Source organism: Rhodoferax sp. LS1P39 (assembly GCF_056521425.1).
Genome location: NZ_JBWMAV010000006.1, coordinates 1 through 115,343 on the forward strand (window position 1 = coordinate 1; position 115,343 = coordinate 115,343).

The 115,343-nt window shown below is 65.5% G+C and carries 90 protein-coding genes and 1 pseudogene (2 of these 91 only partly in view); 48 read left to right on the forward strand and 43 right to left on the reverse strand.

Annotated features, from left to right (window positions below):
* Positions 1-820: 820 nt before the first annotated feature.
* Both AC097O_RS11570 and AC097O_RS11575 read right to left on the reverse strand, forming a co-directional pair.
* A pseudogene (locus AC097O_RS11570) lies at positions 821-958 on the reverse strand (magnesium chelatase subunit ChlI family protein); the annotation flags it as partial.
* Between the two features lie 272 nt (positions 959-1,230).
* Positions 1,231-2,781, reverse strand: a complete 1,551-nt coding sequence (locus tag AC097O_RS11575; protein ID WP_479592923.1) for a YifB family Mg chelatase-like AAA ATPase — start codon at positions 2,779-2,781, stop codon at positions 1,231-1,233.
* A 277-nt stretch (positions 2,782-3,058) separates the two neighbouring features.
* On the opposite strand from AC097O_RS11575, the gene glnK reads away from it, so the two are divergent.
* The 3 genes from glnK to AC097O_RS11590 all read left to right on the forward strand — a co-directional run bounded on the left by glnK (position 3,059) and on the right by AC097O_RS11590 (position 6,043).
* Positions 3,059-3,397, forward strand: a complete 339-nt coding sequence (gene glnK, locus AC097O_RS11580) for a P-II family nitrogen regulator (RefSeq protein ID WP_295957531.1) — start codon at positions 3,059-3,061, stop codon at positions 3,395-3,397.
* A gap of 33 nt (positions 3,398-3,430) precedes the next feature.
* Positions 3,431-4,999 carry an ammonium transporter gene (locus tag AC097O_RS11585; RefSeq protein WP_479592924.1) on the forward strand — a complete coding sequence of 523 codons (1,569 nt, stop codon included), beginning with the start codon at positions 3,431-3,433 and terminating at the stop codon, positions 4,997-4,999.
* A 144-nt stretch (positions 5,000-5,143) separates the two neighbouring features.
* The gene (locus AC097O_RS11590) at positions 5,144-6,043 is read left to right on the forward strand and encodes an SMP-30/gluconolactonase/LRE family protein (protein ID WP_479592925.1); all 900 of its coding nucleotides are present in this window, start codon (positions 5,144-5,146) and stop codon (positions 6,041-6,043) included.
* A 79-nt stretch (positions 6,044-6,122) separates the two neighbouring features.
* Here AC097O_RS11590 and AC097O_RS11595 read toward each other — a convergent pair whose 3' ends face one another.
* From AC097O_RS11595 to AC097O_RS11620, 6 genes are all read right to left on the reverse strand, one after another.
* Positions 6,123-7,670, reverse strand: a complete 1,548-nt coding sequence (locus AC097O_RS11595; RefSeq protein ID WP_479592926.1) for a GGDEF domain-containing protein — start codon at positions 7,668-7,670, stop codon at positions 6,123-6,125.
* 17 nt (positions 7,671-7,687) lie between these two features.
* On the reverse strand, positions 7,688-22,543 hold the full coding sequence (locus AC097O_RS11600) for a cadherin domain-containing protein (protein ID WP_479592927.1): 14,856 nt from the start codon (positions 22,541-22,543) through the stop codon (positions 7,688-7,690).
* A gap of 18 nt (positions 22,544-22,561) precedes the next feature.
* On the reverse strand, positions 22,562-23,347 hold the full coding sequence (locus tag AC097O_RS11605; RefSeq protein ID WP_479592928.1) for an efflux RND transporter periplasmic adaptor subunit: 786 nt from the start codon (positions 23,345-23,347) through the stop codon (positions 22,562-22,564).
* Between the two features lie 137 nt (positions 23,348-23,484).
* A complete protein-coding gene (locus AC097O_RS11610; RefSeq protein ID WP_479592929.1) occupies positions 23,485-25,467 on the reverse strand; it encodes a preprotein translocase subunit SecA in 1,983 nt (660 codons plus the stop codon).
* Complete coding sequence (locus AC097O_RS11615; RefSeq protein ID WP_479592930.1) at positions 25,464-27,626, reverse strand: PqqD family peptide modification chaperone; 2,163 nt, start codon at positions 27,624-27,626, stop codon at positions 25,464-25,466. Before AC097O_RS11615 ends, AC097O_RS11610 begins: the two co-directional genes overlap by 4 nt.
* Positions 27,627-27,644: 18 nt before the next feature.
* Positions 27,645-28,991 carry an efflux RND transporter periplasmic adaptor subunit gene (locus AC097O_RS11620; protein ID WP_479592931.1) on the reverse strand — a complete coding sequence of 449 codons (1,347 nt, stop codon included), beginning with the start codon at positions 28,989-28,991 and terminating at the stop codon, positions 27,645-27,647.
* A 352-nt stretch (positions 28,992-29,343) separates the two neighbouring features.
* Here AC097O_RS11620 and AC097O_RS11625 point away from each other — a divergent pair, with 352 nt between their 5' ends.
* The gene (locus tag AC097O_RS11625) at positions 29,344-29,730 is read left to right on the forward strand and encodes a hypothetical protein (RefSeq protein ID WP_479589231.1); all 387 of its coding nucleotides are present in this window, start codon (positions 29,344-29,346) and stop codon (positions 29,728-29,730) included.
* Between the two features lie 116 nt (positions 29,731-29,846).
* On the opposite strand, the gene AC097O_RS11630 is transcribed toward AC097O_RS11625, so the two are convergent.
* Positions 29,847-31,439 carry an alpha/beta hydrolase domain-containing protein gene (locus AC097O_RS11630; protein ID WP_479592932.1) on the reverse strand — a complete coding sequence of 531 codons (1,593 nt, stop codon included), beginning with the start codon at positions 31,437-31,439 and terminating at the stop codon, positions 29,847-29,849.
* A 320-nt stretch (positions 31,440-31,759) separates the two neighbouring features.
* Between AC097O_RS11630 and xylF the strand changes: the two genes are divergently transcribed.
* From xylF to eutC, 7 genes are all read left to right on the forward strand, one after another.
* Positions 31,760-32,797 carry a D-xylose ABC transporter substrate-binding protein gene (gene xylF / locus AC097O_RS11635; RefSeq protein WP_479592933.1) on the forward strand — a complete coding sequence of 346 codons (1,038 nt, stop codon included), beginning with the start codon at positions 31,760-31,762 and terminating at the stop codon, positions 32,795-32,797.
* A gap of 139 nt (positions 32,798-32,936) precedes the next feature.
* Positions 32,937-34,124: a sugar ABC transporter permease gene (locus AC097O_RS11640; protein WP_479592934.1), complete on the forward strand. Its 1,188-nt coding sequence runs from the start codon at positions 32,937-32,939 to the stop codon at positions 34,122-34,124.
* Positions 34,125-34,904, forward strand: coding sequence for an ATP-binding cassette domain-containing protein (locus tag AC097O_RS11645; protein ID WP_479592935.1), 780 nt, complete (start codon positions 34,125-34,127; stop codon positions 34,902-34,904). It abuts the gene before it with no gap.
* Between the two features lie 162 nt (positions 34,905-35,066).
* Positions 35,067-36,227: an ROK family transcriptional regulator gene (locus tag AC097O_RS11650; RefSeq protein ID WP_479592936.1), complete on the forward strand. Its 1,161-nt coding sequence runs from the start codon at positions 35,067-35,069 to the stop codon at positions 36,225-36,227.
* 289 nt (positions 36,228-36,516) lie between these two features.
* Positions 36,517-37,125, forward strand: a complete 609-nt coding sequence (locus AC097O_RS11655; protein WP_479592937.1) for a 3'-5' exonuclease — start codon at positions 36,517-36,519, stop codon at positions 37,123-37,125.
* Positions 37,126-37,276: 151 nt separating this feature from the next.
* Positions 37,277-38,668, forward strand: coding sequence for an ethanolamine ammonia-lyase subunit EutB (locus AC097O_RS11660; RefSeq protein ID WP_479592938.1), 1,392 nt, complete (start codon positions 37,277-37,279; stop codon positions 38,666-38,668).
* Between the two features lie 10 nt (positions 38,669-38,678).
* The gene (gene eutC / locus AC097O_RS11665; RefSeq protein ID WP_479592939.1) at positions 38,679-39,476 is read left to right on the forward strand and encodes an ethanolamine ammonia-lyase subunit EutC; all 798 of its coding nucleotides are present in this window, start codon (positions 38,679-38,681) and stop codon (positions 39,474-39,476) included.
* An 82-nt stretch (positions 39,477-39,558) separates the two neighbouring features.
* On the opposite strand, the gene AC097O_RS11670 is transcribed toward eutC, so the two are convergent.
* Entirely contained in the window at positions 39,559-39,873 is a 315-nt protein-coding gene (locus AC097O_RS11670) for a type II toxin-antitoxin system RelE/ParE family toxin (RefSeq protein WP_479592940.1), read from the reverse strand.
* Entirely contained in the window at positions 39,870-40,325 is a 456-nt protein-coding gene (locus AC097O_RS11675) for an antitoxin PaaA2 family protein (RefSeq protein ID WP_479592941.1), read from the reverse strand. The genes AC097O_RS11670 and AC097O_RS11675 overlap by 4 nt, the downstream gene beginning before the upstream one ends.
* Positions 40,326-40,443: 118 nt before the next feature.
* Between AC097O_RS11675 and AC097O_RS11680 the strand changes: the two genes are divergently transcribed.
* The gene (locus AC097O_RS11680) at positions 40,444-40,986 is read left to right on the forward strand and encodes an MOSC domain-containing protein (RefSeq protein WP_479589654.1); all 543 of its coding nucleotides are present in this window, start codon (positions 40,444-40,446) and stop codon (positions 40,984-40,986) included.
* A 96-nt stretch (positions 40,987-41,082) separates the two neighbouring features.
* On the forward strand, positions 41,083-41,436 hold the full coding sequence (locus AC097O_RS11685) for a RidA family protein (RefSeq protein ID WP_479592942.1): 354 nt from the start codon (positions 41,083-41,085) through the stop codon (positions 41,434-41,436).
* A 63-nt stretch (positions 41,437-41,499) separates the two neighbouring features.
* Here AC097O_RS11685 and AC097O_RS11690 read toward each other — a convergent pair whose 3' ends face one another.
* Positions 41,500-44,436: a DNA topoisomerase III gene (locus tag AC097O_RS11690; protein WP_479592943.1), complete on the reverse strand. Its 2,937-nt coding sequence runs from the start codon at positions 44,434-44,436 to the stop codon at positions 41,500-41,502.
* 145 nt (positions 44,437-44,581) lie between these two features.
* Between AC097O_RS11690 and AC097O_RS11695 the strand changes: the two genes are divergently transcribed.
* From AC097O_RS11695 to crcB, 4 genes are read left to right on the forward strand one after another with little or no spacing between them, the layout of a single operon-like run.
* Complete coding sequence (locus AC097O_RS11695) at positions 44,582-45,085, forward strand: SET domain-containing protein (RefSeq protein ID WP_479592944.1); 504 nt, start codon at positions 44,582-44,584, stop codon at positions 45,083-45,085.
* Positions 45,082-45,840 carry a biotin--[acetyl-CoA-carboxylase] ligase gene (locus AC097O_RS11700; protein WP_479592945.1) on the forward strand — a complete coding sequence of 253 codons (759 nt, stop codon included), beginning with the start codon at positions 45,082-45,084 and terminating at the stop codon, positions 45,838-45,840. The genes AC097O_RS11695 and AC097O_RS11700 overlap by 4 nt, the downstream gene beginning before the upstream one ends.
* A 4-nt stretch (positions 45,841-45,844) precedes the next feature.
* On the forward strand, positions 45,845-46,528 hold the full coding sequence (locus tag AC097O_RS11705; protein ID WP_479592946.1) for an SPOR domain-containing protein: 684 nt from the start codon (positions 45,845-45,847) through the stop codon (positions 46,526-46,528).
* 1 nt (position 46,529) lies between these two features.
* Positions 46,530-46,928 (forward strand): fluoride efflux transporter CrcB, encoded by a 399-nt coding sequence (gene crcB / locus AC097O_RS11710; RefSeq protein ID WP_479592947.1) that lies wholly within the window; start codon positions 46,530-46,532, stop codon positions 46,926-46,928.
* Here crcB and AC097O_RS11715 read toward each other — a convergent pair.
* Positions 46,925-48,118 (reverse strand): methyltransferase, encoded by a 1,194-nt coding sequence (locus AC097O_RS11715; RefSeq protein WP_479592948.1) that lies wholly within the window; start codon positions 48,116-48,118, stop codon positions 46,925-46,927. The two genes, crcB and AC097O_RS11715, sit on opposite strands and share 4 nt — an antisense overlap.
* Positions 48,119-48,285: 167 nt before the next feature.
* Here AC097O_RS11715 and AC097O_RS11720 point away from each other — a divergent pair, with 167 nt between their 5' ends.
* Genes AC097O_RS11720 through AC097O_RS11730 form a run of 3 tightly spaced genes read left to right on the forward strand, consistent with a single transcriptional unit; the run spans position 48,286 to position 49,748 of the window.
* Positions 48,286-48,723 carry a hypothetical protein gene (locus tag AC097O_RS11720; RefSeq protein ID WP_479592949.1) on the forward strand — a complete coding sequence of 146 codons (438 nt, stop codon included), beginning with the start codon at positions 48,286-48,288 and terminating at the stop codon, positions 48,721-48,723.
* A gap of 51 nt (positions 48,724-48,774) precedes the next feature.
* A complete protein-coding gene (locus tag AC097O_RS11725) occupies positions 48,775-49,164 on the forward strand; it encodes a surface-adhesin E family protein (protein WP_479592950.1) in 390 nt (129 codons plus the stop codon).
* A 59-nt stretch (positions 49,165-49,223) separates the two neighbouring features.
* Positions 49,224-49,748: a GNAT family N-acetyltransferase gene (locus AC097O_RS11730; RefSeq protein ID WP_479592951.1), complete on the forward strand. Its 525-nt coding sequence runs from the start codon at positions 49,224-49,226 to the stop codon at positions 49,746-49,748.
* A gap of 155 nt (positions 49,749-49,903) precedes the next feature.
* Here AC097O_RS11730 and AC097O_RS11735 read toward each other — a convergent pair whose 3' ends face one another.
* From AC097O_RS11735 to AC097O_RS11775, 9 genes are all read right to left on the reverse strand, one after another.
* Positions 49,904-51,391 (reverse strand): sensor histidine kinase N-terminal domain-containing protein, encoded by a 1,488-nt coding sequence (locus tag AC097O_RS11735; RefSeq protein ID WP_479592952.1) that lies wholly within the window; start codon positions 51,389-51,391, stop codon positions 49,904-49,906.
* 41 nt (positions 51,392-51,432) lie between these two features.
* A complete protein-coding gene (locus AC097O_RS11740; protein ID WP_479592953.1) occupies positions 51,433-51,861 on the reverse strand; it encodes a nuclear transport factor 2 family protein in 429 nt (142 codons plus the stop codon).
* A complete protein-coding gene (locus tag AC097O_RS11745) occupies positions 51,858-52,619 on the reverse strand; it encodes an SDR family NAD(P)-dependent oxidoreductase (RefSeq protein ID WP_479592954.1) in 762 nt (253 codons plus the stop codon). Before AC097O_RS11745 ends, AC097O_RS11740 begins: the two co-directional genes overlap by 4 nt.
* Before the next feature lie 211 nt (positions 52,620-52,830).
* The gene (locus AC097O_RS11750) at positions 52,831-53,355 is read right to left on the reverse strand and encodes a DUF3833 domain-containing protein (RefSeq protein ID WP_479592955.1); all 525 of its coding nucleotides are present in this window, start codon (positions 53,353-53,355) and stop codon (positions 52,831-52,833) included.
* Positions 53,352-54,596 carry an MFS transporter gene (locus tag AC097O_RS11755; protein WP_479592956.1) on the reverse strand — a complete coding sequence of 415 codons (1,245 nt, stop codon included), beginning with the start codon at positions 54,594-54,596 and terminating at the stop codon, positions 53,352-53,354. Before AC097O_RS11755 ends, AC097O_RS11750 begins: the two co-directional genes overlap by 4 nt.
* Complete coding sequence (locus tag AC097O_RS11760; protein WP_479592957.1) at positions 54,593-55,054, reverse strand: chalcone isomerase family protein; 462 nt, start codon at positions 55,052-55,054, stop codon at positions 54,593-54,595. Before AC097O_RS11760 ends, AC097O_RS11755 begins: the two co-directional genes overlap by 4 nt.
* A 74-nt stretch (positions 55,055-55,128) precedes the next feature.
* A complete protein-coding gene (locus AC097O_RS11765) occupies positions 55,129-56,361 on the reverse strand; it encodes a class I SAM-dependent methyltransferase (protein WP_479592958.1) in 1,233 nt (410 codons plus the stop codon).
* Between the two features lie 5 nt (positions 56,362-56,366).
* Positions 56,367-57,113: a DUF1365 domain-containing protein gene (locus AC097O_RS11770; protein WP_479592959.1), complete on the reverse strand. Its 747-nt coding sequence runs from the start codon at positions 57,111-57,113 to the stop codon at positions 56,367-56,369.
* The gene (locus AC097O_RS11775) at positions 57,110-58,405 is read right to left on the reverse strand and encodes an NAD(P)/FAD-dependent oxidoreductase (RefSeq protein ID WP_479593187.1); all 1,296 of its coding nucleotides are present in this window, start codon (positions 58,403-58,405) and stop codon (positions 57,110-57,112) included. Before AC097O_RS11775 ends, AC097O_RS11770 begins: the two co-directional genes overlap by 4 nt.
* Before the next feature lie 389 nt (positions 58,406-58,794).
* Here AC097O_RS11775 and AC097O_RS11780 point away from each other — a divergent pair, with 389 nt between their 5' ends.
* Positions 58,795-59,664 (forward strand): ferritin family protein, encoded by an 870-nt coding sequence (locus AC097O_RS11780; protein WP_479592960.1) that lies wholly within the window; start codon positions 58,795-58,797, stop codon positions 59,662-59,664.
* A 113-nt stretch (positions 59,665-59,777) separates the two neighbouring features.
* Here AC097O_RS11780 and AC097O_RS11785 read toward each other — a convergent pair whose 3' ends face one another.
* Positions 59,778-60,980, reverse strand: a complete 1,203-nt coding sequence (locus AC097O_RS11785) for an HD-GYP domain-containing protein (protein WP_479592961.1) — start codon at positions 60,978-60,980, stop codon at positions 59,778-59,780.
* 68 nt (positions 60,981-61,048) lie between these two features.
* On the opposite strand from AC097O_RS11785, the gene rfaE2 reads away from it, so the two are divergent.
* On the forward strand, positions 61,049-61,552 hold the full coding sequence (gene rfaE2, locus AC097O_RS11790; protein WP_479592962.1) for a D-glycero-beta-D-manno-heptose 1-phosphate adenylyltransferase: 504 nt from the start codon (positions 61,049-61,051) through the stop codon (positions 61,550-61,552).
* Positions 61,545-62,642, forward strand: a complete 1,098-nt coding sequence (locus tag AC097O_RS11795) for an SLC13 family permease (RefSeq protein ID WP_479592963.1) — start codon at positions 61,545-61,547, stop codon at positions 62,640-62,642. The genes rfaE2 and AC097O_RS11795 overlap by 8 nt, the downstream gene beginning before the upstream one ends.
* 60 nt (positions 62,643-62,702) lie before the next feature.
* On the opposite strand, the gene AC097O_RS11800 is transcribed toward AC097O_RS11795, so the two are convergent.
* Positions 62,703-63,065 carry a tautomerase family protein gene (locus AC097O_RS11800; protein WP_479592964.1) on the reverse strand — a complete coding sequence of 121 codons (363 nt, stop codon included), beginning with the start codon at positions 63,063-63,065 and terminating at the stop codon, positions 62,703-62,705.
* Between the two features lie 233 nt (positions 63,066-63,298).
* On the opposite strand from AC097O_RS11800, the gene tkt reads away from it, so the two are divergent.
* Together tkt and gap are read left to right on the forward strand one after the other, a co-directional pair.
* Positions 63,299-65,311, forward strand: coding sequence for a transketolase (gene tkt, locus AC097O_RS11805; protein ID WP_479593188.1), 2,013 nt, complete (start codon positions 63,299-63,301; stop codon positions 65,309-65,311).
* 84 nt (positions 65,312-65,395) lie between these two features.
* A complete protein-coding gene (gene gap / locus AC097O_RS11810; RefSeq protein ID WP_479592966.1) occupies positions 65,396-66,394 on the forward strand; it encodes a type I glyceraldehyde-3-phosphate dehydrogenase in 999 nt (332 codons plus the stop codon).
* 50 nt (positions 66,395-66,444) lie between these two features.
* Here the strand turns inward: gap and AC097O_RS11815 are convergent, their stop codons facing one another.
* A complete protein-coding gene (locus AC097O_RS11815) occupies positions 66,445-67,212 on the reverse strand; it encodes an SDR family NAD(P)-dependent oxidoreductase (RefSeq protein WP_479592968.1) in 768 nt (255 codons plus the stop codon).
* A 155-nt stretch (positions 67,213-67,367) separates the two neighbouring features.
* Between AC097O_RS11815 and rarD the strand changes: the two genes are divergently transcribed.
* The 3 genes from rarD (at position 67,368) to AC097O_RS11830 (ending at position 69,559) form a co-directional block, all read left to right on the forward strand.
* The gene (gene rarD, locus AC097O_RS11820) at positions 67,368-68,237 is read left to right on the forward strand and encodes an EamA family transporter RarD (protein ID WP_479592969.1); all 870 of its coding nucleotides are present in this window, start codon (positions 67,368-67,370) and stop codon (positions 68,235-68,237) included.
* 160 nt (positions 68,238-68,397) lie between these two features.
* Complete coding sequence (locus tag AC097O_RS11825) at positions 68,398-68,901, forward strand: hypothetical protein (RefSeq protein WP_479592970.1); 504 nt, start codon at positions 68,398-68,400, stop codon at positions 68,899-68,901.
* 10 nt (positions 68,902-68,911) lie between these two features.
* A complete protein-coding gene (locus AC097O_RS11830) occupies positions 68,912-69,559 on the forward strand; it encodes a response regulator (RefSeq protein ID WP_479592972.1) in 648 nt (215 codons plus the stop codon).
* A gap of 14 nt (positions 69,560-69,573) precedes the next feature.
* On the opposite strand, the gene AC097O_RS11835 is transcribed toward AC097O_RS11830, so the two are convergent.
* The 6 genes from AC097O_RS11835 to AC097O_RS11860 all read right to left on the reverse strand — a co-directional run bounded on the left by AC097O_RS11835 (position 69,574) and on the right by AC097O_RS11860 (position 77,595).
* Positions 69,574-72,027, reverse strand: a complete 2,454-nt coding sequence (locus tag AC097O_RS11835) for a glycoside hydrolase family 3 C-terminal domain-containing protein (RefSeq protein WP_479592974.1) — start codon at positions 72,025-72,027, stop codon at positions 69,574-69,576.
* Positions 72,028-72,069: 42 nt separating this feature from the next.
* A complete protein-coding gene (locus AC097O_RS11840; RefSeq protein ID WP_479592976.1) occupies positions 72,070-73,131 on the reverse strand; it encodes a sugar phosphate isomerase/epimerase family protein in 1,062 nt (353 codons plus the stop codon).
* A gap of 1 nt (position 73,132) precedes the next feature.
* Entirely contained in the window at positions 73,133-73,882 is a 750-nt protein-coding gene (locus AC097O_RS11845) for a sugar phosphate isomerase/epimerase family protein (protein WP_479592978.1), read from the reverse strand.
* A gap of 168 nt (positions 73,883-74,050) precedes the next feature.
* The gene (locus AC097O_RS11850; protein WP_479592980.1) at positions 74,051-75,124 is read right to left on the reverse strand and encodes a Gfo/Idh/MocA family protein; all 1,074 of its coding nucleotides are present in this window, start codon (positions 75,122-75,124) and stop codon (positions 74,051-74,053) included.
* A gap of 16 nt (positions 75,125-75,140) precedes the next feature.
* Entirely contained in the window at positions 75,141-76,163 is a 1,023-nt protein-coding gene (locus AC097O_RS11855; protein ID WP_479592982.1) for a LacI family DNA-binding transcriptional regulator, read from the reverse strand.
* A gap of 541 nt (positions 76,164-76,704) precedes the next feature.
* Positions 76,705-77,595 carry an AraC family transcriptional regulator gene (locus AC097O_RS11860; protein ID WP_479592984.1) on the reverse strand — a complete coding sequence of 297 codons (891 nt, stop codon included), beginning with the start codon at positions 77,593-77,595 and terminating at the stop codon, positions 76,705-76,707.
* Between the two features lie 132 nt (positions 77,596-77,727).
* Here AC097O_RS11860 and AC097O_RS11865 point away from each other — a divergent pair, with 132 nt between their 5' ends.
* The 5 genes from AC097O_RS11865 to AC097O_RS11885 all read left to right on the forward strand — a co-directional run bounded on the left by AC097O_RS11865 (position 77,728) and on the right by AC097O_RS11885 (position 82,619).
* A complete protein-coding gene (locus AC097O_RS11865; protein ID WP_479592986.1) occupies positions 77,728-78,483 on the forward strand; it encodes an SDR family oxidoreductase in 756 nt (251 codons plus the stop codon).
* A 247-nt stretch (positions 78,484-78,730) separates the two neighbouring features.
* A complete protein-coding gene (locus AC097O_RS11870; protein ID WP_479592988.1) occupies positions 78,731-79,108 on the forward strand; it encodes an HPF/RaiA family ribosome-associated protein in 378 nt (125 codons plus the stop codon).
* A 182-nt stretch (positions 79,109-79,290) separates the two neighbouring features.
* Entirely contained in the window at positions 79,291-80,253 is a 963-nt protein-coding gene (locus AC097O_RS11875) for a TerC/Alx family metal homeostasis membrane protein (RefSeq protein WP_315207896.1), read from the forward strand.
* On the forward strand, positions 80,253-80,813 hold the full coding sequence (locus tag AC097O_RS11880) for a DUF2062 domain-containing protein (protein WP_479592990.1): 561 nt from the start codon (positions 80,253-80,255) through the stop codon (positions 80,811-80,813). The genes AC097O_RS11875 and AC097O_RS11880 overlap by 1 nt, the downstream gene beginning before the upstream one ends.
* Positions 80,814-81,230: 417 nt before the next feature.
* On the forward strand, positions 81,231-82,619 hold the full coding sequence (locus AC097O_RS11885; protein WP_479592992.1) for a reverse transcriptase family protein: 1,389 nt from the start codon (positions 81,231-81,233) through the stop codon (positions 82,617-82,619).
* 57 nt (positions 82,620-82,676) lie between these two features.
* On the opposite strand, the gene AC097O_RS11890 is transcribed toward AC097O_RS11885, so the two are convergent.
* Positions 82,677-84,194, reverse strand: a complete 1,518-nt coding sequence (locus tag AC097O_RS11890) for a sigma-54 interaction domain-containing protein (RefSeq protein WP_315207890.1) — start codon at positions 84,192-84,194, stop codon at positions 82,677-82,679.
* A 328-nt stretch (positions 84,195-84,522) separates the two neighbouring features.
* Between AC097O_RS11890 and AC097O_RS11895 the strand changes: the two genes are divergently transcribed.
* Positions 84,523-85,908, forward strand: coding sequence for a GntP family permease (locus tag AC097O_RS11895; RefSeq protein ID WP_479592994.1), 1,386 nt, complete (start codon positions 84,523-84,525; stop codon positions 85,906-85,908).
* Positions 85,909-85,925: 17 nt separating this feature from the next.
* Positions 85,926-87,914: an acyl CoA:acetate/3-ketoacid CoA transferase gene (locus AC097O_RS11900; protein ID WP_479592996.1), complete on the forward strand. Its 1,989-nt coding sequence runs from the start codon at positions 85,926-85,928 to the stop codon at positions 87,912-87,914.
* Between the two features lie 88 nt (positions 87,915-88,002).
* Here AC097O_RS11900 and AC097O_RS11905 read toward each other — a convergent pair whose 3' ends face one another.
* Positions 88,003-89,046: a LacI family DNA-binding transcriptional regulator gene (locus tag AC097O_RS11905; RefSeq protein ID WP_479592998.1), complete on the reverse strand. Its 1,044-nt coding sequence runs from the start codon at positions 89,044-89,046 to the stop codon at positions 88,003-88,005.
* A 112-nt stretch (positions 89,047-89,158) separates the two neighbouring features.
* Between AC097O_RS11905 and AC097O_RS11910 the strand changes: the two genes are divergently transcribed.
* Together AC097O_RS11910 and AC097O_RS11915 are read left to right on the forward strand one after the other, a co-directional pair.
* Positions 89,159-91,585, forward strand: a complete 2,427-nt coding sequence (locus AC097O_RS11910) for a glycoside hydrolase family 3 N-terminal domain-containing protein (RefSeq protein WP_479593000.1) — start codon at positions 89,159-89,161, stop codon at positions 91,583-91,585.
* Between the two features lie 14 nt (positions 91,586-91,599).
* Positions 91,600-92,328 (forward strand): SDR family NAD(P)-dependent oxidoreductase, encoded by a 729-nt coding sequence (locus AC097O_RS11915; protein WP_479593002.1) that lies wholly within the window; start codon positions 91,600-91,602, stop codon positions 92,326-92,328.
* Positions 92,329-92,383: 55 nt separating this feature from the next.
* Here the strand turns inward: AC097O_RS11915 and acuI are convergent, their stop codons facing one another.
* Positions 92,384-93,361 (reverse strand): acrylyl-CoA reductase (NADPH), encoded by a 978-nt coding sequence (gene acuI / locus AC097O_RS11920; protein WP_479593004.1) that lies wholly within the window; start codon positions 93,359-93,361, stop codon positions 92,384-92,386.
* A 120-nt stretch (positions 93,362-93,481) separates the two neighbouring features.
* Between acuI and AC097O_RS11925 the strand changes: the two genes are divergently transcribed.
* Positions 93,482-94,849 (forward strand): tetratricopeptide repeat protein, encoded by a 1,368-nt coding sequence (locus AC097O_RS11925; protein WP_479593006.1) that lies wholly within the window; start codon positions 93,482-93,484, stop codon positions 94,847-94,849.
* Here the strand turns inward: AC097O_RS11925 and AC097O_RS11930 are convergent.
* Positions 94,814-95,536, reverse strand: coding sequence for a phosphonate utilization associated transcriptional regulator (locus AC097O_RS11930; protein WP_479593008.1), 723 nt, complete (start codon positions 95,534-95,536; stop codon positions 94,814-94,816). The genes AC097O_RS11925 and AC097O_RS11930 overlap by 36 nt on opposite strands.
* A 170-nt stretch (positions 95,537-95,706) precedes the next feature.
* The gene (locus AC097O_RS11935; protein ID WP_479593010.1) at positions 95,707-97,176 is read right to left on the reverse strand and encodes an amino acid permease; all 1,470 of its coding nucleotides are present in this window, start codon (positions 97,174-97,176) and stop codon (positions 95,707-95,709) included.
* A gap of 296 nt (positions 97,177-97,472) precedes the next feature.
* On the opposite strand from AC097O_RS11935, the gene AC097O_RS11940 reads away from it, so the two are divergent.
* From AC097O_RS11940 to AC097O_RS11970, 7 genes are all read left to right on the forward strand, one after another.
* Positions 97,473-98,861, forward strand: a complete 1,389-nt coding sequence (locus AC097O_RS11940; RefSeq protein ID WP_479593012.1) for a glutamine synthetase family protein — start codon at positions 97,473-97,475, stop codon at positions 98,859-98,861.
* An 8-nt stretch (positions 98,862-98,869) separates the two neighbouring features.
* Positions 98,870-100,003 (forward strand): iron-containing alcohol dehydrogenase, encoded by a 1,134-nt coding sequence (locus AC097O_RS11945; protein ID WP_479593014.1) that lies wholly within the window; start codon positions 98,870-98,872, stop codon positions 100,001-100,003.
* The gene (locus tag AC097O_RS11950) at positions 100,000-100,791 is read left to right on the forward strand and encodes a gamma-glutamyl-gamma-aminobutyrate hydrolase family protein (protein WP_479593016.1); all 792 of its coding nucleotides are present in this window, start codon (positions 100,000-100,002) and stop codon (positions 100,789-100,791) included. The genes AC097O_RS11945 and AC097O_RS11950 overlap by 4 nt, the downstream gene beginning before the upstream one ends.
* Complete coding sequence (locus AC097O_RS11955) at positions 100,788-102,155, forward strand: aldehyde dehydrogenase family protein (protein ID WP_479593018.1); 1,368 nt, start codon at positions 100,788-100,790, stop codon at positions 102,153-102,155. Before AC097O_RS11950 ends, AC097O_RS11955 begins: the two co-directional genes overlap by 4 nt.
* A 158-nt stretch (positions 102,156-102,313) precedes the next feature.
* Positions 102,314-102,934: a PadR family transcriptional regulator gene (locus tag AC097O_RS11960; protein ID WP_479593020.1), complete on the forward strand. Its 621-nt coding sequence runs from the start codon at positions 102,314-102,316 to the stop codon at positions 102,932-102,934.
* Complete coding sequence (locus AC097O_RS11965; RefSeq protein WP_479593022.1) at positions 102,935-103,735, forward strand: siderophore-interacting protein; 801 nt, start codon at positions 102,935-102,937, stop codon at positions 103,733-103,735.
* Between the two features lie 291 nt (positions 103,736-104,026).
* The gene (locus tag AC097O_RS11970; protein WP_479589548.1) at positions 104,027-104,392 is read left to right on the forward strand and encodes a glutaredoxin; all 366 of its coding nucleotides are present in this window, start codon (positions 104,027-104,029) and stop codon (positions 104,390-104,392) included.
* Between the two features lie 135 nt (positions 104,393-104,527).
* On the opposite strand, the gene AC097O_RS11975 is transcribed toward AC097O_RS11970, so the two are convergent.
* On the reverse strand, positions 104,528-105,010 hold the full coding sequence (locus AC097O_RS11975) for a Spy/CpxP family protein refolding chaperone (protein ID WP_479593024.1): 483 nt from the start codon (positions 105,008-105,010) through the stop codon (positions 104,528-104,530).
* A 179-nt stretch (positions 105,011-105,189) separates the two neighbouring features.
* Between AC097O_RS11975 and AC097O_RS11980 the strand changes: the two genes are divergently transcribed.
* From AC097O_RS11980 to AC097O_RS11990, 3 genes are all read left to right on the forward strand, one after another.
* Positions 105,190-106,149, forward strand: a complete 960-nt coding sequence (locus tag AC097O_RS11980) for a recombination-associated protein RdgC (protein ID WP_479593026.1) — start codon at positions 105,190-105,192, stop codon at positions 106,147-106,149.
* A gap of 132 nt (positions 106,150-106,281) precedes the next feature.
* Complete coding sequence (locus tag AC097O_RS11985) at positions 106,282-107,469, forward strand: toxic anion resistance protein (RefSeq protein WP_479593028.1); 1,188 nt, start codon at positions 106,282-106,284, stop codon at positions 107,467-107,469.
* A 32-nt stretch (positions 107,470-107,501) separates the two neighbouring features.
* A complete protein-coding gene (locus tag AC097O_RS11990) occupies positions 107,502-107,951 on the forward strand; it encodes a YiaA/YiaB family inner membrane protein (RefSeq protein WP_479593030.1) in 450 nt (149 codons plus the stop codon).
* 44 nt (positions 107,952-107,995) lie between these two features.
* Here the strand turns inward: AC097O_RS11990 and AC097O_RS11995 are convergent, their stop codons facing one another.
* On the reverse strand, positions 107,996-108,784 hold the full coding sequence (locus tag AC097O_RS11995; RefSeq protein ID WP_479593032.1) for a hypothetical protein: 789 nt from the start codon (positions 108,782-108,784) through the stop codon (positions 107,996-107,998).
* Between the two features lie 10 nt (positions 108,785-108,794).
* Positions 108,795-112,910, reverse strand: coding sequence for a response regulator (locus AC097O_RS12000; protein WP_479593033.1), 4,116 nt, complete (start codon positions 112,908-112,910; stop codon positions 108,795-108,797).
* Positions 112,911-113,082: 172 nt separating this feature from the next.
* Positions 113,083-113,838, reverse strand: a complete 756-nt coding sequence (locus AC097O_RS12005) for a YoaK family protein (RefSeq protein ID WP_479593035.1) — start codon at positions 113,836-113,838, stop codon at positions 113,083-113,085.
* Between the two features lie 60 nt (positions 113,839-113,898).
* Positions 113,899-114,630: an aspartate/glutamate racemase family protein gene (locus tag AC097O_RS12010; RefSeq protein ID WP_479593036.1), complete on the reverse strand. Its 732-nt coding sequence runs from the start codon at positions 114,628-114,630 to the stop codon at positions 113,899-113,901.
* Between the two features lie 4 nt (positions 114,631-114,634).
* Positions 114,635-115,343, reverse strand: the 3' portion of a protein-coding gene (locus AC097O_RS12015; protein ID WP_479593189.1) for a GntR family transcriptional regulator. It continues 2 nt past the right edge of the window; the window shows 709 of its 711 coding nt (coding positions 3-711); the start codon is cut by the window's right edge — 1 of its three bases falls inside, at position 115,343; the stop codon is at positions 114,635-114,637.
* On the reverse strand, positions 115,342-115,343 hold a 2-nt sliver of the coding sequence (locus AC097O_RS12020; protein WP_479593038.1) for an ABC transporter permease. It continues 871 nt past the right edge of the window; just 2 of its 873 coding nucleotides fall inside the window; its start codon lies off the right edge, out of view; the stop codon is cut by the window's right edge — 2 of its three bases fall inside, at positions 115,342-115,343. The genes AC097O_RS12015 and AC097O_RS12020 overlap by 4 nt, the downstream gene beginning before the upstream one ends.

Here is a 115,343-nt window from a genome sequence, read left to right on the forward strand (position 1 = left end):
CTTCTACAACAGCGTGCGGCTGCACTCCAAACTGGGCAACTTGCCACCCAATGCTTTCGAGCAGCAATCGGCAATCAAACAACCTATCGCGGTGTCCGAAAAAACTTGACCAGCACAGCTCGCCTATGCGGCTGGAGGTTGGGGGTATTGCTGTACTGGGGCGGGTTAGCCAATAGTTCCAAAAAAAGGGCTCTGAAGCAGGTTCTGCTGCAGTTGGAGGTTGCACGTCTGGCGATGTGGTGGGATCCATTGCCGTGGGCATGGAGGGTGTTGCGGGTACTGGTGCACTCTCTAGGCTGGGGGCTGGGAAAAATTCTGCGCTGTTCGCCCGCTGTGTGTATGTGTACTGCCTGGATTGCTGGGCCATGGATATCAGCGCGACCCCAGGAGGCGGTGCCATAGCGGGTGGAACAGTGGGAACCATTGCCGCTTCCTTTGACGTGTCTACGTCTTGCCGCTGGTCCGCTATTGGCGGCGGGGCATCTCCCTTGGGGCCTCCATTCATAAGCACCGAATACAAGGAAAACAGGAGGGCAACAATCACTACCAATCCGATGGCCCAGACCGGTACGGTGAGATCCGGTAGAGATTTATCTGCCGATTGGGGCTCTGCGGCACTACCTATTGCGTCCATGATCAGGCTCCCAAATCGCGGTCAAACGGTTGAAATGCAAAGAGTAGTTTTGAGTGTTCTCGGCTTGACTTGTCTTGGCAAGCAGGACGCTGGAGAGCTAGGTCAAAACATCATTAGAAATGATGACTTAGGCATCATGGATGCTGTAGTTCAAACCCGCTGCTCGTCTACCTGCAGCGCCCGCCGTTACTGCATCGCCTCCGCCACATGAAGTAGTACCTTGGTTGTGGTGGCTCCTTCCAAATCCGCAATGGTTCGCGCCACCTTCAGCGGGCGGTGGATGCCCTGGGCGGACCAGCCGAGTTTGGCAGCGGCGGACTTCAGGGCTACGGATTAGCCTACGTTACCTAGATCGCTCCTATTTTTATAGCTACTTATGCTTTTTCGATAAGCACGGGTAGCCTATTTGCTTAAAAATGATCGAACTTGACGGCGCTATCGGCGAAGGCGGCGGACAGATCCTGCGCAGCGCCTTCGCTCCATCCCTATGTGCACCCGGTTGACCGAGCATGCGCGCACCCACATCGGGGTGATCGAGGCGTTCTTAAATGTGCGGCTAAGTACCCACAAGCAAGGCACAGGATGGCGTGCGGAGGTCAGCCCGTAGCACCCCCACCCCGCAACGCCCGCCGGTACTGCATCGCCTCCGCCACATGGTGCACCTGTGTGGTGGCTACGCCTTCCAAATCCGCAATCGTGCGGGCCACCTTGAGTGCCCGGTGGATGCCGCGTGCCGACCAGCCGAGTTTGGCTGCCGCCGTTTGCAGGAAGCGGGCGGCGGCGGGTTCCAGGGCGACGGCCTGGTCGATGGCTTTGCCTTGCAGTGCCTGGTTGGTGCTGCCTTGGCGGTCGATGGCGCGCTGGCGGGCGGTGGTGCAGCGCGCGCGGATTTCGGCGGTGGATTCGCCGGGCAGGGCGTGCAGCAGGTCGTCGGCGGGCAGGGCGGGTACTTCGATGTGCAGGTCGATGCGGTCGATCAGCGGGCCGCTGAGCTTGCCCTGGTAGCGCGCGATCTGGTCGGGGCTGCAACGGCAGGCCCTCTGGTGCGAGCCCAGGTAGCCGCAGGGGCAGGGGTTCATGGCGGCAATCAGCTGGAACCGCGCCGGAAACTGGGCGCGGCGGGCTGCGCGGGCGATGCTGATATGGCCGGTTTCCAGGGGTTCGCGCAAGGCCTCCAATGCGGCGCGGGGGAACTCGGGCATTTCGTCCAGAAACAGCACGCCGTGGTGGGCCAGCGAGATTTCGCCCGGGCGCGGTGGCGATCCTCCCCCCACCAGGGCCACGGCGCTGGCGGTGTGGTGCGGGCTGCAGGTGGGCCGGGTGGCCCAGCGCTCCAACGCAAAGCCGCCGCCCAGACTGGCGATGGCCGCGCTTTGCAGGGCTTCATTGACCGTCATGGGCGGCAGCAAACCGGCAAACCGCTGGGCCAGCATGGACTTGCCCGAACCTGGCGGGCCGACTAAAAGTAGGCTGTGGTTTCCAGCTGCGGCGATTTCCAGCGCCCGCTTGGCCCCCGCCTGGCCTTTCACATCGGCCAGGTCGGCATAGCCCTGGAGGTGGGCGGTGTCGGGCAAGGCGGTGTTGGCCAGGCGGGCCCAGCCGTCGCTGGGAATGGCTTCGCCGTCCCCTGATGGCAGGAACTGCTGCACCACATCGAGCAGGTGGTGGGCGCAAAACACCTGGGCGTCGGGCACCAAGGCGGCTTCTTCGGCACTGCCGGGGGGCAGCACCAGCCGGGTTTGCACCTGTTGGGTGTGCAGGGCCAGGCTCATGGCCAGCGCGCCGCGCACCGGGCGCAAGGCCCCGGACAGCGATAGCTCTCCGGCAAAGGCGTATCCGGCCAGGCGTTCGCTGTCGATCTGGCCGCTGGCGGCCAGAATGCCCAGGGCGATGGGCAGGTCAAATCGGCCCGAGTCCTTGGGCAGGTCGGCCGGGGCCAGGTTGACGGTGATGCGCTTGTTGTGCGGAAACTCCAGCCCGGCGTTCTGGATGGCCGAGCGCACCCGTTCGCGGGCTTCTTTGACCTCGACATCGGCCAAGCCCACCAGGGTGAAGCTGGGAAGTCCGTTGGTTAAATGCACCTCGACGGTGACTGCGGGGGCATCCAAGCCCAGCAAAGCCCGGCTTTGCACCAAACATAAGCCCATAACGGCAAGACTCCCCATATCGGTGCAAAAAATGGACTCCACCATGGAATCCACCCGCACGCACCATTTGTGTGCGATAAATATGTGCCCAAACCTGTCCGTGGTGAAAACGGGGCGTGCCCTGAGGTGTTACCAAAGTAACAATAATTTGGCACGCAATCTGCTTAAACCTGTTTGCCGTTCCCCTTTTCATTTTGGAGAAGCACATGACACAGCCCGTGCCCAAGGCCGCCCGCCTTGCCGCCCTATCTTGCGACAGCCTACTGAAAGAGCAGCCATGAAACTAGTCACCGCCATCATCAAACCCTTCAAGCTGGACGAAGTGCGCGAAGCCCTGTCCAGCATTGGTGTGCAGGGTATCACCGTGACGGAAGTCAAAGGTTTCGGTCGCCAAAAGGGCCACACCGAGCTGTACCGTGGTGCCGAGTATGTGGTGGATTTCTTGCCCAAGGTCAAGATTGAAGCCGCTATTTCCGACGAACTGGTGGACCGCGTGATCGAGGCCGTGGAAGGCGCAGCGCGCACCGGCAAGATCGGTGACGGCAAGATTTTTGTCTACAACTTGGAGCAAGTTGTCCGCATCCGCACGGGTGAAACCGGCAAAGAAGCGCTGTAAGCAGCACCCTCTTTCCTCTGAAAGCAAGCAAACATGAAAAAACTACTAGCATCCCTGGCACTCGGCTTGGGGTTAATGTGGGGCGGATCTTTCGCCCAGGCACAGGCTCCTGCCGCCGATGCGGCCAGTGCTCCGGTGATGGAGGCCACCGCCGAGGCCAAACCTGCCGATGCGGCACCCGCACCCGTTGCCGCGCCTGCGCCAGCCGCCGCTGAAGCCGCACCCGCAGAGGCCGCTGCCCCCGCAGAAGCCGCCGCAGCGCCCCCTGTACCCAACAAGGGCGACACCGCCTGGATGATGGTCTCCACCCTGCTGGTCATCTTGATGACCGTGCCCGGCCTGGCCCTGTTCTACGGCGGCCTGGTGCGCAGCAAGAACATGCTGTCGGTGTTGATGCAGGTCATGGTCACGTTCTCGATGATCGTGGTGCTGTGGTTCATCTACGGCTACAGCCTGGCGTTCACCGAGGGCAACGCGTTCATCGGCGGCTTTGACCGGCTGTTCATGAAGGGCGTGTGGGACAACGCTGCGGGCACGTTTGCCAATGCGGCCACGTTCAGCAAGGGTGTCTACATTCCTGAAATCGTGTTCGCTGCCTTCCAGGCCACGTTCGCCGGTATCACCTGCTGCCTGATCGTCGGTGCCTTCGCAGAACGTATCAAGTTCTCGGCCGTGCTGCTGTTCTCGGCCATCTGGTTCACCTTCTGCTACGCCCCGGTGGCCCACATGGTGTGGTTCTGGATGGGCCCTGATGCCTACGCCACCAAGGAAGTGGCCGATGCCATGACCGCCAAGGCCGGCCTGATCTGGCAGTGGGGCGCACTCGACTTCGCTGGCGGCACCGTGGTGCACATCAACGCCGCTGTGGCTGGTTTGGTCGGTGCCTACATGCTGGGCAAGCGCGTCGGTTACGGCAAGGAATCCATGGCCCCTCACAGCCTGACGCTGACCATGGTGGGCGCGTCCCTGCTGTGGGTGGGCTGGTTCGGCTTCAACGCCGGTTCCGCCCTGGAAGCCAACGGCTTTGCCGCCCTGGCCTTCATCAACACCCTGGGCGCTACGGCGGCTGCGGTGCTGGCATGGTGTGTGGGCGAAGCGCTGATGCGCGGCAAGGCCTCCATGCTGGGTGCTGCATCCGGTGCCGTGGCGGGCCTGGTGGCGATCACCCCCGCCGCCGGTAACGTCGGTATCGGCGGTGGTCTGGTGATTGGTTTCATCGCCGGTTTCGCCTGCCTGTGGGGCGTGCATGGCCTGAAGAAGATGCTGGGTGCCGACGACTCGCTGGACGTGTTTGGCGTGCACGGTGTGGGCGGTATCGTCGGTGCGCTGCTGACCGGCGTGTTCAACAGCCCCAGCCTGGGTGGCCCGTCCACCGTGGCCGACTGGGTGTCCGTGGGCATGACCCCCGCCGATGCGTACTCGGTGGCTGGTCAAGTCTGGATCCAGGCCAAGGCCGTGCTGCTGACCATCGTCTGGTCGGGCGTGGTGTCGTTCGTGGCCTACAAGATTGTGGACCTGACCATCGGTCTGCGCGTCACGGAAGAAGAAGAGCGCGAAGGCCTGGACATCAGCTCCCACGGCGAAACCGCTTACAACCGCTAATGTGACCTGGAGCCCTGCGGCCTGTGCGCCGCAGACGCTCCGCAACAGAATCTTCCAAAGAGATTCGGCCCACCCACAGAAATGTGCGTGGGCCTTTTTTTGGCCGTTCACAATACGTCCATCGCAACCTCTCAGATTTTTGCCATGACCTGGACCACCGTTACCACCGAGCCCAACGCCCTGGGCGAATCGCCGTTTTGGCACCCGCAGGAAAAGCGCTTGTACTGGGTCGATGTGCCGGGCAAGCTGCTGCAGCGCCTGGACGTGGCCAGCGGCGTGGTGGAGCACTGGGCCATGCCCAGCGAGCCCGGCTGCATTGCCCCGGCCAGCGGTGGCGGCCTGGTGGTGGCGCTACGCGATGGCATCTACCGCGCGCCGGTGTGGGGCGGTGAGATGGGGTTGATGGTTGCTGCGCCGTATGACCCGGCCACCACCCGCTTCAACGACGGCAAGTGCGACCCGCTGGGCCGCTTTTGGGCCAGCACCATCTACGAGCCGCGCGATGCCCGTAAGGCAGAGCTGTACTGCCTGGAAGGCAGCACGCTGCGCAGCATGGCGGGCAATGCCATCACCGGCAATGGCCTGGCCTGGTCGCCGGACGGCAAGACGTTGTACTGGTCGGACACGCCGCACCACATCGTCCACGCCTGGGACTGGGATGCGGTGCCCAACGTGCTGTCGCACTACCGTGAATACCTGCACATGGCCCCCAAGCCCGCAGGCTGGCAGCCGGGCATGCCTGGTTACGGTGGCCGCCCCGACGGCGCGGCGGTGGACGTGCAGGGCAATTACTATTCCGCCCAGTTCGAAGGCCAGCGCCTGTGCAAGTTCTCGCCCGAGGGCGACCTGCTCAACGCCTATGCGTTGCCGGTGCGCTGCCCCACCATGCCCTGCTTTGGTGGTGACGATCTGCAAACCCTGTACCTCACCACCGGCCGCCATGGCCGCCCCGCCGCGGAGCTGGAGGCGATGCCTGCGTCCGGCTGCGTGCTGTCGATGCGGGTGGATGTGCCAGGCCTACCGGTCAACTTCTTCCAAGGTTGACGGCCCGCCCTTTACTACACTTTTAGTAGCTGCTTGTGCTTATGGATTAAGCGCCAGAGGCCAATTTGACCCATAAAAATTAAGAACCAGCGGTGGACTCGGCAGGTGCAATGCCGGTCGCCGACCAGGTCGTGACGCGGTTGCGGCCGTTCTTTTTGGCGTGGTAGAGGGCCTGGTCGGCCAGATCGATCAGCGTGGCCGGGTCGGGCACTTGCGCGCCGATCTCGGCCACGCCGAAGCTCATGGTGACCTTCACGCCGACGTGGTCGCGCAGCGAGTCGCCCAGGTTGGCGTCGATGTCTTCGCGCAGCCGCTCGGCGATCTCCGCCGCCTGGGCCGCCGTGCCACCGGGCAGCATGATGCAGAACTCTTCGCCGCCATAGCGGCCGACAAAATCGCCCAGCCGCAGCCCGCGTGACAGGGCTTTTGCCGCACCCTGGATCACCTGGTCGCCGCCCGCGTGGCCGTATTTGTCGTTTACCTGCTTGAAGTGGTCGATGTCGCACATGATGCAGCTGATGGGGGTGCCGCCTGCCCGGGCCTCGGCGAAGCGCTGCTCGGCCTGCTGCATCAGCGAGCGGCGGTTGAAGATGCCGGTGAGCGCATCGCGCGTGGCCAGCAGCGTGAGCTCTTCGTTCTGGCGCTCGATCTCGCGCTGCGAGGCGCTCAGCTCGCCCATGGCCACCTGCAGCCGCTCGGTGCGCTCGTGCAGTTCGGTCACGTCGGAGAAGGTGGCCAGGCAACCGCGCACCTGGTTGGCACCTTCGATGATGGGGGCGCAGTTCATGACCAGTTCGCGGCGCGGTAGCCCTTCGAACTCCAGCTTCAGCGGCACGCCGAGCACGGCCTTTTTCTGCTGCACCGCCTGGCGCCAGGGCAGGGCCTTGGTATCGGGCGGCATGGCAGCCCGCATCCAGGTGAGTTTGTCGGCATCGACACCGGTGAGCGCCTGCGCATTTTCGTTACACAGATCGCAGAAGGCCCGGTTGGCCAGCATGATGCGACCGGAGAGGTCGAGCACCAGCACACCCTCGGTGAGGGTGTCGAAGGCGTTGCGCACGCGCTCGGGCACGGCAGCGTTCGGGTCCAGGTGGCGCAGTACGCGCCGCAGGTACAACGCGAAAGCCACGAAACCCACGCAGACGATGAACGCCAGCCATTGCGCCAGCGGATCGTGCAGCCAGCCGCGCAGCGTGGTGGGCAGCGCTGGCTCGAAGACGAGTTGCACCTCCCCCCAGGCATTGCCGTTGGAGATCAGCGGCACGCGGATGTTGTCGGCGTTCGACAAATCCCCGGGTGCCAGCTGCCAGCCGCGCACATGTTCTCCCACCTGGGCCAGCGGCTGGCCGCCTACGCCGATCACCCGCACCGACAGCAGTTTCGGTTCGCGCCGTTGTGCGTCCTTCAGCACGTGTTGCACGGCGGAATGCGACCCGGGCAGATCGTCCACGCCCGCGCGCAACGCCACCACCACCTCGCCGCCCACGATGCGCGCCATCTGGCCACGGTAGCGGCGCGCGCTTTCCTCGCGGTCGGGTGGGTAGCCGGTAAACACTTCGCCGATCAGCACCAGCGTGACCATCAGCGACACCAGGCCCAGCGCGATGCGCACGGCGGGGGTCAACATCTTTTGCTGCCAAGCTCTCATGGCGATGCCCCCCGACCGGTGCCCGATGCCACGTTGTCCCCGTTGTCTCCCCCATCCGCCATCTCCGCTCCTTGTGCTGCTGCAGTGTCGTCCGCTGCGGCGATGCTGTCACCCGCCGTTTGTCCGCTCTGTGCGCCATCGCCCGTACGGCCGGCGATGCCTCGGTTGGGCTTAGGGCGGTTCAACACCGGCACCGGATCGAAGTTTTGCCAGGCCGGCGTGGTGGCCAGCATGCTGGTCAGCAGTGCGCCACCACGTGTAGCCCAGATAGCCACACCGAGCGACAGCGCCGTGCTGCCGATCCAGACCGCGTCAATCACGGGTTCGCCGGTGGGCAGTTCGGCAGCGTTACTGCTGCTGCCAAGCTCGATCGACGGTTCCTGCGTGTAGCGTTCGCTCGCCGAGGACGATGCGCGCAGACGCTCTTGTTCCTCCAGCAGCAGCTCCACCTGCGACAGCGCCATGGCGCGGCGTTCAGACAAGCCGGAGATCGGCATGGGCAGCAGCAGGTTCTGGCGGCTGACTTCAAAAGACAGCAGGCGACCTGGCGAAACAGTGGCCAGTGCGTTCACACCGGGCTCGGGCAGGTCGCCCGGGGCGACATCAGGCGGCGAGGCCGTTGGCTCCTGGGCTACCGAAGCACTGCTGCCGGTGGCGATTACTGCAGTGCTCGGCGCGTCTACAACGGCGGTAAAGGCCGGTGAACCCGGCAATGCGGGTATCAGGGGGGGCGGTTCGGGTAGGGCGACAAGGTCGTCACCCCATCGCACCGAGAAAATGGCCGAACGCACCGAGCCGTCGCTGCTTTGGATCTGTACGACGATGTCGTACGAGGCACCCGGCGTACCGGTGGCGATTAGTGCGCTGTTGGCAACGGTCACCACCCCGGTCGACGGGTGGATGGCAAACCGGCCACCGGCATCATCGGCCAGGCGGTAAGACACGGCGGTGCCGGCATCTGCGTCGAATGCCTGCACGGTGATGCCCACCAGTCCACCATCGGCTACGCGGGAGGCCACCACATTCGGTCCGGGATTGGTGTCGGTGGGTTCGGACACGCCGAAGTCGTTCAGGTTTGTGACCTCTACGGTGAGGCGCTCGGTGCGGGTGCTGCCGTCGGAACTGGTGGCGCGCACGGTGATGTCGTGGCGGGTGGTGGTCTCGAAGTCGAGCAGTGCGCCGTTGGCTACTGTTATTACGCCGCTGCGCGCATCGATGGCGAAACGCCCACCCGCATCGTCGACCAGGCTGTAAGTTATGGTGTCGGAGCTGTCCGGATCGGTGGCTACTGTGGTGATACCAACCAGGGTGCCGGTGGCCGGGTTTTCGGCCAGCCGGTCGGGTGCTGCGTCCACATCGGTGACCAGGCCGACGCCGCCTTCGTTGGCATCGATGACCGTGACTGTGAGAGCCTGCGTGTCGGCCAGCAGCCCGTCGGACACCTGTACGACGACCTCGTAGACATTGTTGCCGTCGGCATCGCGTGCAGATTCGTGGTCGGGGGCTGCGGCGAAACGCAGCGCGCCTGAGCTGGCATCGATGGTGAACAGCCCCGCATCGGCCCCACCCACAATCCCGTAGACCAGCGCATCGCCGTCTGCATCGGTGGCCGCTACCGTGGCCACGGCGGTGGTGTTCTCGGAGACCGACAGTGCGGCCGTGGCGGTACCGCCGCTGCTGGTGACCACCGGGGCCTCGTTCCCCGTGGCTATGTTGAGGGCAAAGGTGTCGGTGACCACACCGCCGTTGCCGTCGCTGGCCGTGACCTGGATGGCCAGGTTGCCAACATCGGTACCGGCCGGTGTACCCGAGAACGTGCGCGTGGCGGCATCAAAGGCCAACCAGACGGGGAGGCTGCCTCCCCCTGCCAGTTGCACGGTATAGGTCAGCGTGTCGCCAGCATCCACGTCCTGGAAGGTGTTGGCGGCAAACTGGAAGTTGAAGGCCAGGTCCTGGGTAGCGGCCTGGTCGGGCAGGGGGCTGGCCAGGGTAGGCGCGTCATTGGTGTTGGCGACCGTGATGCCGAAGGTGTCGGTCGCGGTGCTGCCGTGGCCATCGTCGGCGATCACATTGATACTGACGGTGCCTACGTCGGCGTTGGCGGGCGTGCCGAAGAAGGTGCGCGTGCTGGCGTTGAACCCCAGCCAGGAAGGTAGGGCACCGCCGCCGGTCAATTGCGCGGTGTAGGTCAGCGTGTCAGTCGGGTCCGCGTCGACGAAAGTACCCGCCGTAAACTGGAAATTGAAGGCCGCATCTTCCGTGGCGTTCTGGTCAGCGATGGGCAGGGCGGTGGTCGGTGCCTCGTTGGCATTGGTGACGGTCACCGCCATCGCCTGGCTGGCGGTCAGCGCACCATCGCTGGCGCGGACCACGAGGTTGTAGATGTTGTTGGCATCGGCATCCTGCGGGCTCTCGTAGTCTGGCGCACCGACAAAACGCAGCGCGCCGGTGCTGCCGTCGATGCTGAACAGCGCCGCATCGGCGCCGCCGGTGATCGCATAGGTCAATGCGGGGCCGTCCATGTCGATCGCCGTGACGGTCAGCACGGCGGTACTGTTCTCGGCCACGTTCGCCGTAGCGGCGCTGGTGATTACGGGGGCTTCGTTCACGTCGGTCACAGTGACGGAGATGGCCTGGGTGTCGGCCAGGCCACCGTCGCTGGCCCGCACCACCACGTCGTAGACATTGTTGCCGCCAGCGTCCTGCGGAACCTCGACATCGGGCGCGACCAGGAAGCTCAGCACGCCGGTGCTGGCATTGATGCTGAAGCGCCCAGCGTCCGCGCCACCCGTGATCGCATAGCTCAGGGCCGGGCCGTCCAGGTCCGTGGCCGCCACCGTTGTCACGGCGCTGGTGTTCTCGGCCACGCTGACCGTGGCCGTCGCGGCCCCGCCATTGCTGGTGATCACTGGCGCGTTGTCGTTCACGTCGGTCACCGTGACGGCCATCGCCTGCGTGTCGGTCAAGCTGCCGTCGCTTACCTGCACCGTCACGTCGTAGACATTGTTCGCGCCTGCGTTCTGCGGGTTCTCGAAGTCCGGCGCGCTGGTGAAGGTCAAGGCCCCGGTGCCGCTGTCGATCTGGAACAGCGCCGCATCGGCGCCGCCGACGATGCTGTAGGAAAGCGTCGGGCCATCCGCGTCGGTAGCCGCGACCGTGGTGACGGCGCTGGTGTTCTCCGGCACGCTGACCGAGGCCGTGGCGGCCCCGCCGTTGCTGGTGATGTTGGGCGCGTTGTCGTTCAAGTCTGTCACCGCCACGGCCAGGGCCTGCGTGTCGCTGAAGCTGCCGTCGCCCACCTGCACCTGCACGTCGTAGACGTTGTTGCCACCCGCGTCCTGCGGGCTCTCATAGTCCGGCGCATTCACGAAACGCAGCACGCCGCTGTTGGTGTCGATTTGGAACAGCGCTGCGTCCACTCCACCGACGATGCTGTAGGTCAGGGCAGAGCCGTCCGCGTCGGTGGCTGCCACGGTGGCCACAGCCGTGCCGTTCTCGCCTCGGCTTACCGCTGCCGAGGCACCGCCACCGTTGCTGGTGATCACTGGCGCGTTGTCGTTGAGGTTGGCGACCGTGACCGCGACGGCCTGGGTATCGGCCAGCAGGCCGTCGCTGGCCTGCACCGTCACGTCGTAGACGTTGTCGGCACCAGCGTCCTGCGCGTTCTCGAAGTCGGGCGCGCTCACGAAACTCAAGGCACCGGTGCTGCTGTTGATCTGGAACAGCGCCGCGTCGGCACCGCCCACGATGCTGAAGTTCAGCACCGGGCCGTCCACGTCGGTGGCGGCCACCGTGGTCACGGCCGCGCTGCTCTCGGCGACGGAGACGCTCGCCGTCGCGCCGCCACTGTCGCTGGTGATCACCGGCGCGTTGTCGTTCACGTCCGTCACGGTCACGGCCAGGGCCTGCGTGTCCGCGAGGCTACCGTCGCTGGCCTGCACCTGCACGTCGTAGACGTTGTCGCTGCCTGCATCCTGCGGGTTTTCGTAGTCTCGCGTGGCCAGGAAGCGCAGGGCACCCGTGCTGGCGTTGATGGTGAACTGCGCCGCGTCCGCGCCACCGACGATGCTATAGCTCAGCGCAGAGCCGTCTGCATCGGTGGCCGAGACAGAGGCCACGATCGAGGCGTTCTCGGCCACGTTCACCGCCACCGCCGCACCGCCGCCGTTGCTGGTGATCACAGGTGTGTTGTCGTTCAGGTTGGTCACCGTGACCGCGATGTCCTGGGTGTCGGCGCCGATGCCGTCGCTGACCTGTACCGTCACGTCGTAAACGTTGTTGGCACCCGCGTCCGTCGGGCTCTCGAAGTTCGGCGCGGTCACGAACGTCAGGGCACCCGTGCTGCTGTTGATCTGGAACAGCGCGGCATCGGCACCACCGCTGATCGAATACGTCAGGGCCGAACCATCGGCATCGGTGGCCACTACTGTGGTCACGGCCGTGCCGTTCTCGGCGATGGAGATGCTGGCCGAGGCGCCGCCGCTATTGCTGGTGATCACCGGCGCGGTGTCGTTCAGGTTGGTCACGGTCACGGCGATGGCTTGTGTGTCCGTCTGGCTGCCATCGCTGACCCGCACCTGCACGTCGTACACGTTGTCCAAGCCCGTGTCCTCCGGACTCTCGAAGTCCGGTGCCACCTGGAAGCTCAGGGCACCGGTGGCGGCATTGATCTGGAACAGTGCCGCGTCCGCACCGCCGACGATGCTGTAGGTCAGGACGGAGCCGTCGGCGTCGCTGGCCGCCACCGTGGTTACAGCCGTGGTCAGTTCCGCCACACTGACGGCCGCCGAGACACCGCCACCGTTGCTGGTGATGACCGGCGCGTTGTCGTTGAGGTTGGTCACCGTGACCGCCACGGCCTGGGTGTCGGCCAGCAGGCCGTCGCTGGCCTGCACCGTCACGTCGTAGACGTTGTTGGCACCCGCGTCCTGCGCGTTTTCGAAGTCGGGCGCGCTCACGAAGCTCAGGGCACCGGTGCCGACGTTGATCTGGAACAGCGCCGCGTCGGCACCGCCCACGATGCTGTAGGTGATGGACGGCCCGTCCGCATCGCTGGCCGCCACCGTGGTGACGGCCACGTCGTTTTCGGCGATGGACACGCTGGCTGTGGCACCGCCGCCGTTGCTGGTGATCACCGGGGCGTTGTCGTTCACGTCCGTCACCGTCACGGCCAGGCTCTGCGTGTCGGCGAGCACGCCGTCGCTGGCTCGCACCGTCACGTTGTAGACGTTATTGGCACCCGCATCCGTCGGGCTCTCGAAGTCCGGCGCGGCCACGAACGTCAGGGCACCGGTGCTGCCGTTGATCTGGAACAGCGCGGCATCGGCACCACCCACGATGCTGTAGGCCAGCGACGGCCCGTCCGCGTCGGTGGCGGTCACGGTGGTCACGGCCGTGCCGTTCTCGGCCACGTTCAGCGAGGCCGAGGCGCCGCCGCCGTTGCTGGTGATGACGGGCACAGCATCGTTGATGTTCGTCACCGTGACCGCGATGGCCTGCGTGTCCGTGGCGCTGCCGTCGCTGGCCTGTACCGTCACGTCGTAGACGTTGTCGGTGCCCGCATCTGTCGGGTTCTCAAAATCCGGCGCACCGATGAAGGCCAATGACCCCGTGCTGCTGTTGATGGTGAACAGCGCCGCATCGGCCCCACCGCTGATCGAGTAGGTCAACGCGGAGCCGTCTGCATCGCTGGCCGCCACCGTGGTCACCACCGTGCCGTTCTCGGCGATGGAGACACCTGCCGTGGCGCCCCCGCCGTTGCTGGTGATCACCGGGGCGTTGTCGTTGGCATTGCCCACCGTCACCGCAATGTCTTGCGTGTCCGAAAGAGTGCCGTCGCTGACCTGCACTTGCACGTCGTAGACGTTGTTGGCGCCAGCGTCCTGCGGATTTTCGTAGTCCGGTGCTGCCAGGAAGCTGAGCGCGCCGGTGTTGGCATCGATGGCAAAGCGCGCCGCGTCCGCGCCGCCGCTTATGCTGTAGGCGAGAGTCGGGGTGTCCGCATCGCTGGCCGCCACCGTGGTCACGGCCGTGGTGTTCTCGGCCACGCTGACCGAGGCCGTTGCACCGCCGCCGTCGCTGGTGATGTTCGGTCCGTTGTCGTTCAGGTCCGTCACCGTCACGGCCAGGGCCTGCGTGTCGGCGGCGTTGCCGTCGCTCACCTGCACGGTCACGTCGTACACGTTGTCGGCCCCTGCATCCTGCGGGTTCTCGAAATCCGGTGCGCCGACGAAGGTCAGGGCACCCGTGCCGGCATTGATCTGGAACAGCGCCGCGTCCGCACCGCCGACGATGCTGTAGGTCAGGACGGAGCCGTCGGCGTCGCTGGCCGCCACCGTGGTTACAGCCGTGGTCAGTTCCGCCACACTGACGGCCGCCGAGACACCGCCACCGTTGCTGGTGATGACCGGCGCGTTGTCGTTGAGGTTGGTCACCGTGACCGCCACGGCCTGGGTGTCGGCCAGCAGGCCGTCGCTGGCCTGCACCGTCACGTCGTAGACGTTGTTGGCACCCGCGTCCTGCGCGTTTTCGAAGTCGGGCGCGCTCACGAAGCTCAGGGCACCGGTGCCGACGTTGATCTGGAACAGCGCCGCGTCGGCACCGCCCACGATGCTGTAGGTGATGGACGGCCCGTCCGCATCGCTGGCCGCCACCGTGGTGACGGCCACGTCGTTTTCGGCGATGGACACGCTGGCTGTGGCACCGCCGCCGTTGCTGGTGATCACCGGGGCGTTGTCGTTCACGTCCGTCACCGTCACGGCCAGGCTCTGCGTGTCGGCGAGCACGCCGTCGCTGGCTCGCACCGTCACGTTGTAGACGTTATTGGCACCCGCATCCGTCGGGCTCTCGAAGTCCGGCGCGGCCACGAACGTCAGGGCACCGGTGCTGCCGTTGATCTGGAACAGCGCGGCATCGGCACCACCCACGATGCTGTAGGCCAGCGACGGCCCGTCCGCGTCGGTGGCGGTCACGGTGGTCACGGCCGTGCCGTTCTCGGCCACGTTCAGCGAGGCCGAGGCGCCGCCGCCGTTGCTGGTGATGACGGGCACAGCATCGTTGATGTTCGTCACCGTGACCGCGATGGCCTGCGTGTCCGTGGCGCTGCCGTCGCTGGCCTGTACCGTCACGTCGTAGACGTTGTCGGTGCCCGCATCTGTCGGGTTCTCAAAATCCGGCGCACCGATGAAGGCCAATGACCCCGTGCTGCTGTTGATGGTGAACAGCGCCGCATCGGCCCCACCGCTGATCGAGTAGGTCAACGCGGAGCCGTCTGCATCGCTGGCCGCCACCGCGGTCACCACCGCGCCGTTCTCGGTGATGGAGGCGCTGGCCGAGGCCCCGCCACCGTTGCTGGTGATCACCGGGGCGTTGTCGTTCACGTCGGTCACCGTCACGCCCACGGTCTGGGTGTCGGTGAAGGTTCCGTCGCTGACCCGCACCGTCACGTTGTAGACGTTGTTGGCACCCGCATCCGTCGGGCTCTCGAAGTCCGGCGCGGTCACGAACGTCAGGGCACCGGTGCTACCGTTGATCTGGAACAGTGCGGCATCGGCACCGCCGCTGATCGTATAGGTCAGGGCCGAACCATCGGCATCGGTGGCGGTCAACGTGGTCACGGCCGTGCCGTTCTCGGCCACGTTCAGCGAGGCCGAGGCACCGCCGCCGTTGCTGGTGATGGCGGGCGCGTTGTCGTTGGTGTTGGTCACTGTCACCGCGATGGCCTGGGTGTCGGCCAGGCTGCCGTCGCTGGCCTGCACCGTCACGTCGTAGACGTTGTTGCCGCCCGCGTCCGTCGGGGTCTCGAAGTCGGGCGCGCTCACCAAGCTCAGGGCACCGGTGCTGCTGTTGATCTGGAACAATGCCGCGTCGGCACCGCCGACGATGCTGTAGGCCAGCGTGGGGCCGTCCGCGTCGGTGGCCGCCACCGTGGTCACGGCCGCGCCGTTCTCGGCGATGGAGGCGCTGGCCGAGGCCCCGCCACCGTTGCTGGTGATCACCGGGGCGTTGTCGTTCACGTCGGTCACCGTCACGCCCACGGTCTGGGTGTCGGTGAAGGTTCCGTCGCTGACCCGCACCGTCACGTTGTAGACGTTGTTGGCACCCGCATCCGTCGGGCTCTCGAAGTCCGGCGCGGTCACGAACGTCAGGGCACCGGTACTACCGTTGATCTGGAACAGTGCGGCATCGGCACCGCCGCTGATCGAATAGGTCAGCGCCGAACCATCGGCATCGGTGGCGGCCACCGTGGTCACGGCCGTGCCGTTCTCGGCTACGTTCAGCGAGGCCGAGGCACCGCCGCCGTTGCTGGTGATGGCGGGCGCGTTGTCGTTGGTGTTGGTCACCGTCACCGCGATGGCCTGGGTGTCGGCCAGGCTGCCGTCGCTGGCTTGCACCGTCACGTCGTAGACGTTGTTACCGCCCGCGTCCGTCGGGGTCTCGAAGTCCCGCGCGGACACGAAGCTCAGGACACCTGTTCCCGCGTTGATCTGGAACAGCGCCGCGTCCGCGCCGCCGACGATGCTGAAGGCCAACAGCGGACCATCGGCATCGGTGGCGGTCACTGTGCTGACCGCCGTGCTGTTCTCGGCGATGGAGATGCTGGCCGTGGCAGCGCCGCCGTTGCTGGTGATCACCGGCGGGGCGTCGTTCACGTCCGTGATGGTCACGGCAATGGCCTGCGTGTCGGCCAGGCTACCGTCGCTGACCCGCACCGTCACGTCGTAGACGTTGTTACCGCCCGTATCCGTCGGGCTCTCGAAGTTTGGCGCGGACACGAAGCTTAAAGCGCCAGTGCTGCCGTTGATCTGAAACAGCACCGCGTCGGCACCGCCGCTGATGGAGTAGGTCAGCGTCGGCCCGTCCACGTCGCTGGCCGTGACCGTGGTCACGGCCGTGGTGTTTTCTGCCAGTGAGATGTTGGCTGTTGCACCGCCGCCGTTGCTGGTGATCGCAGGCGCGTCGTCGACGGCGGTGACGGTAATCGCCACGTTGTCGGCATCGCTACCACCGGTACCGTCGCTGGTGGCCACCGACAAGGTGTCGCTACCGTTGTAATTGGCCGTGCCGGTGTACTGCAGCGTGGCCAGCGCTGCGTTGACCTGGGCCACCGTGCCCGTCAGCGTCAGCGTGGCGCTGCCATTTGTGCCGGCGCTGACGCTGGCACCACCGGTGAGGCTGACCTGCAGCGTGCCATTGGACACGGCCAGCACGGTGCTGAGGGCCGGAGCGAACGGCGCGGACACCGAGATGCCGCCGATGGCGGTGCCCACGTCCTCCACGATGCTCTGTGCACCCGGCACCGTGTGCACCACCGACCCCGTGGCCACGCGCACGGCGGAGAACTCCGACGTGTCGGTGAAGGTATTGAAGGCCGCATTGCTGCGGGTCGCCGTAGCCGCGATGCTGTATCCCACCGGCACGCTGACCCCCAGCGTGGTCGAGAAGCTGGCGTTGCCCGACCCGTCGCTCGCGACATTGACGAAGCCCAGATAGATCTGTCCCTCGCCATTGCCGCTGCCGTCGGCCGTGGCCGAGGCGAAGAACTCCAGCCGGTAGTAGCTGCTGGCCGTGCTGTTGAGCGTGCCGGCCAGTTGCAACTGGCTGCTGCCGTCGGTGCGGGCCAGCGTCAGGACGGGGAAGTTCTGCAGGTTGTTGGGACCGGTGTCGGCATCGCCGGTGTCATTCACCGTCACGCCGGTGGTACCCATGTCGATGCCCAGCCCCACGCTGGAGTACACCAGGTTGCGCAGCAGTGTGTTTCCGCTGCCGGCCGTAGCCAGAATCGAAATGCCGCTGGTGAACGCGTTGCCCTGGCCGCTAAACGCCACGATGTTGTCGGCCACCAGGTTGGACGAAGGGGCGGCACCGCCAAACGAGTTCTCTATCAGGATGCCGTTTTGCTGCACGCCCCAGTTGGCGGTGCCCGCCAGGTCGGTCCCGATACGGTTGCCCTGGACCACGGTGCCGGTGGTCGGCCCGTCGATTTCAATGCCGACCAAAGACGCCGCGGCGATCCAGTTGCCATCGTTGGCACCCGTGCCACCAACCACCGTGTTGTCGGCACCACTATTGATGTAGATCCCGACACCGCCGGTTCCGAGAAAAGTCGTTCCGTCGGCACCCACACCGATCCAGTTGCCTTTAACGGTGTTGTCATCACTGGTTTCACCAGCGATCTGAACGCCCTCCTGGCCGTTGCCCGAAATAATGTTGCGCTGGTTGGCGTTGCTGCCGCCCACCGTGTTTGCCGTGGCACCCGATTCGATGCGGATGCCGTCGAAGGTATTGGCGATGACGGTGGTACCGGCCAGGTTGGTGCCGATGTAGTTGCCAATCGCCTGGTTGCCGCTGGCGGAGACACCGCTGACGAGGATACCGTTGGCATTACCCGAAATGATGTTGCGATCGGCAGCCGTGGTGCCGCCGATGGTGTTGTTGGCGCTCAGCACATAGACACCCGCGCCACCGTTGCCCACACCGCCGCTGCTTCCGGTGGCCGCCAGGCTGCCGATGAAGTTGCCGGCAATGGTGTTGCCGTCCGAGCCCGCGTCGATCTGGATGCCCTCCAGATCGAAGTTGCGGATCACCAAACCACGGATGGTGGAGCCACCGGAACCGCTGGCCAGAACCAGGCCGTCGCTGTTGAGGCTGTTGCCGTCCAGGATGATGGCCGGTCGGCCGCTGTTGACCGCGAAGCTGTCGTCGGTGCTGGCGTCGATCACCACGGCACCGGTGATACTGGGCAGCGCCGAGCCCAGCGTGATGGTGTGCACGCCGGTGCCGGAAATCGCAAAGCTGATGCGGTCCGGCTGCGTGCCGTTGGTGGTGTTATTGGCCGCGATGAGAGCCTCGCGCAGCGACACGAAACCATCGGCGCCCTTGTTGGCCAGCAGTGTGGACAGGCTGGTGGTGTCGCCGTCGTTGGTGTCGGCTGCCGTGTCGACGGTGATCGTAGCCTGCGAGGAGGAAACAGCGACCACATAGCGCGCAAACTCGGAAGTGTCGGTGAATGCGCTGAAGGTTACGTTGCTCTTTGTGGCTGTGGCCGACACGGCATACCCCACTGGCACGGTGGCCGCAAGCGTGGCCGAGAAACTGGCAAAGCCGCCTGCGGTCGTCACGTTGGTGAATCCCAGGTAGGTCTGCCCCTCGCCGTAGCCGCTGGGGTCACCGGTGGGTGAGGCGAAGAATTCGACGCGGTAGTAGTTGGTTCCGGTGTTGCTTGTGATCGTGCCGCCAACGATGACCTGGCCCGTGGCGTCTGTCCGGGCCAGCGTGAGTACCGGGAAGTTCTGCAGGTTGTTGGACCCGCTGTCGGTGTCGTTGGCATCGTTGGCAGTTACGTTACCGCCTGCGGCATCAAGGTCGATACCCAGGCCGCTGGTCCCCGTCGCGGTGCTGTAGATGCTGTTGCCGAGTATGGCATTGCCCGTCCCGCTGTTGACGGTGATGGCGTTGCCGGTTCCGCCGGTCTTGTTGCTAAAGGCGATAGTGTTGCCTTGGCCGACCCCGGTGCCGCCGATAAGGTTGTTGTTGTTGTTGGTCTGCAGGGTGATGCCGTGTTGCGTGGTACCCCAGTCCTGCGTACCAGTGAGGTCCGTGCCGATGCGGTTGCCCTGGACCGTGGTGGTGCTGACATTGGTGCCAAGCCAGATGCCAATCTGCCCGTTGGCGACCCAGTTGTCCGTGACCGTGTTGCCGTTGCCGATCTCGAGGTAGATGCCCGCTATCGGCGCACTCAGCACGGCAGTACCGTCGGCTGTGACGCCGACCAGGTTGTCCTGGATCACATTGCCGGTGCCGCTGGATTCGATTTGCAGCCCGACGGTGGAGGCACCGGCGACGACGTTGTTCTCGACGACCGTGTTGGAGGCGCTGCCGCCGACATACACGCCCTGGCGGAAGCCCGACATTGCCGTGGCTCCCGTCGCGTCTGTTCCCAGATAGTTGCCGCTGATCTGATTGGACGCCGCCGCCCCGCTGATGTAGACAGCGCTGCCTTGGCCGTTGTAGGACGGGCCTGCTGCGGCGGTCGTTCCGGTGATCACGTTGCGGTCGGCGGCGGTGGTGCCGCCAATGACGTTGTTTGCCGCGCCGTTGATGGAGATGCCGTATCCCGTGGTGGACGTGGATGCTGATGCCCCCGTGGCATCGATGGTGCCGATGTAGTTGCCTGCGATTGTGTGGCTGTCGGACCCTGCATCGATCTGGATGCCGGCGGTCCGGTAGTTCTGGATGACCAAGCCGCGCACCGTGGAACCGTCGGCCGTGCCGGTCAGTTGCAGGCCGATGCTGGCCGCAATGCCGCCCACCTCCAGCACGATGGCCGGTCGGTTGGCATTGGCCGCGAAGCTGTCGTCCGTGGTCGCATCCAGGAACACCGCGCCGGTGATCGTGGGCAGCACCGAGCCCAGGGTGATCGTGTGTACGCCGGTGCCAGAGATGGCAAAGCTGATGCGGTCCGGCCCGCTTCCATTGGCCGTGTTGTTGGCCGCAATCATGGCCTCGCGCAGCGAAACCAGTCCGTCAGCCCCCTTGTTCGCAGCCAGCCAGCCCAGTGTGTGTGTGCCATTGCCAGCCGTGATGCCGGCATCATTGTTGTCGGCAGCGGTGGTGACGACGATCTCGTTGATATTGGCAACCACCGGTGCAGAAAATTCTGATGTGTCGGTGAATGCACTGAATCCGGCGTTTGAACGGGTGGCTGTGGCGGTGATCACATGGCCCGCCGTCACACTGGCGCTCAGCGTGGCAGCGATGGTGGCATTGCCCGAGCCGTCTGTCGTGACATTGGCCGAGCCCAGATACACCCGCCCCTGGCCGCTGCCGCTCGGCGTGGAAAAGAACTCAACCCGGAATTGTGTGCTGGCGATGCTGTTCAGGCTGCCGGTAATGGTGATTTGCGCGCTTACGATCTCCGCAGAAGTGAGCACGGGATAATTCTGCAGGTTGTTCGCGCCACTGTCGCCATCGCCCCCATCGTTGGCTGTTACGCCGCTGGTGCCCAGGTCTATGCCTAGCCCGCTGGTGCCTGCCAGCGTGCCGTAGATGCTGTTGCCCAGGATCGCGTTGCCGGTGCCGCTAGCCACGGCGATGCCATCGTAGGTCGAAGCCGCCTGGTTGCTGTTGGCGATGGTGTTGCCCTGGCCCGCTCCGGTGCCGCCGATCACGTGGTTGCTGCTCGCGATCTGGATTCCGTTACGTTGCGGCCCCCAGTTGGCCGTGCCCGCCGCGTCAGTGCCGACGCGGTTTCCCTGTACGGTAACCCCGCTGGTGGATGCCTCCAGCGTGATGCCGGACAGGCTGGCGCCGCCGATGACGTTGTTCGTGATCACGGTGCCAGAACCCACCTGGAACACCCGGATGCCGTTGGTTGGCGTACTGACCAGCGCCGTGCCGGCGGCGTTGGTGCCGATCAAGTTGTTGTGGATTACCGTGCCGGTGCCGGTGGTACTGGTGTAGACACCGTCGTCGGTGTCGGATGCGATCACGTTACCTTCGATGCGTGTCGCAGCGGCACCGCTGCTCACCGAGATGCCCTCCTGCTCGCCGGTGAACGCCGTATTGCCGTCTGCGCCAATGCCGATGTAGTTGCCCAGGATCTGATTGCCAGAGGCGGTGGCACCGAAAATCAGCACGCTATAGGTGCCACCCGCGCCGTTGTTGCCGATGACGTTGCGGTCTGCGGCCGTGCTGCCACCCAGGATGTTGTTGGCACCCTCGATGAAGATCACGTAGGAGTTGCTGGCCGTCGCCGCCTGGTTGCCCGTCGCGTTGATCGCGCCCAGGTAGTTGCCAGCGATGGTGTTGCCGTCGGAGCCGGTATCGATGGTGATCTGGGAACTGGCGAAGTTCTGGATCACCAGGCCGCGGATGGTGGAGCCATCGGCCGAGGAGGTGAGCGTCAGTCCATCGACATTCAGACCGTTGCCATTGAGCACGATGGCTGGTTTGCTGCCGTTGGCCGCAAAGCTATCGTCGGTGGTGCCATTGATCACCACGGTGCCGGTGATGCTGGGCAGTGCCGAGGCCAGCGTGATGGTGTGCACGCCGGTGCCGACAATATTGAAATTGATGGTGTCGGTGCCTGCGTTGGCGTTGGCATCGGTGATGGCCTGTCGCAGTGAACCCGCGCCGGTGTTGTTGGTGTTGGTCACGGTGTAGGTCGCCAGCACCGCGTCGAAAGCGGCTTGCCCGGCCACGTCGATGGCGCTGGCCGTCTGGATGGCACCGGTGCGCATCTCCAGCACCCAGTCGCCACCGAGCCCGGTGGCACCCGTCAGGTTGTCGGAAGCCGCTACGTCGGCACCGGTCAGCTGCGCCAGGTTTTGCACCAGCGCCTGGCCATCCGCCGTGCTGGCTACCTCACATCCGTAGAGCAGCAGGTCGGCATCGCTGCTCAGGTGCTCGCCCCAGGCGGCGATTTCATCCGCGCGCAGCAGCAGTGCGTTTTGGTCCAGTGTGCTATTGCCCAACGTCACGCTGCCAGCGCTGCCGTGTGCGACCACATGTACAGCGGAGACATCGCTGCGTTCGGCCAGCGTAGATGAGACCAAAGCAATGCCGTCGTCGTCCGCCCCGATACGCACCACTTCAATGTTCCGACCGGCTGCCACCTGAGCGGTGATGTCGGCGACCAGCAGGTCGGCATCGGGCACCCGCTCGTCGATGAACACCAATTCGGTGGCATCGCGTGGTGCCTCGGTCTCGGGCTGGGTCTCGACCGCCGCTACCGTGGCGGCCTCCTGCGCCAGCAGCGGCGCAGCCACGGCTGTGGCTGGATGGTCTGCGGCGTACAGGATGCGTGGCTCGATGTCTTCGAGCACAGCGCGGCGGCGGGTGGGGTCAGCCATGGTGCGACGGCTTAGTGGTCAGCGCGTGGAGGTAACCGATGCCGGGGATGTGGGTGGCCTGGCGGTCTGCAGGCCAAGGTCCACCTTGCAGCGCAACCCGGCGGGCAGGCTGGCATCGGCGTTGGGCAGGTCCAGCCGCAGCCGGAAGGTGTTGCTGGCCGGGTCGAGCACGCGGTCGATTTGGGCGATGCGGGCGCTGCGCGGAGCAGCGCCCGGCAACTCGGGCGACACCATCACCTCCTGCCCTGGCTTGAGGCTACCGAACAGCGCAGTCGGTGCCACCACCTCCACGCGCAGCCGGTGGATGGCCGCCACCTTGAGCAGCGGCTTGTCTTCGAAGCGCTCGCCGGGGTTGGCGTAGCGTTCGGTGACCACGCCGTCGAACGGACTGCGTAGCACGCGCTGCGAAGCCTGCGCGTCGGACATCTGCACCTCCTGCGCCAGCGTGCGCAGGTTTTCGCGGGCCTGGGCCGCCTTTTCATGGGCTACGCGCAGTTCGGCATGGGCCTGTTCGACGGCCTGCGTCGAGATGAAGTTCTCGGCCTTCAGCGAGCGTGAGCGGTCCAGCTTGAGCTGGGCCAGGTCGCGTGCCGCCAAAGCGCCGCGCAGTTCGGCCTCGCTGAGGGCGCGAGAACGTGCCACTTCGTTGTTGGCGCGTTCGACTTCGGCGCGCAGCCGGACCAGCACCTGGCCCTTGCGCACCGTGTCGCCGCGTTCCACCTCGATGGCATCCACGATGCCGATGACCGCACTGCCGATGTCGGCTACCCGTTCGGGCAGGATGAGGCAGGCCAGGGGTGCCATGGATGCGGGCGGCGGGGCCGTTGGCACCGGCTGGGCCGCAACCGGTGAGCCCAAACAGAAGCCCAGGACCCACCCCGCCACAACGGCACCGGGCGGGCTTCGGAAGGCGGACAACAGGCGGGGGTGTTGGTGATTTTTCATTCGGTCGATCCACAGAAAGACAGGCCGTTGTCCATGGCCAGGTCGTTTCGGAACAATTGGCGGCGGCGGCGCGCCCGGCGCTTGTCTTCCCGGTTCTGGGTGGCACGCCGCCACAGAGCCTGCAGCCAGGCGGGGATGGGTATCTGGCCATCCGTTGATGCCAGGTCGGCAAAGCAAATACGCAGGCGACGAGGGCTATGGTCGGGATCCAGCACCAGCCAGATTTCGCCGCTGCCGGACTCGCCCTGGCGCGCTGCGCGGCCCAGGAGCTGGCGGTCATGGCGTTGGGACGCATTGCGCTGGCAGCTCAGCACATGCAGGCCACCGGCGGCCTGGGCCTCGGCATCGACGTGGATGTCTGTGCCGCGCCCGGCCATGTTGGTGGCCACGGTGACCTGGCCGCGCTGCCCGGCGCGCGCCACGATGCTCGCCTCTTCGGCATCAAAGCGCGCGTTGAGTACCGCGTGGGCGATGCCCGCCTGGCGCAACGCCAGGGCCATGGCCTGAGAGGCTTCGACCGAGTCACAACCGATCAGCACCGGCCGACCGGTGGCAGTCAGCGACTGCGTGCGCTCCACCGCAGCGCGGCACCGCGCGGGCGCATCGGCATACAGGCGCGTCGGCCAGGCCAGGCGTTGGCTTGGCAGCCGCAGCGGCACCTGCACCATGCTGCAACCATACAAGGCGCGCAATTCGGCCCGTGCCTCGCGCAGGGTGCCGCTCATGCCGCCCAGGCGGTGGTAGCGGCGGAAGAAGCGCTGGAACGTGATCTGCGCCAGGGTTTCCGTCTCGGCGGGCACCTTGCAGCCTTCCTTGATGGAGACCAGCGCATGCAAACCGCGCGACCACTTGCGGCCCTCGGCGATGCGTCCGCTCACGGTATCCACAATCACGATTTCTTGGCCGTGCTGCACCTCTGCCGACGGCATGACTAGGTAATCCCGGTCGCGTGCCAGCGCATGCCGCGCGGTGAGGGCGGTGGCCAGGGTTTCGTCGCGGTGGCGCGCATTCAGCCACAGCGGGCCAAGACTGGCCGTGAGTGTGGCGATGCGCGCGCGGCCGGCTTCGGTGAGCTGTACGCGTTGCACGTCGTCCTGCAGCCGGTAATCCACCCCGGGCACCAGGCGGGCGGATAACGTGTACGCCTGCCACAGAAACGCCCGGTCGGAAGCGTTCGCCACTTCGCGCGTCAGGACCAGCGGCATCTGCGCCTCGTCGATCAGGATGTTGTCGGCTTCGTCGATCACGGCCATGCACAGGCCACGCAGCAGCGGTTGCGGCCCATCGGGAGCAGCCAGGGCCTGCACCCGGCGCTGTAGCGCCTGGCAGAGCGCGCCGTGGCGCAGCCGGTCGCGCAGGTAGTCGAAAGCCACTTCCCGAGCCGTGACGTAAACCACCGGTTGCGCATAGGCAACGCGGCGCGCTTCGGCCAATTGGCGCGCCGTGACGAAAGCCACGCGCAGGCCCAGCAAAGCGTAGAACGGCGCGAAGGTCGAGGCATCGCGTTCGACCAGGTAATCGTTGGCCGTGAGCACGTGCACCGGAATACCAGCCAGTGCGCCGACACCTGCAGCCAGCGCCGCAGCCAGCGACTTGCCTTCGCCGGTGGCCATTTCCGCCATCTGGTTGTCCAGCATGGCCAGCGCGGCCATCAGCTGCTCCACATAGGCCACCCAGCCCAGTGTGCGCCGCGCCGCCTCGGCCGCATGGGCGCAGGCCTGTACCAGCACCTCGCGCTGCCAGCCTTGTTGCAACATGCGCTGCTGCAGGGCCTCACCTTGTGTCGCGAAGGCCTGGGGCGACAAGCCTCGCAGGGCCGTCGCCTGGCGCGCCGCCTGTTCTGCCCGGCTACGCAGTCCGCCTGGCCCGCCCCATGCCAGCGGGGGGGCGCGCCGCCACTGGCGCAGGTCCGCGGGCTCACTGCGCTCCGGGTAGTGGCCCCAGCGCAAACCGGGGATGGGCAGGGTGGTGGCGTTCATGCGGAAGGGTTGAAATGGCCGAGGAACAATTGCTGCAGCTGGCGTACGGCCTGCACGGCGATGGGCCGGGTGCCGTGGTCGAAGCGCACCAGGGCACGCGCGCCAATCCGCTCGCTGGTATGGGCGGCGGCGTTCGCGTTTGCCAGCTCTACGTCCATCACCACCACCGGCTGCCGGGGTGTCAGGCCGTCCTTGTCGCCGCTGTCGGTGGCGATGCGTCCGCCTGCAGCATCGCCCAGCGCGGCGCTGGGCAGGCGCAGGGCGGCGCCGGGCACGCTGGTGGCGATGCGGCCCGTGTGCACGTGGGCGGGGCCATCGGCCAGGCGGACCTGCACCGCGGATGGGTTGCCACGCACCAGGTCCGCCTCCTGCTGCGGCAAGGCTACGCGCACTACGGTGGGGGCGGCGGTGAACAAGTAACCGATACGGTCGCCGCGCTGGTGAAACTGGCCGACCACTTCGTTCTCGTGCGGTAGCACCAGCAGGCCGTCACTGAGAGCGCGGACCTCGCGCTGGGCGAGTTTGTCGTCCACCCGCGCCAGTTCGGCCTGCGCATAGGCCAGGCGCTCGCGCAGATCCGGGGCATCCTGGGGGGCGGTGTCGATGGCGCGGAACAGCAGCACGTCGAGTTCGCTCGCATCGGCGTTCAGCGTGGCGCGCTGTGCGGCAAGTGGTGGGTCGTCCAGGGTGGCGATCAGTTCGCCCGTCTTGACCCGCTGGCCGTTGCGCGCATGCAGGGCTTTGATAAAACCGTCGGTGTTGGTACGGATCTGCGCCTGCTCGGGCAGCCAGACCACGCCTTCGGCCACGGTGCGGTCAGGCACGGGCAACCAACCCAGCAGGCCCACCAACACCATGGCCAACGCAGCGGCACGCCAGGCGGCGCGGTGCCGCATGCCATCTTCGCTGGTGGCGCTGCGTAGCATCTGCAGAATGCGCCACAGCGGCAAGCCAATGTTGGCGATCAACATCATCAGCCCGACGAAAAAGCCCACCAGCGCAGAAAAGCTGCCGACCCAGAGCCCTACCACCACCGAAAGCACCAGCCGGTAAACCCACGACAGCGGCGCATAGGCCAGCAGCCAGAAGCGTTCGCCGGGCAACACGTCCAGCGGGACCGGCAAGCGGATGCCGAACAGGCGGCGCGCCAGCCCTTCGGTCCAGTAACGACCGCTGCGCGTGGCCAGGTTGCGCAGGTCCAGCAGGTCGCAAAAGACGTAGTAGCCGTCGTAGCGCAGCAGCGGATTGCCGTTGGTGAGCAGGGTGGACAGGCCGCCGATGAGCATGGTGATGAAGGCCACGTCGCGCACCACCCCCGGCTGCACCGCCAGCCACACGGCCATGGCCAGCGCGGCGATGAACAGCTCGGCCATGATGCCTGCGGCGCTCACCAGGGCGCGCTGGTGGCGGCTGCGCAAGCCGTCGGCGGCCGAAGCATCGACGAAAGGCACCGGGTTGAGCAGGATCAGCGTGATACCGGCCAGCCGCACATGCTCGCCATAGTGGCGCAAGGCCAGCGCGTGGGCCGCTTCGTGCACCGTCTTGATCAGCGGGTACATCAGCCAGGCTATCAGCAGGTAACCTGGCGAATGCAGCACCTTGTCGGCATACGGCAGCAGTTCGTTCCAGTGCATGGCGGCGGCAAAGGTGGCGGCAAGTACGGCCACGCACCACAGCCCCAGGGCCATGCCCGAGAACAGCAAGGGCACCAGCCGGGCCAGCCGGTCGAGTGCGCGCGAAGGGTCACCCAGCGTAAGCCGAAAGGCCATCGGATTGACACCACCGCGGCGGCGACGGCGCAGCCGCCGGTCCTGCATGTGGAACAGGTTCTCCACGTCGGGCATCACGTCGAACTGGACCAGCCCGCGGCCATGCAAGGCCACCAGCAGCTCGATCACTTCGTCCTGCGACATCGCTTCTTCGGGGCGGTCGGCCAGCTGCGCGTCCCACACCTGCTGCACCGTCACCGAGCCGTCGCAGCGGCCCAGGAAGGCATGGCCCGCCGCGTTCAGGCGGTGCATGTTGTCGCTGCTGCGGTCTTGCAGCACGTACCACGGCGTGCCGCGCTGCACCTGCCGGTGCAGATCCACCTGGGCACGCAGTTGGGGCCGCAATCCTGCGACGCGGTACCAACGGGGGCTGAAGAGGGAGGATTCCATGGTGCGACAGGGCGGGTTTCAGGGCAGCCAGCCCCAGACAGAGAGCCGGATCCAATCCACCAGACGGTGCGACCACACCCAGGCCAGCGGTGCCTGGCCCACGGTGATCTTGGCCACGCCCTCCAGCCCTGGGCGGATGCGGGCGGCATCGGCGGCGATGTCGGTTTCCACGTCGAATACATTGCGCCCTTCCACCGCATGCGCCACCGGCGTGATGCGCGTGACGCGGATCGGCAGCGCGTCCCATGGCAGGGCAGACAGCGCAAGCGTGCCCTGTTGGCCGGTAGTCACGTTAGCGATGTCGCGCTCGTCCACCTGCACCACGACGCGGTAGCGCTCCAGCGGGGCCATCACCATCAGCGGCTTGCCACGCTCTACCGGCGCGCCCAGGGATTGGCTCAGGTCGCCATCGACCACGATGCCGTCGAACGGTGCCAGGATGCGCGAACGGGCCAGCTCGGCTTCGACCAGCTCCAGGTGCACGCGGGCTTCGTCGGCACGGGCCAGGGCGATCACCATCGCTGCGCGGTCGGCGCGGGCCACGGCGCTGGCGTAGGCGTTTTCCTGCTGGCCCAGGTCGCTGGCCCATTTGCGCCGCTGCAGCGCCAGGTCCTGGTCGGCCATTTCGACCAGCAACTGCCCGGCCTTGACGTGGTCGCCGGGGCGGGCGTGGACCGCCTTGAGAAAACCATCCACAGGTGCCACGAGCGAGCGTTGCTGTTCGCCTTCAATGTGCGCGCGGCCTCCCACGCGGTGCGCCACCGGCAAGGCCAGCAAGGCCACCACCGCCAGCAGCGCCAGCGCCAAGCCGATGCGGGTGCGTGCACCCTCTGGCGAGCGCAGTTTGCGGCCGCTGCGGCGCAGTGCATCGGCCACGCGCCGACCCATCGGCGCCTCGCGTTGGTGCATCAGGTACAGCACGGGCCCGGCCAGGCTGACGAAGTTCTCCAATTCCCGCACCAGCAACGGAAAACCTGGTGGACATGCCGACCATTCGCAGGTCACTGCGCCGACCGCCTCACCGACATACACGATAGGCACCGTGGCCACGGCACCGACCGAACCCGTCGCCAGGCGGCTGTGCGCCAGCCGGATGGCCGGGGCCCCCTCGGCCGGCCACCGCACGCTGGCACCCTGTGCCACAGCCTCGTCCATGGCGGCGGCCAGGCTGGCAAAGGCCTTGCCGCCCAAGCCTTCATCGCCACCATGCGACACCGCCACCAGGGTGATGAAACCGTTGATGACAAACCCCACGCTGACCCGCGAGCAGGCCCGGGCGCTGGCAACTTCACTGGCGAATGCCGTGGCCGCCTCGCGCAGGCGCGCATGCGAGAGCACTGTGGCCTGCAGCGACAGAGCAAGCATCGGGGGGTCTTGGGGGCGAACGCTCATTCCGTTATCGCGTTGCGCGCGGCGACCTCAGTCGAGAAAGATGGTTTTGCACATTTCTTTACGGGTTGTTTTGCCAGAAGATTGTGTACGGTGCCACACCACGCCAGACATGGTTTGCAGCTTATTTATACGTTATTTAACAATTGGAAACAACGGGCGTTGTGCGTTGGTAAATATCCCTAAAGTGTTTGACATATCACGGTTGCGGTGGTTTTTTTGCCTGGCCCGTGCGGTGGTATGCGCCGTGGTCTTGGGGGGAAAGCGGTATTTTTTGCCCGCTTTTCGGGGCTTCGCAAGGCGGGTTGGCGGCTATGGTCGAACCACCATGCACATCCAAGCCAGTCGTCTGCAGTCCACCCTGGCCACCCTGGCCAGCGCTGCTCCGGTTCGGCAGGCAGCGGCGGCTACGGTGACCAACACCCCCGCGGCCCCTGCCGCCACCGACATGGTCACCATCTCCCAGGCCGCCAAGGACTTGCTGGCCCAGTCCCGGGCCAGTGTGTCCCTGTCCAGCCGGGCGATGGACCTGATCCAGCGACGCAATCCTTACGACAACAGCCCCGGCAGCACCCCGACCAGCGACAGCCAACAGGCCCAGGTCCGCCAGGTGATGGACAACCTGACCACCCAGCACATCAACCGCCAAATCTCCGATACCCAGTACCGGCACGACATGGCCTTCTACACCCGGGTGGCCAACGCCATCGGTTGATGCTTCTGTTTTAATAGCTTCTCGTGCTTATGGAATAAGCGCTAGAGGCCAATTTCATATAAATTTCTCGCCCCCGACCATGGGGCCCAGGAGGCCTGCTCCCAAGCCCCATTTTCTTAGTTCGGCACCGTCGAGGTAGACGCAGCCCCCATAGCCTCCAGCGCATCCAGGGGCCGCATGAAGCCGTTGGCCACCAGCGACTGGGCGGCGGCGTTGACCAGCGCCACATAGCTGTCGTGCGTGGGGTACAGGCTGCTGAGTACCGGCTCGGTGCCCGGCAAGGGGTCGAACCCGGCCATGCCATCAAAGCTGTCGCTGCTGTGGTTCCACGGATCGCTGGCCCCAAACAGGGCGCAGAACGGGTTCGCCGCCAGCGCCGCCAGGGGCCGTTCGCCGGTATAGGTCGCGGTAGGCACGGCGATTTGCGGCAGGCGGATGCCGCCCAGGGCCAGCCCGGTGGCGGGGTCGCGCTGGATGGTGGCGGTGGCACCGGCAATGCTTACCGCGATGCGGGGCGCGGGTACGGGCAGCGTCTTGTTGACCACCCATTGGCGCAGTGCATGCAGGGCCGCGCGTGCGCCGTAGGTGTGCAGCAGGCTGTTGATGGGCGGCGCGCCGCAGTTCAGTGCAAAGCTGGCATTGCTTTTGGCAGCATCGGGGCCCTGCGAGTCCAGCAGGTACTGGTCGGCATGGGCGGCACCGGTCAGCTCCCACAGCCTGTAGCCACTGCTGTCCGCTTGCTGGTGCAGGTTGAACGCGGCACCCAGCAGGGTCAGGTCGGTCTCGGTGTTGAGCACCAGCACGGGCGTGCCGGTATCGGTGCGTAGCGATGCCACGGCGGGCACGGCAATCGCGGGGGTGGCGGGCACACCCGCTGCCGCTGTGCTGCCCGCACCGGCAGGCGTGCTCTGCGACAGCGCGGCCCCCGAACCGGCGCTGTGGACCAGGAAACCGTCGTACACCTTGGCCAGCGGGTGGATGGCGTTGAAGTAAGTGATCATGCGAAAGCCGGACTGCGATTCGCCATGGGCCAGCAGTGCCTTGACCGAGGCGGTCAGCGGGCCCAAGGGCTGCGGGTCACCAGCGGCGGGGGTGCGGATGGCACGGCCTGCCTGCGAATACATGTCGTAAGAAAAAGCATCGCCCGGGTGCACCAGGCTTGCATAACGCGCGTTGGCTCCCGTCTCCCAGGCCTTGAGTGCGTTGACACCCACGTTTTGCACGCCCACACCCACATAGGCATAGCCCTCGCGCACGATCTCCGGCATGGTGAATGTCCAGTCCGGCGTGCCCTCGGCCCCAGCGCTCACGTTCAGCCACTCCACCACTACGGTGCCGTTGAACTTGGCAGCATCCTTGGGGCGGCGCACCAGCATGCGGACCTGGTAGGGCGCTTTGGCATCGGGGTTGGGGGCGGCTTTCCAGAGCCCGTCGCTGCCCAGGGTGCCCACGTTGACGAACGCGCTGGCGGTGCCCGCGATGAAGAATTCTTCTTCCACGTAGCCAAAGTCGGCCAGGTTCTGTGCCGACGAAATAAACGGGAAGCCGTGCGTTCCGGTGGCGGCCACTGCGACCTTGGGCACGCCTGCCGCGCTGGCCGGGGGCGTATCACTGCCGCCGCAGGCCGCCAATGTGACCGTCAATGCGGCGGCCAGTACGGTCGCGGTGCACAGGGCTGCAAAGCCCCGGCGGCTTGTCTTGAAATCCATGGTGTCTCCTGCTTGTTTTTGGAATACTTGCTGAACGGTTGGCGCGGGGCTGGCAAGCCCAACACCAAAACGCATGCAAGTACACATTCAAATGCATTTATGCATGCGTAAGTGACTGTAAGCACTCCGAGACGTTCCATACCCAGGGCATACCCGTGTGCGCGCCGTCTCGCACCCCCTGCCATGGGCCTAGGGCAAGCCCTAGTAAGCCATTCGACAAAATGCCGGATAGTTCGGACGGAAGTCGAACTATCTACGTCTACACGCTGCATTCGCCTTCCCACACCCGCCTCACGGAGGCACACAAAAAGGAGACAAAAATGCAACAACCCTTCAAGAAGATTCTGTCCGCCGTGGCCCTGGCCGCCCTCGGGTCGGTGAGCACCGCCACGCTGGCGCAAATGACCGTAGGCGTGAGCTGGTCCAACTTCCAGGAGGAGCGCTGGAAGACCGACGAGGCCGCCATCAAGACGCAGCTGGAAAAGCTGGGTGCCAAGTACATCAGCGCCGATGCCGGTGGCTCGCCCGAGAAGCAGCTGGGCGATATCGACAGCCTGATGGCCAAGGGAGCCAAGGTGCTGATCGTGCTGGCCATGGACAAAGATGCCATCCTGCCCGCCGTCAACAAGGCCACCAAGCAAAAGGTGCCCGTAGTTGCCTACGACCGCCTGATTGAAGCGCCCGGCGTGTTCTACATCACCTTTGACAACAAAGAGGTGGGCCGCATGCAGGCCCGCGCCGTGTTCAAGGCCCAACCCAAGGGCAACTACGTGATGATCAAGGGCTCGCCCACCGACCCCAACGCCAACTTCCTGCGCGAAGGCCAGCAAGAGGTGATCGATGCCGCCGTCAAGTCCGGTGCCATCAAGATCGTGGGCGAGGAATACACCGACGGCTGGAAGCCCGAAGTCGCGCAAAAGAACATGGAGCAAATCCTCACCAAGGTGGGCGGCAAGGTGGATGCCGTGGTGGCCTCCAACGACGGCACCGCCGGTGGCGTGGTGGCGGCACTCACCAGCAAGGGCATCAAGGGCATCCCTGTCTCCGGGCAAGACGGCGACTTCGCCGCGCTGAACCGCGTGGCGCAGGGCTCGCAAACCGTGTCGGTGTGGAAAGACGCACGCGACCTGGGCCGCGAAGCCGCCAGCGCCGCCGTGGCCCTGGGCAATGGCAAAAAGGTGGACGGTGCCGTGAGCTGGAACGGCGGCGACAAGAAGATCGCCCTGGACTCGCACTTCCTGGCCCCGGTAGCCATCACCCGCGACAACCTCGACGTGGTGGTGAAAGCCGCCTGGATCAAGAAGGACGAGCTGTGCAAGGGTGTGGCGGCGGCTACGGCTCCGGCGGCTTGTAAGTAAATCGGACATCCTTGCCCTCACCCCAACCCTCCCCCGAGGGGTGAGGGGGTAAGACCGGGCTCCTGCTCCTCTCCCTCCCCCTCCGGGGGAGGGCCGGGGTGGGGGCTGGGCCCTGAACCATCTTTCTTTCACACATCCCATGACCTCTTCCCCCCACCCCTGGCGCAGCGCCGCCATCGACTGGCGGCTGGTGCTGATGAGCCTGGTGCTGGCCGTGATGGCACTGGTGTTCCACCTGCTGTCTGGCGGCATCTTCCTCAGCCCTGAAAACCTCTACAACATCGCCCAGCAGACGGCGGTGGTGGGCATTGTCTCGACTGTCATGGTGCTGGTCATCGTGGCCCGGCACATCGACCTGTCGGTGGGCTCGGTGATGGGCTTTGTGGGCGTGCTCATTGCCTATCTGCAGTACAGCGCCAACTGGTCCTGGCCCGCAGCCTGCCTGGCCGGGCTGGCGGTGGCGCTGGTGGCTTCCATCTACCAGGGCTGGCTTACGGCGGTGCTGGGCGTGCCCTCGTTTGTGGTCACGCTGGGCGGGCTGATGACCTTTCGCGGCGCGGCCTTTCTGGTGGCCGACGGCAAGACCCAGCCGGTGACCAACGACTTCTTTTTGCGCCTGGGCGGCGGCTACGACGGCGGCATCGGCACCACCGCCAGCTGGGCCGTGGCGGGCCTGGTCAGCGCCGGGATGCTGCTGCGCGCGGTGCAAAAGCGCCGCACCCGCCAGCACCACGGCGTGGCCACCGACCCCTTGTGGATGGAGGCCCTGCTGGTCGGCGTGCCCATCGCCCTGCTGTTGGCCTTTGCCGGCACCATGAACCACTACCAAATCTCCAGCAAAACCGAGCCGCAAGGCATCCCCATCCCCGTGCTGATCTGGGCCGTGGTGGGCGGCCTGCTGTCCTTCCTGGTGCACCGCACCCGCTTTGGCCGCTATGTGTACGCCATGGGCGGCAACCCCGACGCGGCGGCGCTGGTGGGTATACCGGTCAAGAAAGTAACCCTGCAATTGTTTGCCCTGCTGGCCGTGCTGATTACGGTAGCAGCTATTGTTTCCATAGCGCGATTGAACGCGGGCACCAATTCGCTAGGCACCGGCATGGAGCTGTACGTGATTGCTGCCGCCGTGATTGGCGGCACCGCACTGGCCGGGGGCAGCGGGTCGATCTTCGGCTCTGTCCTGGGCGCGCTGATCATGCAGTCGCTCGACAGCGGCATGCTGCTGCTGGATGTGTCCATCGGCAAACGCATGGTCATCATCGGCCAGGTGCTGATCGTGGCCGTGGTCTTCGATGTGCTGTACCGCAAATTCACGGGAGACCGCTAAATGACCGATCTCTCCCAACCTCTAGTGCAGCTGCGTGACATCCGCAAAGCCTTTGGCGGCGTGGTCGCGGTGGACGGTGTCAGCGTCAACCTCTACCCCGGTGAAGTGGTGGCCTTGCTGGGCCACAACGGCGCGGGCAAGTCCACGCTGATGAAAATGCTGGCCGGGGCCTACCCCATCGACTCCGGCGACACCGTGATTGCCGGGCAGAAAGTGCATATTCGCACCCCCGCCGAAGCCCAGGCCCAGGGCATAGAAACCATCTACCAAACCCTGGCTCTGGCCGACAACCTGGATTCGGTGGCCAACCTGTTCCTGGGCCGCGAAAAGATGACCCGCTGGAACACCCTGGACGACCATTTCATGGAGGTCAACGCCCGCAAGGTGTTTGCCCGCCTGAACAAGAACTTCACCAACATCCGCGTGCCGGTGCGCCGCCTCTCGGGCGGCCAGCGCCAGGTGGTGGCCATCTCGCGGGCGCTGTACTTCAACGCCCGCATTTTGATCATGGACGAGCCCTGCGCCGCCCTGGGCCCCGAGGAAACCGCCATGGTCGGCCGCCTGGTGCAGCAGCTCAAGAGCGAAGGCGTGGGCATCTTCCTGATCACCCACGACATGCCCGACGTGTTCTCCTTAAGCGACCGGCTGGCGGTGATGAAGAACGGCAAGCTCGTCGGCACCTACGCCACCGCCGATGTCACCGAAGACGAGGTGCTGGGCATGGTCATTACCGGCAAGCGCCCGGAGGGCAAACCGCAGACCGAGCGCGCAGCGCACTAGACTCTACGATTATTTCAACTCAGCTCGTTAACTCCCCACTATGGGCAGAACGCACGCTCTTTCCACCAAGATACCGTGGAACCGGCTTTGCCGGGCCACTGGTATCGCCCCCTGCAAGGGGGTTGGAGAAGCGAAGCGGAGCCTGGGGGTGAGCCTATTTCCATGAAGACCACCGGCGACCAGCAACTCGTCAAGCGCATCAACCGCAGCGTGCTGCTGCGCCTGCTGCGTGCCCAGCCCGGCCTGTCGCGGGCGCGGCTGGCGGCCGAGAGCGGCCTGACCAAATCGACAGTCAGCCTGCTGGTGCGCGAGCTGCTGGAAGACGGCTGGCTCACCGAGGCCATGGAAACCGTCAACGAAGGCCTGGGCCGCCCGTCCACGCCGCTGCGCATCCACGAGGGCAAGCGCGCGCTGATCGGGGTGGAAATCGCCGTCGAGGTGGTGCGCGTGGTCTGCGTCACCCTGCAGGGCGAAATCCTGCATTCTGAAGAGCAGCCGCTGGCCAGCACCGACCCCGCGCAGGCCAGCGGGCAAACCGCCCGCATGGTGGCCACGGCCTATGCCGAACTGGTGGCCGTGGGCCTGGAGCTGGTGGGCGTAGGCGTGTGCACGCCGGGCGCGATCGACCACGCCAGCGGCCTGGTGCTGTTTGCCCCCAACCTGGGCTGGCGCAACCTGGACCTGCTCAGCCACCTGACCCAGGCCCTGGCCGAGGTGGGCCTGCCCCCGGTGCCGCTGCAACTGCAAAACGATGCCGATGCGGGCGCACTGGGCGAGTACGAATTTGCCGACGGCGAGGGCGAAGACCCGCTGATCTTTGTGAGCTGCGACGTGGGCGTGGGCGCGGGCATCGTCTCCAACGACCGGCTGTTCAGCGGCGCGCAGGGCATGGCCGGGGAAATCGGCCACACCATCATGCAGATCGACGGCCCGCTGTGCTCGTGCGGGCGCAAAGGCTGCGCCGAAGCCTTCATCGGCCTGCGCGCCCTCAGCGGCCAGGACGGCCAGGCGGCAGACCTGAGCCGCTCCGGCCACTACCTGGGGGTGCTGCTGCAAAACCTGTGGACCACCTTCAACCCCCGCGCCATCGTGGTCGGCGGCAAATCCTGCGACCACCACCCCGAATTCCTGCAAAGCGCCCTGGCCACCGTAGCCACCTACGCCGCCAGCGCCGGCATGCCCGCCCCCAGCATCCGCATGGCCCGCTACGGCCCACTCGCCGCCGTGGTGGGGGCTGCGGCGCTGACGCTGCACGAGTATTTGCGGCCTATGCACCCGAATTCCGAGGCACGCAGGGCGCGGGCGGGGAACGTGGGAGGGTGAGTTGGGGAGGGAGGAGTGCTATGGGAATGGTAGCTGCTTGCTCTGGTGGGACGAGCGCAAGGGCCTGATTTTCTTTAAACCTCTGGGTTAGAAAATCGACAAGCCCGTGCACACCATGCGGCTACTTCCATAACCACGACATGGCCGCCGAAGGCGCGACTACGGGCATTAGAACGTGTTCACGGTCTTAAAATCGCGCTCCCATGATGACCCGCACCGCGCTCCACAACCGCCTTCAGCAGCCGCTGCAGAGCTTCCGTGCAGTAGCGCGGGTGGGAGCGGTGCTGCCATGACCCGTTTGGCGGTGATCGACTTTGAAACCACCGGCATTTCCCCCGGCCAGGGCGACCGCGCCACCGAGGTGGCCATCGTCATCGTAGACAACGGCCAGGTGGTCGACCGCTTCCAGAGCCTGATGAACGCCGGGGTGCGCATCCCCAGCTTCATCACCCAGCTCACCGGCATCACCAACGCCATGGTGGCCAGCGCGCCGAGTGCAGCCCAAGCGATGGCGGAGGCCAGCCGCTTTGTGGGCACGCTGCCGCTGGTGGCACACAACGCCGCGTTCGACCGCAAGTTCTGGCAGGCCGAGCTGGCACGTATCGACGACCCTGCCGACCAGCCCTTCGTCTGCACCCTACTGCTGTCGCGCCGCCTGTACCCCCAGGCGCCGAACCACAAACTCGGCACTCTCGTGGACTACCACCGCCTACCCCGCACTGGCCAGGCCCACCGGGCGCTGGCGGATGCCGAAATGGCCGCCCACCTGCTGGGCCAGATCCAGCACGACCTGCGCCAGCGCTGGGGCGTGGCCGCACCGCACAGCCAGATGCTGATGGCGGTGCAGCGCTGCGCCAAGGCAGCGCTGGCCAAGCTGCTGGCGCAACACAAAAATTAGGCATTAAATTAACCTCTAGCGCTTATTACATAAGCGTGAGAAGCTCCTGATTTTGTAGTGATAGACATCTGACCAACTGGCATCAAAGTTGCACGACTTTCACCGTGCACGGCCCGCGTGCACCAAAGCCGTTCCACCTGCCGAGGTCTGCATGCCCCAGTTTGTCCACACGGTCGGTGCCCACACCTACCGCTTCCGCGATCTCCGTGACCTGCTCGCCAAGGCCACGCCCCTGCGCTCGGGCGACGTGCTGGCGGGCGTGGCGGCGGGCAATGCGCAAGAGCGGGTGGCGGCGCAAATGGCTCTGGCCGATCTGCCCCTGGCGACGTTTTTGAACCTGCAGGTGGTGCCCTACGAGAGCGACGAAGTCACCCGCCTGATCCTCGACAGCCATGACGCGGCGGCCTTCGCGCCGATCAAACACCTGACCGTGGGCGACTTCCGCAACTGGCTGCTGAGCGACGCGGTGGACAGCGCCACACTGGCCGTGGTAGCCCCCGGCATCACGCCCGAGATGGCGGCGGCGGTGAGCAAGATCATGCGCAACCAGGATTTGATTCTGGTGGCCAAAAAGTGCCGCGTCATCACCGCGTTTCGCAACACCATCGGCCTGGAGCAGCGCATGTCCACCCGCCTGCAGCCCAACCACCCGACAGACGACACCAGCGGCATCGCCGCCAGTGTGCTCGACGGCCTGCTCTACGGCAGCGGCGACGCGGTGATCGGCATCAACCCGGCCACCGACAACGTGCCCCAGGTCATCAAGATCGTGACCATGCTGGATGCCATCATCCAGCGCTACGAAATCCCCACGCAAAGCTGCGTGCTGACCCACGTGACCAACACCCTGCAGGCCATAGAGCGGGGTGCACCGGTGGACCTGGTGTTCCAGTCGATCGCGGGCACCGAGGCGGCGAATCGCAGCTTTGGCATCAATTTAGCGCTGTTGGCCGAAGCCCGCAGCGCCGCCCTGTCGCTCAACCGCGGCACCGTGGGCGACAACGTGATGTACTTTGAAACCGGCCAGGGCAGCGCCCTGTCGGCCAACGCCCACCATGGCATGGACCAGCAGACCTGCGAGGCCCGCGCCTACGCCGTGGCCCGGGCCTTCCAGCCGCTGCTGGTCAACACCGTGGTCGGTTTTATCGGGCCCGAATACCTGTTTGACGGCAAGCAAATCATCCGCGCCGGGCTGGAAGACCACTTCTGCGCCAAGCTGCTGGGCCTGCCCATGGGCTGCGATGTTTGTTACACCAACCACGCCGAAGCCGACCAGAACGACATGGACGTGCTGCTCACCCTGCTGGGCGCGGCGGGCTGCAACTTCGTGATGGGCATCCCCGGCTCGGACGACATCATGCTGAACTACCAGACCACCTCGTTCCACGACGCGCTGTACGTGCGCCGCCTGCTCGGCCTGCGCCCCGCGCCCGAGTTCGAGGCCTGGCTGCACCGCATGCAGATTTTTGAAGGCGACGGTGTGGCCCAGCTCGGCGCGGCCCTGCCCGAACCATTTGCCCACGCACTACTGGCGATGGGCTAAGGAGCTTCCCATGAACGTGATTCCCAACCCCTGGCATGCCCTGCGCAGCCTGACCGCCGCCCGCATCGCGCTGGGCCGCAGCGGCATCAGCCTGCCCACCGCGCCACAGCTAGACTTCCAGCTCGACCACGCACGGGCCCGCGATGCCGTGCACCTGCCACTCGACACCGCCAGCCTGGTGCAGGCCCTGGGCGATGTGCTGCCCGGCCACCCCGACGCCCTGCCCCTGGCCAGCGCCGCGCCCGACCGCAGCACCTACCTGCAGCGCCCCGACCTGGGCCGCCGCCTGAACACCGCCTCGCACAACCAACTGGCCGCGCTGTACCAGCCGGTATGCCCGTACGACCTGGCCCTGGTGGTGGTGGACGGCCTGTCGGCCTTGGCCATCGCCCAGAACGCCGCCCCCTTCATCCACGCCCTGCTGCAGCGCCTGGAGACCGAAGACTGGTCCCTGGCCCCCACCACCATCGTCACCCAGGGCCGCGTGGCGGTGGGCGACGAGGTAGGCCAGTTGCTGGGGGCCAAAGCCGTGGTGGTGCTGGTGGGCGAACGCCCCGGCCTGAGCGCGCCCGACAGCATGGGCCTGTACCTCACCTGGGCCCCCCAGGTCGGCCTGACCGATGCCGACCGCAACTGCATCTCCAACGTGCGCCCGGAGGGCCTGTCGTACTTCGATGCCGCCTACAAACTGCACATGCTGCTGCGCGAATCCCGCAAACGGCAGTTATCGGGGGTGGACTTGAAGGACGAGACGGTGGAGGTGCTGGACGAGGGCGCGGCGGCAGGGCGGCGGTTTTTGCTGGCTTGAAAGACTGAGGGGTGACGGGGTAGCGGGGAGGAGGCGCAGGACGCATTCACGTACCCGTTTGCCCCGGCTGGGCAGCAGCCACTTAGCTTTGCTGCGCCGCGTGCTTTATTCTCAAAATTTCAACGGTACGGGTCTCGGCCAGTACGCGATAAAAAACAATGTAGTTCGGATGCGCAACCAGCTCGCGCACACCTTCTGGCACGCCAGGGCGGCCCGTGCGACCTAGCTCGGGGTGCTGCGCAAGCGGTCTCGTTTTGTCGCGCAGTTCCTGGCCGAAAGTCTTTGCCCTGGCTGGATTGTCTTGGCCGATATACCGGATGATGGCGCGCAAATCCTCACGGGCTTTTGGTCGCCATTCAATGCGATAGGGATCGGTCTTCTGCGCCGCCACCTTCATATGCGGGCTTTGCGGGGCGGCTTCGCCAGCGCGGCAATGTCGGCATCCATTTCAGCCATGACATCTTCATGCGAGAGGTTCGCCCGAGGGTCGTCGATGGAGTCTTGCAACTCAGCGGCAAGCCACTTTGTGTAGGAGGCCGCTTCGTGTGCGCCGCGCATGGCATCGGCCCGCCCCCGGTTGCCGGCCTCCTGCGCCCGCTCTGCGGGGTTGTATTCGCTCGCGTCAAACTGGCCCACGGTGATGCCCACACCCCGCAGCACGTTGAGCGCGGCCAAAGGGTTGCCGAAACGGCGCGGTTCGATGCCGCGGGCTTTGGCCAGCATAGCGTCTGAGCCGCTGCGGGTGGCGATTTGGACAAGGAACGCGCCGCCCTGCCCCCTCAGGGTCACGCCCGAAACGCCCCCGGCGTTATTGGCAACGCGTAGCTGCTCAATAGTCATGCTTTGCATGGATTTCTCCTAATTAACCTTCATTTGGAAGCCCTTTAATTGTGCATGTTTTTAAGGACACATACAACATTGGGTGGGATACTTGGCCGTGGCAATACAACCCCGAGGAACCCATCCGATGCAAGCCCACGTCACAGCCGTCAGCACCAGCCCGAAGCACGGCTTTTCCAAGACCCCCACGGCGCATATCCAGCTACTCGCGGGCTTGGGGGTTGAGGGCGATGCCCACTGCGGGGTTACGGTGCAACACCGTTCGCGGGTGGCCAAAGACCCTACGCAGCCCAATCTGCGGCAAGTGCACTTGGTGCAGGGCGAGTTGTTTGACGAATTGGTGTCGCAGGGTTTTACCGTGCTGCCGGGGCAGATCGGCGAGAACATCACCACCCGCGGCCTGGATCTGCTGGCATTGCCCACCGGGGCCGAGCTGCACATCGGCGCGTCGGCCATCGTTCAGATCACGGGGCTGCGCAATCCCTGTGCGCAGCTCAACCAGTTTCAACCCGGCCTGACCGCTGCCGTGCTGGGGCGCACGCCCGATGGAGAACTGGTGCGCAAAGCCGGTGTCATGGGGGTAGTGCTTGCCAGCGGCACAGTGCACCCTGGTGACACCATCACCACCAAGCTGCCTATACAGCCCCACCGCCCGCTGGCCTGTGTGTGACCCCGCCAGTTCACAGCGATGGAGGGCCTGGGGGCCAGCCATACAACATGTTTACGATCCAAGCATTTACCCCTTCCACTCCCTGAAAGCCACACCATGACCATCCAGCGCATCAACCCCGGTAACCGCCTGTGCGATGCCACCATCCACAATGGCGTGGCCTATCTGGCCGGGCAGATTCCTGAAGATGCCAGCCTGCCCATCGCCGCCCAGACGCAAAGCGTACTGGACCAGATCGACAGCGTGCTGGCCCTGGCCGGTAGCGACAAGTCGCGCATCCTGACCGCCACCATCTACCTGTCCAGCATGGGCGATTTCGCCGCCATGAACGCGGTGTGGGATGCCTGGTTGGGCACCTCCGGTATCGGCCCGGCCCGCGCCACGGTAGAAGCGCGGCTGGCCAAGCCCGAGATCAAGGTGGAGATCATGGTGATCGCAGCCCAGGCATAAAAATAGCCGCTAGCGCTTATTCCATCAGCACGAGCAGCTATATTTTAAGGAGCAATCGGCGTTTTACGCCAGGTGCTTGCCAATCAACCCCGTCAGCTCAAACATATTGATCTGCGGCTTGCCGAACACCGGGGCCAGCAGCGCGTCGGCGTTGATGTTGCGCTTGTTGGCGGTGTCTTGCAGGTTGTTGGCCTTGATGTAGTCCCACAGCTTTTTGATGACCTGGGGACGCGGCAGCGCCTCGGCCCCCACCACGGCGGCCAGGGCGGCGCTGGGGGTCAGGCCTCCGGTGCTGGTGCTGGCTTTTTTGGCAGCGGCTTTCTTGGCGGGCACTTTCTTTGCGGCGGCTACTTTCTTGGCTGGAGCCGCCTTTTTGGCCGGGGCAGCCTTGGCCGCAAATTTGGCCGCAGCCCCCGGACGAGGCGGGAACTTGCTGGGGGCAAATTCGAAGTTCACCTTGCCCGCTTCCGCATCCCAGGCCAAGTGGGCCTTGAAGGCGCGGCGGGTGCGCATGCTGACAAACTTGTCCAGCAGGTCGGTCTTGCCGGTGGCCAGCAGCTTGGCCATCTGGGCGTTTTCTACCGGCTGCTGCAGGATGATCTTGCCGCTCTTGAAGTCGCAGCTGGGCGTGGGCTGGGCCAGGGTGGGCACGGTTTTCTCGCAGACAAAGTTGGCACCGTGCTCGTGCACCGGGCTGCCACATTTGGGGCAATTGCCCAGGCTGGGCGTATCGCCAAAGTCCACCAGCTCGCCGGATTCTTCGCCTTTTTTGTCGTCGCCAAAGTCGAATTCCAGCTTGTAGTTCTTGGTTTCCTCGTCGAACTTGATGGTCATCTCGGCGGTGAACGGCCAGCCCGCCTTGGAGCGGAAGCCGTCCAGCGGGCCGATCTTGCGGTCGCGCATGAACTGCTCGACCTCGGCGCGCTCGAAGGTGCGGCCCGCAGGCGATTTGCCGAACGAGAAGCCGCAGCCGTCGCTGTGGCCGTCGGCCCCAGTGCAGGTGTAGCGGCGGTAGTTTTCTTTCACGATGCCGCCGCAGTTGGGGCAGGGCGTGGCCACGGTGATGTAGTCGCCGGGGATGGTGTCCCGGTCGTATTCCTTGGCCTTCTTGACCAGGCGCTCGGTCATGCCCGCAATCTCGGCCATGAAGCTTTCGCGGCTCAGCTGGCCGCGCTCCATCTGGGCCAGCTTGTATTCCCACTCGCCGGTGAGCTCGGCCTTGGAGAGCTCTTCCACACCCAGGCCGCGCAACAGCGTCATCAGCTGGAAAGCCTTGGCGGTGGGCAGCATTTCGCGGCCCTCGCGCAGCAGGTATTTCTCGGCGATCAGGCCTTCGATGATGGAGGCGCGGGTGGCGGGTGTGCCCAGGCCTTTTTCCTGCATGGCTTCGCGCAGCTCGTCGTCGTCGATGGTCTTGCCCGCGCCTTCCATGGCGCCCAGCAGCGTGGCTTCGGAGTAGCGCGCGGGGGGGCGGGTTTTCAAGGCCTTGGGGTCGGCGGCGATGGTTTGCACGACTTCGCCGGCCTTTACCAACACCAAGTTTTTGCCGTCTTTTTCATCGTCGTCGTTGACAGCTTCCTTGCCGTAGATGGCCAGCCAACCGGGCTTGACCAGCACCTTGCCGTCGGTGCGGAAGGCGTATTTCTTCGCTTCCACGGCCACCGTGCTGATACGCGTGGTGATCTGGTATTCGGCGCTGGGGAAGAACACCGACAAGAAGCGGCGCACCACAAAGTCGTACAGCCTCTGCTCGGCTTCGCTCAGGCCCGTGGGGGCTTGCAGCGTGGGGATGATGGCAAAGTGGTCGCTGACCTTGCTGTTGTCGAACACGCGCTTGGTCGGCTTGACGTAGTTGTTGGCCACCGCCTGCTTGGCAAACGGGGCTAGGTGCGCCATGCCGCTGTTGGCCAGCATGGCCATGGTTTGCTGCACCACGGGCAGGTAGTCTTCGGGCAGGGCACGCGAGTCGGTACGCGGGTAGGTCAGCGCCTTGTGGCGTTCGTACAGGCTTTGGGCCAGAGCCAGCGTGGTCTTGGCGCTATATCCAAAGCGGCTGTTGGCCTCGCGCTGCAGCGAGGTCAAATCGAACAAGGCGGGCGAGGCCTGCGTGGTGGGCTTGCTTTCTTCCGTGACGGTTGCGGGCTTGCCCCGGGCAGCGTTGGCGATGGCCTGGGCCTCGGCGGCGTTCCACACGCGGTCGGCGCGCTGCTCGGGGTCGGGCTGGCCATCCGGACCCGGTGGCGGCTTTTTGAACAGCGGGTCAAACCATTTGCCGGGGTAGGCACCGGCTTCGGCCTGGAAGCTGCCGTGGATTTCCCAGTAGTCGCGGCTGACGAACTTGCGGATTTTTTCCTCGCGCTCCACCACCACCGACAGCGTGGGGGTTTGCACCCGGCCCACGGTGGTCAGAAAGAAGCCGCCGTCGCGCGAGTTGAACGCGGTCATGGCGCGGGTACCGTTGATGCCGACCAGCCAGTCGGCCTCGGAGCGCGAGCGGGCGGCATCGGCCAGGCCCTGCATCTGCGCTTCAGACCGCAGCGCGCCAAAGCCGTCGCGGATGGCCTGCGGGGTCATGGACTGCAGCCACAGGCGGCGCACCGGCTTGGCCAGCGGCTTGCTGCCCCCGGCGTACTGCTCGATCAGGCGGAAGATCAGCTCCCCCTCGCGGCCCGCATCGCAGGCGTTGATGATGTCCGTCACGTCCTTGCGCTTGGCCTGCTTGACCACCGCGTTCAGGCGGGTTTTGGTTTTGTCGACGGGTTTGAGGTCGAAATACGGCGGAATCACCGGCAGGTGCGCAAAGCTCCACTTGCCGCGCTTCACGTCAAACTCTTCCGGGGCCTGGATTTCCAGCAAATGGCCTACCGCGCTGGTGACCACGTACTTCTCGCTCTCGAAATACTCGTCGAACTTTTCAAACTTGCCTGCGGTGAGCGTGAGCGCCCGCACGATGTCTTGTGCAACAGACGGTTTTTCTGCAATCACCAAGGTTTTTGTCATAGGAATTTCGCCAATTTCTGAATTCTGTGGGGGGCTTTGCGGGGCGGCGGCACTTATATAGCCGGGGCCACTTCTACAATCCGTTTCAACCAGTGTGCAATTGCGCACGTTAGGTTCCCTTATTTAAGTTAACAGAGTTTTGCCCTTGACTTCCAAAACCCCCGTGAAAGCCGTGACAAAAACCGGCCGCCGCATCCAGGTGCGCCGGTCTGGCGTGCATGGCAAAGGCGTTTTTGCGCTGCAAGACATCGCCGCGGGTGACACGGTGGCCGAGTACGTGGGCGAGGTCATTTCCTGGGACGAAGCCCAGGAACGCCACCCGCACGACCCCAGCCAGCCCAACCACACCTTCTACTTCCACGTGGATGCAGACCGGGTGATCGACGCCAACTTCGGCGGCAACGCCTCACGCTGGATCAACCACGCCTGCGAACCCAACTGCGAAACCGACGAGCAAGACGGCCGCATTTTCATCATCGCCCTGCGCGACATTGCCGCAGGCGAAGAGCTCAACTACGACTACGGCCTGATGTTGGAAGAACGCTACACCCCCAAGCTCAAGGCCGAATACCCCTGCTGGTGCGGCGCACCCAGCTGCCGGGGCACGCTCTTGGCCCCCAAGCGCCGTATCAGCAAGCTCAGAAAATGATCTGGCCCGCCGAATCCATCTGGGAAGCCGTCTACCCGCTGCTGCCCGACTTCACCGTTGAAGTGCTGCCGCAGGTGGACTCCACCAACAGCGAACTGATGCGCCGCGTGCGCGCCGGGCACTTTGAACCCACCCTGCTGGTGGCCGAACAGCAAACCGCAGGCCGGGGCCGCTTGGGGCGCGACTGGCACAGCGCCGTGGGCGATTCACTCACCTTTTCCCTGGCGCTGCCGCTGGCCCCCGCCGACTGGTCGGGCCTGTCGCTGGCCGTGGGCGTGAGCGTGGCGCAAAGCCTGCACCCGGACCTGCAGCTGAAATGGCCCAACGACGTGTGGCTACAGGGCCGCAAGCTCGGCGGCATCCTGATCGAAACCGCAGGCCAGGGCGACCAACGCGTGGCCGTGATCGGCATTGGCCTGAACATCGCCCCCCGGGAAGCTACCGGCCTGTCCACGCCACCCGCATGGCTGCAAGAGGTGCTACCCGGCGTGGATGCGGGTGCCGCCCTGCTACGCATCGCCGCCCCGCTGGTGCAGGCCCTGAAGGCCTTTGAGCTGGCCGGGTTCGCCCCGTTCCAACCGCAGTTTGCCCAGCGCGACCTGCTGCTGGACCGTGCCGTCACCCTGAGCAACGGCACCGTGGGCATGGCGCGCGGCGTGGATGCCCTGGGCGGCCTGCGGGTGCAAACGCCCGAGGGCATGCAGACGGTGACCAGCGCCGAAGTCAGCGTACGCCCCGGCAAAGAGGCCAGCTGAGGCGATGCTGCGCGGAATCGTTTTATTTTTACTGCTGGCCAACGGCGTGTACTTCGCCTGGTCGCAGGGCCTGCTGGCGGCCTACGGCCTGGCACCGGCCCCGGTGTCCGAACCGCAGCGGCTGGCGCAGCAGCTCCGTCCTGAAATGGTGGTGCTGGTGCCGCCGCCCGGCAGCAAAACGGTAGCGGTGGCAGTGGCTGCCGCACCCGCCGAGGTGGCCAGCGCTCCGATTGGCCCCACCGAATGCCTGACCGCTGGCGTGTTCGACGTGGAGCGCGGCACCCTGTTGGCCAAGACCCTGGCCGACACCCTGCCCACCGGGTCGTGGACGCTGGAGCCGGATGTGGAGCCAGGCCGTTGGATGGTCTACATGGGCCGCTATGCCAACACCGAGCTGCTGGACCGCAAAAAAGCCGAGCTACGCGGCATGCGCATCCCCTTCGATGCCGCGCCCGCCAACCTGGAGCCCGGCCTGTCGCTGGGCCGCTTCAGCAGCGAGGCCGGGGCCAACCGGCTTCTGACCGACGTGACCCAACGCGGCGTGCGCACCGCCCACGTGGTGGCCGAGCGCCTGGAAACCCAGGGCATGCGCCTGAAGCTGCCCGCGGTGGACGCGGCCATGAAAGCCCAATTAGAGACGCTGAAACCGGCCCTGGGCGGCAAAGCCCTGCGGGCCTGCCCCGCCTGAGATGGATACGTTAAGCCTGGCCCGCTCGGTGCTGGCCATCTCCGTAGGGGCTTCGCTGGGGGCCGTCCTGCGCTGGGGCCTGGGCCTGGCCTTCAACGCCGTGTACCCCAGCATCCCGCCGGGCACCTGGCTGGCCAATATGCTGGGCGGCTACCTGGTCGGTGTGGCCGTGGCCTACTTTGCCGACCACGGCGGCTTGCCACCCGAATGGCGGCTGCTGGTGATCACCGGCTTTTTGGGCGGCCTGACGACTTTTTCCACCTTCTCCGCCGAGGTGGTCACCCTGCTCCAGCAGGGCCGCATGCTGTGGGCCGGGCTGGCCATCTCGGTCCACGTGGTGGGCTCCCTGCTGATGACCTTGCTGGGCATGGCCACCGTGGGCTGGGTCAAAGCCCTTTAAATTCCCACTACAGCCAGCCGCCAGAGCGAGGTGACTTCGGCGGCCCGCGCCGCGTGCAGTGCGGCAGTGGCATCGGTGGCCTTGGGGTGTACCGGCTTGGCATCCAGGCGCTCCACCACCTTCAGGCCGTGGGTCTCAAACGCGGCCAGCAGCTCGGCGCGGGTGCGCAGACCCAGGTGCTCGGCAAAGTCGGACAGCACCAGCCAGCCCTCGCCACCCGGTGCCAAATGCTGTTTCAACCCGGCCAGAAAGCCCAGCAGCATGCGGCTGTCTTCGTCGTACACCGCGTGCTCGATGGGCGAGCCGGGCCGGGCGGGCAGCCAGGGCGGGTTGCAGACGATCAGCGTCGCCTGGCCTTCAGGGAACAGGTCGGTTTGCACCACCTGCACCTGCTTGGCCACGCCCAGCAGGGCCAGGTTGTCACGGGCGCAGGCCAGGGCGCGGGGGTCGGTGTCGGTAGCCACCACCTGGGCCACGCCGCGCCGCACCAGCACGGCGGCCAGCACGCCGGTGCCGGTGCCAATGTCAAAGGCGATGCCGGGCGCGGGCAAGGGTGCCTTGGCCACCAGGTCGATGTACTCGCCGCGCACCGGCGAAAACACGCCGTAGTGCGGGTGGATGCGGTTCAGCGGGGCCTCGCCCAGCGCCGCAATCTCCAGGCCCTTGCGCCGCCATTCGTGGGTGCTGGTCAGGCCCTGCAACTCGCGCAGCGTGATGACCGACGGGCCAGCCGCCAGGTCGGCCGGGCCCCAGGCCGCCAGACACGCGGCGTGCACATTGGGCGCGCGGCGCAGCGGGATGCTGTAGTCGGCGTTCACCGGCAGCAGCAGCATGTTCAGCACCCGGGCGCGCTGCGCCTGGGCCTGGCGGTACAGGTGGAAGGCCTCGGCGGGGGCGGCGGCTTCCTTGGGGGCTTTGCGCTGCTTGCGGGCCGGGGTTTTGTCGATGCGCCGGGCAATCGCCTGCAACAACTGGCGGGCGTTGTGGAAATCGCCGCGCCACAGCAGGGCCGTGCCTTCGCAGGCCAGGCGGTAGGCGCTGTCGGCCGACATCGTGTCGTCGGCCAGCACCACGCGCTTGGGCGGCGGCGCGCCGCGCTCGGACCGCCAGTGGGCAGACTGGGGCTGGTCGCCCTCGGTCCAGTGGATGGTGTTGTCGGCAGAGAGAGTGGAGGCAATAGGGGTAGGCATAGTCGGGTTCTTTTAACAGATGGTCACACAACCGATCGGCCATGAAAGCGGTTTTGCTCTTGTTTTAAGAGCTGCTCGCGCTTATTAAATAAGCGCTGGAGGCCTATTTCTTATAAATTTTCAGAGCCGGTATAGTGGCCGCTGTGCCACTCTGGGGATTGGGGACCATGCGATTTTTGCTGTTGACCGCGGTACTGGCCGCGCTGGCCCCGGCCACCCATGCCGGAGCGTTCACCACCCGCTGCCTGGTGGCCGAGGGCGGCAAAAAGCCCGTCCAGCTGCAGTTCAGCACCGTGGGCGACGACACCAGCGGCTGGACCGGCGGCTTCGTGCGCTACGGCAGCCACAGCCGCCCCATCAGCCTGGTGCGCATGCGCGAGTCGCATGTGGACACCGCGCCCGGCAGGCCCATGGCCTTCACCACCGTATGGCTGGAAATCATCGGCGGCCTGGCCGTGGGCAGCTATGAGGTGGAAACCCAGGGCGCACGCATCCAGCGCTTCGTCTACACCCCCAAGCGCAGCGGCCCGGGCACCGCGTTTGTAGAGAACCCCGCCATCGGCGTAGGCGACGACGGCAGCTGCCGCTGGACGGCTACGGGCTAGCAGATTGACCTGGCGCAACATCCAGAGCCGCAGACTGGCCACAATCGCTCCATGAAAAAACCCCTGCTGCTGTCCCTGCTGTGCGCCCTGGCCTGCACCCCTGCGCTGGCCGACTGGGTGCGCGTCGCCACCAGCGAAACCTCGGTCTTCTACATCGACTCGAAAGTCTCCCCCAGGGTGGGCGCGAACGTGATGGTCTGGGTGCTGCGCGACCACACCACGCCCCAGGTGGGCGCGGGCGGGCCGTATGCCTCGTCCAAGGACCAGATCGAAGTCGACTGCGCCGCCCGCCGCGTGCGCCGCATCTATGGCTCCGAGCACCCCGAGCCCATGGGCCAAGGCAAGATGGTGTATTCCGAGCACGGCCCCATGAGCTGGAACGCGGTCGCCCCCAAAACCACCATGCGGCGGGTGGTGGATATGGCGTGTATGCATCCCTGAGTACTGCAGGCGCACTCGGGACCGATAACATGGGTTGGCCTCCACCCGCCGTACACCCCATGCAGACCACCATCCGCCACGCCGAACCGGACGACTACACCGCCATCGCCCACATCTACACGCAGCCGCTGGCCGCGGCGGGCACCCTGCAAATCCCGCTGCAGTCGCGCGAAGTGTGGCGGCAGCGGCTCGCGGGCATGCCCGCACACGACCGCATACTGGTCGCCGTGGTGGCGGGCGAGGTAGTGGGCCACCTGGGCCTGCACCCGGTACCCCACCCGCGCCGCGCCCACGTGGCCGGCCTGGGCATGGCGGTGCGCGATGACCTGCAAGGCCAAGGTGTGGGCACGGCCCTGTTGAAAGCCGCCATCGACCTGGCCGACCACTGGCTGCACCTGCTGCGCCTGGAGCTCACCGTCTACGCCGACAACGCCGCCGCCCAGCGCCTGTACCAGCGCCACGGTTTTGTGCTGGAGGGCACGCACCGCGCCTACGCCCTGCGCCAGGGACGCTACGTGGATGCCCTGGCCATGGCCCGACTGCACCCGGCACCGCCGATGCTGCCGGGTGGAGTTGGTGCCTGAACTACCGCGATGGATGTCCGTGGAACCAGCAGTATATTTTCTCTGATTGCTATGGTTTAGATAGCTGTTTGCGCCTATAGGATGGGCACAAACGGCCTATTCTTCTCTTGTCCAAAATCCGACCAATTGAAAATGAAAACCTGGCTGATTGAAAATCACGCGTCCTCAGACCCCAGCGCAGGCCCCGCCTGTGCAAACCGCACTGCCACCCGCATGCCCGGTGGCGTAACACCGGGGTGTGCATCTTCCAGGGTGACTTCGGCGCTGTGCTGGCGGGCGATTTCCTGGACGATGGACAGGCCCAGGCCGGAGCCGTCGGCCTCGGTGCCCAGGGCGCGGTAAAAGGGCTGGAACACCAGTTCGCGCTCGGTCTCGGGGATGCCGGGGCCGGTGTCTTCGACCTGCAGCAGCACGCTGGCGGTGGCGCGGCCTATGGCGCTGATGGGGCCGATGGGGGTGCCGGGGTCGGCCAGCACGCGGGCGGTGATGATGCCGCCCGAGGGGGTGTAGTTGATGGCGTTGTCCACCAGGTTGCGCACCAGTTCCTTGATGAGCGTGGGGTTGCCGTTGAGCTGCACGCCGGGGCTGCCGGGCTCGGCACCCTCAAAACCCAGGTCGATGCGCTTTTCCAGCGCGTGGGGCACGGAGTCGCGCACCACCTCCATGGTCAGGCGGGCCAGATCGCAGAGCTGCAGGCTCAGGCTGACGCTGCCGTTTTCGGCCCGGGCCAGGGCCAGCAGCTGGTTGACGGTGTGGGTGGCGCGCACGCTGGAGCGGCCGATCTGCTGTAGCGAGCGCTTGAGTTCGGCCGTGTTGGTGCCTTCGCGCTGGGCCAGGTCGGCCTGCATGCGCAGGCCCGCCAGAGGGGTTTTGAGCTGGTGGGCGGCGTCGGCCAGGAAGCGCTTTTGGGTGGCGATGGAGTCCTTGAGGCGGTTCAGCAGGTCGTTGACCGACGAGACCAGCGGTGCGACTTCTAGCGGCACGGCTTTTTCATCCAGCGGGCTCAGGTCGTCGGAGGTGCGGGCGCGGATGCGGTCTTCCAGACGCTTCAGGGGCTGGATGCCGCGCGCCAGCGCCAGCCAGACCAGCAGCACGGCCAGCGGCAGGATGACGAACTGCGGCAGCATCACGCCCTTGATAATTTCGGCCGCCAGCACCGAGCGCTTTTCGCGCGTCTCGGCCACCTGCACCAGGGCCAGCGGGTTGCCGGGCAGGTCCAGCGCCACCCACAGGTAGGCCACGCGCACGTCCAGGCCGCGCATTTCGTCGTCGCGCAGGTGTACCGCGCCTTCGGCGGGGGTTTCTTCGGTGGGTGGGGTGGGGAAGTCGTGCTCGCCGCTGAGGTACTCGCCGTGGCCGCCCAGCACCTGGTAGTAGACCTGGTCGGAGTCGTCGGCGCGCATGAATTCGCGGGCGGGCAGGGGCAGGTTGAACTGCGCCTGGTGCGGCTGCGACACCACCAGCAACTGCGACAGCGCCTGTACGTTGTATTCCAGAGCCCGGTCAAACGGCTTGCCCGCAATGCCCTGGGCCACCAGCCAGGTCAGCGCCAGGCTGACCGGCCAGAGCAGCAGCAGGGGCGTGAGCATCCAGTCCAGGATTTCACCGAACAGGGAACGTTGCTCGCGCTGGAAGATTTTCACGGGGTGGGCGGGGTGGAAAGCACGCGCCCATCTTAGCGGGGTCAGCTATTGGCGCGTTGCTTTAGCCAGCGCATCAGGCCACCTACCACCGGCAGCTTTTCGTACAGCTCTTCCGCCGCGTCCCAGTAGTCGCGGTGCAGGGTGATGCGGCCCGCATCATCCAGTTGCAGATGGCTGCCACCGTGGATGGTCTGGTCGGTGCCGGTGGCGAAGTTCTTGAAGCGGAAGTGGAAATCCCAGGCCAGAAAGCACTGGTGGCCGCTGGCGATGCGCTCTACCACTGTGAAGCGCGGGGCTTCCAGCGCGGTGAACATGTGGGCGTAGATGGCCTGGATGGCGGGCACACCTTGCACGTCCTTGAACGGGTCTTTGAAGCGGGCATCAGGTGCGTAAAAGTCGCCGCAGCGGGCGATGGACTGCGGGGTCAGCGTCTCGAAAAACTCGACGATGCCGTCGATGGATGGGTTCATAGCCCGGTCATCCGGCGAATGGCGGGGAAGTAGGCGCGGTACGGCAGCAGGCGCAGGGTCTTCATCCAGCGGGTGAAGCGCTTGGGGAAATGGATTTCGAACTCGCCCCGGGCCCAGCCGCGCAGTATGGCGTGCGCGGCCTGGTCGGGGGTGATGAGGGCGGGCATCTGGAACTCGTTTTGCGCGGTGAGCGGGGTTTGCACAAAGCCGGGGCAGATCAGGCTCACGCCGATGCCGCTGTCATGCAGGTCCAGGTACAGGGTTTCGGCCAGGTTGATCAGCGCGGCCTTGGTGGGGCCGTAGGCCAGGCTTTGCGGCAGGCCGCTGTACCCGGCCACGCTGGCCACCAGGCTGATGTGGCCCTGGCCCTGGCGCAGCAGGGTGGGCAGCACGGCATCCAGCATGTGCAGCGCTCCCACGTAGTTGACCTGCAGGTGCTGCTGCATCTCGGCCAGGCTGTAGGCGGTAGCGCGCTGAGGCCGGTAGTAGCCCGCGCAGTAGACCACTGCGTCGATGCGGTCCAGGGAGTCTGCCGCGGCGCGCACGGCGGCCGGGTCGGCAGCGTCCAGTGGCAGGGCCTGTGCGCCGGGGTGTTCGGCCACAAAGGCATCGAGCGCGGCGGCCTGGCGGGCCGACACCACCACCTGCGCGCCCTGGCCATGCAGCAGCCCGGCGGTGGCGCGGCCAATGCCGCTGGACGCGCCGATCAGCCACACGGTTTTGCCGCGCCAGTCTGTGAGGAGGGGATTCAGTGCCATGGAGAATGCTCTATTTTTAGTAGCTGCTTGCGCTGATGGGATAAGCGCAAGATGCCAATTTGGTTTAAGTCTTTCAAAGCATTGGCTCGCGCGTAAAAGCAAGAACACACGCCCACCAGAAACACCGCAGAACTGGCTTTGCCAGGCTGCTGGTGTTGCCCCCTGCAAGGGGGTTGGCGAAAGATGCGCAGCACTGCAGCCTGGGGGTGAGTCATCGCTTTGTGAACGAGAGCGTGACCTCGCCCAGCTTGATGCCGAGCTTGCTCATGGTGGCTTTGTTGAGCATCACCTTGTCGGTCATGAGGTACATCCAGTCGTCAAACTGCACGTTGTAGACCGAGCCGTCCACCGGCAAAGCCAGGGTGTAGCGCCAGTTAAACGCGTTGCCGCTTTCCGCCCCCACGGCCTCGCCCACCACATCGTCGGCACGGCCCGTGTACCGTCCATCGGCCTCGCGGTGCAGGCGCCAGACGCGCTTTTGCGTGGTGCCATCCGAGTAGGTAAACGACTCGTCGAGCACACCGTCGTCGCCGGTCCAGCTGCAGACCATCAGCACGGTGAAGCGCTTGACCACCTTGCCGGATCGGTCGGTGAATACGCCGTACGCGTCCAGCGTGCCATTGAAGTAGGTGCGCAGGTCCAACTTGGGCGTTTGGCCTGCGTAGTCGGCCACCTGGGGGCCCGCGCAACCGGCCAGGGCAGCGCTGGTGGCCAATAGAAGAAGACGGCGTTTCATGGGGAGTCCTTGGGTCGGATGATGAGCAAATACAGCGCTGCCGCCGCCGCCAGCTTCAGGGCGCAGGGCAGCAGGCAGTAGGTGGCCGTGAGGGCGTTGAGCGCGGCGGCATCCTGCGCGCCGGGGGTGTAGCCAAAATGGGCCAGCAGCGGCAGGGCCAGCCCGGCAGCCAGGGCCAGGTTGAGCTTGGTGGCAAAGTTCCACCAGCCGAAGTACAGGCCCGCCCCGCCTTGTTTTTGTACGATGCCCGCCAGCAGCGCGCTGGGCAGGGCCAGGTCGGTGCCCAGGGCGATGCCGGAGGCGGCGCAGACGATGAGAAACGCAGTGCTGTCGCCCGCACCCAGCAGGGAAGCCCCCACAAACGCCACCACCGCCACGCCCATGCCCACGCCCCAGGTGCGCGCCAGCCCCAGCCGGGGCACCAGCCGCAGCCACAGCGGAATCGACAGTGCGGCACACACAAAGTAGGTGGCCAAAAACAGCGGCTGCTGCGCCTGCGGAGCCTGCAACCGGTCTTGCACAAAGAACAGCACCAGGGTGGCGGGCACGGCGCTGGCAATGCCGTTGAGCATGAACACACCCAGCAGGCGGCGGAACGCGGGGTTGTGCAGTGGCAGCCACAGGGCAGCGCGGGTTTTGGACGGGGTTTGCGGGGCGGGCGCGATGGCACGGGTCCAGGCCAGCCAGCCCAAAGCCAAAGAAAGCGCCAGCAACACCACCGTGGTGGGCAAGCCCAACAGCACCGGGGCCACGCTGGCCGTTACCACGCCCACCAGCCCCAGGCCTTCGCGCCAGGCGACGATGCGGCTGCGCTGGGCCTCGGTGCCGCCCAGCAGCCCGGCCCAGGCCTGGTGCAGCACGCCCAGGGTGCTGTAGGCGGTGTAGGTGATGACCAGCAGGGCCGTGGCCCACAGCAGCACGTGGTCTTGGGTGGCGGGAAAGAACAGGCCCCAGAAGCCCAGCGCCATGACCACCGCCGCCACCGCCGCCACGCCCAGCACGGCGCGGCTGGAGCGGGCAAACAGTGCATCGCCCCAGCGGCCCAGCAGGGGGTCGATGAGGCCGTCGAACAGGCGCGCACCCAGCAAGATCTGCCCCAGTACGGTCAGCGGCACGCCCAGCGTGGTGGCGTAGTGGTTGGGCAGCACGACATACAGCGGCAGCGCCACAAAGGCCAGGGGCAGGCCCATCAGGCCGTACACAAAGCCGTTGCGGGGGCTGAAGGCCGCGACAGAGGTCATGGGTTGCCTGCCAGCAGCGCCTTGCGCATCGCAGGCTCGGAGGTTTGGGGCGAGAGCCAGATGCCGAAGAACAGGCGCGCAAAGTCGCCATCGCTGACCTCGCCAGTGGGCTGGCCGTTGGTCAAAAAGCGGGCGGTGCGGGTTTGCGGCAGGTAGATGCCCAGGATGCGGTCGTTCTTTTTCACGTCGGGAAAGGCCGCCTCCAGCTTTTGCTGCCAGGCTTGGGCCTGCGCGTCGGGGATGGGCGCGCTGCGGCGCATCTCGTCCAGCGAGCGGCGGGCAATGTCGGCGCGGCTGAAGTCGCGCAGGTAAGTTAGCTCCAGCGCCAGGGCGGTGTCGTCGTAGCGCGCGGCCTGGAAGCCGGGAGCGGCCCAGAGCTGCGCGTCGTAGATGTCAAAGCCCCAGACCTTGAGCCGGGTGCTGCCCACCAGGCGGGCCTGCGGCACTGCAGCGGCCACGTCGGTGGGGATGTCGGCAGCCCAGGCATTTAAGCCGAACAGGGCGCTAGCGCTTATGACAAGGGCGCAAGCAGCTATTTTTTTAATAGCGTGTACTGTACGAGGTTGATATTGCCCTTGTCGAAGGCGGCTTCGCAGTAGGCCAGGTAGAACTCCCATAAGCGCATGAACCTTTCGTCAAAACCGAGTTGCAGTACCTGGGTGCGGGCGGCCAGAAACTGGTCGCGCCAGCGGCGCAGGGTTTCGGCGTAGTCGGGGCCGAAGGCGAATTCGTCCACCACCTCCAGCCCGGCCGCCGCCGCTTCGCGCCGGAACTCCCGCGGGCAGGGCAGGCAGCCACCGGGAAAGATGTACTGCTGGATGAAGTCGGTGCTGCTGATGTAGCGCTCGAACAGGCTGTCGTCGATGACGATGCTCTGGATGCAGGCGCGGCCCCCGGGCTTGAGCAGGCGGGCCACGGTCTGGAAATAGGTGGGCCAGTATTCGCGGCCCACGGCTTCGACCATTTCTACCGAGCAGATCGCGTCGAACGGTGCGTCCGTGATGTCACGGTAGTCCTGCAGGCGCAGGTCGGCGCGGCTGTCCACACCCAGGCGTTGCACGCGCTGGTGGGCAAAGGCGAGTTGCTCGGTGCTCAGGGTTACGCCGGTCACGTGGGCGTTGAATTCGGTGGTGCCCATCTCGGCCAGCGCGCCCCAGCCGCAGCCGATCTCCAGCACCCGGTCGCCGGGCTGCACCTGGGCCATGGCCAGGGCGCGGCGGACCTTGGCGTTTTGCGCCTCGCGCAGCGGCTTGTCCAGGTCGCCCTCGAACCAGGCGGACGAGTAGTTCATGCTGTCGTCCAGCCACAGGCTATAGAAGGCGTTGCCCAGGTCGTAGTGGGCGTGGATGTTTTTCTGGCTGTTGGCCTTGGTGTTGCGGTTGAGCAAGTGCTTGATGCGGTACCACAGGCGGCCCACCCAGTTGCCGTAGACCACGTCTTCGATTTCTTGGCGGTTGCAGATGAAGACGGTGAGCAGATCGGTCAGGTTGGGCGTGGTCCAGTCGCCGTCGATATAGGTTTCGGCCACGCCGATGTCGCCGGATTTGAGGGCCGCCGCGCAGACGTTCCAGTTCTTCAGCGTCATGGCCGCCGTAGGCGCATCGCCGTGTTGCTGGTGGTTGCCAAACACCTGCATGCTGCCGTCGGGCAACTGCATGGTGATGCTGCCGTGGCGCAGGCGCTGCAGCAGCTTCAGGGCGGTGCGGGCCGCAGCCGGGGCATCACTGGGCACTACAAAACCGGGGGCCGTGGTGGTGGAGTTCATTGCGTTCATCTCGTCACAAAATCTTTGGGCGGCAGGGGTTTGCTGAAAAATCGCACGCGTTTGCGCCACAGGCGAAACGCCTGCCAGTGGATGCGCGCCACCACGCCCAGCGTCATGGCGGGGTAGCGCCAGAGGGCTAGGCGGATGCTGGCGGGGGTGATGGGCTGCAGGGTGCCGCTGACGCTGGTCTCGATGAGCGCGCCTTGCGCGTCGTCATAGTCCACGCGGGCCACGGTGCGATCGCCGGATCGCATGAAGCGGAAGCGGTAGCCGCCCTCCACCGGGCAGAACGGCGACACGTGGAACACCTTGGCTGCTGTCAGCTCCACGCCCCAAAACGACCGGTTCTGGGGTTGGTCCAGCACGTAGCAGTGGCGCTCGCCAAAGGTGTTGTTGACCTCGACCACGATGGCCCGCAGGCTGCCGTCTGCGCGGTGGCAGTACCAGAAGCTCACAGGTTTGAAGGTGTGGCCAAAGACGCGCGGGTAACAGTGCAGCCAGATTTCGCCATCGGCGTCGGTGATGCCTTCGCGTTGCAGCAAGGCCTCCATCCAGGCTAATGCGCTGCCCTGGCCGTCGCCGTGGTCGCAGTCATAAAAGCTCAAAGGGGCGCGGCGGTTGATGGCCAGGGCGCTGCTGCTCAGTGAGCGCATGGGCAGCATCAAAAAGTAGGTGGGGTAGGCAAACGCATGCCGTACCGGGCGCAAGCGGGTATGGCGGACCTGGCCGAAGCCGATCAGTGCCTGGTTCATGCTCCGGCCTTGAGCAAATCTGCAACCGCCAACCCGGCTTTCAGCCCGTCTTCATGGAAGCCATAACCCATCCACGCGCCGCAAAAATACGTGTTCTGCTGGCCTTGCAGCGCGGGCATGCGCTGTTGTGCGGCGATGGCGGCCAGGTCGAGCACCGGGTGGGCGTAGTCGAACGTGCCCAGCACCTGGGGGTGGGCGATGTCGCGCGTGGGGTTCAGGGACACGACGACCGGCTGTTCCCAAGGCAGGGGCTGCAGCTTGTTGAGCCAGTAGTGCAAACACACACGGGCCGATTCGGTGGCGGTGGCTGGGGCGCGTTCATAGTTCCACGCGGCCCAGGCCTTGGGGTTGCGCGGCAGCACCGAGGCATCGGTGTGCAGCACGGCGCGGTTGGCGTGGTAGTGGATGGCACCCAGCGTGGCTTGCTCGGCCTCAGTGGGCGCGGCCAGCAGGGCCAGGGCCTGGTCGGAATGGGTGGCCAGCACTACTTTGTCGAAACGCTCGGTGCGGGCCAGGCCGTGCTGCAGGCTGGTGATGAACACGCCGTCCTCGCGGCGCTCGATGCGCTGCACGGGGCTGTTCAGGCGCTTGTCCACTATCTTGGCGGTGATCTTGTCCACGTAGTGCCGCGCGCCGCCGGTCACCGTCCACCACTGGGGGCGGTTCAAGACCTGCAGCAAGCCGTGGTTGTGGCAAAAACGCACCATGGTCGCCACCGGGAACAGCAGCATCTGCGCCGTGGGGCAGCTCCAGATGCAGCCCATCATGGGCAGAAAGTACCAGTCGCGGAAGGCAGTGCCGAAGCGGTGCTGGTCCAGAAATTCACCTAGCGGCTGGGCCAGGGCGGCATCGTTGTTGTCCAGCGCAAGCTGGGTGGTGATCTGGTTGAAGCGCAGCAGGTCGCGCAGCATGCCCCAGAAGCGCGGGCTCCACAGGTTGCGCTTTTGGGCGAACACGCTGGCCAGGGTGCTGCCGCTCCATTCCACGTAGCGCCCACCTGGCACATTCGCGGGAATCTGGGCCGAGAACGACATGTCGGTCTTCGATGTAGCCACGTCCAACTCGGCCAGCAGGGCGATCAGCTGCGGGTAGGTGCGCTCGTTGAAGACCAGAAAGCCGGTGTCCACACCATGGGTGACCAAGCCGTAAGGCGTGGGCAAGGTGATGTCTACCGTATGGGTATGGCCGCCAAAGTAGCTGCCCGCCTCGAACAGCGTGGTCTGGGCCCGGGCCTGCAGGCTGTGCGCCACGGCCAGTCCGGAGATGCCGGAGCCGACGATGGCCAGCTTCATGCGGGTTGGCATGGCAGCGGAATGAAAGTGGCGGCGAAGCACCCCAAGGCGAACGAGGGAGTGAGGGAGGAGGAGAACCGCCCCGGGGTTGCTATCCGACACACAGAGTGCGGACGGCTTCGCTGCCAGAAAAACGTGTGCGCCCTATCAGTCGCTATGTCGGTACAGACAAGACCTGCGCGCCCGAAGTTCCCCACCCGCGCCGCAAGACGAAGGTAAAGGAATGTGAAGCGTGGGGTGGAATGGAAGCGCATGTAGCGATAATATACCAATCAGTCACTTTGTGACCAACAAGTTTTATTTTAAGTGGCCTACAGCCCCACTGCCATGCATCTGACATAAAGTGCGGTGTTGACAGCCTAAAATGAAAGCCCTTATGAAGGACTTCCATGCTCTACCCCGAACTCTTTAGACAACTCGAAGCCGTGCGTTGGAACATGGAAAAAGACGTTCCATGGGACACGTTCGATCCGGCCCTGCTGACCGACGAACAGGCGCAGACCATCAAGATGAATGCCATCACCGAGTGGGCGGCCCTGCCCGCCACCGAGATGTTCTTGCGCGACAACCAGGACGACAGCGACTTTTCTGCCTTCATGTCGATCTGGTTTTTTGAAGAGCAAAAGCATTCGCTGGTGCTGATGGAGTACCTGCGCCGCTTCCGCCCCGACCTGGTGCCCACCGAAGAAGAGCTGCACGACGTGCGCTTCGAGTTCGACCCGGCCCCGGCGCTGGAGACGCTGATGCTGCACTTTTGCGGCGAAATCCGCCTGAACCACTGGTACCGCCGCGCCAGCGAATGGCACTCGGAGCCGGTGATCAAGAACATCTACACCAAGCTCAGCCAGGACGAAGCCCGCCACGGCGGAGCCTACCTGCGCTACATGAAGCGCGCCATCGCCACCGCGGGTAACGAGGCCCGCAGCGCCTTCACCAAGGTCGGCGTGCTGATGGCCAGTGCCCGCCGCACCGCCCAGGCGCTGCACCCCACCAACCTGCATGTGAACGAAAGCCTGTTCCCGCGCGACACCATCCAGAGCCGCCTGCCCGACCCGGCCTGGCTGGAGCACTGGCTGGACACGCAGATCAAGTTCGACGCGGTGTGGGAGGGCAAGGTGGTCGATCGCATCCTGCACAACCTGAGCCTGCTGATGGACCGCAGCTTCAAGACCGTGCAGGAGCTGAACCGCTACCGCAAGGAAGTCAGCAAGGAGCTGGCAGCGGAAGTGGAACCGGCGGCGCTGCCCGCAGCCACCTGATCTGCCAGAACGCCCCTTCCAGAAACACCGCAGAACTGGCTTTGCCAGGCTGCTGGTGTTGCCCCCTGCAAGGGGGTTGGCGAAAAGCGCTTGCGCTGTAGCCTGGGGGTGTACTAAATCAGCGCCAGCAGCTTTTCCAGCTGCACCTGTACCTTCACCTCGCGGTGGGGTACGTGGGCGATGATCTTGGTGGTGGGCATATTGGTTTCGCGCACGACCATCTCGCCCATGGGCATGCCGTCGCGGTTGAGGATCACCGCCACGCGCGGTGCCGTGGTGTTGGCGCTGCGGCGTATCACCACCGCCACCTCGCCGTTCGCCAGCCGCACATACACCCCTGGTGAGTACACGCCCACGGCCTTGATCAGGGCCGCGCCGGCCTGGTCCACATGCTGCTTTTCGTCGAAATAACAGGCCTGCATGGCCGCGTTCGGCGGCATCGACAGGCGGCCCACGCGCGGGGACAGCCGGGCGATGAAGGTATCCGCCCGCTGCAACAGCCGGGCCAGGCGCATGGCCACGGTCTTGCTCTCCAGCGGGCCGGGCGCGCGGTCGTGGTGGTGGCGCACCGCCAACAGCCAGTCTTCGTTGTCCACGCCCATGGCCACCAGCATGCTGAATGCGCGCTGCGCGTGCTGTTCCACCTGTTCGATCTGCTTGGCCGTCAGGGCCTGGTTCTGCATGGTGAGCTCGTCTTGCAGCGCCGTCATGGCGATGTTCATGGTCAGCGCCGCCTTGCCCAGCGTGGCATCCTGGTCGGACGGCCAGTTCAGCACCTCGCGCGCGGCCAGGCTGCACACCACGTAGACCAGCATGGAATGGGTGGCGCTGTACATCTGTACTTCGGTGGCCGACAAATGCATCAGCGCGCACAGTGTGGCATCGGGGTGGTTTTCCACCAGGCCGTGCAGCTCGGTGTAGAGCTTTTCCAGCCGGGGCAGAAATTGGTCGCCTTGCGGGTCGCGCAGCAGGCCGTTGGCGCGGATTTGCAGCGCGGTCCAGTCGGGAATGCGGGTGGGTTCGGTGGCGGATCCCTTGGCCAGGTCCGAGACCTCCAGCTGCATTTCGGCAATGTCGCCCAGGGGGGTCTCGGTGCGCACCATGTCGTACAGCTTGCCGACGTAGGCGCGGTGGTTGTCGGCAGCATCCACGTCCACACACAGAGTCATGCCGCGCGAGGTCCAGTAGGTGATCTCGTCGCGGTCGGTAATGATGTAACCCTTGTGCGCCAGCAGCACGCCCTGCTCGTTGCGCAAGGCAAACGGCAGCGGCTGCCCGAGGCGCAGGGTAGAAGTGTTGACGGCGATGAGGTTCATGGGTCTGAGAGTATCCATTTAAACATCGGCAAAGCAACTGCCTTCTTGAGGACTGCTAGCATTTGCCTATGACCGACACCTTAGCCGCCCCCGCATTCCTGGACAAAATCTGCAGCCGCGCCGACGCACCCGCCCGGCTGGCCCACCTGCCCCGCCCCTGGGTGTTTACCAACGGGGTGTTCGACATCCTGCACCGCGGCCACGCCACCTACCTGGCCCAGGCCCGGTCGCTGGGCGGCAGCCTGGTCGTGGCACTGAACAGCGATGCTTCGGCCCGCCGCCTGGGCAAAGGCCCGGACCGCCCGCTCAACAACGAGGCCGACCGTGCCGTGCTGATGGCGGCGCTGGAGTCGGTGAGCCTGGTCACCTGGTTTGATGAAAACACACCGCTGGAGCTGATCGCCGAGCTGCGCCCCGACATTCTGGTCAAGGGCGGCGACTACAACATGCAAAGACTGGCCGAGACGGCGGTGGTGCAGGCCTACGGCGGCACGGCGCGGGCGATTCCGTTTCTGGACGGCTATTCCACCACCGCGCTGGTCCACAAAATCAAGCAAGCACCCCGTGTTTGAGTCGCTGCGCAAAGACCGGTTTCTGCACATCCTGTTGCTGGGCCTGGTAGCACTCACCCTCGCCACCCGCACCCCGCTGTCCGCCTACCCCGGCCTGGTGGACTGGCCCACCATCGCCGCCCTCACCGGCCTGCTGGCCCTGACCCAGGGCGTGGAGGCCAGCGGCGCACTGCACCGCCTGGGCCACTGGCTGGTGGGCTACATGACCAGCGAACGCGCCGCCGCACTGTGCCTGGTCAGCGCCGCCGCCGTGCTGTCCACGGTGCTGACCAACGACGTGGCGCTGTTCGTCATCGTGCCGCTCACCCTAGGGATCTGCCGCATCACCCCGCTGCCGACCACCCGGCTGGTGGTATTCGAAGCCTTGGCGGTGAATGCGGGCTCGGCCCTCACGCCCATTGGTAATCCGCAAAACCTGTTTTTGTGGCAACTCTCGGGCAGCTCGTTTGGCGGCTTTGTGTGGCACATGCTGCCGCTGGTGGCGGTGCTGATGCTGTTGCTGCTGGCGGTGACGGCCCTGGCCTTCTCCGACCGCGCCCTGCAGGCCACCGACCCCGAGACGCATCACCCGCTGAACCGGCGGCTGCTGGGCGCGTCGCTGCTGCTGTACCCGGTGTTTCTGGTGCTGACCGACCTGCACTACGCGCCCTGGGCCCTAGTGGCCGTGCTGCTGTGCCTGGGGGCCCTGCACTGGAGGGTGCTGGCGCAGATCGACTGGGGCCTGTTGCTGGTGTTTGTGCTGATGTTCATCGACCTGCGCCTGCTGGCCGGGCTGGATGCCGTGCAGCACGCGCTGGCGGGCTGCGGGCTGGCGCAGCCGCTGCACCTGTTCTGGGCCGGCATCGCCAGCTCGCAGATCGTCAGCAACGTACCCGCAGCGATTGCGCTGGCCGAGTTCTCCAAAGACTGGAAGGTGCTGGCCTACGCCGTCAACATCGGCGGCTTCGGCCTGATGGTCGGCTCCCTCGCCAACCTGATCGCCCTGCGCATGGCACCAGATAAAAAAGCCTGGGTCAGCTTCCACATCTGGTCCCTGCCGTTTCTGGTGGCCGGGGCGGCGGTGGGGTGGTTGCTGCTGTTTGCTATGTAAAAAATAGCTGCTTACGCTTATGGAATAAGCGCTAGAGGCCTAAAAGGCTTAAAACTGCAGTTACAGCTCCGACGCAGGCACGCCGCGTATGCCCCAGCTCTCTTTGGGCGGCTCGGTCAGTACCACCATCAGGTCGGTGGGCGCGATGCCCAGGGCACCCAGGCGCTGCGCCAGGGCCTGGTACAGCGCGCGTTTGGTATCCAGGCTGCGGCCGGGGAACATCAAAATATCCACCAGGGTGTAGTTCTCGGTCTTGCCGGGAGCTACCCAGAAGTGCTCGGGGCGGTGCTCGATGTAGCGGATCTGGCGGTCGTCTTCGGGCACCTGCAGGGCATCGCGCAGGGCCAGGTAGACGGCCTCCATCAGCGCGGTGACTTCGGCGGCGGGGCGGCTGCGGCGGACTTCGATTTTGGCGAGTGGCATGGCGGTTCGGGGCGGGCGGGTTTACGGAGGTAAGCATCCATTGTGATGCCGTGCAACCCGTGTTACCGGGCCGGTACACAGCGCCCAATGGCCGCCCCGTAAAATACCGGACTCACAAGAATCCTCACCCTGCATTTCCACTGGAGCAACCCCCGATGGCCGATACCCTCTTGAGCGCAACCACTCCCGACGTCGCAGCACCCGCGCAGGCCACGGGCAAACCGTCGGCGGCCATGGCCAACGCCATCCGCGCGCTCGCCATGGACGCGGTGCAAGCCGCCAACTCGGGCCACCCCGGTGCGCCCATGGGCATGGCCGACATGGCCGTGGCTTTGTGGGACCAGCACCTGCAGCACAACCCCAAGAACCCCAACTGGATGAACCGCGACCGCTTTATCCTGTCCAACGGCCACGGCTCCATGCTGCTATACGCGCTGCTGCACCTCACCGGCTACAAGCTGCCCATGGCCGAGCTGAAGAACTTTCGCCAGCTGCACAGCAAGACCGCGGGCCACCCCGAGTACGGCATCACCCCCGGCGTTGAGACGACCACCGGCCCACTGGGCCAGGGCATCACCAATGCCGTGGGCTTTGCGCTGGCCGAGAAGTTGCTGGCCCAAGAGTTCAACCGCGAAGGCCATGCCATCGTCGACCACCACACCTACGCCTTCATGGGCGACGGTTGCCTGATGGAAGGCATCAGCCACGAAGCCGCGGCCCTGGCCGGTGCCTGGAAGCTGAACAAGCTGGTCGCCCTGTACGATGACAACGGTATCTCCATCGACGGCCAGGTCGCCCCCTGGTTCATCGACAACAGCGCCCTGCGCTTTGTGGCGTACGGCTGGAACGTGATCGGCCCGATCGACGGCCACGATGCGGCTGCCGTGTCGGAAGCCATCACCCACGCTAAGGCCCAGGCCGAAAAGCCCACGCTCATCATCTGCAAGACCCACATCGGCAAAGGCAGCCCGAACCGCGCCAACACCTCCAAGGCCCACGGCGAACCTCTGGGTGCCGAAGAAATCAAGCTGACCCGCGAAGCCCTGAACTGGCCCTACGCGCCGTTCACCATCCCCAAAGACATCGCTGCCGCCTGGGATGCCAAGGCCGCCGGAGCCGCGCGCGAAGCCGCCTGGAACGACCAGTTCGCCGCCTACAAAAAGGCCTTCCCCGCAGAAGCCAAAGAGCTGCTGCGCCGCATGAAGGGCGAGCTGCCCAAGAACTTTGCCCAGACCGCTGTGGACACCGTGATCGCCGCCCACACCAAGGGTGAAACGGTGGCCTCGCGCAAAGCCTCGCAGCTGGCACTCGAATCCTTCACCGCCGCCCTGCCCGAAATGCTGGGTGGCTCGGCCGACCTGACCGGCTCCAACCTGACCAACACCAAGAGCACGCCCAACCTGCGCTTCGACACCATCACCGGTGTGGGCAACGGTGGCCGCCACATCAATTACGGCGTGCGCGAATTCGGCATGGCCGCCATCATGAACGGCGTGGCCCTGCACGGTGGTTTCATTCCTTACGGCGGCACCTTCCTGACCTTCAGCGACTACAGCCGCAATGCTATCCGCATGGCCGCGCTGATGAAGCTGCGCGTGGTGCACGTGTTCACCCACGACTCCATCGGCCTGGGCGAAGACGGCCCGACCCACCAGTCGGTCGAGCACGCCGCCAGCCTGCGTTTGATCCCCAACCTGGACGTGTGGCGTCCGGGCGATACCGCCGAAACCGCCGTGGCCTGGGCCGTGGCCCTGGAAAGCAAGAGCCGCCCCAGCGCCTTGCTGCTGAGCCGCCAGAACATCGCCTACGCCGCCAAGGCCGACCTGGGCGAGATCAGCCGCGGTGCCTACGTGCTGTCCGAGCCCAGCGCCGTCGGCCTGAAGAAAAAGGCCCAGGCCGTCATCATCGCCACCGGCTCCGAAGTGCAACTGGCCCTGGCCGCCCAGGCCTTGCTGGCCACCCAAAAAATCGCCGTGCGCGTGGTCTCCATGCCCAGCACCAGCGTGTTCGACCGCCAGACCGAAGCCTACAAATCCGAAGTGCTGCCCGCAGGCGTGCCGCGCATCGCGGTTGAAATGGGCGTGACCGACGGCTGGTGGAAGTACGGCTGTGCCGCCGTGGTCGGCCTGGACACCTACGGCGAATCCGCACCGGCTCCCGTGCTGTTCAAGCTCTTCGGCTTCACGCCCGAGAACGTGGCCGCTACGGTGCAAAAAGTGCTGGCCCCGAAAAAGAAGAAGAAGTAAAGAAGTAGTCATTCGTGCAGCCCCGGGCTCGCCTGGGGCTATCCGTGCAAGCGTCACCTTTTGTTAACTCCTGGAGATAGAGACATGACCATCAAAATTGGTATCAACGGCTTTGGCCGCATTGGCCGCATGGTGTTCCGCGCTGCGGTGCAGAACTTTGACGACGTGGAAATCGTCGGCATCAACGACTTGCTGGAGCCCGACTACCTGGCTTACATGCTGCAGTACGACAGCGTGCACGGCCGCTTCAAGGGCGAAGTGTCGGTGGACAACGGCGTGCTCATCGTCAACGGCAAAAAGATCCGCCTGACGCAAGAGCGCGACCCGGCCAACCTGAAATGGGCCGACGTGGGTGCCGACATCGTGGTCGAATCCACCGGCCTGTTCCTGACCAAGGAAACCGCCCAGAAGCACATCGACGCAGGTGCGAAAAAGGTCATCCTGTCGGCCCCTTCCAAAGACGACACCCCCATGTTCGTCTACGGCGTGAACGACAAGACCTACGCTGGCCAGGCCATCATCTCCAACGCATCGTGCACCACCAACTGCCTGGCCCCCCTGGCCAAGGTGATCAACGACAAGTTCGGCATCAAGCGCGGCCTGATGACCACCGTGCACGCTGCCACCGCCACGCAAAAAACCGTGGACGGCCCGTCGAACAAAGACTGGCGCGGTGGCCGTGGCATTCTGGAAAACATCATCCCCTCCAGCACCGGTGCCGCCAAGGCCGTGGGCGTGGTCATTCCTGAGCTGAACAAGAAGCTCACCGGCATGGCCTTCCGCGTGCCCACCAGCGACGTGTCGGTGGTCGACTTGACCGTGGAGCTGAACACCTCGGCCACCATCGCCGAAATCAACGCCGAGCTCAAGGCGCAGTCCGAAGGCGCCATGAAGGGCGTGCTGGGCTACACCGAAGACAAGGTGGTTGCCACCGACTTCCGTGGCGACAGCCGCACCTCCATCTACGACGCAGACGCCTCCATCGCCCTGGACGGCACCTTCGTCAAGCTGGTGAGCTGGTACGACAACGAATGGGGCTACTCCAACAAAGTGTTGGAAATGACCCGCGTGATGGCCAAGTAAGCTGCGGCTTACTGCTCCTCAACAACGCGCCTTCGGGCGCGTTTTTTGTTTTAAGCCGCCGTAAAACAGTTATCCACAAACAGGTGCGCGCCGTTGACGAAGCTGGCTTCGTCGCTGGCCAGGAACAGCGCGGCCTTGGCGACCTCTTCGGGCTGGCACAGGCGGCCTTGCTGTAGCGACAGGGCGGCGACCGAGGCGTCTACGCCGTGCTGGGTCAGGGCGGCAATTTCGCGCTGGCCGTGGGGGGTGTCGATGAAGCCGGGGCAGACCGCGTTGCAGCGTATGCCCCGGTCGCGGTACTCCACGGCTACGGCGCGGGCCAGCATGGCGCAGGCCCCCTTGGTCATGCAGTACAGCACCTCCAGCGGCGTGGCCGCTACCGACGAGATGGAGGCGGTGCAGACGATGCTGCCCTTGCCGGCCGCCAGCATTTGCGGCAGCACGGCGCGGGTCACCATGAACATGCTTTTCACGTTGATGTCCATCAGCCGGTCGAAGTCCTCGTCGGTGGTGTCCAGAAAGGGCTTCACGACGATGGTGCCCGCGTGGTTGAACAGCACCGAGACCGGGCCAAAGCGGGCGTTGGCACCGGCCAGCGCGTGCTCGATCTGCGCCCGGTCCGACACATCGGCCTGGAAGAATGCCGCCTCGCCCCCGGCCTGCAGGATCTCGGCCACCACAGCTTCGCCTGCGGCCACGTTGATGTCGAAGATCGCCACCCGCGCACCCTCGGCGGCGAACAGCTTGGATGCCGCGCCGCCTGCGCCGGTGGCACCGCCGGAGATGATGGCCGTCTTGCCTGCGAGTCTGCCTGCCATGGGAGGGGTCCTTTCAAGGGGTGGGAGGGGTTGGAATCGGGGTGCGTCCAGTCTAGAGCACGGCGCAGCCCATCGCCACCCAGTTGCTATTTAATTAGTAGCTGCTCTCGCTGGTAGCATAAGCACAAGCACCCTTTTTGATTGAAAACTCCCCCATGCACATCGGCATCGTCTACGCCGCCCTCGCCTACGCGGCCTGGGGCCTGTTTCCACTGTACTTCCACCAGCTTGCGGGCATTCCGGCGCTGGAGGTGGTGGTGCACCGCACGGTGTGGTCGCTGGTGTTTGTGCTGGGCGTGCTGCTGGTGCGCAGGCACTGGGGCTGGATGCGGGCTCTAAAGCCCCGGGTGCTGGGGGCGTTTGCACTGTCGGCCCTGCTGCTATCAGGCAACTGGCTGACGTATGTCTGGGCGGTGCAGAACCAGCATGTGGTGGATGCCAGCCTGGGCTATTTCATCTTGCCGCTGGTCAATGTGGCGCTGGGCTATGTGTTTCTGCGCGAACGCCCACGCCCCGGCCAATGGCTGGCGGTGGCCGTGGCCGCGGCGGGCGTGCTGTGGCTGACCGTGCAAACCGGCCGCCTGCCCTGGATTGCGCTGGTGCTGGCCACCACCTTCGGGTTCTACGGCCTGCTGCGCAAGGTGGCCAGCCTGGGCGCGCTAGAAGGCCTGGCGCTGGAGACCATGCTGCTGGCCCCGCTAGGCCTGGGTGCGCTGGCCTGGTGGAGCGCACAGGGCCAGGGCGTGCTGGTGCAGGGCGATGCGTCCGCGATGGCCTGGTTGCTGCTGGCCGGGCCGCTGACCGCCATCCCTTTGCTGCTGTTCGCCGCCGGTGCGCGGCGCATTCCGCTGACCACCCTGGGCATATTGCAGTACATCTCGCCCACGCTGCAGTTCGCCCTGGGCGTGTGGGTGTTCCACGAGCCGTTCCAGATGGCGCGGCTGGCGGGCTTTGTGCTGATCTGGGCGGCGCTGGGGGTATACAGCGTAGAGGGCTGGCTGGCGGCAGGCCGCAAGGGGCATTGAGTACAAAAAGTGCCCCCCGTGCTTATGGCAAGAGCGTGAGCGGCTATAAAAAATAGAGCAAACGGCATTTCATCCATTTGGAGGATGAAACCGCCGCCCACCCGGTTCCCTGTCCACCCGCAGCGGAATACAGTGGCTGTATGCAGCAAGGAGAAGCGTGATGGCGGACACCCTGGAACTGGAGCTTTTGGCGGACGAGATTGCCGCTGTGGGCGAGGTCCTGGCCGCCACCCCACCCGACCAGCCCGCCGCGCGCTGGTTTGCCTACCTGGCCTACACCACCCTGGTCCAGCACGCCGAAGCCAAGTACCAGATTCCCGATGGCTTCGAGGTGTTCCGGCCCGATGCCGCCAGCGTGCGCGAGTGGATCGCGGGCCGCGGCAAGCTGCCCCAGGAGATCCAGGAGGAGCTGGAGCGCCTGCTCAAGGCCATGGCCGAGGAAGGCAAAGACATCGCCACTTACCTCTGCGAAGCCTACTGCGCGGCCAAGGCCACCAAGGCCGACGAGCTGGTGGCCTTCGCCCTGGATATCGCATCCATCAAGGCCCTGCTGCTGGCCTACAGCGGTGACCTGCTGTACCTGGGCGGCGTGCCGGTGACCGCAGTGTTCGCGCTGCTGCTGCGCATGGGCACGCTGGAAAAACTGTGCCAGTGCCCGAAATAGCGAGCCCACGATGGACAACCTGGCCAAACTGGTTTCCGCGCTGGCTTCGCTGGCCTGGCCGGTGCTGCTCGGCCTGCTGCTGTACAAGCTCCACGTGCCGATCCGCACCCTGCTCGAATCGGCGCTGAAGCGCAAGTTCACCATCAAGGTGGCGGGCAATGAGCTGACGATGGAAGAGGCCTCCGAGCAGCAACGCGCCATCGTCAGCGACCTGCAAACCAAGCTGGCCGAGCTGGAAAAGCGGCTCCACCTGGACCCGGCCCCGGTACCAGCGCAGATGGCCGCGCCCGCCGCCAGCGGCAAGCGCATCCTGTGGGTCGACGACCAGCCCAGGAACAACAGCTATTTCGTCGCAACGCTGGAAGAGCTGGGCGTGCGGGTCGATACAGCGCTGAGCACCGACGAAGGCATCGCGCAGTTCAAGAAACTCACCTACGACATCGTGGTGTCGGACATGGGGCGGCCCGAGAGCGACACGGCAGGCATCGACCTCACCCGCAAAATCAAGTTGATCAACCCGCAGACGCCCGTCTACATCTTCTGCGGTGCGTGGGCCGCCCGCAGTTTCCGTGCCGAAGCACTGGCCGCGGGAGCCACCGAAATCACCGCCTCCAGTAGCACGCTGCTCAGTGCGCTAGAACTATCGGCTGGGGAGTAACCCCCGTCCAATCCCTACACCGCCGACACCCAGTCCCCACCCAGCACCACCTCCGCCGATGCAATCCGCGCATCCACCGAAGTGCCCACGTGCAGTTGGTAGCCCCCCGCCTCCGCCACCCAGGCGGCGCGGTCCACGTCATAGAACGCAAAGGCCCGCATGCCCAGCCGGAACTGCGCCGTGCCGGTTTCCCCTGCGGCCAGGGTCAGCTTGGCAAAGCCCTTGAGCTCTTGCGCGGGACGCGGCAGGCTGGCGCTGGTGTCGGCAACAAAAAGTTGCACCACGGTTTGCCCGGTACGTTGACCGACGTTCTGCACATCCATCTCCACCAGCAATTCGCCGCCGGGCTGTAACTCCGTGGAAGCCAGACGCAGCGCACCATAGCGGAACTGCGTGTACGACAGACCGTGGCCAAAGGGGAACAGCGGGGCGATGTTTTTCTGCTGGTAGTGGCGGTAGCCGATGAGGATGCCCTCGTCGTACACCACATGGCCGTTTACGCCGGGGTAGTGCAAGGCGTTGCCAAAGCCCACGGTGTCTTGCAGCTGCATGGGCCAGGTTTGCGGCAGGCGGCCACCGGGCTCGGCGGTGCCCAGCAGCACGTCGGCGATGGCGTTGCCGCACTCCTGGCCGGGGTACCAGGCTTGCAGCACGGCGGGCACGTCGGCCAGCCAGGGCAGGGCGACGGGCGAGCCGGTTTGCAATACCACCACGGTGCGCGGGTTGGCGGCCACCACGCGGGCGATCAGGGCGTTCTGGCTGTGCGGCAGGGTGATGCCGCTGCGGTCCAGGCCCTCGTTGTCCCACTCGGCGTTGAGCCCGGCAAACACCACGGCGACATCCGCATGGCGGGCGGCTTCCACGGCGGCGGCGATGTCGGCCTCGCCCAGCACGCGGTAAGCACCGAAGCGCAGGGCGTGGATGGGGGTGGACTCGGGCGTGCCGGTGCTGAACTCGATGACCACCTCGCACACCTGGCCCTGGGCCAGCGTGCGGCTGTGGCGCACCTCGTTGCAGCCGAAGGTGAAGTACGTGTCGCCCCGGTTCCAGCCGCTCCAGGCATCCACCGCCAGGTCGCCGTTGATATACGCCCGGCTCAGGCCCGCGCTGACCAGCGAGAACTGGTGCTCCCCCGCCTCGGCGGCCACAAAGCGCAGCGTGGCCCGGGCCGAGAAGGCATCGGCCGTGACGGCTGCGTCCACGGTGTCGATCCAGAGTTGCTCGGTGTTGTGCACCGTCTGGCGGCAGACCACCGGGCCGCTGAAGTCCAGGCTGTTGAAAAACTCCAGCTGCATGGGCGTGTTCAGCACCGGCACATAGCGGTGGATGTCGGCCCCGGCGTGGTGGGTGAACGTAGTGTTTGGGCACTGTGCCTGCAGGGCCGCCAGCGGGGCGATGCGGTAGTGCGCGTTGACGGTGGCGCTGCCGCCGCCCATGGCCTGGGGCGTGACGGCGGCAATGCCGATCAGCGCCACGGTCTGGCCAGCCTGTGGGGCCAGCGGCAGCAGGCCTTCGTTCTTCAGCAGTACCGCGCCTTCAGAGCCCAGGCGGCGGATCAGCGCACGGTGGGCGGGCAGGTCGTCAGCGCGTTCGGCGGGAATGCCGGGGTTGGCAAACCCACCCACGCGCTCGATCAGTTGCAGCACGCGGCGGGCGCAGGCGCGCACGGCATCAGCGGGCAGCAAGCCGTCTTTTACCGCCTGCACCAGTTTGGCACCGCGCTCCACCGCCGGGCCGGGCATTTCCAGGTCGCACCCGGCCAGCACGCCTTCTACCGTGCTGTGCAGGCCCATCCAGTCGGACATCACCAGGCCGGTAAAGCCCCATTCGTCGCGCAGCACCTGCTGCAGCATGCGCTGGTGGTCGGCCGCAAAAATGCCGTCCAGGCGGTTGTAGCCGGTCATCACGGCCATCACACCCGCTTCCTTGACGGCCCGCTCAAACGGCAGCAGGTACAGCTCGCGCAGGGCCCGCTCGGGGATGTCGGAGCTCATGCTCATGCGCTGGTATTCGCTGTCGTTGCCCACAAAGTGCTTGATGGTGGCGGCCACGCCGGTGCTTTGCACGCCGCGCACATAGGCCACACCCAGCTCGGAGCTGAGCCAGGGGTCTTCGGAGTGGCATTCGAAGTTGCGGCCATTGAGCACCGTGCGGTGCAGGTTGACGGTGGGGGCCAGCAGCACGCTGGCACCTTTGAGTTTGGCCTCGGTGCCCAGGGCCGCGCCGGTTTGCTCGATCAGCGCCGGGTTCCAGGTGGAGGCCAGTGCTATGCCGACGGGGAAGCAGGCTGTCGTGGGGCCGTCTTTGAAGACGCCGCCACGTGCGCCGTTGGGGCCGTCGGTCACCTTGATGGCGGGCACGCCCAGGCGCGGCACGGGCACGGTGGTCCAGAAGTCGGCCCCGGCGAGCAGGCCCACCTGCTCCTCCAGGGTCATTTGGTCGAGCAGGAATTCGATATTGGGTGTCATGGTGAACTCTCTTTCTTTGTTGTTGGAAAACGGTTGTAGCGTTTAGGCAATGCCCAGCATGCGGCGGTTCGCGGCTGCGTCGGTGCCGCTGGCGGCGAAGTCATCAAAGGCGCGCTCGGCCACACGGATCAGGTGGTCGGTGATAAAGGGCGCGCCCTCGGCGGCGCCTTGCTCGGGGTGCTTGATGCAGCATTCCCACTCCAGCACCGCCCAGCCCCGGTAGCCGTACTGGGTGAGCTTGCTGAAGATGGCGCGAAAGTCCACCTGGCCGTCGCCCAGCGAGCGGAAGCGCCCGGCGCGGTCTTGCCATTTCTGGAAGCCGCCGTACACCCCTGTGCGGCCATTCGGGCGGAATTCGGCATCCTTGACGTGGAAGGCCTTGATGCGGTCGTGGTAGAGGTCGATGTAGGCCAGGTAGTCGAGCTGCTGCAGCACAAAGTGGCTGGGGTCATACAGCAGGCAGGCGCGCGGGTGCTGGTGCACGCGGTCCAAGAACATCTCGTAGCTGGCACCATCGCACAGGTCTTCGCCGGGGTGCACTTCGTAGCACACGTCTACGCCCGCGGTATCGAACGCATCCAATATCGGCAGCCAGCGCTTGGCCAGTTCGTCAAAAGCCGCCTCCACCAGCCCCGCCGGGCGCTGCGGCCAGGGGTAGAGGTAGGGCCAGGCCAGCGCACCGCTGAAGGTGGCGTGCGACTTCAACCCCAGCCGCTGCGAGGCCTGGGCCGCCAGCTTGAGTTGCGCGATGGCCCAGGCCGTGCGCTCGGCCGGTTTGCCGCGCACTGCCTCGGGGGCGAAGCCGTCCATCGGCAGGTCGTAGGCCGGGTGCACCGCCACCAGTTGGCCTTGCAAGTGGGTGGACAACTCGGTAATCACCAGCCCGTGCTCGGCCAGCTGGCCGGTGACTTCGTCGCAGTAGGTCTGGCTCTCGGCGGCGCGGGCCAGGTTGAACAAACGCCCATCCCAGCTGGGGATTTGCACGCCCTTGTAGCCCAGCCCGGCCGCCCAGCGGGCGATGTTGGGCAGGGTGTTGAAAGGGGCGGTGTCGCCCGCAAACTGGGCCAGAAAGATAGCCGGGCCTTGGATGCTGTTGTGTGCCATATCAGCCTAGATGTTGGGTGAGAAATGCATGGCTGTTGCGCAGCGTGCCCGCAAAATCCACCGGGTGGTCGTGCTCGAACACCACCAGGTCGGTGCGGGTTTTCAGCTGCGCCAGCAAGGCCGCCCAGGGCACGATGCCTTGGCCCAGCGTAGTCCAGCCGTCCTCGGCCAGCGCCATGCGCGGGGGGGCAATGTCTTTGGCGTGCACCGCCACCAGGCGGTCGGCAAATTTGTCCAGCCACACCTGCGGGTCGGCCCCGGCGCGACTGACCCAGCCCAGGTCGGCCTCCCAGCCCAGTTGCGCGGGTGTAGCGGCGGAAAAGATCCATTCCAGCGCGGTACGGCCCTCGTACGGCAAGAACTCGAAATCGTGGTTGTGGTACGCCAGTTGCACGCCATGCGCACGCAGCGCATCGCCCAGCGCGGCCAGGCGCTGGCCCAGGGCCACAAAGCCCGCCGCGGTGGGCGAACGCTCGCCCATGGGCAGCCAGGGCATGACCACCAACGGGCAGCCGGTGAGGCGGCAGGCTTCGATGACGGTGGCGATGTCGGTTTCCAGCAGCGCCAGCGCGGCGTGCATGGACGACACCTGCAGGCCGTGCGCGGCCACCTTGTCGGCAAAGGCCTGCGGCGTGAGGCCGTGGGTGGCCACGGTTTCCACCCAGGTGAAGCCGCAGCTGCGCGCCAGGGCCAGTTGCACATCGAGGTCGCCTGCTTCGCGCAGGGAATAGATTTGTACCGAGATTTTCATGGTGTATTACCCCTCACCCCCAGGCTGCAGTGCTGCGCACTTTCCGCCAACCCCCTCGCAGGGGGCAACACCAGCAGCCTGGCAAAGCCAGTTCTGCGGTGTTTCTGGACGGCGTGCGTTCTGGCTGTGGCGAAAGTTCGGATAGTTGTCATCGTGCTTCCTTAAGGGTTAAAAAAGTTTTTGGGTCAGCGGCGCGGGGCGCTCGCAGGTGGTGGTGGTGCGTTGGGGCTTGCCGGTGCGGGCGGCATCCAGGGCGCGCTCCATCACTTCCAGCACGTGCAGGGCCAGGGCTTCGCTGCAGCGGTGCGGGCGGTCGGCGGCAATCGCCTGGGCCATGTCAATCAGGCCGATGCCGCGCGCGTTGGTGGTGTAGGGGCGCTTGTCGGGGCTGCGCGTCCAGTCGCCCAGCTGGCGGGCGAACTTCACCGTGCCGCCAAACTGGTTGGGGTCGTGGCCCAGGATGCTGCCGTCTTCGCCGTACAGCTCGATGGGCGCGTGGCTGTGCTTCCACACGTCGAAGCTGCAGGTCAGCACCACCTCGGCACCGCTGGCAAAACTCAACTGGCTGACGATGTGGGTGGGCGTGTCCACCGCGATCTTTTGGCCCTTGCGCTCGCCCAGCGGCACGGTGCGCGTGGTGTGCGCGGTGTGGGCCGTGCCGCGCACGCTGGCAATGGGACCGAGGTGGTTGACCAGGTGCGTCAGGTAGTACACGCCCATGTCGAACATCGGGCCCGCGCCGGGCTGGTAGAAGAAGGCCGGATTGGGGTGCCAATGGTCCGGCCCGTGGCCCATGAACTGCGCCGTGGCATAGCGGATGGCGCCCACCGTGCCCGCGTCCACCAGGGCGCGCACGGTTTGCGCACCGGCGCCCAAAAAGGTGTCTGGCGCGCAGCCTATGCGCAGCTTTTTGCGCTTGGCCAGCGCCACCAGTTCCTTGCCTTGCGCAAAGCTGGCGGCCAGCGGCTTTTCGGTGAAAAAGTGCTTGCCCGCGTTGAGCACCTGCAGGCCGGTGGCGTGGTGGGCCTGGGGCGGCGTGAGGTTGAGCACGATGCTGGCATCGCTGGCCAGGAGCTGCTCCACGGTCATGAACGGCAGGCCGAATTCTTCGGCGCGTTTTTGCGCTGCCGCAGGCACCGCGTCGGCCACGCCGACGATGCGGAACAGGCGGCTGCGCTTGAGGGTGCGCAGGTAGGCCGGGAAGATGTTGCCGGCACCGATGATGCCGAGGGCGATAGCCATGGAACGGGTCTCCTTCTTAGTTGGAAAAATGGGGGCCGGGGCCCACCGATTCGCGCCACACCACCAGGGGGGCGAAGTCGCGCTGCACCTCCAGCGCCAGCCCGTAACAGAGGTTGAGCACGTGGCGGCAGCTTTGCGCACCCAGTTCGGCGATGGGCATGTGCACGGTGGTCAGCGGCGGGGCGGTGTAGGTGGCCACATCGGTATCGTCGTAGCCGATCACCGACACGTCCTGCGGCACCTTCAGCCCGGCCTGGGTGAAGCGCGAAATCGCGGCCATGGCCATCACATCGTTGGCGCAGAACACGGCGGTGAAGCTGCGGTCCTTGCGTTTGAGCAGGCGGGTGGCAGCCGCGTGGCCGCTGGCAAAGGTGAAGCCGCCGTCCATGCGGTGGGCGGATTTGACTTCGATGTCCTGCTGCGCCAGCGCCGCGTAAAAGCCCTGCATGCGCTGCGCGTTGTCGGGTGCGTCCAGCGCGCCCTGGATGGTGGCAATGGCGCGGTGGCCTTGGGACAGCAATGCCCGGGCGGCCAGCCGCCCGCCGAGTTCGTGGTCGGCAAAGAACGCGCGCTCGCCCAGGGCCGGGCTCTGGCGATTCAGCAGCACCACGCGCGGAAAGCGCAGCTGCAGCGCCTGCAAATCGGATTCCAGCAGGTGGTTGCTGAACACCAGGATGCCGTCGCACTCGCGCTGCACCAAAAACTCCACGCCCTCCAGCGCTTGCTGGCGCGGGTCGCCCTGACCGCAGCCGCTGGCCACCACCATGTGGCGGCCCACGGCGCGCAGCTCGGCATCAATGGCGTTAAGGATGCGCGAGATGAAGGACCCGCCGAATTCGGGCACGTATACGCCCACCATGCCCAGGGTCTTGAGCGACAGCGCGCGGGCCACGTTGGATGGCCGAAAGTCCAGTGCCTGCACCGCCGCCTGCACCTTGGCCACCGCGTCGGCCGACACCGCGCCCTTGCCCGACATGGCCCGCGACGCGGTGCCTACGCCTACGCCTGCCAGCTTTGCTACGTCCTTGATGGTGGCCATCTTTCCCGCATTTCCTGTTAGTGTGGAACCGGTTCCACAATGGATGCGGAATTTACCATCTAGCCTAGGAGCATGGGCATTGCGGGAAACCCTAGGGGCTGGCTTGCCGTTGGCGTTTACGGCGATCCCTGGCCGGGTGATGCGCCCGGCGGCGCAGTTACTTGTTCTTTTGCGCAAAAGAAAAGTAACCAAAAGAAAGGCGCCCCAACTGTCTGCGCCCTCCGCTGGCGCTACGGGAACCTGCGGTGCTCGCTTTGGGCGGGGTCTGGCTAAACTCGCCTGCGGCTCAGACAGACGCCAGCCCTGATCCGCCCAAAGCTGTGCTCCTCGGCGCATACAGATGGGGACCCCGGGTGCGGGATCGGGGGCGCTGTGCGCCCCATCGCGCCTAGGGCGCGAGCCCCTGTCTTGCCCCTTCCCCCTCCGGGGGAAGGTTGGGATGGGGGCTGGAGCCCAGGCCGTCTTCCCTATCAGATATAGGGGTCAAATCGGCCTCTACCGCCCATTCCACTGGCGCAAGCAGCTATAGAAAAAGGAGCAATTAAGCTGCCACCCGTACCTGGCTGCGTGCCGCCTCGGTGTGCCGTACTGGCGACAAACCGAACAGGCGGCCGTATTCGCGGGTGAACTGGGGCACGCTCTCGTAGCCCACAGCGAAGGCGGCGCTGCTGGCGCTGATGCCTTCGGACAGCATCAGCCGCTGCGCTTCGATCAGGCGCAACTGTTTCTGGAACTGCAGCGGCGAGAGCGAGGTGAGACTGCGGAAATGCTGGTGGAAGGACGACGGGCTCATGCCTGCCACCGCCGCCAGCCGCTCCACCGGCAGGGTTTGGGCAAACTCGGCCCGCAGCACGGCCACGGCTTTGGCGACACGGGGCGCGTGGCCATCGGGCCAGCCCAGGCGGCGGATGGCCGCGCCGTGCCGCCCGGCCAGCAGCCAGTAGTGCAGCTCGCGCACGCCTTGCGCCTGTAAAACCGGCAGGGCTGCCGGACGGTCCAGCAGGAGCACCAGCCGCAGGGCGGCGTCGGCCACCTCGGCCTCGGTGGCATCCACCCGCACCGGGGCGTAGCTGCCTTCGGGCCTCGGGTCCATCTGCGCGGCCAGGTCGGCCACCACGGCCAGGTCCAGCGGCAGCACCAGCGACAAATAGGGCGCGGCGGCGCTGGCGCGGGTGATCTGGTTGACGGTGGGCACATCGGCGGTGATCAGCAGCGAGTCGCCTGCGCTGAACGCAAACGCCTGTATGCCCGTGGTCACCAGCTTGCTGCCCTGCACCACCAGGCACACCATGGGCTGCGCCACCGCGTGCATCAGCCCGCTGGGCTCGGTGGCGCGGGCGACGGCCAGGCCGGGGATGGGCGTGGGGGTCAGGCCGGTGGCATGGGGGTGGGCCTCGGCGTAACGGCCCACGGCGTGCAGGAGTGTGGTCATGGCCCAAGCGTATCCGGTTGCCGTCGCGTGCGGATGGGTTTTGGAGGATCAGGCAAGGAACGCCGCGCAACAGGCAACTGCGTGCAGCCCCCGCGCCAGACACTGAAACCCTCACACAACCGGAGCTTTCGAATGCAAAAAATCACCCTCATCACCGGAGCCAGCCGCGGCCTGGGCCGCAACACCGCCCTCAGCGTGGCCCGCCGGGGCGGCGATGTCATCGTCACCTACCACAGCCGCAGCGCCGAGGCCCAGGCCGTGGTGGCCGAGGTGCAGGCGCTGGGCCGCAAAGCCGTGGCCTTGCAGCTCGACACCGGCGTGGTGGGCACGTTCGCCGCCTTTGCCGACCGGCTGCGCAGCGCCCTGCAGGCCACCTGGCAGCGCGACACGTTCGACCACCTGGTCAACAACGCGGGTCACGGCGAATTTGCGCCCTTTACCAGCACCACCGAAGCGCAGTTTGACGGCCTGGTCAACGTGCACCTCAAGGGCGTGTTCTTCCTCACGCAAACCCTGCTGCCGCTGCTGGCCGACGGCGGGCGCATCGTCAACTTCTCCAGCGGGCTGACGCGCCTGAACTACCCGGGCTTTGCCGCCTACGCCGCCATGAAGGGCGCGGTGGAGGTGCTCACCAACTACCTGGCCAAAGAGCTGGGCGCACGCGGCATTGCCGTCAACACCGTGGCCCCCGGCGCGATCGAGACCGACTTTGGCGGCGGCGCGGTGCGCGACACCCCCGCGATGAACCAACACATCGCCCAGATCACCGCCCTGGGCCGCGTCGGCCTGCCCGACGACATCGGCCCCATGGTCGCCAGCCTGCTGGGCGAGGACAACCGCTGGGTCAACGCGCAGCGCATCGAGGTATCGGGCGGGCAGGGAATTTGATGGGCATTAAATAAAAAGCATAGCTGCTTGCGCTTATGGCTGTATCGCAGGCAGCCTCTTTGGAATATGTAGATCCTTCAAGCTGGAGGTAAAACATTTCGTAAATTTCGAAGTATCCATATGTTTTAAGCGTGTTTTCTACGAATGGTTGGGTTTTTAGAATTTGGCCTGTTTGCCGACCTGCCAACGCAAGGCAACGCCCCTACGGTCTGCAAGACCGGTCATCCCAACCCATTCAGGAGCCAACATGCACATCATTGTGGAAACCCAAGGCATCAACACCCAGCAACTCAGCGCAGACAGCGACCAGCGGCTGCGTTTTGCCTTGCGCCGTATGGCCTGGCTCATCGATACGGTGCGGGTCAGCTTTCGCGATGCCAACGGCCCGCGCGGCGGTGTGGACAAGCAATGCCAGGTGCAGCTGCACCTGCGCAACCGAGGCAGCATCGTGGTCAAAACCACGGCCAGCGACTGGGTGGCCGCTCTGCAAGCGGCCATTCGCCGCGCCGTCAGCCGCGTGGTTAAACATCTGCAACAGTCGCGCCCGCAGCATGCCCAGCCACTCAAACGCCTGGCCATCGCACGCACCGACATAGTACTCAGCCACGCAAGTATCGGAACATGAAAGCGCGCTTTCGCACCCATACCGTCGTTGCAAAGCCTCGCCATAGCCACAGCTATGTCTGCGTTTTGCGCCTAGGCCTGCGCGCGAAATCATCACTTTCATTTTGTTCCTCTACTTACGTGCCTGAGTACTAGGCACAAACTCTTAAACATTTTTGCGTCAACGCAGCGGAGGACCAGAGCATGGAAACCATCGGAACCTGGTGGATGTGGGTGGGCTTTGCCGTCTTTGTGGTGGTAGCCATTGGTATCGATTTGTGGGTGATGGAGCGCCAGGGCGCGCACCAGGTCACCATGAAAGAGGCCGCCGGATGGAGCCTGCTGTGGTTCTCGCTGGCCTTTGTGTTCGTGGCCCTGCTATGGGCTTACCTGGATTTTGACCAGGGCCGGGCGGTGGCCAACACCGTGTCCATGCAGTTCATTACCGGCTACCTGGTAGAAAAGAGCCTGTCGGTGGACAACATCTTTGTGTTCCTGATGATCTTCAGCTACTTTGGTGTGCCAGCCCCGTACCAAAAGCGGGCGCTGATCATCGGCATCATCGGTGCCATCGTGCTGCGGGCCATCCTGATCCTGGCCGGTGCCTGGCTGCTGGCCACCTTCCACTGGCTGCTGTATGTGTTCGGCGCGTTCCTGGTATTTACCGGTGCCAAGATGTGGCTGGCGGCGGGCAAGGAGCCCGATATTGCCCACAACCCGGTGCTGCGTTTTCTGCGCGGCCGCATGAAGATCGCCCCCCATTTCGACGGCGAAAATCTGACCACGCTGGTCAACGGCGTCAAGCACTACACCCCGATGTTCGTGGTGCTGGTGCTGATCGGCACCACCGACCTGATCTTTGCGGTGGACAGCATTCCGGCCATCTTCGCCATCACCAGCGACCCGTTCATCGTGCTCACGGCCAACATTTTTGCCATCCTGGGTCTGCGCGCCTTGTACTTCCTGCTAGCCGACCTGGCAGACCGCTTCCACCTGCTGGCCTACGGCCTGGCGCTGGTGCTGATATTCATTGGCGGCAAAATGCTGCTGATTGACCTGGTCAAAATTCCGATTGGTTATGCCTTGCTGGTCACGGCAGCGCTGATTACAGCCTCCATCGTGGCCTCGCTGGTCACCTCACGCAAACCTGGACCCTCCGCACACTGATGCTCAGCTACTCCCAAAGACTACGCCACTGGCTACGCGGCCTGGAGCCCAAAGTGCTGGCCCACCTGCACGGTCCCCTGCTGGAGCGGGCCAAGCCCTGGCTGGACCGGCACGACGTGTTCGACTTCAACCGCCGTCCGCTGGCCCTGGGTGTAGCGATTGGGATGTTTTGCGGCCTGATCCCCGGGCCGTTGCAGGTGCCTTCTACCTTTGTGCTGTGCGCCTGGCTGCGCGGCAACGCGATTGCGGGCGCGCTGGCCACCTGTTACACCAACCCGCTGACCATCGTGCCGCTGTACGTGCTGGCCTTCCAGCTCGGGCAGTGGGTGCTGCCCGGCACCTACGTCCTGCCGCCCCTGCCCAGCCTGGATGCCGACTGGATGCAGGGCATGATGGCCTGGGCGCAGGCCATGGGCTGGCCCTTGTTGGTCGGCCTGCCGCTGATGGGCGCCGCCTTTGCCGCCATCGCCTATGTGGCCCTGCAAGCCCTGTGGCTGACCCCGGCTATCAAACGCGCCTGGCAGCTGGCTATGCGGGCGCGGCGGCGTAAGCAGGTTTAAAGCAAAGTATCTATTCATGGAATAGGTTAACTATTTGAATTGATTGGGATATTCTTGAATTTATATATTCAGCCATAGATAAATGCATGGCATCCCTCCCGCCCACCTACGACATGCTGCCAGTGCTCTAGGCCCCGGTAGGCGGCTAGCGCTTATGGAGTGGGCGGGAGCAGCTATTTATTCAATAGCATCCACCCATACCCATACGGCATAAACTGCCCCGTAGAATGGCTTTGGCGCCAGCGCGCCAAGTGTCGTGAGCCCAGGGTGATACGTTGCTCTGTCTCGCACTGTGGGGTACCCCATGGTTGTTGTGTGCCGAGCCATCTCGGTGCGTGCGCCGCATGCGCAGTTTGCGCAGATTGCCCACGCCGGACCTGCTGGTTGGCGCGCTGGTTGCCACCTTCTTTGGGGCCTATGCGAGACATTTCCTACCGAACCTGGATCGCCCGCAGCCTGGCACGCGGCTTGTTGGCCGATGCCCACCAGCCTGGCGGCACCAGCGCAGCCGCTCTGCAGGCGCGGGCGGCCGCCACGCTGGGTGACAACCCGGCATGGCTTCCAGCCGTCGTCGCGCCTTTGGCGATGCTGCCCGCCACCAGCTGGCAACACATGGACCTGGATACGCTGACGCAGCGCATTCTGGGGCCTGCGCCCGGGCAGTCCCCCCTGGTAGACGACGAAAACCACGGCGCAGAATTACCAGCCGCACACCCTTTTGACGCAGCCTTTGCAAACGGCGCGCGACCGCACATCCGGCGCTTGCTACTGCGCCCCGCCCGCATGCTGCCGCGGCCTCTAGGCCTGGATGGCTGCGAAATCCCCGATCTGGCAACCGTAGACGACCTGGCCGGGTGGCTGGAGATGCCGCTGGACCGATTAGCCTGGCTGGCTCCCGAAAGTCCCGTGGGGTCCGAGCACTACCGCTACCAGCTGCAGCCCAAGCGCACCGGCGGTTTGCGCCTGCTGGAAATTCCCAAGGTCACACTCAAACAGGTGCAGCGCGCGCTCTACAGCGGACTGCTGCAACACGTTCCGGTGCACGAGGCAGCGCACGGCTTTGTTCCTGGGCGCTCGGTCGCGACCCACGCAGCGGCCCATGCAGGCCAGGCCGTGGTGGTCCGGTTCGATCTGCGCGACTTCTTTGGCGGTATCCGCGCTGCCAGGGTCATGGCGCTGTGGCGTACCCTGGGCTATCCCCCCGGTGTGGCGCGTTGCCTGACAGCGCTGTGCACCCACCGGACCGCCAGGATGGTGGTGGATCGGTTGCGGGACGACGGAGGCCTGGACTGGCTGGGTGCCAAACGGCTGCAGTCCGCCCACCTGCCCCAGGGCGCGCCGACCTCGCCGACGTTGGCAAACCTGTGCGCCTTTGGGCTGGATCTGCGCCTGGACGGTTTGGCCTGGGTGTTCGGTGCCCGCTACACCCGTTATGCGGATGACTTGGTGTTTTCGGGTTCGGCGGCCTTGCGCCCGCAGTTCCGGGCGCTGCAGGCCTGGGTGGCGGCAATTGCCGAAGACGAAGGTTTTGCCTTGCATCCGGCCAAGACCCGTTGCCTGCCACAGCATCGGCAGCAACGCATCACCGGCATCGTGGTGAACGCGCGACCGCATACGCCACGGCAGGATTTCGACCGGCTCAAAGCCTGTTTGCACCAGTGCGTGCACCAGGGGCCAGCGTCGCAGAACCCTGCCGAACTGGTGGATTTCCGCGCCCATTTGCTGGGACGCATCGGCTGGGTAGGGCAGTTCAATGCTGCACGGGCAGCCAAGCTGATGGGCTTGTTCGAACAAATCCACTGGTGATGGATTCAAACAAAATCAGCCTCCAACGCCCATTCCATGGGCGCAAACAGCTACGTTTTAAATAGCGCCTTGCCCCCCGCCTTCCGCACCGCCCGCAGGTTCGGTGCGGGCGGCGCCCAGCTTTTGGTAGAGCGCGGCGCGGGAGATGCCGAGGGCGGCGGCAGCGGCGGCCTTGTTGCCTTTGGTCATGCGCAGGGCGGCGGCGATGGCGCTGCGTTCGGCGGCATCGACCACGCGGCTCAAGGGCTCCACCACATCGGAAACGGGCGATGGGGCCGGAACCGTTACCGTGCTGGGCAGCACGCTGGCCAGGTGCACGGCACCCAGGCGTTGGGTTTCGTGCATCAGCAGGGCGCGCTCCACCACGTTGCGCAGTTCGCGCACATTGCCCGGCCAGTGGTGCCCGGCCAGCACGGCGAAGGCATCGGGGTCGATCTCCAGCGGCTGGCCGATGCGCAAGGAGATATCTTCCAGCAGGCGCTCGACCAGCAGCGGCAGGTCTTCCAGGCGGTCGCGCAGCGGTGGCAGCGACATGGACAGCACGTTGAGCCGGTAGAACAGGTCGCTGCGGAAACGCCCGTCGGCCACGCGCGCGGCCAGGTCGATGCTGGTGGCGGCGATCACCCGCACATCCACCCGCACCAGCCGGTTGGCACCCAACGGCTCGATCTCCTGCTCTTGCAACACGCGCAGCAGCTTGGCCTGCAGAGCCAGGGGCATGTCGCCGATTTCGTCCAGAAACAGGGTGCCGCCGTCGGCGATCTTGAACTTGCCGTCGCGCCCGCGCCGGTCGGCACCGGTGTAGGCACCGGGTGCCGCGCCGAACAGCTCGGCTTCGAGCAGGGCCTCGGGGATGGCGGCGGCGTTGACGCTCACAAACGGCAGATGCGCCCGGGCCGATACGTTGTGGATCGCGTGGGCCAGCAGCTCTTTGCCGGTGCCGGTTTCGCCGGTCAGCAGCACGGTGGTGTCGAGCTGCGCCGCACGGCGCGCCTGGCGCTTGGTTTCCACGGCCAGCGCCGACATGCCCAGGAAAGAAGCTAGGCTGTATTTAGCGCGGCGGTTGTCGGCGAGTTCCTTTTCGGCGGCCTTGAGCTGGTGCTGCAGCTGCGCCATCTTGTGCATCACCGGCTTGAGGCCTTCGAGGTGGTTGTAGAGCACAAAACCCACGGCCCCGATGAGTTGCCCGGCCTCGTCGCGGATGGGCATGCGGGTGACCACCAGGTGCTCGTCACCAAACGGCATGATGTCGAGCACGATGGGGCGGCCGGTGCGCGCCACCTCGCGCATCTGGCTGTTGGGGATGATGTTTTCCACCGGCTGGCCCAGGACGGCGGCGGCGCTGGGCTGGCCGAGCTTGCGGGCGTATTTTTCGTTGATCCAGACCACCTCGGCATCCAGGTTGACGGCCAGCGCGCCTTCGCACAGGCCCTCCAGGCGCTCGAACATCGACTTCATGGCCATGGCGCGTACCGCGTCGGCGTCGTGGGTCTGGGTGCCGGGCCAGCGGCCAACGTCACCCGGGGTGGCTGCAGCCCGGATAGGGGCCACGGATGGTGGGTAGGTGGTGCCCATAGGTCGCGTGTCTCTTCGTTGTCTCAGGTCGTTTTTATGGTGCCGGGCGGAGCAGGGCCGTGCGCCGCGCACGCCGCCAGTCTAATGGCCGCCCTGGGCCGTCGGCCCAGCCCGACTGTCTCGCAGAAGTAACAAACTGTCCAGAAGTCTGGACACCTGCGCCGGGGCCACGGGCTGCCAGGCTGGTGGCGGAGGCGCGGCATTTCTGCGGTTTGTGCAGGTTTCTCCTCTGGCGCGCAGGCCTGAGGCGCTGCGGCGCGCCAGCGGACCCGAGGCTGGCACGCCTTGTGCCTATACAGCCAGGTATTACAACAACGGAGACACCCGCATGCTGGGCATTATTGGGATTTTTGCGTCTTTGGCGCTGCTGATTTTCTTGGCCCACCGTGGCTGGAACGTGATCTTTGTAGCGCCCCTGTGCGCCGCCGTGGCCATCGCCTTCAACTACGGCGACCTGCCCTTGATGGCCAGCTACACCCAGATCTTCATGCCCGCGCTGGGCAGCTATTTCGCCACCTATTTCCCGCTGTTTTTGCTGGGCGCGGTGTTCGGCAAACTGATGGACGAGTCGGGCGCGGCGCGCGCCATCGCCCAGCGCATCGTGGCCTGGGTGGGCGGCGAACGCGCCATCCTGGCGGTGGTGCTGGCCTGTGCGCTGCTGACCTACGGCGGGGTGTCGCTGTTTGTGGTGGCGTTCTCGGTGTACCCCATCGCGGCCTCGCTGTTCCGGGCAGCGGCCATTCCCAAACGGCTGATTCCGGCGGCCATCGGCCTGGGCAGCTTTACCTTCACCATGGTGGCGGTGCCGGGCACACCGGCGATCCAGAACGCCATCCCCATCCCGTTCTTCAAGACCACGGTGTATGCGGCGCCGGGCCTGTCCACCATTGCGGCGGTGTTCATGTTTGCCGCTGGCATGCTGTGGCTGTCGCAGCGCAGCGCCGCTGCCCGCAAGAACGGCGAAGGCTATGGCGAGCACAAGGAAGAGCTGGCCACGGTGGACAACGCCAATCTGCCCTCGTTCTTCATGGCGCTGCTGCCGATTCTGGTGGTGATTGGCATGAACTTCGTGCTGTCGCAGTACGTGATTCCGGCCTTTGACCACAGCTACCTCGACACCGACAAGTTCAAGCACATCGACCTGAAGAAGGTGCTGGCCATCTGGGCCATCATCGGTGCCATGGCGGCCGCCATCGTGGTGGTGGCGCTGACCAACCTGGGCCGCATCAAAGACCTGCGCGATGCCATTGGCAAGGGCACGCTGGGCTCGCTGCTGCCCATGGCCAACACCGCCTCCGAAGTAGGCTACGGCGCAGTGATCGCCGCACTGGCTGCGTTCGCGGTGGTGCGCGAGGGGCTGAAGTCGGTGGCTTCCGATCCCGTCGTTTCGTTGTGGCTGGTGGTCACGGTGCTGGCGGGTATGACCGGCTCGGCCTCGGGCGGCATGAGCCTGGCCCTGGGCGCGATGGGCGACTACTACGCCCAGGCCGCGCAGGCGGCGCACATCAACCCCGAAATCATGCACCGCATTGCCTCCATGGGCTCAGCGGCCATGGACATCCTGCCGCACAACGGCGCGGTGATCACCCTGCTGGCTATCTGCGGGCTGAACCACAAGCAGTCGTACTTCGACCTGTTCGTGGTGGGCAGCCTCACGGCCTTCACCGCCAGCTTGCTGGTGCTCGGTCTTTACCTCACAGTGGGCGTGTTCTAGACACACGGAGGCACGCCATGCACACCCCGCTTTCGCAGCCCACACGCCTTGGCACCGGGCGCAGCAAGATCGTCTCGGCCCAGGAGGCGGTGCGCCTGATCCATGACGGCGACACCGTGGCCACCGGCGGCTTTGTCGGCATTGGTTTTGCCGAAGAGATCGCCATCGCCCTGGAGGCGCTGCACCTGGCCCATGTGGCCGCGCCCGGCCAGGCACCCCGCGCACCGCGCGACCTCACCCTGGTGTACGCCGCGGGCCAGGGCGACGGCCAGACCAAGGGCCTGAACCGACTGGGCCATGCGGGCCTGGTGAAGCGGGTAATCGGCGGGCACTGGGGCCTGGTGCCCAAGCTGCAGCAGCTGGCCATGGACGGCCAGATCGAGGCCTACAACCTGCCGCAGGGCGTGATCAGCCACCTGTACCGCGACATCGCCGCGCACCGGCCCGGCCACCTGTCGCGGGTGGGCCTGGGCACCTTTGTAGACCCGCGCTTTGGCGGCGGCAAGCTCAACAGCCGCACCGTGGACGAACTGGTGGAGCTGACCACCCTGGGCGGCGAGGAAGCCCTGTTCTACAAGGCCTTTCCGATCCACGTGGCCATCCTGCGCGGCACCACCGCCGACACCGCGGGCAACATCACCATGGAAAAAGAGGCGCTGACGCTGGACGGCCTGTCGATGGCCATGGCGGCGCGCAACGCGGGTGGCATCGTGATCGTGCAGGTGGAGCGCATTGCCGAGGCGCATTCGCTGAACCCGCGCGAGGTCAAGATCCCCGGCGTGCTGGTCGACTGCGTGGTGCTGGCCCGGCCCGAGAACCACTGGCAGACCTATGCCGAACCCTACAGCGCGGCCTTTAGCGGCAGCCTGCGCGTCCCTGCGGGCCAAGCCGAGGCGCTGGCCCTGGACGCACGCAAGATCATCGCCCGCCGCGCCGCGCTGGAGCTGCGCGCCAACAGCGTGGTGAACCTGGGCATCGGCATGCCCGAGGGCATTGCCAGCGTGGCCGCCGAAGAAAAGATCACCGACCTGATCACCCTGACCGCCGAGCCCGGCGTGGTGGGCGGGGTACCAGCCAGCGGCCTGAACTTTGGCGCCGCCACCAACACCGATGCGGTCATCGACCAGGGTTACCAGTTCGACTTCTACGACGGCGGCGGGTTGGACATCGCCTTCCTCGGGCTGGCCCAGGCCGACCGCGAAGGCAACCTCAACGTCAGCCAGTTCGGCCCCAAACTGGCGGGCGCGGGCGGCTTCATCAACATCAGCCAGAACGCCAAAAAGGTGGTGTTCGTGGGCACCTTCACCGCCGGGCGGCTGCAGCTGCAGATCCACGGCGGGCTGCTGCGCATCGTGCAAGATGGCACAACCCACAAGTTCGTCAACGCCGTGGAGCACCGCACCTTCAGCGGGGCGCATGCCGTCGCGCGCGGCCAGCAGGTGCTGTTCGTCACCGAGCGCTGTGTGTTTGCCCTCACGCAGCAGGGGCTGGCGCTGCAGGAAATCGCGCCGGGCGTGCACCTGGGGCGCGACATCCTGGCGCAGATGGACTTCACCCCGCTGATGGAGCAGCCCCCCCGGCTGATGGACGCGCGCATCTTTGCCGATACCCCCATGGCGCTGCGCGACACGCTACTGGCCGTGCCCCTGGCGCAGCGCTTCTCGCTGGATGCGGCGCAGCAGCACCTGTTCATCAACTTCGAGGGGCTGGAGGTGCGCAGCCTGGCCGACGTGGCCGCCATCCGCGCCGAGGTGGAGTCGCGGGTGCAAGCCCTGGGGCGGCGGGTGTTTGCGGTGGTCAACTACGACAACTTCCAGATCCGCCCCGAAGTCTTCGACGCGTATTCCGACATGGTCCAGGGCCTGGTGGAACGCTGCTACAGCGGCGTGTCGCGCTACACCACCAACGGCTTTTTGCGCATGCAGCTCGGCCAGGCTCTGGCCGCACGCCACGTGGCGCCCGCGCTGTTTGAAAACGCGGCGCAGGCCATGGCGGGGCATGGCTAAGACGCATCCAAGGGGTTTAAGGGTTTTAGGAGGTTGGCGCCCGTTCCATGGGCGGTAGCAGCTACTTTTTAGATAGCAAAAACACCGCTTACTTCTTGGGCGTTTTCGCCCCCCGCTTGCATGCCGCCGTCGACGCCCGCACCACCAGCTCGGTGGGCAGGCTGACCTGCTGCGTCGCCACATCCAGCCCGGCGATCAGCGCCAGCAAGGTGTTGGCGGCGGCGCGGCCCATGTCGGCGATGGGTTGGCGCACGGTGGTCAGGGCGGGGTGGACCAGGGAGGCGGCTTCCAGGTCGTCAAAACCCAGCACAGAGATGTCTTGCGGCACGCGCAGCCCGGCGGTTTGCAGCACCGCCATGGCACCCAAGGCGCTGAGGTCGTTGGCGGCAAATACGGCGGTGGGGCGCACCGGCAGCGCCAGCAACTGCTGGGCGGCGGTGCGGCCACCGTGTAGCGAGTAGTCGCCGGGCAGCACCAGGGCCGGGTCGCGCTCCAGCCCGAGGATGGCAACCGCGTCGTCATACGCGCGGTGCCGGTCGCGGGCCGAGTGCATGCGTTCATCGCCGGTGATGAACGCAATGCGCCGGTGGCCCAGCCCGGCCAGGTGCTGCATGGCGCTGCGCGCACCGCCGTAACTGTCGGAGGCGACGGACGGGAATGCGGCGATGGACGACACGGTGGTGTGCTGGTCGATGGTGACCACCGGCACCTGGGCGGCGCTGAGCGATTCCACAAAACCGAACTGGTAGGGCAGGATGGCGATCACGCCGTCGGTGAACTGCTGCAGCAGCTGCAGCACGTTGTCGTTGGGCCGCTGGGCGCGGTCGACCAGCGAGTAGATCAGCACCTCGTTGCCCGCTGCGGCCACGGCCTGCACCGCGCCCGAAACCAGTGCGCTGGTGAAGGCGTTGCCCAGGTCAGAGGCCAGCAAACCAATCACCCGGCTGCGCCCGCCCGAGAGTTTTTGCGCGCTGCGGTTGGCCACGTAGCCCATGTTGTGGGCCAGCGTGAGGATGGCGTCGCGGGTGCTGCGCGAGACACCGGGCTGGTGGTTCATCGCGCGCGATGCGGTCATGGCAGACACCCCTGCTGCGGTGGCGATCTCGGCCAGGGTGGGTGTGGTTTTGGGCATGGATGGAGCGAAAAGGGTAACGGTAGGACCAACGGTAGCGTCGATTGTCTACCACGGTAACCTAGGGTTTGTCCGATTCGCAGTTTATAACGTTAACGCTAACGTAGCAGCCATGCCTACACTTTTGCCCTACCAAGACCCCCTGCAACCCATCCCTCAGCGCGTGGCCGACCTGCTGGCGCGCATGACGCTGGCCGAAAAAACCGCCCAGCTGCACGCCTTCTGGCTGGTGCTGGCCGAAGACGGTGCGCACCAGGTGCGCTCCGGCGAGGCCTTCATTGGCCACAGCGACCCGGCCACCTTGCGCCACCGTCTGGCAAATGGCCTGGGGCAGATCACCCGCCCGCTGGGCACACACGGCGTGGATGCCGCCAGCGGCCTGCGCGCACTGAACAAGCTACAGCGCACCCTGCGTTTTGAAACCCGGCTGGGCATACCGGCCATTGCGCACGAAGAATGCCTGGTGGGCCTGATGACCCGCGACGGCACGCTGTTCCCGTCGGCCCTGGCGATGAGCGCCACCTGGAACCCGGCGCTGATCGAGCAGGTAGGCACGCAGATCGGCCTGGAGTGCCGCGCCGTGGGCTGCCAGCAGGGACTGGCACCGGTGCTGGATGTGTCGCGCGATGTGCGCTGGGGCCGCACCGAAGAAACCCTGGGCGAAGACCCGTACCTGGTCGGCGTGCTGGCCACCCGTTATGTGCGTGGCCTGCAGGGGCCGCAGCGCGATGTGCTGGCCACGCTGAAACATTTTGTCGGCCACTCGGCCAGCGAAGGCGCGCGCAACCACGCGCCGGTGCACCTGGGCTGGCGGGCGCTGAACGACACGTTTTTGCTGCCGTTCGAGATGGCCGTCAAGCAGGCCGGTGCAGGCTCGGTGATGCCCGCGTACCACGACATCGACGGCGAGCCGGTGCACGCCTCCACGCACTTGCTCACCGAAGTGCTGCGCACGCAGTGGGGCTTTGACGGCCTGGTGGTGGCCGACTATGTGGGCGTGAGCCTGCTGTACCAGCACCACGGCGTGGCCCGCGACGCAGCCGAGGCGACGGCGCTGGCCTTTAACGCCGGGCTGGACATGGAGTTGCCCGGCGACGACTGCGCCCAGCACCTGGCCACCGCCATCGAGCGCGGCCTGCTCAGCATCGCCAAGGTGGACGAAATCGTGGCCCGGGTGCTGACCGAGAAATTCCGTCTGGGCCTGTTCGAGCGCGACTTTGCAGATAAGCCCTTTGTGCCGCTGCGCCAACCGGCGGCGCGGCAGGCGGCACTGGACGTGGCCCGCCAGTCCATCGTGCTGCTGGAGAACAATGGCATCCTGCCGCTGCAGCCATCCAAAAAACCGCAGATCGCGCTGATCGGCCCCACCGCCGCCGACCCCATGGCCTTGCTCAGCGGCTACAGCTTTCCGGCGCACCTGATCCTGCAGGACCAGACCGAGGGCACCGACCACATCGCCACCCCGCTGCAAGGCCTGCAGGCGGTGTTTGGCGCGGCCAATGTGCACTACGCCCAGGGCTGCGCGATCCTGGAGCAGCGGCACAGTGGCGCGCCGGTGTTTCCCGGCGATGTGGCCCCTGCCGGGGTGGAGCGGGTGTCGCCGGTGTCGCAGCGCACCGACGGCATGGACGAGGCCGTGGCCTGCGCGCAGGCCGCCGACGTGGCCATCGTCTGCGTGGGCGACTTGGCGGGCCTGTTCCAGACCGGCACCGTCAGCGAGGGCTCGGACACCGACTCGCTCAGCCTGCCCGGCGTGCAGCAAGCGCTGCTGGAACGCATCGTGGCCACCGGCACGCCCACGGTGGTGGTGCAGATGTCCGGGCGGCCCTACCACCTGGGCGGGCTGGAAAGCCGCGTGGCCGCCTACCTGATGGCGTTTGCGGGCGGGCAAGAGGGCGGCACGGCACTGGCCGAGGTGCTGGCCGGGCTGCAGGAGCCAACGGGCCGCATGACCGTGTCGGTACCCACCAGCGCTGGGGCCATGCCGTTTTTCTACAACCATTCGCTGAAAAGCGGCGGCACACCCATCGCCTTCCATTTCGGCAGCCGTTACCCGTTTGGCCACGGCCTGGGCTACACCCAGTTTGCCTACCGGAATCTGGTGCTGGAGAACGACGCGGTGGACCTGGCCGACGGTGATGTCCGCGTGCAGTGCGAGGTGGCCAACACCGGCAGCCGCCCCGGCGTGGCGGTAGTGCAGCTGTATGTGCGCGACCGGCTGGCTTCGGTGGTGCGGCCGGTGAAAGAGCTCAAGGCTTTTCAGCGCGTGGAACTGGCGGCGGGGCAGGTGGCGCGGCTGAACTTCAATGTGCCGGTGGACATGCTGTGCTTCACCCACCCAAACGGGCAACGTTGCGTGGAGCCGGGCTGGTTTGACGTGATGGTCGGCCCATCGAGTGCCGACACCCCGCTAACCACCGCCGTACAGGTGCTGGGCACGGCCCCCCGCATGCTGGGCCGCGACTGGCGTATGGAAAGTACCTGTGCGGTAGTGCCCTGTGAAGCGCATAACTTCGATAAAGTACGGGCATCAAACTAAAACACAGAGACACCATGACCACACCCTCCCACACCCTCTACCCCAGCCTGGCGGGCCAGCGCGTGGCCATCACCGGCGGTGCCAGCGGCATTGGCGCAGAGCTGGTCACGGCCTTTGTGCGCCAGGGCTGCGAGGTGCACTTTCTGGACCGCATGGCACCGGCTGTGGCACCCGAGTCCGCCACTTTCCACCTGTGCGACCTGCAAGACACCGAGGCCATCGCGCGCACGTTTGCGGCCATCGGAGCGCTGGACGTGCTGGTCAACAACGCGGGCAACGACGACCGCCACACGCTGGCCCAGGTCACCCCCGCCTACTTTGACGACCGCATCGGCGTCAACCTGCGCCACCTGCTGTTTTGCGCCCAGGCGGTGGTGGGCGGCATGCAGGCGCGCGGCGGCGGCTCCATCATCAACTTTGGCTCCATCGCCTGGCACCTGGGGCTGGAGAACCTGGTGCTGTACGAGACGGCCAAGGCCGGCATCGAAGGCATGACCCGGGCCCTGGCCCGCGAGCTGGGGCAGCAGCGTATCCGCGTCAACTGCATCCTGCCCGGCAACGTGGAAACCCCGCGCCAGGCGCAGTGGTACACGCCCGAGGGCGAGGCCGCCATCATCGCCGCCCAGTGCCTGAAAGAGCGCATCCAACCTAGCGACATCGCCGCCATGGCGCTGTTCCTGGCGTCAGCCGACGCGCGCATGTGCACCGGGCACAACTACTGGGTAGATGCCGGTTGGCGCTGATGTAAGTGTTTTAGGCCGCTAACGCTTATTCCATCAGCGTGAGCAGCTCTTGTTTTTATAGCTTCACCACCACCCGCCCGCGCACGCTGCCCTGGAGCAGCGCGGCCCCGGTGGCCACGGCCTGATCCAGGGCGATCTCGCGGGTCATGGACTCCAGCTTGGCCACGTCCAGGTCCTGCGCCAGGCGTTGCCAGGCCTGTTGGCGCAGGGGCAGGGGGCACATCACGCTGTCGATGCCGTACAGGCTGATGCCGCGCAGGATAAACGGGGCCACGCTGGCGGGGAAGTCCATGCCGCCCGCCAGCCCGCAGGCCGCCACCGCCCCGGCGCGGCGGGTGGTGGCGCAGGCGTTGGCCAGGGTGTGGCTGCCCACGGCATCGACCACCCCGGCCCAACGCTCCTTGCCCAGCGGCTTGCCGGGGGCGCTGAGCTCGGCCCGGTCGATGATGCTGGTGGCGCCCAGGGCGCGCAGGTAGTCGGCCTCGGCCGGGCGGCCGGTGCTGGCCACCACGGTGTAGCCCAACTTGGCCAGCAGGGCGATGGCCACGCTGCCCACGCCGCCGTTGGCCCCGGTAACCAACACCTCGCCATCTGCGGGGCGGATGCCGTGTTTTTCCAGCGCCAGCACGCACAGCATGGCGGTATAGCCTGCCGTACCGATGGCCATGGCCTGGCGGGTGGTGAAGGCCGGGGGTAAGGCCACCAGCCAGTCGCCGGGCACACGCGCCTGCTGGGCCAGGCCACCGCTGTGGGTTTCGCCCACGCCCCAGCCGTTCAGAATGACCTGATCGCCCGCCTTCCAGGCCGGGTGCGCGCTGTGCGTGACCGTGCCCGCAAAGTCGATGCCCGGCACCAGCGGGAAACGCCGCACCACGGGCGACGCGCCGGTGAGAGCCAGGCCGTCTTTGTAGTTAAGGGTGGACCACTCGACGCGCACCGTCACATCTCCATCGCCCAGTTGGGACCCATCGATCTGCTGTAGCGTGGCACGGTAGCCCGCGTCGTCCTTGGTGACCAGAATGCCTGTGAACATGGGTGCATCTCCTGAAAATCGTTTTTAAGCCAAATCGGCCTCTACCGCTTATTCCATCGGCGTGAGCAGCTATCTTTTTAGGACTCTTGCCCGGTGCGGCAGACCACCGAGAATACCGCTATGTCCCACACCCTCCCCAACGCCGAAGCGCTGTTTTTCGACGGCACCCAGCGGCTCGCCGCAGGCGATGCGGCGGGTGCCGAAACCTGCCTGCGGGCGGCCCTGGCGCTGGCGCCCACGCTGGCCGAGGCGCACGCCAACCTGGGGCTGGCGCTGGAAGCACGCGGCGCACTGGCCGAGGCCGCCGACAGCTACCGCACATCGCTGGCCCACAACGCCACGCTGCCGCAGACCTGGGTGAACCTGGCCGGGGTGCTGCTGCTGCTGCGCCAACTCGATGAAGCCGAAGTGGCCTGCGCACAGGCGCTGCGGCTGCGGCGCGACGACCCCGCCGCCTGGTGCAACCTGGGCGCGGTGTACGCCCGCATGGGGCTGGAGCTGGAGTCCGAAGAAGCCTGCCGCGAAGCCATCTTTCTTGCGCCCGGCCACGCCAAGGCGCGCTTTAACCTGGCCTATCTGCTGCTGCGCCAGGGGCGGTGGGAGGAGGGTTGGGCGCAGTTCGAGTCGCGCGACTGGTATGCCGCTTTAGAGCGCCAACTGCACTGCCCGCGCTGGCAGGGTGAGCCGCTGGCGGGGCGGTCGGTACTGGTGGGCTTTGAGGCCGGGCATGGCGACATGCTGCAGTTTGGCCGTTACTGCGCAGAGCTGAAAACACGCGGGGCCGGGCACGTCACCCTGCTGTGCCACCCGCCGCTGAAATGCCTGCTGGCCACACTGCCCGGCGTGGATGCGCTGGTGGCATTTGATGAAGACGTGCCGCCCACCGACTGCTGGACCCCACTGCTGAGCCTGCCCGCGCTGTGCCAGACGCGGCTGGACACCGTGCCCGCTACCTTGCCCTATCTGCACGCTGAGCCCGCACTGGTGGCCGCCTGGGCACCGCGCCTGCCAACCACGGGGTTGCGCGTGGGCCTGGTGTGGAAAGGCAACCCGAAATTTGAAAACGATGCCGAACGTTCGCTGCCCCACCTGGACACGCTGCAGCCGCTGGCCGCTGTGGCGGGCATCAGCTTCATCAGTCTGCAAAAAGGCGCAGGCGAGGACGAGACGGCCCCCTGGGTAGCCACCTCGCTGGGCGCGCAGATCCAGGACTTTGCCGACACCGCAGCCATCGTGGCGCAGCTGGATTTGCTCATCAGCGTGGACACCGCCGTGGCCCATCTGGCGGGCGCTTTGGGCAAGCCCTGCTGGGTGCTGCTGCCCGGCTATTTGACTGACTGGCGCTGGCTGACAGAGCGGTCCGATTCGCCCTGGTACCCAGAGGTTATGCGTTTGTTTCGCCAACCGGCGGGCGGCGGCTGGGGGCCAGTGGTGGAAGCCGTAGCGGCGGAATTACACGCGTTTGCGGCGCGGCGTTTTGACCGCTAGCGGCACGCCGGTGGCGCGCGCCAGCTCGTTGGAGATGGTGCGGTTTTTGCTGTCCATGGCGTGCTCGAACATGGCGCGGCCTGCCCGCTCCGGGTCGCCCGAGGCGATGGCGGCGACGATGGGACGGTGCTCGTGGGCGGTGATGGGCATGAGCCAACTGTCGGCCAGATTCAGGCGGCGAAACAGCGACAACTCCTTGATCAGCTTGCGGTAGATTTCGGTGAGTTTGCGGTTGCCCGCCAGCTCGACCAGGCGGTCGTGGAACTTGAGGTTGAGCAGGTGGTAGGTATAGGCATCCTGGGCCTTCACCTGGCGCTCCATCTCGGCCACCAGGGCCTTGATTTCCTTGAGCTGCGCGGGTGTGATGTGCACCGCCAGCTGGCGGCCCACCAGCTCGTCCAGGGTGGCGCGCAGGTCAAAAATTTCGATGGCTTCTGCGGTGGGGATGTCGCGCACGAACACGCCCCGGTTCTTCTCTACCCGCAGCAGGCCGCCTTCTTCCAACATTCGAAAGGCCTCGCGCACCGGACCGCGCGACACCCCCAGTTTGAGGGCCAGCGCGGCCTCGATCAGCTTGGTGCCCGGCGGGTACTCGCCCACCAGAATCGCCCTTTCCAGCTCTTGCTGTACCACGCTGGTGAGGGAGCTGGTTTGCAGGAGGGCGATGGTGGGATGAGGGACTGACATTCCCTGAATTTAATCTACTTTGCATTACCGACAACTCCCACAACAGCGAGAACGCGCCCTTTCCAGAAACACCGCAGAACTGGCTTTGCCAGGCTGCTGGTGTTGCCCCCTGCAAGGGGGTTGGCGGAAGACGCGCAGCGCTGTAGCCTGGGGGTGAACGTCAACTCTATCTACTTTGCGGTCATGCTGGCCACCGGTGGGCCTTTGAAACGGCGGCGTTCAAAGCCAAACCAGACCACCGCCGTCAACGCCAAGAACGCCAGCGTGATCTTCAAGGCCGCGTCGTTCGGTGGCTGCACGCCCAGGAACAAGATCAGCGCCGCGCTCAAAGTCACCAGCAAGGCCACCAGGCGGAACACCGGGCCCATGTCCCACGGGCCCATCTTGGTCCAGGTGCCGCCGTAGGCCAGGCCACCCAGGGCGATCGGCAGGCCGTAAGAGATGAAGATGAAGATCACCGTAACCGACACGATGGTGGTGTAGGCGGGGGTGTACAGGGTGAACAGCACGGCGATGGTGCAGGCCGTCCAGATGGCGGCCACGGGCGATTTGAGCGTGGCGTGTACGGTTTTCAACACGTTGGAGGCGGGCAGGCCGCCGTCGCGGGCAAACGCAAAAACCATGCGCGAAGCCGAGGTCACCGTGGCCAGCCCGCACAGGAATTGCGAGGCAAAGATGGCCCAGTACAGCACGGCTTTCAGGCCCGCAGGCAGCACTGCATCCATGGTGCCAAAGAACACACCGCCACCGGATGCGGCAGCCTTGTCCATGTCGGGGATGGCGATCACAAACGCGCACAGCATCAGGTAGCCAAACAGCGACGAGTACAGCACCGAGGTGACGATGCCCTTGGGCACGGCGCGCGATGCACCCATGGTTTCTTCGGCGGTGTGGGCCGAGGCATCGAAGCCGGTGATGGTGTAGATGGGCAGCAGCAGGCCCAGGCCAAACAGCATCCACATGCTTTGCGTGGCGGGCCAGACACCGCCGCCCGCATCACCGCTGTAGTTCTTGAAGGTGAACAGGCGCGCGAAGTCAAAACTGGGGGCGTAGGCCAACAGCGACACGGTCAGGCCAATGGCGGTGGCGAAGATCAGGTAGCCGCTGATGTCGGTCAAAAACGCCGTCAGCTTGATGCCCACATGGTTGGCCAGCGCCTGCAGCGCGGTGATGCCAATCACAAACGCGGCCTGGGTGGCAAAGGTGGGTTCCCACCCCAAGCTGGTGCCAAACGCACCGATGAAGAAATAGAAGGTGCCCACGTTGATGGCCCCCAGCACCGTGACCAGGCCCAGCAGGTTCAGCCAGGCGGTCAGCCAGCCCCAGCCCCGCCCGCCCAGGATCGAACTCCAGTGGTACAGGCCCCCGGCGGTGGGAAAGGCCGAACCGATCTGCGCCATGCCCAGCGCAAACACCAGGCTGATGGCACTGCCCACCAGCCAGCCGATGCCGATGGCCGCACCGCCCACCCCCGAAATGGCCTGCGACAGCGAGTTGATGCCGCCCGACAAAATACAAATGATGGAGAAGGAAATCGCGAAGTTGGAAAACGGCTTCATCGTGCGCGACAGCTCTTGCTTGTAGCCCATGCTTTGCAGCACGCTGGCATCGTCGGCAACCTGTTGGGGCGATAGTGACATCAAGGACCTCTCAAATAATAGGAATAGGACTTGCGCAGCGCCCCTGTATCGCCCTTCGGGCTTACAGGGGGAACTTGCGTAATTCCCGATGAATGGAAAATGAACACATGCACATCCCATGCCTGCTCTTGAGAGCACCAGAACGCGCGACGGCGGAAACTGCTTTGGCGGTGTAACCGCGAAACGCTGCCAAGGCAAGACATATTGCAGATTGTTAACAATCTACCAAATCCAGAATTGACAAGCACAGTGCGACGCGCTTGAATGGGCGGATCAAAAATACAGCGAGAGACAAGATGGCAACTACTTCTCCCCAGCACCCGGCCCTGGCCGCGCTGCAAAATTCCGGTGCCGCCAAGGTGAAAGTCGCGGTGGCCGACATCGACGGCGTGCTGCGCGGCAAGTACCTGCACATCGACAAGTTCATGGGCGCGGCCGAGCCCTACCCGGCGGGCGGCTTCGGCTTTTGCGACGTGGTGCTGGGCTGGGACATGCTGGACGTGTGTTACGACAACACCACCGTCACCGGCTGGCAGCACGGCTTCCCCGACGCGCTGGCCCGGCTCGACCTGAACACCGCCCGCAACGTGCCCTGGGACGACAAGGTGCCGTTTTTTCTGGGCGAATTTGTGCTGGCCGATGGCAGCCCGCATCCGTTGTGCCCACGCCAGACACTGAAAAAAGTCCTCAAGCGCGCCGAGAAAATGGGTTTCCAGGTGATGACGGGCATGGAGTTCGAGTGGTTCAACTTCCTGGAAACACCGCAAACCTGGGCCGACAAAAAAGGCGTGGGGGCCACGCCGCTCACGCCCGGCATGTTTGGCTATTCGCTCTTGCGCATGAACCAGAACCGGCCCTTCTTCAACGCGCTGATGGACGAGATGCTGGCCTTTGGCGTGCCCATCGAAGGCCTGCACACCGAAACCGGGCCGGGCGTGTTCGAGGTGGCGATTGGCTTCAGCGAGGCGCTGGCGCAGGCCGACCGGGCGATTCTGTTCAAGACCGGGGCCAAGGAAATCGGTGCCCGCTTTGGCATCATGCCCAGCTTCATGGCCAAGCCGCACCAGAACATGCCGGGCTGCAGCGGGCACATCCACCAGAGCCTCATGAAACTGGGTGATGAGGGCAAGAACAACCTGTTTTTCGATGGCGGCAACCTGCGCAAGATGAGCCCGCTGTTCGAGAGCTACCTGGCCGGGCAGGTGGCCTGCCTGATGGAATTCGGCCCCATGATCTGGCCCACCATCAACAGCTACAAGCGCCTGGTCGACGGCTTCTGGGCCCCGGTCAAACCCACCTGGGGCCTCGACAACCGCACCGCCAGCTTCCGCGTCATCGCAGGCAGCCCCAAGGCCACCCGGCTGGAAACCCGCTGCCCCGGGGCCGACGTGAACCCCTACCTGGCCATGGCCGCGGTGATTGCCGCCGGGCTGGACGGGGTGGAGAAGGGCCTCAAGCTCACCACCCCGCCCATCACCGGCACCAACGGCGGCGCAGAGCACATCGCCCGCGCGCCCCGCACGCTGATTGAAACCACCCGCAACTTCCAGCAGTCCACCGTCGCCCGTGACTGGCTGGGCGACACCTTCGTCGACCACTTTGCCGCCACCCGCGAATGGGAATGGCGGCAGTGGCTGGATGCCGTCACCGACTGGGAAATGAAACGCTACTTCGAAATCATTTAAAACACACCATGACCATCTCTTCCTTCGCCTTCCCCACGCCGATCCAATTCGGCCCCGGTGCCCGCAAACGCGTGGCCCAGCACCTGATTGACCAGGGCCTGAAACGCCCGCTCATCGTCACCGACAAGGCCCTGGCCGCGCTGCCGGTGATGGCCGAGTTTTTGACCCACCTGCAGGGGCTGGACGTGGCCGTGTTCAGCGGCGTGTTTGGCAACCCCACCTGTAGCCAGGTGATGGACGGCGCAGCCGCCTTCAAAGCCCACAACGCCGATTGCGTGATCGGTTTTGGCGGCGGCGCGGCGCTGGACGTGGCCAAGGTGGTGGGCATTCCGGCCACCCACCCCGGCGACATCCTGGAATACGTGTGGGACCACCCCCAGGTACGCCCCATCACCCAGCCTTTGCCCTACTTTGTGGCCCTGCCCACCACCTCGGGCACCGGCTCGGAAGTGGGCCGCTCCAGCGTGGTGAGCGAGAACGACACCCACCTCAAACGCGTGGTGTTCAGCGCCCACATCCTGGCCAAAACCGTGTTTGCCGACCCCGAGCTCACCCTGGGCCTGCCCGCCCACGTGACGGCTGCCACCGGCATGGACGCACTCACCCACAACATTGAAAGCTACCTCTCGCCCGCCTACCATCCGCTGTGCGATGGCATTGCGCTGGAGGGCACGCGCATCGCTGCCGCCGCCCTGCGCACGGCGGTGCGCGAACCGGGCAACCTGCAGGCCCGGTCCGACATGATGATGGCCTCGATGATGGGCGCGATTGCATTCCAGAAAGACCTGGGCGCGGTGCATTCCTGCGCCCACGCCCTGGGTGCCGTGTGCGACCTGCACCACGGCCTGGCCAACGCGCTGATGATCGACACCGTGATGGCCTGGAATTTTGCTGCCGTACCGCACAAGTTCGACGAGCTGGCCCATGTGTGCAAAGTACACGGCGGCGGTCCAGCTTTCATTTCCTGGCTGCGCCAGCTCAAGGTGGACGTGGGCATCACCACCCGGTTGGCCGACTTTGGCGTGCGCCCCGAGCACCTGCCGCGCCTGGTAGAAATTGCCACCGCCGACATGTGCCACCAGACCAATCCGCGGCCCTGCACGGCGGCAGATTTCGAGGCGCTGTTTTTGGAGGCGATGTGATACGTCACCCTAAAGACCGTTTGAAGATCGGCATCAGCGCCTGCTTTTTGCACCCCGACCCGGCGCGCGCCGCCTTTGCCAAAAAGACGCTGCAGTACGTCGAGCAGTCCATGGCGCACTGGATCATGTCCGGCGGCGCGCTGCCGGTGATGGTGCCGTCGCCCGCCGGAGACACCGCGCGCGGCGACATCGGCTACAGCGACTATGCCCACTGGCTGGACGGCCTGGTGCTGCACGGCGGGGCCGACGTGTGGCCTGGCAGTTATGGCGAGACCCCGCTGCAGGAGCGCTGGAGCGGCGACCGCATCCGCGACGGCTACGAGCAGGCCCTGGTGCACGCTTTTGTGGCGGCGGGCAAGCCGGTGTTTGGTGTGTGCCGGGGCCTGCAGCTGATCAACGTGGCCTTTGGCGGCACGCTGTACCAAGACATCGCCACCCAGCGCCCCGAGGCCGTGCTGCACCGCGATGCCGATGCCTACGACCACCATTTCCACGCGCTGGAAATCGTGCCAGAAACACGGCTTAGCGCCCTATTGGCGGGCGCAAGCAGCAATCAAATCAATAGCATCCACCACCAGGCCATCAAAGATCTGGCGCCCGGCTTTGTGGTCGAAGCCCGCAGCCCGGACGACGGCATGATCGAAGCCATCCGCAGCACCGGCCCGGCCTATGTGGCCGCCGTGCAGTGGCACCCCGAATTCCACCAGCCTGCCCTGGGCACGCTGGACGACACCCCTTTGCTCACCGACTTTCTGGCCGCCGCTCAAGCCGCCAAGGACTCCGCATGACCACCCTTGTTATCCACAACCCCGCCACCGGCTTGCAGATCACCCAGGTGCCCGCCGACGATGCCGCCAGCGTCACCGCCAAATACCAGGCTGCCCGTGCCGCCCAGCCCGCCTGGGCCGCCACGCCGCTGGCCCAGCGCCTGGCCTGCGTGGCCCACTTCCGCAGCGCTGTGGTGGCCGAGCTGGAGGCCCTGGCGGCCACCATGACAGCCGAGACCGGCAAACCCATCGCTATGTCGCGCAACGAGCTCAACGGCTTGCTGGGCCGCATCGACTTCTTTCTGGCCGAAGCCGAGGCCAGCACCGCCACCCAAACCGTGTTTACCGACGGCGGCATGACCGAGCAGATCCAACACATCCCGCTGGGCGTGGTGGCCAATATCTCCGCCTGGAACTACCCGTGGTTCGTGGGCTGCAACGTCATCCTGCCCGCGCTGCTGACGGGCAATGCCGTGCTCTACAAGCCGTCTGAATTCGCCACGCTGACCGGCATGGCCATCGCCCGGCTGCTGCATGCTGCGGGTGTGCCGCAAGACGTGCTGGCCCTGTGCGTGGGCGGCGGCGAGGTGGGGGCGGCCCTGCAGGCGCAGCGCATCGACGGCCTGTTTTTTACCGGCTCCTACGCCACCGGGGCCAAGATCGCCCAGGCCCTGGGTCCGCGCATGGTCAAGCTGCAATTGGAGCTGGGCGGCAAGGACCCGACCTACGTCTGCGACGATGCCAACCCCGCCAACGCCGCCGCCTCCCTGGCCGATGGCGCGATGTACAACACCGGCCAGAGCTGCTGCTCGGTGGAGCGCATCTACGTGCACGAAAAGGTGTTCGATGCATTTGTGGCCGCGTTTGTGGACACCGTGCACGGCTTCAAGGTGGGCGACCCCATGGCAGACGACACCTACATCGGTGCCATCACCCGCGCCGCCCAGCTTGACGTGCTGGACGCGCAGGTGGCCGATGCGGTGGCCAAAGGCGCACAACTGCTCACCGGCGGCACGCGCCTGCCGGGCAACACCTTCGCGCCTACCGTGCTGGTCAACGTCCACCACGGCATGGACCTGATGCGCGAGGAAAGCTTCGGCCCCGTGATCGGCATCCAGAAAGTGGCCAGCGATGCCGAGGCCGTGGCCCTGATGAACGACACCCGCTACGGCCTGACGGCGGGTGTATTCACCCCCGACGAGGCCCGCGCCCGCGCCGTGCTGGCCCAGGTAAACGCGGGCAGCGTCTACTGGAACTGCTGCGACCGCGTCAGCCCCCGCCTGCCGTGGAGCGGCCATGGCGACTCGGGCGTGGGCCTGACGTTATCGACCTACGGCATCCAGACCTTCACCCGGCCCAAGGCCTGGCATCTGCGGCAGGTTTAGATACAAAATCGGCCTCTGGCGCTTATTCCATAAGCACAAGAAGCTATACATAGCGTAGCAAATATCCCTGTGGCAGCGCAGGGGTATTGTCTTTTTGTGCTTCTTTCGATGCGATTTAGATATATCGTAATGGCATCTAAACCCCATCGAAAGAACCCATGCCCCATTTTGAAAAACGCTGCGACCACCCTGAACACGGCGGCCCCCGCCATGGCCGTGCAGAGCACCACCACCCGCAGCACCATGGCCACCACGTGCGTGGCGAGCATCCGCACCCGGGCGGTGACCACCCCGGGCGCGGTGGTCGCCACGGCGGCGGGCCAGGCCGGGTGTTTGGCCACGGCGGCCTGCGCCTGGTGCTGCTACAACTGATAGCCGACAAGCCCCGCCACGGCTACGAGCTGATCAAAGAGATCGGCGACCGCCTGGGCGGCAGCTACAGCCCCAGCCCCGGCGTGATCTACCCCACGCTGACCCTGCTGGAAGAGCTGGGCTACACCACCATGGCCGAGAGCGGCGGTGGCCGCAAGCTCTACAGCATCACCGACGCAGGCCAGACCTTTCTGGCCGAGAACCGGGTGGAGGCCGATGCCCTGCTGTCGCGCATGGCGAATGCCGACACCCCCCACCCAGGCCGTCCACCGCAGGTGGTGCGCGCACTGGAAAACTTCAAGCTGGCCGCCCGCATGCGCCTGGGCGGAGCCCCCTTGAGCGACGAACAAGCCCACGCCTTTGCCCAGATTCTGGACAACGCGGCCCAACAACTCGAAAGAATCTGAATGAACACCAACACCCCCAACCGCACCGCCACCCGCGTCCGCCACGAGCTCAAATTTCGCCAGCTCACCGTGGTGCAAACCCAGCAGCTCACACCCCACATGGTCCGCATCACCCTGGGCGGGCCCGATCTGGCAGGCTTTACCAGCCCCGGCTTTGACGACCACGTGAAAGTCTTCTTCCCTGATGCCGTTACAGGCGAACTGGTGCTACCCGGCGGTGCCGAAGACGGCCCGCGCCCCACCATGCGCGACTACACGCCGCAGCAGTTCAACCCGCAAGCGCTCACCCTGGTGATCGACTTCGCCCTGCACGACGCAGGCCCGGCCACCACCTGGGCAGCGCAGGCGCAGATAGGCCAGACGCTAGGCGTGGGCGGCCCGCGCGGCTCTTTCATCCTGCCCACCGACTTTGACGGCCACCTGCTGATCGGCGACGACACCGCCATTCCGGCCATCGCCCGCCGCCTGGCTGAATTGCCCGCCGGTGCCCCTGCGCTGGTGTTGATCGAAGTAGATGGCCCAGAAGACGAGCAAACCCTGGCCAGCGCCGCGAACACCACGGTGGTGTGGGTACACCGCCAGGGCCAACCCCACGGCCAGCAGCCGCTGCTGCTGGAGCGCCTGCGCAGCCTGGCCTTGCCGCCCGGCGACATCCACGCCTGGGTGGGCTGCGAAACCCACACCGCCAAGGCCTTGCGCGCCCATCTGGTGGGCGAACGCGGCGTGCAGCCGCAGTGGACCAAAGCGGCAGGCTATTGGCGACAGGGCAGCGTGGCCACGCACGACACGATCGAGACGTAATTTCAGGCGCGGCTTGGCTTCTCTCTTCTTCTAATATCTCTATTAATCAAATAGTAGTAGTAGTAAGGACTGCACCTGGCTGTGGATAAGGTGTGATAAGCCTTTTGGCTCAAGCACTTAGGCCATTTTGACGGCTGTGCGCGACTGTGCTTTTCTGGTGTCACGCAAATAGGGACAACTTTTAAGGATTGCCACAAGCTGTGGATAACTGCTGGCTTATGCAAAAACTATCCACAGGGTTTGCGGCAGGCCCGCTGGGCTATGCTGTGTGCTTTGTTCTAAGGAAGCTCGATGCCCCGTTCCATCCTCGAAGAAGCCCGTATCCACCCCGCCGTGCGCGACAAGGTGGCGGCATCACAGCGGGCCATCGTGCAAGAGGTGCAGGCGGCAGTAGCGGCGCATGCGGTGGTGGTGGTGGGGATGCGGGCCAATCCGTTTCCGCGCCGGGCCCGCAAGGCGCTGGATGCGGCACAGGTGCCGCACCATTACCTGGAGTACGGCAGTTATCTGAGCATGTGGCGCGAGCGTGGCGCTCTGAAGATGTGGACCGGTTGGCCCACCTTGCCCATGGTGTTCGTGCGGGGCACGCTGGTGGGCGGATTTACCGATCTGCAAAAGCTCATCCAGACCGGTGAGCTAGCCAAGATGCTGGGCTAGGGGATTAGGTTCACCCCCAGGCTACAGTGCTTCGCATCTTTCTCCAACCCCCTTGCAGGGGGCAACACCAGCAGCCGGGCATTGCCAGTTCTGCGGTGTTTCTGGAAGGTCTTCTCTCTCTACCTGTAACGCTGCTTAGCCCTTGTGGTGGCGGCCACCGTGCTCACCGCGGCCGCCGTGGTGCATGGTGTTGGTATCAAACACCTTTTGCTGTTCGGGCGTGAGTGCTGCGTAAAAAGCCTTGGTGGCTTCGGCACGCTTTTCCATGTGGGCACCACGCTCGGCGTGCATGGCGCGCATTTTGTCCATGCGCTCAGGCGTGGTCAGTTTTTCCATGGCCGCCTTGTCCGGACGGGGGCCGTGGGCAGGCGGTTGCATGCTGGCCGTGAAGGTGGTCCAGGCGGGTTCCTGGGCGGCGGTGAGCTTGAGCTTGGCCTTCAAGTCGGCCTGGCGCTTTTGCATATGCGCTTGCATCTTGGCCGGGTCGTGCTTGGCCATGCCGGTGGTGGCAGCAGCAGCGGGTGGCGGTGGAGCGTCAGCCGCAAAAGCAGCAGCGCCTACGGTGGCCAGAAGACCAGCTAAAACAAGACTTTTGAACGGTGTGCGGGTGGATGCCATGTGCGAACTCCTGGGGAAATAGGGGGACTTTCGCCTGCTGCCGGGATTGGCGACAGGTTGGAGGCAAGTGTGGAATGCACTTGTAAAGGCCCTAATAAGTCCCGCCATGCCGAATGTAAAGTTCGATCTTGAACAGCGACAATCACCGGCTCTTGTGAATCAACGCAGAAAGAATTCCCGTGTTTAAAAATGTGATGGTGTACCGCATTGGCCCCGGTTGGGCCCCCGACCTGCTGGCGATTGAAACGGCGCTGGACAAAGACCGTTTTGCCGAATGCGGTGCCAGCCAGGAAATGTCGGTTGGCTGGACCGAGCCGCGTGGCGTGGCCAACGGCCCGCTGCTGGAGTCCATCGGCGGCCAGCTGATCCTGAAGCTGATGTTCGAGAGCAAGGCCGTGCCCAGCTCGGTGATCAAACGCAAATCTGAAGAGCGCCTGGCCCAGATCGAGGCCACCACGGGCCGCAAGCCCGGAAAAAAGGAACGCAAGGAGATCAGCGAAGACGTAAAACTGTCGCTGCTGCCCATGGCTTTCACCAAGCGCGGCGCAGTGCTGGTGTGGATCGACCCCGCCGCCCTGGTGCTGGTGGTGGATGCCGGTAGCCAGGGCCGCGCCGACGAGGTGATTACCGCCCTGGTCAAGGCCATCGACGGCTTTGCCGTGCTGCAGATCAACACCAGCCTGTCGCCCGCCACCGCCATGGCCAACTGGCTCACCACGCAGGAGCCGCCCGCCGGTTTCAGCATCGACCGCGAATGCGAACTCAAGGCCGCGGATGAATCCAAATCGGTCGTCAAATACGCCCGCCACGCGCTGGACATCGACGAAGTGCGCCAGCACGTGGCCGACGGCAAGCTGCCCACCAAGCTGGCTATGACCTGGGAGGACCGCGTGTCCTTTGTGCTCACCGAGAGCCTGCAGGTCAAGAAAGTGACCTTTCTGGATGGCGTGTTCGATGGCACTTCGCAAGAGAAAGAAGACGGCTTTGATGCCGACGCAGCCATCGCCACCGGCGAAATGCGCCAGATGATCCCCGACCTGCTGATCGCCTTGGGCGGTGAAATGGCGTTGGGCGAGGCGGGTACCAAGCCCGATGCAGTGCCGCTGCAACCGGTGAACTTGGCCGAGTCACCGTTTTAAGAGAGAAATTAGACCTTAGCGCTTAATCCATAAGCGCTAACAGCTATTTAAATAATAGCAAATGAGAGGCGTTGCTCAGTGGCCTAGACCTACATTACACTGTTTGTATACCCTGTCATACGGAGCCTTGCCATGTCTACCGCAGCCCCTGCTTTTCAGCTCACGCCGCCCGAAGTTCTAAGCCCGCTGGCGCCTGAAGTCGCCAACTCGGCGGTACCGCTGCCGCCCACGCTGAAGACAGCAGTGGACGAGCAGGTTGACCGCTTCGTGGCCGCGCTGCTGACCGAAGACCTGCACACCGACACCTTCAAGGCCAAGCTCGACAGTGCGTTTGCCCTGGGGAAGGAAGAGATATCCATCGCTGCCAGCCTGATGCAGGGCAGTTTCATGCAACGCAACTTTGTGGGTGTGGAGAACACCAGTGCGTTCAAGGCCATCCAGGAGATGCGTGGCCACCTGGATGCGCTCAACCCTGGTAAGCAGGGCGACCTGTTCCAGCCGCAAAAGCTGCTCGGCTTCATTCCGTTTGGCAACAAGCTGCAGGCCTACTTTCGCAAGTTTGAAAGTGCGGGCAGCCAGCTCCAAGGCAGCATGCAGCAGCTCTACGCCGCCCGTGACGACATGCAGCGCGATGTGGTCGAGGTGGAAGCTGTGCGGGGCAAGCTGTGGGAGGCCATGCAAAAGCTAGGTGGAGCCATTCATTTTGCCGAAAGCCTGGACAGTTCCCTGGCCGCCAAAGTCACCAGCCTGCAAGCCACGGACCCCGAACGTGCCAAGGCCTTGCAGCAAGAAGTGCAGTTCTATGCGCGCCAGAACCTCACCGACATGCTGACCCAGCAGGCCGTGTGCACCAATGGCTACCTAGCGCTGGATGTGCTGAAAAAAACTGGCCGCGAAATGATGAACGGCTGCACCCGCGTGGCCACTACCGGCATGAGCGCGCTGGCCGTAGCGCAAACCGTGGCCCGCGCCACCGGCAACCAGATTGCGGTGATGGACATGCTGACCGGCGTGAACAGCAGCATTGAAAACCTGATTGCCGAGACAGGCCGCCAGCTCAACACCCACGTGGAGCGCACCGCGCAATTTGCCTCTAACCCAATGCTGGGCATCGACAAGATCAAAGAAATGTTTGATCAGACCTTCAAGGCCATGGACGCGATGGATACCTTCCGCGCCAAGGCCATCGACGTGATGGGCCAGAACAACGCCACCATGCAACAACAAATAGCCTTGGCAGAGCCCTACCTGGACCGCGTGCGCCAGCAAAAAGCCCGCGACGCCACGGCGGCCTCGATGGCCGGGCCCGTCGCTTTGTAAACCTCTTTTTTCTTTACTTTTAAGGACACACCATGGCGAACGCCAAATACATCATGCAACGTGACACCACCAGCTGGCGCATGCAAACCCGTATCTCGTTTGCACTAGCGATTGCCTGCTGTGCGGTGGGCATTTTGCAGCTGCCTAGCCAGGAGCTGGACCGGGCTTTTCTGGCCATCGGCATGTTCTTTTGCCTGTTTGCTACGCTGGCGCTGGCTAAAACCATCCGCGACAACCGCGACGGCCAGGTTGATACGGGTGCCTGGGTGATGACGGTCTGGGCTGCGTTTGCGGCGGCATCTGCACTCACGGCCTGGGGCCTGTGGCGTATGCAGATCGACGTCTGGCAAAAAGGCTTCATGGTGGTGAGCTGGCTGTTCCTGATCAGCAGCACTTTCACCATCTCCAAAACCGTGCGCGACAAGCAGGAAGCGGATTTGATGGACCAGGGCGGAGCGGTAGCGGCACCCACCGAAGAATAAGTCTCCACTGCATCCCACAGGCCACTGCAATCCAGTGGCCTTTTTTACGGGTGTTTGGCTTGCAAAAAGCGTTGTTGCTTCTCTAGCGCACCATGGGTGTTTTGTACCAGCTGCAGCTCGCGGCGCGATAGCTCGGCTTGCAGTAGGCGGAGCTGGTCACCCAACAAGCCCAGGGCCGAGGGCCCCCCTTGGGCACTAGGCACACTGCGCTGGCCGGAGGGCACTGCCAAGAAGGCCGCCAGGGTGTCGGGCAGGTAGCGGCGCACCAATTCGGCCAGGTAGAACTTGTCGTCTTGGGTGAAGTGTTCGTTTACCGTGGCCGTGGCCAGCATCGGCGCAATACGCACCAGCGTGGTCTTGATGCCTATTAGTTGCTCTATGGTGGAGTCCGGCACTTCGGTGGCCAAAGCAGCCAGCACCTTGTCAAGTGCAACCAAGGCCTGGGGGTCCAACACGCTGACCGCTACCACCACCGGCACACTGCGCCGCTGCACCATGGCATAGGTGCCCACCGCGGTACCCACCAGTGCCGAGCCCACGGCCCAGACCACGGCCCCCTGCAAGCCCGCCAACAGCACGCCCGTGCCTGCCAGTGTGATGCCCACCACCGCCGCCACACTGGCGCGCGAGGTCTGCAACTTGGCAACCGGTGCGGTCAACTGTTCGGCCAAAGGGCTGCCCAAGAGGTGCTGAAGCGTTTTGCGGGCCAGCTTTTGCTGTACTGCAGCGGGCACTACGGGCGCAGCAGGCGCTTGGGCGGTGGTTCGGCGGTTGACCGGCCCCTTCGCGCTGGCGAAGCGTTGTTTGTCTGGGGTAGGAGGGATGTCAGGCATGGAACCCACTTTAGCCGATGGCATCCTGCTGCCCCAACGGCTGGGTAAGCATTTGTTGTTGCAGCACCTGCAAAGCGGTATCGAAAGCAAAGTCTTTCAGCGCCTGGTCCATCTCGGCATAGGCTTGGGGGAAGGCAGAGTGCAGCAGGGTGGCGTATTCTTCCAGCAGGGCGATGGCATCGCTGTCATCCTGGGCCAGCAGGGCGGCCAGTTGGGTGCACACCTGGCGTAGCTGCTGCGGGTCTACGGCTACGGTGGCCTGGGCGGCTTCGGGGGCCAGTTGGGCTTGCAGGGCCTGTACCAGGGTGTTGAGCAATTGTTCGACCTCGGCTACCAGGGGTTGGAGCTGCGCCAGTGGTGCCCCTGCGTGCAGGGCGGCTTCTAGTACCCCGGCATGCTCTTGCAGGGCCACCGCACCGATGCTACCAGCTACGCCCTTGGCGCTGTGGGCGATGCGTTCGGCGGTGGGCCAGTCACTTTGCGCCAGGGCGGCATGCAGCTGGGCCGGGGTGCTTTGCTGGTTGCGCACAAACAGGCGCAGCATGTGCAGGTAGGCCTTGCGGTTGCCGTTCAGGCGGCGCAGGCCTGCGGCCATGTCCAGCGCGGGGATGCGCGCGGGCAGCTCCACCACCTCGGGCTCCGTATCCGGCACCGGCAGCGCGGCGAGCGCCGGTGTTTCACGTGGCGCAATCCATTTGGCCAGCACGCTCCACAGGTGGTCGGCCACGATGGGTTTGGTGATGACGTCGCCCATGCCGGAGGCGAGGCAGGCATCGCGGTCGTGCTGCATGACGTTGGCAGTCATGGCGATGATGGGCAGGGTGGCAAACTGGGGCTGTTGGCGGATGGCCAGGGTGGCGGTAATGCCGTCCATCACCGGCATTTGCATGTCCATCAGCACCAGGTCATACGAAGACTGGGCCAGCATGTCGAGTGCGACCTGGCCGTTGTCGGCCACCTCGGCCACCAGCCCGGCCGAGGCCAGCAGCTCCAGGCCCACGTACTGGTTGAATTCGTTGTCGTCCACCAGCAGGATGCGGGCCCCGGCCAAGGGTGCCATGCGGGCAAACAGGTCGCTGGGCGTGGGGGTGGAGGTGTTGCGCGCCGGGCCGTGGCCTACGCGGGCCAGCGCGTCGCGCAGGGTGGTGCCAAACACGGGTTTGACCAGCACGGTGGCGATGCCCACGGCCTTGCCCAGCTCGGCCAGGCCGTCGTCGCCAAAGGCGGTGACCATCACCATCTTGGGCACCTGCGGCAGCCCCAGGGCCTGGATGGCGCGGGCGGTGGCGATGCCGTCCATCTCGGGCATGTGCCAGTCCAGAAACACGATGTCGCAGGCGTGGCTTTGCAGGTAGTCCAGCGCCAGCGCGCCCGAGGCCACGGTTTGTACGGTGAACTGGTGCTCTTGCAGCATGGCCGCCAGGATGCTGCGGGCGATGCTGTGGTCGTCTACCACCAGGGCGCGCAGGCCGGTCAGGGGGGTGGGCTCTGGCTCGGCGGCCAGGCCCACGCCCAGGTTGGCGGTGAACCAGAAATTGCTGCCCTGGCCGACCTGGCTGTCCACGCCCACCGCGCCGCCCATCAGCTCGGCCAGCCGCTTGGAGATCGACAGGCCCAGGCCGGTGCCGCCGTATTTGCGCGTGGTGGACACGTCAGCCTGGTGGAAGCTCTGGAACAGCGCGGCGCACTGTGCGGGGCTCAGGCCGATGCCGGTGTCGCGGATGGCGAAGTACAGCTGGATCTGGTCGGCGGCCAGGCCCTCGGGCTGGGGTTGCTGCACGCGGGCGACCAGCACGATCTCGCCCGCGTCGGTGAACTTGACGGCGTTGTTGGCAAAGTTGATGAGGATTTGCCCCAGCCGCAGCGGGTCGCCCACCAGGTGCGGCGGTACGTCGGGGGCGATGTCGAACACCAGCTCCAGCTGCTTGGCGCTGGCTTTTTCGGTGACCAGGTTGGCCACGTTGGTGAGCAGGGCATCGAGCTCGAACGGCACGTGTTCCACCTGCAGCTTGTTGGCCTCGATTTTTGAGAAATCCAGGATGTCGTTGATGATGCCCAGCAGGTGTTTGCCCGACATCTGCACCCGGTCGATGTACTCGCGCTGGCGCGCATCCAGCGGGGTTTTCAGGGCCAGCTCCGACAGGCCGATGATGGTGTTCATCGGGGTGCGGATCTCGTGGCTCATATTGGCCAAAAACGCGCTTTTGGCCTGGCCCGCGGCTTCGGCGGCTTCCTTGGCGGCCTGCAGCGCGTCGGCCGCGAGTTTGCGGCTGGTGATGTCGTCAAACCAGGTGTAGCCCGCGCTCTGGCCGCCAAACTCGCCCAGGCTGGACGATAGCGAGGCCCACAGCGGCGTGCCGTCGCCCCGGGTGAAGGCAATTTCCCAGTTGCTGATGCTGCCCTCGCGCACCAGCGTCTCGACCGCGCGCTTGCGCACTTCGGGGTCGACATACATCTTGCGCACACCGTGCTGTACCAGGTCTTGCTCGCTGATGCGAAACACCTCCAGTGCCCGCCGGTTGTGGAACAGTGCCCGGCCGTCCTGGCGGGTGATGATGAGTGCGCTGGGGGCCGATTCGAGCACGGTGCGCAGTTGCTTCTCGCGGGCCTGCAGGGTTTCCTGGGCCTGGATGTTGCTGGTCACATCCAGCCAGTAGCCGGTCCAGACCTGGGTGTCGGGGCTCTTGGCGTGCACGATGCCGGTGGCCCGCAGCTGGATCCAGCGCGACTTACCATCGATCTGGACCCGGTAGCGCACGGCCAGAGATTCGTTGCTGGTGGCGGTGGCTTCCAGGTCCTGGAATGTGGACGGTGTGGCCGCCGCCTGGTGGGCACCACGCAGCGCTTCCCGTACCCGGGGCAGGTCGTCGGGATGCACATGGGTGAGGTGGGCGCGCGGGTCCTGCATTTGCGCCTCGGCGCTCACGCCCAGCAGGGCCAGGATGGGCTTGCCCACAAAGTGGAAGCGCGGCGTGCCGTCGGCTTGCATGCTCATCTGGAACACGGCGCAGGGCAAGGCATCGCTGATGTCCAGCATGCGCTGGCTGGCCGCCTGGACCACCTCGTTGAGCTGGCGCAGCTCGGCATCGCTTTGCCGGCGCTGCTGGGCCAGGTTGCGGCGCGACACGGCGTAGTAGCCCAGCAGCACGCACAGCAGCACCGCGCTGCCGGCCAGGCCCGGGGCCAGCAGGGCGGCCCACAGGCTGCGGTCTTCCAGCAGCAGCAGTTGCCAGGGGCCGTCGCGGCTGTCCCAGTCCAGCGTGCGGCGGGCCACGGTGGTGCGGTGGCCTGGCCAGCGCAGGCTGCTGCCCTCCAGCCTGAAGGGCAGCGGTGCCAGCTCCGCATTGCCAAACTGGGCTTGCGCTGCACCTTGGGGCAAAGGTGAGGCAGTGATGCCAGGCAGCAGCTGCATGCGCCAACCGGCCTGGTTGCTGGTGAACACCACGCCTTGCGGTGACACCACCAGGGCCGGGGCCGTGTGCTGCGCCAGCGCCGCGTCAAGCGCGTCCGCGCCGGTCTGCACCACGTAGACCCCGTTCGGCGGCTTGCTGGCCTCGGCGCTGGTGCGCACCGGGGCGGCAAACACCAGGCGGCGTTGCTGGCCGCTGGCATCGGTGGTGGGGTAGAACACCGGCTGGCCTTGCATGGCCTGCTGGAAATAGGCCTGCCCGCCCAGCTCGCGGCCCAGCAGGGGCGAGGCGCCTTCCTGGTTCAGTTCCGACAGGACCGCGCCTTTGGCGTTGAGTACAAATACGTCTTGTGTGCCGGGGGCCAGCAGCAGGGTGGAAAAGTCGGTGTAGAGCTGGCCGTAGTCGCCCGAAATGTTGCCGATCAGGACCTGCTTCACGTCGAAGCTCACCGCGGCCACCAGCGTGGCGGTCGCCATGGTGCTGCTTTGCGTGCTGGCCTGGTGCACCTTGTCGGCCAGGTTGTTGGCCACGGCCTGCAGGTTGGCATCGGCGCGGGTGGTGTTCCATTGCAGCTGCGCGGCGGCCACCGCCGCCGCCAAGGCCAGGGCTACCGCGATCGCCACCCCGTCCGCCCGCCGTTGCCGTAGCTTGCTGCGGTCCTTGTGCAAGGCCTCGGCGACGGGTGTCAGGCTGGAAACAGGTGAAGATGCATCCATGGGCGCTTAAGGTTCAGGGCTGAAGCAATAAGAAACAGTGTATGCATTTCGGCGGATTTTTGGGACTTTCTCCGGATTCTATATTTATACCAAATACAGCTCTAGCGCTTATTTTATAAGCACAAGCAGCTATATAAAGCGTAGCAATTATTTGCTGGATGACCGGGCGACTTCAATCCACGCGGCTGGGCCGCCGGGGCCGCACCAGGTCGGCCACCAGCGGCGGCAGCGACAGGCCCAGCAGCAGCAGGGCCAGCGGCAACACCCAGATGAAACCCACGTACTTGAAGCCGGTGGCCCCCACCAGCCCACCCACCACAAAGGCCGACAGCAGGGTGGCGTACAGGCGCAGCTTGGTGCGGTTGGCCCGCACGCGGGATTCCAGCGGGCTGCCTTCGCGGTTCATGTAGAGCAGCTTGCCCAGTTCGATGCCCAGGTCGGTGATCACGCCGGTCATGTGGGTGGTGCGGATCTGCGAGGCCGACAGCTTGGACACCACGGCGTTTTGCAGCCCCATGGTGAAGGCCAGCACCAGCAGCGTCAGCGGTACGGCAAACGGGGTTTGCCGGTTCAGCGTGGCCCCGATCAGGCCAAACACCAGCAGCAGCAAGGCCTCGCACAGCAAGGGCAGCGCGTATTCGCTGCGCAGATGGTGCTGGCGCGCCCAGTTCACCAGCACCGCCGTGGCCGCCGCGCCTGCGGTAAACGCCAGCAAGGCCCCCAGCGCGCCCAGCACCAATTTGATATTGCCCAGCACCAGGTTGTCGGACAGCATGGAGGCAAAGCCGGTCATGTGCGAGGTGTACGTGCCCACCACCAGAAACCCCCCGGCGTTGATGGCCCCCGCGTTGAACGCCAGCAGCCCGCCCAGCAGCCGGTTGGTGGCGGCAATGCGGTGCTGGCTGGTGAGGTGGCGAAGGCGGCGCATGCGAGGTGGATACATAAGAAATAAGCAGCCAACGCTTATTCTATGGGCGAGAGCAGCTATTTAATTAGTAGCAAGCTGCTGCAATGCGGGCGACAGGCCGGTCCAGGCACCGGCCAGCCGGGCATCGCTGGGCACACCACTGCCCCAGGTCTGCGCCTGCCGCGCACCGGCGAGCACGCTGTCGATCACCGGCACGGGCACTTCGCCCTGGATCTGCGCGGCCATGCCGGCCAAACCGGCGCCGCCCAAAATGACGGCCTGCACGCCGGGCTGGGCGGCGGCCTCCACGCAGGCGGCGGCCAGCAAGATGCGGGCAGCGGCAGGGTCGGCGGCCAGCTCGGCTCCGGTGGCCTCAACGGTGTGGATGTGGGCCAGTTGTTCGCCATAGCCCAGGCTGTGGGCCAGACGCTGCAGCATGGGTTTCCAGGCTACGCCGCCAGTGACGATGGCAAAGCGGCCATGCTGGGCCGCCTCCACAAACGCGGCTTCGGCCAGGCCGGTGACGGGCACGGGGCTGCATTCGCGCAGGGCCAACAGGCCGGGGTCGCCAAAGCAAGCGATCAGCACCGCATCCGGCGTAGGGCTTCCATCGGCCAGCCACGCGGCCCAGGCATCCAGCGTGGCGTGCGCGGCGATGGCGTAGCTGGCCTCGTTGGAGATGTAGCGCGCACCAAAGCGGGCCGTGGCCATGTGCACCGCCACGTCCGGGCCGCTGCCCTGCAGGATGTGGGTGCGCAACAGCGCGGTGACGCTGTCGCTGGTGTTGGGATTGATGACCAGCAGGTGGCGCATGGGATCAGGCCGCGTGGCCGAAGAGTTCGATCAGGTCAGGTGAGGTGGTGGCCACGGTGCCGAACTGCACCTGCGCCTCCAGGTGCTCCAGATGTTCGCGCATCAGGCGGGTGGCGGCCTCTACATCGCGCAGGCGGATGGCATCCAGGACAGAGCGGTGTTCCTGGCAGCCACAGCCACCGGCGCGGCTGCCGGGCAGCTCGACCGGGCCCCAGGTCATCAAGATGAGCGAGGTGCGCGACACCAGTTCGCGCAGGATGCGGCCCAGGGTTTGCTGCCCCGAGCGCTCGGCAATGGTGAGGTGGAAGTCGCCCGACATGCGGATGGCGTGGCGCATGTCGCCCTTGGCGCGGGCAGCCTCTTCTTCGGCGATGAAGTGGGCCAGCACGGCGATGTCGGACGGCGTGGCCACGGCCATGAAGCGCTCCAGCAGCGGCGGCTCGACCAGGCGGCGGGCCTCGAAGACTTCGCGGGCCTCCTGCTCGGTGGGCTGGGCCACGCAGGCACCGCGGTTGGGCACCATGGTCACTATTTGCTCATTGGCCAGGCGCACCAGTACCGGGCGGATGCGGGTGCGCGACACGCCAAAGGCGGTGCCGAGTTTGTCTTCCACCAGCTTGGTGCCAGGCTGGAGCCGGTGGTCCAGGATGGCGGAAACGATGCGCTCGTAAATGTCACTGTCGCTGAGCGCGGGAACGGGGGCGGTGGACACT

Coding starts and splice junctions, on each gene's coding strand:
- AC097O_RS11700 (WP_479592945.1), top strand. CDS start 45,082: ATGATCTGGCCCGCCGAATCCATCTGGGAAGCCGTCTACCCGCTGCTG.
- AC097O_RS11785 (WP_479592961.1), bottom strand. CDS start 60,980: ATGAACCTCATCGCCGTCAACACTTCTACCCTGCGCCTCGGGCAGCCG.
- AC097O_RS11915 (WP_479593002.1), top strand. CDS start 91,600: ATGACCACACCCTCCCACACCCTCTACCCCAGCCTGGCGGGCCAGCGC.
- AC097O_RS11660 (WP_479592938.1), top strand. CDS start 37,277: ATGCCCCAGTTTGTCCACACGGTCGGTGCCCACACCTACCGCTTCCGC.
- AC097O_RS11970 (WP_479589548.1), top strand. CDS start 104,027: ATGCCCCGTTCCATCCTCGAAGAAGCCCGTATCCACCCCGCCGTGCGC.
- AC097O_RS11590 (WP_479592925.1), top strand. CDS start 5,144: ATGACCTGGACCACCGTTACCACCGAGCCCAACGCCCTGGGCGAATCG.
- AC097O_RS11925 (WP_479593006.1), top strand. CDS start 93,482: ATGTCCCACACCCTCCCCAACGCCGAAGCGCTGTTTTTCGACGGCACC.
- AC097O_RS11765 (WP_479592958.1), bottom strand. CDS start 56,361: ATGAACTCCACCACCACGGCCCCCGGTTTTGTAGTGCCCAGTGATGCC.
- AC097O_RS11850 (WP_479592980.1), bottom strand. CDS start 75,124: ATGGCTATCGCCCTCGGCATCATCGGTGCCGGCAACATCTTCCCGGCC.
- AC097O_RS11995 (WP_479593032.1), bottom strand. CDS start 108,784: ATGCCTGACATCCCTCCTACCCCAGACAAACAACGCTTCGCCAGCGCG.
- rarD (WP_479592969.1), top strand. CDS start 67,368: ATGCACATCGGCATCGTCTACGCCGCCCTCGCCTACGCGGCCTGGGGC.
- AC097O_RS11595 (WP_479592926.1), bottom strand. CDS start 7,670: ATGTTGACCCCCGCCGTGCGCATCGCGCTGGGCCTGGTGTCGCTGATG.
- AC097O_RS11960 (WP_479593020.1), top strand. CDS start 102,314: ATGCCCCATTTTGAAAAACGCTGCGACCACCCTGAACACGGCGGCCCC.
- AC097O_RS11640 (WP_479592934.1), top strand. CDS start 32,937: ATGACCTCTTCCCCCCACCCCTGGCGCAGCGCCGCCATCGACTGGCGG.
- AC097O_RS11870 (WP_479592988.1), top strand. CDS start 78,731: ATGCACATCATTGTGGAAACCCAAGGCATCAACACCCAGCAACTCAGC.
- AC097O_RS11990 (WP_479593030.1), top strand. CDS start 107,502: ATGGCGAACGCCAAATACATCATGCAACGTGACACCACCAGCTGGCGC.
- eutC (WP_479592939.1), top strand. CDS start 38,679: ATGAACGTGATTCCCAACCCCTGGCATGCCCTGCGCAGCCTGACCGCC.
- AC097O_RS11815 (WP_479592968.1), bottom strand. CDS start 67,212: ATGGCAGGCAGACTCGCAGGCAAGACGGCCATCATCTCCGGCGGTGCC.
- AC097O_RS11780 (WP_479592960.1), top strand. CDS start 58,795: ATGCTCTACCCCGAACTCTTTAGACAACTCGAAGCCGTGCGTTGGAAC.
- AC097O_RS11885 (WP_479592992.1), top strand. CDS start 81,231: ATGCGAGACATTTCCTACCGAACCTGGATCGCCCGCAGCCTGGCACGC.
- AC097O_RS11865 (WP_479592986.1), top strand. CDS start 77,728: ATGCAAAAAATCACCCTCATCACCGGAGCCAGCCGCGGCCTGGGCCGC.
- AC097O_RS11975 (WP_479593024.1), bottom strand. CDS start 105,010: ATGGCATCCACCCGCACACCGTTCAAAAGTCTTGTTTTAGCTGGTCTT.
- AC097O_RS11855 (WP_479592982.1), bottom strand. CDS start 76,163: ATGGCCACCATCAAGGACGTAGCAAAGCTGGCAGGCGTAGGCGTAGGC.
- AC097O_RS11630 (WP_479592932.1), bottom strand. CDS start 31,439: ATGGATTTCAAGACAAGCCGCCGGGGCTTTGCAGCCCTGTGCACCGCG.
- AC097O_RS12005 (WP_479593035.1), bottom strand. CDS start 113,838: ATGCGCCGCCTTCGCCACCTCACCAGCCAGCACCGCATTGCCGCCACC.
- AC097O_RS11965 (WP_479593022.1), top strand. CDS start 102,935: ATGAACACCAACACCCCCAACCGCACCGCCACCCGCGTCCGCCACGAG.
- AC097O_RS11750 (WP_479592955.1), bottom strand. CDS start 53,355: ATGAAACGCCGTCTTCTTCTATTGGCCACCAGCGCTGCCCTGGCCGGT.
- AC097O_RS12010 (WP_479593036.1), bottom strand. CDS start 114,630: ATGCGCCACCTGCTGGTCATCAATCCCAACACCAGCGACAGCGTCACC.
- AC097O_RS11740 (WP_479592953.1), bottom strand. CDS start 51,861: ATGAACCCATCCATCGACGGCATCGTCGAGTTTTTCGAGACGCTGACC.
- tkt (WP_479593188.1), top strand. CDS start 63,299: ATGGCCAACGCCATCCGCGCGCTCGCCATGGACGCGGTGCAAGCCGCC.
- AC097O_RS11800 (WP_479592964.1), bottom strand. CDS start 63,065: ATGCCACTCGCCAAAATCGAAGTCCGCCGCAGCCGCCCCGCCGCCGAA.
- AC097O_RS11845 (WP_479592978.1), bottom strand. CDS start 73,882: ATGAAAATCTCGGTACAAATCTATTCCCTGCGCGAAGCAGGCGACCTC.
- AC097O_RS11690 (WP_479592943.1), bottom strand. CDS start 44,436: ATGACAAAAACCTTGGTGATTGCAGAAAAACCGTCTGTTGCACAAGAC.
- acuI (WP_479593004.1), bottom strand. CDS start 93,361: ATGTTCACAGGCATTCTGGTCACCAAGGACGACGCGGGCTACCGTGCC.
- AC097O_RS11900 (WP_479592996.1), top strand. CDS start 85,926: ATGCACACCCCGCTTTCGCAGCCCACACGCCTTGGCACCGGGCGCAGC.
- AC097O_RS11730 (WP_479592951.1), top strand. CDS start 49,224: ATGCAGACCACCATCCGCCACGCCGAACCGGACGACTACACCGCCATC.
- AC097O_RS11705 (WP_479592946.1), top strand. CDS start 45,845: ATGCTGCGCGGAATCGTTTTATTTTTACTGCTGGCCAACGGCGTGTAC.
- AC097O_RS11835 (WP_479592974.1), bottom strand. CDS start 72,027: ATGACACCCAATATCGAATTCCTGCTCGACCAAATGACCCTGGAGGAG.
- AC097O_RS11670 (WP_479592940.1), bottom strand. CDS start 39,873: ATGAAGGTGGCGGCGCAGAAGACCGATCCCTATCGCATTGAATGGCGA.
- AC097O_RS11940 (WP_479593012.1), top strand. CDS start 97,473: ATGGCAACTACTTCTCCCCAGCACCCGGCCCTGGCCGCGCTGCAAAAT.
- AC097O_RS11620 (WP_479592931.1), bottom strand. CDS start 28,991: ATGCTTGCTCTGTCGCTGCAGGCCACAGTGCTCTCGCATGCGCGCCTG.
- rfaE2 (WP_479592962.1), top strand. CDS start 61,049: ATGACCGACACCTTAGCCGCCCCCGCATTCCTGGACAAAATCTGCAGC.
- AC097O_RS11680 (WP_479589654.1), top strand. CDS start 40,444: ATGCAAGCCCACGTCACAGCCGTCAGCACCAGCCCGAAGCACGGCTTT.
- AC097O_RS11910 (WP_479593000.1), top strand. CDS start 89,159: ATGCCTACACTTTTGCCCTACCAAGACCCCCTGCAACCCATCCCTCAG.
- AC097O_RS11945 (WP_479593014.1), top strand. CDS start 98,870: ATGACCATCTCTTCCTTCGCCTTCCCCACGCCGATCCAATTCGGCCCC.
- AC097O_RS11600 (WP_479592927.1), bottom strand. CDS start 22,543: ATGGCTGACCCCACCCGCCGCCGCGCTGTGCTCGAAGACATCGAGCCA.
- AC097O_RS11860 (WP_479592984.1), bottom strand. CDS start 77,595: ATGACCACACTCCTGCACGCCGTGGGCCGTTACGCCGAGGCCCACCCC.
- AC097O_RS11955 (WP_479593018.1), top strand. CDS start 100,788: ATGACCACCCTTGTTATCCACAACCCCGCCACCGGCTTGCAGATCACC.
- AC097O_RS11655 (WP_479592937.1), top strand. CDS start 36,517: ATGACCCGTTTGGCGGTGATCGACTTTGAAACCACCGGCATTTCCCCC.
- AC097O_RS11935 (WP_479593010.1), bottom strand. CDS start 97,176: ATGTCACTATCGCCCCAACAGGTTGCCGACGATGCCAGCGTGCTGCAA.
- AC097O_RS11650 (WP_479592936.1), top strand. CDS start 35,067: ATGAAGACCACCGGCGACCAGCAACTCGTCAAGCGCATCAACCGCAGC.
- AC097O_RS11930 (WP_479593008.1), bottom strand. CDS start 95,536: ATGTCAGTCCCTCATCCCACCATCGCCCTCCTGCAAACCAGCTCCCTC.
- AC097O_RS11745 (WP_479592954.1), bottom strand. CDS start 52,619: ATGGCACTGAATCCCCTCCTCACAGACTGGCGCGGCAAAACCGTGTGG.
- AC097O_RS11755 (WP_479592956.1), bottom strand. CDS start 54,596: ATGACCTCTGTCGCGGCCTTCAGCCCCCGCAACGGCTTTGTGTACGGC.
- AC097O_RS11875 (WP_315207896.1), top strand. CDS start 79,291: ATGGAAACCATCGGAACCTGGTGGATGTGGGTGGGCTTTGCCGTCTTT.
- AC097O_RS11720 (WP_479592949.1), top strand. CDS start 48,286: ATGCGATTTTTGCTGTTGACCGCGGTACTGGCCGCGCTGGCCCCGGCC.
- AC097O_RS11605 (WP_479592928.1), bottom strand. CDS start 23,347: ATGGCACCCCTGGCCTGCCTCATCCTGCCCGAACGGGTAGCCGACATC.
- AC097O_RS11895 (WP_479592994.1), top strand. CDS start 84,523: ATGCTGGGCATTATTGGGATTTTTGCGTCTTTGGCGCTGCTGATTTTC.
- AC097O_RS11675 (WP_479592941.1), bottom strand. CDS start 40,325: ATGCAAAGCATGACTATTGAGCAGCTACGCGTTGCCAATAACGCCGGG.
- xylF (WP_479592933.1), top strand. CDS start 31,760: ATGCAACAACCCTTCAAGAAGATTCTGTCCGCCGTGGCCCTGGCCGCC.
- AC097O_RS11890 (WP_315207890.1), bottom strand. CDS start 84,194: ATGGGCACCACCTACCCACCATCCGTGGCCCCTATCCGGGCTGCAGCC.
- AC097O_RS11610 (WP_479592929.1), bottom strand. CDS start 25,467: ATGAACGCCACCACCCTGCCCATCCCCGGTTTGCGCTGGGGCCACTAC.
- AC097O_RS11625 (WP_479589231.1), top strand. CDS start 29,344: ATGCACATCCAAGCCAGTCGTCTGCAGTCCACCCTGGCCACCCTGGCC.
- AC097O_RS11685 (WP_479592942.1), top strand. CDS start 41,083: ATGACCATCCAGCGCATCAACCCCGGTAACCGCCTGTGCGATGCCACC.
- AC097O_RS11830 (WP_479592972.1), top strand. CDS start 68,912: ATGGACAACCTGGCCAAACTGGTTTCCGCGCTGGCTTCGCTGGCCTGG.
- AC097O_RS11985 (WP_479593028.1), top strand. CDS start 106,282: ATGTCTACCGCAGCCCCTGCTTTTCAGCTCACGCCGCCCGAAGTTCTA.
- AC097O_RS11880 (WP_479592990.1), top strand. CDS start 80,253: ATGCTCAGCTACTCCCAAAGACTACGCCACTGGCTACGCGGCCTGGAG.
- AC097O_RS11775 (WP_479593187.1), bottom strand. CDS start 58,405: ATGAAGCTGGCCATCGTCGGCTCCGGCATCTCCGGACTGGCCGTGGCG.
- AC097O_RS11770 (WP_479592959.1), bottom strand. CDS start 57,113: ATGAACCAGGCACTGATCGGCTTCGGCCAGGTCCGCCATACCCGCTTG.
- gap (WP_479592966.1), top strand. CDS start 65,396: ATGACCATCAAAATTGGTATCAACGGCTTTGGCCGCATTGGCCGCATG.
- AC097O_RS12000 (WP_479593033.1), bottom strand. CDS start 112,910: ATGGATGCATCTTCACCTGTTTCCAGCCTGACACCCGTCGCCGAGGCC.
- glnK (WP_295957531.1), top strand. CDS start 3,059: ATGAAACTAGTCACCGCCATCATCAAACCCTTCAAGCTGGACGAAGTG.
- AC097O_RS11585 (WP_479592924.1), top strand. CDS start 3,431: ATGAAAAAACTACTAGCATCCCTGGCACTCGGCTTGGGGTTAATGTGG.
- AC097O_RS11725 (WP_479592950.1), top strand. CDS start 48,775: ATGAAAAAACCCCTGCTGCTGTCCCTGCTGTGCGCCCTGGCCTGCACC.
- crcB (WP_479592947.1), top strand. CDS start 46,530: ATGGATACGTTAAGCCTGGCCCGCTCGGTGCTGGCCATCTCCGTAGGG.
- AC097O_RS11905 (WP_479592998.1), bottom strand. CDS start 89,046: ATGCCCAAAACCACACCCACCCTGGCCGAGATCGCCACCGCAGCAGGG.
- AC097O_RS11840 (WP_479592976.1), bottom strand. CDS start 73,131: ATGGCACACAACAGCATCCAAGGCCCGGCTATCTTTCTGGCCCAGTTT.
- AC097O_RS11615 (WP_479592930.1), bottom strand. CDS start 27,626: ATGGAATCCTCCCTCTTCAGCCCCCGTTGGTACCGCGTCGCAGGATTG.
- AC097O_RS11715 (WP_479592948.1), bottom strand. CDS start 48,118: ATGCCTACCCCTATTGCCTCCACTCTCTCTGCCGACAACACCATCCAC.
- AC097O_RS11645 (WP_479592935.1), top strand. CDS start 34,125: ATGACCGATCTCTCCCAACCTCTAGTGCAGCTGCGTGACATCCGCAAA.
- AC097O_RS11825 (WP_479592970.1), top strand. CDS start 68,398: ATGGCGGACACCCTGGAACTGGAGCTTTTGGCGGACGAGATTGCCGCT.
- AC097O_RS11575 (WP_479592923.1), bottom strand. CDS start 2,781: ATGGGCTTATGTTTGGTGCAAAGCCGGGCTTTGCTGGGCTTGGATGCC.